Source organism: Streptomyces sp. NPDC003943, assembly GCF_053605265.1.
In genome coordinates this window covers 1-110649 of the sequence record NZ_JBSGIW010000008.1, presented here as the reverse complement: position 1 = coordinate 110649, position 110649 = coordinate 1, and the positions used below count along the sequence as shown (strand labels likewise).

Genomic DNA, 110649 nt, shown 5'->3' with positions numbered 1-110649 from the left:
GCCGGCACCATCAAGGGCCTGTCCGCCGAGGTCGGCGCCTCCATCACGTCCGGCGCCGCGATCTGCGAGATCAAGGACTGATCCCGGCCCCGGTTCCGACCGGGGTACGGTACGAAGGGCCCGCAGGCATCCACCGCCTGCGGGCCCTTCGTGACACCAGAGCCATGCGGAGGAAGTACGGATGCGAGCCGACGCGCGCCGCAACCACGAGCGGCTGCTCGCCGAGGCCCGTGCCGCTTTCGCCGCGCACGGCACCGACGCCTCCCTGGAGGACATCGCGCGCCGCGCCGGGGTCGGCATCGGCACCCTCTACCGGCATTTCCCCAGCCGCGAGGCGCTGCTCGGCGCCGTCTTCCAGGACGCGCTCGCCGCGCTTCTCCGCCGCTCCGCTGAGCTGACGGAGGACCCGGACCCGTGCGCCGCGCTCATGACCTGGCTGCGCACCCTGATCGCCCACGCGAGCGAGTACCGCGGGCTGTCGATCGCGCTCATGTCGGCCTCGCCCGACGGGAGTTCGGCGCTCTCCGCGTGCCGTGGACCGCTGCGCGCGGCCGGCACCCGGCTGCTCGACCGGGCCCGCGCGGCGGGCACGGTGCGCGCGGACGTGCCGATCGGCGACCTGATCCAGCTCACCAACGCGATCGCCCTGGCCGCCGAACGCTCCCCGGAGGACCCGGGGTTGGCGGACCGCCTGCTCGACCTGACGGTACGCGGCCTGAAGCCGTAGCCGCCGGCCCGTACGAGAACCGGGCCTCGCCCCCCGCACGCAGGCCCCGGCCGGTACGCGAACCCCGCCCCGTACGCGATCGGTCAGCGGCGGCGCATGTCCGCGACCCGCGCCGCCCGTTCGGGTGCGAGCATCTCGCCGGGGAGGCCGCCCGGGCCGCCGCGGAACTGGCCGCCGGGCAGTCGGCCGCGCTGGCCGGGCAGCGGGACGTCACGGCGCGGACGGCCGCCGCCCGGTGGGTGCGGCTCGCTCCCGTGCGCGGGGGCGCCGGTGCCGGCCACGGCGATCTGGACGCCCTGGTCGGCGAGGGCCTGGAGCTCGGTGGCGGCGCGCTCGTCGTGGACCGGGGGCTCGTCCGTGACCAGGCGGGTGATCACGTCGGTGGGCACCGTCTGGAACATGGTGTCCGTGCCGAGCTTGGTGTGGTCGGCGAGCACCACGACCTCCGCCGCCGCCTGCACCAGCGCCCGGTCCACGCTCGCGGAGAGCATGTTGGACGTGGACAGGCCGCGCTCGGCGGTCAGCCCGCTGCCCGAGAGGAAGGCCCGGGAGACCCGCAGCCCCTGGAGCGACTGCTCGGCCCCGCTGCCCACGAGCGCGTAGTTGGAACCGCGCAGGGTGCCGCCGGTCATGACGACCTCGACCCGGTTGGCGTGGGCGAGGGCCTGGGCGACGAGCAGCGAGTTGGTGACGACGGTGAGTCCGGGCACCCGGGCGAGCCGGCGGGCCAGCTCCTGCGTGGTGGTGCCCGCGCCGACGACGATGGCCTCGCCTTCCTCGACGAGGGTCGCGGCGACGTCGGCGATGGCCGTCTTCTCGGCCGTCGCGAGATGGGATTTCTGCGGGAAGCCGGACTCGCGGGTGAGTCCGCCCGGCAGTACCGCACCGCCGTGCCGGCGGTCGAGGAGTCCTTCTGCCTCCAGTGCCCGCACGTCACGCCGTACGGTCACTTCTGAGGTCTGGACGACGCGGGCGAGCTCGCGGAGCGACACGGCTCCATTGGCACGCACCATTTCGAGGATCAACTGGCGACGTTCTGCAGCGAACACGAAACCGACAGTAACGTGACCCACGGCACTTTGGGCCGAAATGCAGAAGATGCACACAGACGGGGTCCCCAAGTGGTATGAGGGACCCCGCCGTTGATCGTTCTATGCCCCGGCTTGCCGGGGGTTGTCCGAGTCGGCGAACCGTTCCCGCAGGCCGGGGCGGTCGCCGACGCCGGCCTCAGGCCTCGGCCGCGGTCTTTCGGGTGTGCAACTGCCGTGCCACTTCCGCGATCGAGCCCGACAGGGAGGGGTACACGGTGAAAGCATTTGCGATCTGTTCAACCGTCAGATTGTTGTCGACCGCGATCGAGATCGGGTGGATCAGCTCGCTCGCGCGCGGGGCGACGACACAGCCGCCGACCACGATCCCGGTGCCGGGGCGGCAGAAGATCTTGACGAAGCCGTCCCGGATGCCCTGCATCTTCGCGCGGGGGTTGCGCAGCAGCGGCAGCTTGACGACCCGGGCCTCGATCTTGCCCGCGTCCACGTCGGCCTGGGTGTAGCCGACGGTGGCGATCTCGGGGTCGGTGAAGACGTTGGAGGAGACCGTCTTCAGGTTGAGCGGGGTCACCGCGTCGCCGAGGAAGTGGTACATGGCGATGCGCCCCTGCATGGCCGCCACCGAGGCGAGCGCGAAGACGCCGGTGACGTCACCGGCCGCGTAGACGCCGGGGGCGGTGGTGCGGGACACCTTGTCGGTCCAGATGTGCCCGGAGTCCTTCAGCCGGACGCCGGCCTCCTCCAGGCCCATGCCCGCGGTGTTGGGGATGGCGCCGACCGCCATCAGGCAGTGCGTGCCGGAGATGACCCGGCCGTCGGAGAGGGTGACCTCGACCCGGTCGCCGACCCGCTTGGCGGACTCGGCACGGGAGCGGGCCATGACGTTCATGCCACGGCGCCGGAAGACGTCCTCCAGGACGGCGGCCGCGTCCGGGTCCTCACCCGGCAGCACGCGGTCGCGGCTGGAAACGAGCGTGACGCGGGAGCCGAGGGCCTGGTAGGCGCCGGCGAACTCGGCACCGGTGACACCGGAACCGACCACGATGAGCTCCTCCGGGAGCTCCTTGAGGTCGTAGACCTGGGTCCAGTTCAGGATCCGCTCGCCGTCCGGCTTGGCGTCCGGCAGCTCGCGCGGGTGCCCGCCGGTGGCGATCAGGACGGCGTCCGCGGTCAGCGTCTCCTCGCTGCCGTCGGCGGCCGTGACGACCACCTGGCGCGAGCCGTCGAGCGCCTGCCGCCCGTCGAGGCGACCGCGGCCGCGCAGCACGCGGGCGCCGGCCCGGGTCACGGACGCGGTGATGTCGTGCGACTGGGCGAGCGCGAGCCGCTTCACACGGCGGTTCACCTTGCCCAGGTCCACGCCGACCACGCGGGCGGACTGCTCCAGGGGCGGGGTGTCGTCGGCGACGATGATGCCCAGCTCCTCGTACGAGGAGTCGAAGGTGGTCATCACCTCGGCGGTGGCGATCAGGGTCTTGGAGGGGACGCAGTCGGTCAGGACGGACGCGCCGCCGAGGCCGTCGCAGTCGACGACGGTCACCTCCGCGCCGAGCTGGGCGCCCACGAGGGCCGCCTCGTATCCGCCGGGTCCGCCGCCGATGATCACGATCCGGGTCACTGGGATCTACGCCTCGCGCTCTCGTTCTGCCGGGGGGTCACCCCGCTGGGCTGCAGTGCGTACGCCATTGTCCCGCACGCTTCAAGTGCGTAACCCATTGTCGCGTACGCGCGGCCGGGCCACGCGCCAGGGGGCTCGCGGCCGCCTCCGTCCGGGCCCGTCCCGGACTTCCGCGGCGACCCCGTCCCCTCCCGTACCCTCGACCCCATGTCGCTCTACGCCGCGTACGCCGGCAACCTCGACGCGCGGCTGATGAGCCGCCGCGCACCGCACTCGCCGCTGCGCGGCACCGGCTGGCTGAACGGCTGGCGGCTGACCTTCGGCGGGGAGCAGATGGGCTGGGAGGGAGCGCTCGCCACGATCGTGGAGGCACCGCGCTCCCAGGTCTTCGTCGCGCTGTACGACATCGCGCCGATGGACGAGGACTCGATGGACCGCTGGGAGGGCGTCGGCCTCGACATCTACCGGCGGATGCGGGTGCGCGTGCACACGCTGGACGGCGACGAGCCGACCTGGGTGTACGTGCTGAACGCGTACGAGGGCGGGCTGCCCTCGGCCCGCTACCTGGGCGAGATCGCGGACGCGGCGGAGTCGGCCGGGGCGCCGCACGACTACGTGATGGAGCTGCGCAAGCGCCCCTGCTGAGGCGGAGCGCCGCGGTCCCTTTTCCGCCCTTGTCGGAAACGACAAGACAACGATCGCAGCTCCGTGCGCGCCGTCATCTACGCGCGTAGGAATTCTCGGGCTAGGCTGCTTCGCGAATCGAATCCGTCCGGGGCTCCCCTCGGACCCCCCTCCCCGAGGCGAGAGAGTCAGTGAACGCCACTACCACCCCGTACGAGGCCGCCGAGGCCGCCGCCGCGCGCCTGCGCGAGCTGACCGGTGTCGAGAACCACGACGTCGCCCTGGTCATGGGCTCCGGCTGGGCCCCCGCCGTCGACGCGCTCGGCGCCCCCGAGGCCGAGTTCCCGGTCACCGAGCTGCCCGGCTTCCCGCCGCCGGCCGTCGAGGGCCACGGCGGCAAGATCCGCTCGTACAAGATCGGCGAGAAGCGCGCCCTGGTCTTCCTCGGCCGCACCCACTACTACGAGGGCCGCGGTGTCGCCGCCGTCGCGCACGGCGTCCGCACCGCCGTCGCCGCCGGCTGCAAGACCGTCGTCCTCACCAACGGCTGCGGCGGCCTCCGCGAGGGCATGCGCCCCGGCCAGCCGGTCCTCATCAGCGACCACCTCAACCTGACGGCGGCGTCGCCGATCGAGGGCGCGAACTTCGTCGACCTGACCGACCTGTACTCGCCGCGGCTGCGCGCGCTGTGCAAGGAGGTCGACGAGACGCTGGAGGAGGGCGTGTACGTCCAGTTCCCCGGCCCGCACTACGAGACCCCGGCCGAGATCAACATGGTCCGCGTCCTGGGCGGCGACCTCGTCGGCATGTCCACCGTCCTCGAGGCGATCGCCGCCCGCGAGGCCGGCGCGGAGGTCCTCGGCATCTCCCTGGTCACCAACCTCGCCGCGGGGCTCTCGGGCGAGCCGCTGAACCACGAGGAGGTCCTCCAGGCGGGCCGCGACTCGGCGGCGCGCATGGGCGAGCTGCTCACCCGGGTGCTCGACCGCATCTGACCGCAGGAACCGGGGGCTCCGCCGAAATCCAGCCCCGCCGGCGTCCGAGGCGCGGGGGTCCGGGGGCGGAGCCCCCGGTTACGGGAAGGGGCGGGGTGGGGAAAGGCTCCGCGCAGCGGCACCCGCACCCCCCTTCCCGCCGCCCACCACCACCCGCACCCCCCGAAAGGCACACCACCGTGACGCAGGACGACCTCCTCGCCCGGGCCCAGGCGTGGCTCGCCGAGGACCCCGACCAGGAGACCCGCGACGAACTCGGCGCGCTCCTCGACCGCGGGGACACCGACGAGCTCGCCATCCGCTTCGCCGGCACGCTGCAGTTCGGCACCGCCGGGCTCCGTGGCGAGCTCGGCGCGGGGCCGATGCGGATGAACCGCGCCGTGGTCATCCGCGCCGCCGCGGGCCTCGCCGCGTACCTCAAGGCGAAGGGCCGGACCGGCGGCCTCGTGGTCATCGGCTACGACGCCCGCTACAAGTCCGCCGACTTCGCGCGCGACACCGCCGCCGTGATGACCGGCGCGGGCCTGCGCGCCGCGCTGCTCCCGCGGCCGCTGCCGACGCCCGTCCTGGCGTACGCGATAAGGCATCTGGGTGCCGTCGCGGGCGTCGAGGTGACCGCGAGCCACAACCCGCCGCGGGACAACGGCTACAAGGTGTACCTGGGCGACGGTTCGCAGATCGTGCCGCCCGCGGACGCGGAGATCGCCGCCGAGATCGCCGCGGTGCGCGCGCTGGCCGACGTACCGCGTCCGGACAGCGGCTGGGAGACCCTCGGCGACGAGGTCCTGGAGGCGTACCTGGAGCGGACGGACGCGGTCCTCACGCCCGGCTCGCCCCGTACGGTACGGACCGTCTACACGGCCATGCACGGCGTCGGCAAGGACGTGCTGACGGCGGCGTTCGGCCGGCACGGCTTCCCGCCGCCGGCCCTGGTCGCCGAGCAGGCCGACCCGGACCCGGCGTTCCCGACGGTCGCGTTCCCGAACCCGGAGGAGCCGGGCGCGATGGACCTCGCGTTCGAGGCGGCGCGGGCCGTGGACCCGGACATCGTGATCGCGAACGACCCGGACGCCGACCGCTGCGCGGTGGCCGTGCCGGACGCGTCCGTCGAGGGCGGCTGGCGGATGCTCCGCGGCGACGAGGTGGGCGCGCTGCTCGCCGCGCACCTGGTGCACAAGGGCGCCACCGGCGTCTTCGCCGAGTCGATCGTGTCGTCGTCCCTGCTCGGCCGGATCGCGGAGGCCGCGGGCGTCGGCTACGAGGAGACGCTGACCGGCTTCAAGTGGATCGCCCGCGTCGAGGGCCTGCGGTACGGCTACGAGGAGGCGCTCGGCTACTGCGTCGACCCGGAGGGCGTCCGCGACAAGGACGGCATCACGGCGGCGCTGCTCGTCGCCGAGCTGGCCTCGGAGCTGAAGGAGCGCGACCGCACGCTCACCGACCTGCTCGACGACCTGGCGGTGGCGCACGGTCTGCACGCCACGGACCAGCTGTCGGTGCGCGTCGAGGACCTGACGGTCATCGCGAACGCCATGACCGCGCTGCGCGAGAAGCCCCCGGTGCAGCTGGCCGGCCTGACGGTCGTCTCGGCGGAGGACCTGACGAAGGGCACGGAGTCGCTGCCGCCGACCGACGGTCTGCGCTACCACCTGGAGGGCGCCTACAAGGCCCGGGTGATCGTCCGCCCGTCCGGCACCGAGCCCAAGCTCAAGTGCTACCTGGAGGTCGTGGTCCCGGTCGCCGACGCGAGCGGGCTGGCGACGGCCCGCGCGACGGCCGCCGAGGTCCTCGCCTCGATCAAGAAGGACCTGGCCGAGGCCGCCGGTCTCTGACCGCCCGGACCGCCGGAGGGCCCGTACGGAACCGTTCCCGTACGGGCCCTCCGGCGTTCCCGTACGGGTGAACCGGTTACGGCGGGTGCCGTAACGCGCGTGCCCTCCGCCGCGTGCGCGGGGCCAGGGTGACCCGGTGCTCACCGCGCCGCTCGCACCCGCACCGACCCGGTGCCCGGCCCCACGGCCCGCCGTACCGCTGCTCCGCCGGGCCGCCCCCGCCCTCCTCGGCTATCTGGCGGTACGGACCCTGGGGCTGCTGGTCCTGGCCCACTGGGCGCACCTCAAGGGGCACGGGGTGTGGCCGACGCTCGCGACCTCGTGGGACTCGGGCTGGTACCTGGGGATCGCCGACCACGGCTACGACCAAGGGCTCAGCCACCACAGCAGCCTCGCCTTCTTCCCGCTCTACCCGGCCCTGATCAAGGCCGTCGCGGCCGTGACGCCGGGCTCCCGGGCCTCCGTCGCGCTGGTGATCGCCGGGGTCTGCTCGCTGGGCGCCGCGCTCGGGATCTTCGCGGTCGGCGAGCGGCTGCACGGGCGGCGTACGGGCGCGGTCCTGGTGGTGTTGTGGGGGGCGTCGCCGGTGGCGGTGGTGCAGTGGATGGGCTATACGGAGTCGCTGTTCACGGCGCTGGCGGCGGGGGCGCTGTACGCGGTCCTGGCCGGGCGCTGGGGGTGGGCGGCGGGGCTCGCGGTGGCGGCGGGGCTGACCCGGCCGACGGGGATCGCGGTCGCGGCGGCGGTGTCGGTGGCGGCGCTGCTCGCGGCCCGGCGGGGCGACCGCCCGGCGCTGGTGGCCGGCTTCGCCGCGCCGCTGGGCTGGCTGGGGTTCACGGGCTGGGTGGGGCTGCGTCTCGGCCGCTGGGACGGCTACCTCGCGGTGCAGCGGACCTGGGCGAACGAGTGGGACGGCGGCGTGGTCACCCTGCGCGCGCTGCGCGATCTGCTGGTCTACGCCCGGCATCCGCAGCTGTTCCTGGTCGCGGTGTCGGCCGTCCTGGTCGGCGCCACCGCGCTGTACGTGCTCGCGGTGGCGGACCGGGGGCGGGACCGTCAGCCGGTGCCGCTGCTCGTGTTCACCGGGGTGCTGCTCCTGGTGGTGCTGGGCAGCGGCGGCGTGTACTTCCCGCGCGCCCGCTTCCTCCTGCCGGGTTTTCCGCTGCTGTTGCCGTTGGCCGTGGCGGTGGCCCGGGCGCGGTTCGCGGCGGCGGCCGTGGTGCTGGGCGGGGCGGCGCTGTCGTCGGCGTGGCTGGGCGGCTACATGCTGCTGGTGTGGCCGGGGCCGCCGTGACCGTGCGGACGCAGGCGGGTCAGCCGGTCGCGATGAGGATCACCAGGAGCACGAGCCCGACGACGGCCGGCGCGATCACCTCGTACGCCCAGCGCACCTGCACCTCGCCCGCCGTCTCCGCCCGGCCGCCGAGCCGCTCGCTCATGTCGCGCAGGTCGGCGACGGTCTTGTCGGCGGGCGCGTAGCGGGCCTTGATGTCGGTGACGTCGGCGGTGGCGGAGGTACGGCCGTGCGGGTCGTCCTGCGAGGCGGTGGCCGCCTTGCGCGCGGCCCGCTTGCGCTGCCGCAGCGACACCGGCACCGCCCACAGCTGGTAGCGGCCGCCGTCGTGCGTCATCACCTCGCTGGAGTAGCCGGCCCGCACGTCGGCGACCGTGCCCCAGGGCATGGTGATGGTCCGGAACGGGTTGCGGACGCGCAGCCGGAGCTCGTTCGCGTAGACCGCCGGCCGGATGGTGAAGGCCACGATCAGCGGCACGGTCATGATCAGCACGGCGAGCGTCACCCACGGCGTCCGCCCGGCCCCGCGCACGATCGCGTCGCCGCCGAAGAACGCGACGAGCAGGAGCAGGAAGACCCCGCCGGCGATCCCCGTGGAGGAACGGAAGACACGGTCCTCCTGGTCGGGCTCGGAGGGCTGCGCGGAAGGCGTCGGGCTCGTCATGGGCCCGATTGTGCCTCAGCCGTCCCCGTCCGGCGCAGAGGGCCCGTGCCTGTTCCGGCTGTCAGGCCGTGGCGAGCAGGTCGGCGTAGACGACGATGTTGTCGGGGCGGTGGCCGTCGACGAGGTCGCCGCCGCAGGTGATCAGCCGCAGTTCGGGGCGGCTGGTGTCGCCGTAGACCTTCTTCGTGGGGAACGACTTCTTGCCGACCTGCTCCAGCTCCCGGACCCGGAACACGGCGTCGGTGCCGTCGGCGCGCGTCACGGTGATGCGGTCGCCGACGTGGATCCGGCCGACGTCACGGAGCACGGCGGGGCCCTTCACGGTGTCGTAGTGCCCGATGAGGACCGCGGGTCCGGTCTCGCCGGGCGTGACGCCCTTGTCGTACCAGCCGATCCGGTCGGCCTGGGCGACGGACGGCACCTGGACGGTGCCGTCGGCGTTGAGGCCGAGCTCCAGGACCGGCCCGGTGTCGACGCCGGCGGAGGGCACCCGCACGCGTACGGGCAGGGAGCGCGGCAGCGGCGCGGCGGCGGGCTGCTCGGCAGGCGCGGGCGCGGCGGTCGCGGTGACCCGCGGGGCGGGGACGGCGGACGCGGGTTCCGCGGCGGGCGACGAGCAGCCCGTCAGGACGAGGGCGGCGGTGGCCGCGGCCATGGCGAGGAGGAGGGGGCGGCGGGTCATGGGCTGGCTCCGGGAAAGGGGTGCGGCGGGCCGCCGAGGAGGAGGGCGGCCCGCCGAAGGGGAAGCGGCTCTGCGCGGGGGTGTCCCGGCGGTGCCGGGCGTCGCGAGCCCGGCCTGCTCGGCGGGACACCCCCTCAGGGGTGTGAGCCGCGGGGGGCGGTGTCAGCCGCGGTTGGTGGCCCGGCGGCGCAGGGCGGTCAGGCCCAGGCCGGCGACGACCACGGCGGCGCCCGCGCCGGAGGCGAGGAGGGCCGTGTCGTTGCTCTGCTCGACGCTGCCGAACTCGGCGCCGGCGGCGACCCCGCCCTGCGGGACGACGCTGGTCTGGCCGCCGTGGGTCGGGGCGCTCGTGGCCGGGGTGGTGGGCGTGGTCTTCGTGACGCAGTTCTCGGGGAGCTTCGGGAAGTCGGTCCAGCGGTACGGCGCGGAGTCGCCGCCGTTGGTGTGCTGCCCGTAGCGCGCGGTGAGGGTGTCGGCGTGCACGATCTTCTGGCCGAGACCGGTCGGGCCGGGGTGGGCGCGGTCGACCGTCTCCAGGACCTTGCCCTTCTCGTCCTTGAGGACGGCCTTGGGGCCCTTCTTCGCGTCGTTGGTGAGCGTGACCGTCCAACCCTGGCCGTAGGACGAGGCGATGACCTCGGTGACCGTGCAGCCGTGGACCGTCGGCCCGGAGAGCACGGTGCCGCCGTCCGGCTCCGGGGTGGTGGGCGTGAGGCAGCCCTTGGGAAGCTTCGGGAAGTCGGTCCACTGGTACGGCGCGGAGTCGCCGCCGTTGGTGTGCTGGCCGAGCACCGGAGTGGCGGTGTCCGCGTCCTTGATCTTCACGCCGTTGCCGATGTCCGCGGGGTGCACGCGGTCGACGGTGGTGACGACCTTGCCGTGCTCGTCCTGCAGGACGGCCTTGGGGCCCTGCTTCGCGTCGTTGGTGAGCGTGACCGTCCAGTACGGGAAGACGGAGGCGATCTTCTCCGTGACCGTGCAGCCGTCGACCGTCGGCCCGGAGAGGACGGTGCCGCCCTCCGGGGCGGGCTTCTGGTCGTCCTTCTTCGGTTCGTCCTGCTGCGGCTCGTCCTGCTTCGGCGACACGCCCTGGTTCGGCTCGTTCTGCTGCAGCCCGTCCTGGTTCGGCTCGTTCGGCTGCGGCGCGGTCGGAACGGAGGTGCCGCTGCCGGTGGTGGCGGCCGGGCCGTCCGCCGCGAAGGCGGTGCCGGCGAGAACCGGGGTGACGGCGAGGCCCGCGAAGAGGGCGGTGGCGACGGCGGTGCGAAGGGCGGTGCGCATAACGACTCCCGTGAAGACGGTCAGAGGATGGAAGGAAGAGCCGCATGCCGCTGACATCTCGTCCCGAGTGGGGCCGGTTGAGTTCTGGCTGGCTGCAAGAAGAAACGTTACGGACGGGGGGTACCGGAGCCATCCGGTCCGTGTCACAGGCATGTGACAGGACTCACCCGCCCCACCACTTCCCCGCCGCCACCTGCGCTTTAGTCCGCTCGGACGAGCAGGCCCCTGTACACGCCGCTACGCGCGTAGATATGCTCGACTGGTGACCATGCCCACCACTGCAACCGCAGCACAAGCTTTCGCCGACGTGACCGCGTCCGACAGCACGCTGCGCCGCTTCCTCCACGGGCTGCCCGGCGTCGACGCCGTCGGCCTGGAGGCGCGCGCCGCGTCCCTCGGTACGCGTTCGATCAAGACCACGGCCAAGGCGTACGCCATCGACCTGGCCATCTCCATGATCGACCTGACGACGCTCGAAGGCGCGGACACCCCGGGCAAGGTCCGGGCGCTCGCCGCCAAGGCCGTCAACCCCGATCCGACCGACCGCACGACCCCGACGACCGCCGCCGTCTGCGTCTACCCCGACATGGTGGCCACCGCCAAGGCCGCCCTGAAGGGCAGCGACGTCAAGGTCGCCTCCGTCGCCACCGCCTTCCCGGCGGGCCGCGCGGCCCTCCCCGTGAAGCTGGCCGACACCGCCGACGCCATCGCCGCCGGCGCCGACGAGATCGACATGGTCATCGACCGTGGCGCCTTCCTCGCCGGCCGCTACCTGGAGGTCTACGAGCAGATCGCCGCCATCAAGGCCGAGTGCGGCGACCGCGCCCGCCTCAAGGTGATCTTCGAGACCGGCGAGCTGTCCACGTACGACAACATCCGCCGCGCCTCCTGGCTCGGCATGATGGCCGGCGCGGACTTCATCAAGACCTCGACCGGCAAGGTCGCGGTCAACGCCACCCCCGCCAACACGCTCCTGATGCTGGAGGCCGTGCGCGACTTCCGCGCCCAGACCGGCATCCAGATCGGCGTGAAGCCGGCCGGCGGCATCCGCAACACCAAGGAAGCGATCAAGTTCCTGGTCCTGGTCAACGAGACCGCCGGCCCGGACTGGCTGGACAACCACTGGTTCCGCTTCGGCGCCTCCAGCCTGCTGAACGACCTGCTCATGCAGCGTCAGAAGCTGGCGACCGGCCACTACTCCGGCCCCGACTACGTGACGGTGGACTGATCATCATGACCTCCCCCTCCTCCCCGTTCGAGTACGCACCGGCGCCCGAGTCCCGGTCCGTCGTGGACATCGCGCCCTCCTACGGCCTCTTCATCGACGGCGAGTTCGTCGACGCGGCCGACGGCAGGGTCTTCAAGACCGTCTCCCCCTCCACCGAGGAGGTCCTCTCCGAGATCGCCCAGGCCGGCGCCGAGGACGTGGACCGCGCGGTGAAGGCCGCCCGCCGCGCCTTCGAGAAGTGGTCCGCGCTGCCCGGCTCGGAGCGCGCCAAGTACCTCTTCCGGATCGCCCGGATCATCCAGGAGCGCAGCCGCGAGCTGGCCGTCCTGGAGACCCTGGACAACGGCAAGCCGATCAAGGAGACCCGCGACGCGGACCTCCCGCTGGTCGCCGCGCACTTCTTCTACTACGCGGGCTGGGCCGACAAGCTCGACCACGCCGGCTACGGCGCGAACCCGCGCCCGCTGGGCGTGGCCGGCCAGGTCATCCCGTGGAACTTCCCGCTGCTCATGCTCGCGTGGAAGATCGCCCCGGCCCTCGCGACCGGCAACACGGTCGTCCTGAAGCCCGCCGAGACCACCCCGCTGTCCGCCCTGTTCTTCGCGGACATCTGCCGCCAGGCCGGCCTCCCGAAGGGTGTCGTCAACATCCTCCCGGGTTACGGGGACACCGGCGCCGCGCTCGTCGAGCACCCGGACGTCAACAAGGTCGCCTTCACCGGCTCGACCGCCGTCGGCCGGTCCATCGCGAAGTCCGTCGCGGGCACGCGCAAGAAGCTCACCCTGGAGCTCGGCGGCAAGGGCGCCAACATCGTCTTCGACGACGCCCCCATCGACCAGGCCGTCGAGGGCATCGTCAACGGCATCTTCTTCAACCAGGGCCAGGTCTGCTGCGCGGGCTCCCGTCTCCTGGTCCAGGAGTCCGTCCACGACGAGCTGCTCGACTCGCTCAAGCGGCGCCTGTCCACGCTCCGCCTGGGCGACCCGCTCGACAAGAACACCGACATCGGCGCCATCAACTCCGAGGAGCAGCTGGCCCGGATCACCTCGCTGGTCGAGCAGGGCGAGGCGGAGGGCGCCGAGCGCTGGACCGCCGCCTGCGACATCCCGTCCGCCGGCTACTGGTTCGCCCCGACGCTCTTCACGAACGTCACCCAGGCGCACACCGTGGCCCGCGACGAGATCTTCGGCCCGGTCCTGTCCGTGCTGACCTTCCGTACCCCCGACGAGGCCGTCGCCAAGGCCAACAACAGCCAGTACGGCCTGTCGGCGGGCATCTGGACGGAGAAGGGCTCCCGCATCCTCGCGGTGGCGAACAAGCTCCGGGCCGGAGTCGTCTGGGCCAACACGTTCAACAAGTTCGACCCGACCTCGCCGTTCGGCGGCTACAAGGAGTCGGGCTTCGGCCGCGAGGGCGGCCGTCACGGTCTGGAGGCCTACCTCGATGTCTGACAGTCAGACCCGTCTTGGCGTCTTCAAGACCTACAAGCTGTACGTGGGCGGGAAGTTCCCGCGTTCCGAGAGCGGCCGGGTGTACGAGGTGACCGACACTAAGGGCAAGTGGCTGGCCAACGCCCCGCTCTCCTCCCGCAAGGACGCCCGTGACGCGGTCGTCGCGGCCCGCAAGGCGTTCGGCGGCTGGGCTGGCGCGACCGCGTACAACCGCGGCCAGATCCTCTACCGCGTCGCCGAGATGCTGGAGGGCCGCCGGGACCAGTTCGTGCGCGAGGTCGGCGAGGCCGAGGGCCTCGGCAAGTCGAAGGCCGCCGCAGTCGTCGACGCGGCCGTCGACCGCTGGGTCTGGTACGCGGGCTGGACCGACAAGATCGCCCAGGTCGTCGGCGGCGCCAACCCGGTGGCGGGCCCGTACTTCAACCTGTCCACCCCGGAGCCGACCGGCGTCGTCACCGTGATCGCCCCGCAGGAGTCGTCCTTCCTGGGCCTCGTCTCGGTGATCGCCCCGGTCATCGCCACCGGCAACACCGCGGTCGTGATCGCCTCCGAGCAGGCCCCGCTGCCGGCGCTCTCCCTGGGCGAGGTGCTCGCCACCTCCGACCTGCCGGGCGGCGTCGTCAACATCCTGTCCGGCAAGGCCGCCGAGATGGGCCCGCACCTGGCGGCCCACCTCGACGTCAACGCGATCGACCTGACCGGCGCGGACGCCGACCTGGCCCGCGAGCTGGAGATCGCCGCCGCGGACAACCTGAAGCGCGTCCTGCGCCCGCGCCCCACCGAGGACTTCGCGGAGTCCCCGGGCACGGACCGCATGACCGCGTTCCTGGAGACGAAGACCGTCTGGCACCCCACGGGTTCGCTGGGCGCGAGCGGCTCCTCGTACTAGACCGGGTACACGCGAGAGGCCCCGACCACGAACGGCCGGGGCCTCCTCGTCGTACCGCTACGGCAGCAGGCGCGTCGCCAGCGGCCCCGCCACCGGCAGGTCCGCGAGACCGCCGCCCTTCGTCACCAGGTCGGTCGCCAGGTTCGTGCCGACCGGCTTGAAGTCGGCGACCTGCGTGCCGAGGCCGTTGTCCAGCGGGTCCACGCCGGTGTTGGCCAGCGGGTCGATCTGGAGCTCGGTCAGCGGCTTCACGCCCTGGCCGACGCCTTCCAGGGCGGCCTGGCCGTCCGCCTGGGTCAGCGTGTCCACCGGGAGCGGCAGACCCAGCCCGTCGGCCGCCTGGGCCGCGGCGCCCGCGCCGAGCAGGGCGGCGCCGGCCGCCGTGACGGTGAGCCCGGCCTTCAGCAGGGCGCTGCGGCGGGTGGATCGGGGAGCGGCGTGACTCGCCATGGGGTGGGGTCCTTCCGAAGGGTGGTCGAGCGGGCACCGACAGTAGTGGAGGTGTGATGCTCGATACCAACGGGTCACCTCGGTGGTCCCCTATTGGGGGGAATGGTTCACACTGGTGTCCCGTGAGTTCCCAACCGATCCCGACCCGGGTCGTCCTGCTCGCGGGCCCCTCCGGCTCCGGCAAGTCGTCCCTCGCCGCCCGCACCGGACTGCCGGTGCTCCGTCTCGACGACTTCTACAAGGAGGGTGACGACCCCTCCCTGCCGCTCGTCGACGGCAGCACGGACATCGACTGGGACTCCCCGCTCTCCTGGGACGCGGACGCGGCCGTCGCCGCGATCGAGCAGCTGTGCCGTACGGGACGGACCGACGTGCCCGTGTACGACATCGCCACCAGCTCGCGCGTCGACCACGAGACCCTCGACATCGAGCGCACCCCGCTGTTCGTGGCGGAGGGCATCTTCGCCGCCGACATCGTGGCCCGCTGCCGCGAGCTCGGCGTGCTCGCCGACGCGCTCTGCCTGCGCGGCAGCCCTGCCACCACCTTCCGCCGCCGGCTGCTGCGCGACCTGAAGGAGGGCCGCAAGTCGGTCCCGTTCCTGCTGCGCCGCGGCTGGCGCCTGATGCGCGCCGAGCGCTCCATCGTGGCCCGCCAGGCCGCCCTCGGCGCCCACCCCTGCGCCAGGCCCGAAGCCCTGGGCCGCCTCGCGGCCGCGGCCGCGGGCCGCTGCCGCACGCCTGCGGGCCGCTGATACGCGGTGTGGGCACACGTTCCTCAGGGCGGAACGGGTGGGCACACCGCCGACGCGCGCCGCGCTCACATGGCCGTTCACCACGCGCACCCGCACCCCGCCGTACGCGAACGCGCCGAGGGCCGGACAGGATCCCCCGATCCTGCCCGGCCCTCGCCGGTTCCCCCGTACCCCCGTACGGTCCCCCGTGTTTCCCCCGTGTCCCCCGTGGTCCCCCCGTCAGGCCCTCAGGCGACCAACTCGCCGAAGGACTCCTCCTCGTCACGGCCGAAGCTCAGCACCTCGTCCTCGCGCAGTCGCCGCAGCGAGCGCCAGATGCTCGACTTCACCGTGCCGACACTGATGTCCAGGATCTCCGCGATCTCCGGATCGGTCCTGCCCTCGTAGTAGCGCAGCACCAGCATCGTGCGCTGCAGTTCGGGCAGCCGGGCCAGCGCCTGCCAGAGGACGGCGCGCAGTTCGGTGCCGCGCATCGCGTCCGTCTCGCCGACCGTCTCCGGCAGCTCCTCGGTCGGGTACTCGTTGAGCTTGCGCCGCCGCCAGGCGCTGATGTGCAGGTTCGTCATCGTGCGGCGCAGGTAGCCGCCGACCGCGGCCTTGTCGCTGATCCGGTCCCAGGCGCGGTACGTGGAGAACAGCGCGCTCTGGAGCAGGTCCTCGGCCTCGAAGCGGTCACCGGTCAGGTGGTAGGCGGTGGCGTACAGGGAGGCCCGGCGCTCCTGGACGTAGGCGGTGAACTCCGCCTCCGACCGAGAGGAACGCTCCCCCGTGGCCTCCCCGTACCCCGTACCCCCGTCAGCCAGGGCCACCATGTACGGCGCCTTGCGCTGACGCCCGACGCTGCGAACGCACCCCCGTCCGTTCACCGCGCCGGACTTCTCGGTGCTCCGCGTGACGTCGTGGAGACGCGTGACAACTGCGCTTGAGGTGGTGCTGTGCAGTGCGTTCATCTCGCGCCCCCCGTCGGTTGGAGTCCGTAAGCCCTTGATGTCGAAAAGACTGCCCGCCGCACTTCATGGCGGTGTCCGCCGACTGTCACAGCCGTGTCACAGGCCCCGGAGTGACGGAGGCGTGACCGGACGGTCGATCTCGGACGGCCGCATGGGACAGAATGAGGCCGTGCCTTTCCTGTTGCTGATCGAGGACGACGACGCCATCCGCACGGCCCTCGAACTCTCCCTGTCCCGCCAGGGCCACCGTGTGGCCACCGCGGCGACGGGCGAGGACGGCCTGAAGCTGCTGAAGGAGCAGCGTCCGGACCTGGTCGTGCTGGACGTGATGCTGCCCGGCATCGACGGTTTCGAGGTGTGCCGCCGGATCCGGCGTACGGACCAGCTGCCGATCATCCTGCTCACGGCCCGCAGCGACGACATCGACGTCGTCGTGGGCCTGGAGTCGGGTGCCGACGACTACGTGGTCAAGCCCGTGCAGGGCCGGGTGCTCGACGCCCGGATCCGCGCGGTGCTGCGCCGCGGCGAGCGCGAGTCCACGGACTCGGCGACGTTCGGCTCGCTCGTGATCGACCGCTCGGCGATGACGGTCACCAAGAACGGGCAGGACCTGCAGCTCACGCCGACCGAGCTGCGGCTGCTCCTGGAGCTGAGCCGGCGGCCCGGCCAGGCCCTGTCGCGCCAGCAGTTGCTGCGGCTCGTCTGGGAGCACGACTACCTGGGCGACTCGCGGCTCGTCGACGCCTGTGTGCAGCGGCTGCGCGCCAAGGTGGAGGACGTGCCGTCCTCGCCGACCCTGATCCGTACCGTACGAGGTGTGGGCTACCGGCTGGACGTTCCTGCGTGACCAAGGGGATCGTCTCCGTACTCCGCTTCACCAGCCTGCGGCTGCGGCTCGTCGTCGTCTTCGCCCTGGTCGCGCTCACCGCGGCCGTGTCGGCGTCCGGCATCGCGTACTGGCTGAACCGCGAGGCGGTGCTCAAGCGCACCCAGGACAGCTCGCTCAACGACTTCCGGCAGGAGATGCAGAACCGGGCGGCGACGCTGCCGCTGCGGCCCACGGAGGACGAGCTGCGGCACACCGCCGAGCAGATGGCGAGCGGCAGCGCCGGCTACAGCGTGCTGCTCGTCGGCGAGCGGGCGGCCGGCAAGCCGATCGTGGGCGCCTCCGACCCGGACGTGTTCACGCTCGCGGACGTGCCGGACTCGCTGCGCACGGCCGTGGAGACGCGGCGCGCGGTGACGGAGGGCAACGCCTACCCGTACCACCTGTTCTGGCAGCGGACGCAGCGCGGCGGGACGCCGTACCTGGTCGGCGGGACGAAGATCGACGGCGGCGGGCCGACCGGCTACGTGTTCAAGTCGCTCGCCGCGGAGAAGGCCGACCTCAACTCGCTGGGCTGGTCGCTCGGCATCGCCACCGGCCTCGCCGTGATCGGCTCGGTGCTGCTCGCGCAGGTCGCGGCGACGACCGTGCTGCGCCCGGTGCACCGGCTCGGCGAGGCGGCCCGGCAGCTCGGCGAGGGCAAGCTGGACACCCGGCTGCGGGTCTCCGGCAACGACGAACTGGCCGACCTGTCGCGGACGTTCAACAGCGCGGCCGAGTCGCTGCAGAAGAAGGTCGCGGACATGAGCGCGCGGGAGGAGGCGAGCGCCCGCTTCGTCGCCGACATGTCGCACGAGCTGCGCACCCCGCTGACCGCGCTGACCGCCGTGACCGAGGTCCTGGAGGACGAGCAGGACGCGCTGGACCCGATGATCGCCCCGGCCGTCGCGCTCGTCGTCAGCGAGACGCGCCGGCTCAACGACCTGGTGGAGAACCTGATGGAGGTGACCCGCTTCGACGCGGGCACCGCCCGCCTGGTCCTCGACGACGTCGACATCGCCGACCAGATCACCGCCTGCATCGACGCGCGGGCCTGGCTGGACGCGGTCGACCTGGACGCCGAGCGCGGGATCGTGGCGCGGCTCGACCCGCGCCGCCTGGACGTGATCCTGGCGAACCTGATCGGCAACGCGCTGAAGCACGGCGGATCGCCGGTGCGGGTGTCGGTGCGGACCGAGACGTCCGCCGGGAGCGGCGAGGAGGACCTGGTGATCGCCGTGCGGGACCACGGACCCGGCATCCCCGCGGAGGTCCTGCCGCACGTCTTCGACCGCTTCTACAAGGCGAGCGCCTCCCGGCCCCGTTCGGACGGCAGCGGCCTCGGCCTGTCGATCGCCATGGAGAACGCCCTGATCCACGGCGGTTCCATCACCGCGGACAACTCGACCGGTGCGGACGGGCGGGTGGACGGCGCGGTGTTCGTGCTGCGGCTGCCCCGGGACGCCTCGGGGATAGCGCGCGAGCTGCAGACCCGCAGCAGCCAGGGTGAGGTGCAGGGCGAGGTGGAGGAGAGTTGAGACGTCGCCGTATGAGCCGTACGGGACGGGGACTTGCGGTCCTCGGCGCTGCCGCACTGCTCGCGGGCTGCGGTATCCGTACGACCTCGGTGCCGGTGGACGCGGGCGCGGCCCCCTCGCGGGTGCCGTGCGACACCTCGGCCGGCGCCACGCCCGACGGGGTCGCGCCCGGCACGGGGGTGCCGCTGCACGTGTACCTGCTGTGCGGGGCGCAGCTGGAGCGGGTCGAGCGCCGCTCGCCGCTGCCGGAGGAGAAGGCGGCGGGCGATCCGGTGCGTACGGCCTCGGCGCTGCTCGCCCAGCTGGTGACCGAGCCGTCGGCCGACGAGCGGCAGGCCGGCTTCGCGACGGCCGTGAAGGGCCCGCTGCTGGTCGGCGGCGCCCACAAGGGCGATCTGAAGGGCACGCTGCGGCTCAGCCGCCAGCCCGAGGACCTGCCGGCGGCCGCGCTCGCGCAGATCGTCTGCACCTTCGCCGAGAGCACGGCGGGCGTGGCGACCGCGGGCGGTGACACGGTGGTGCTCGGCGGCCCGGGGTCGTACGAGCCGCGCCGCTATCTGTGCACGGAGCAGTTGAAGGAGCGCCCGGAGTCGGCGGTGTCGTCGGCGCCGGCATCGGCTCCGGCGACGGCTCCGGCAGCGACCCCCTAGGGGTCGGCCAGGGGTCTGTCCGGGTCGGTCCGGGGTGAGGCGGAACCGATTCCGCCGGAGGGCGCGTCTTGGGGGGCGTGCAACCTCAAGGTTCGGGCGGTTCGGGCGGTTCGGGCGGCAGTGCCGCCACGGTGGTACGCGTGACGGGGTTTCTGCTCCTCCTCGCGCATGTGCTCTGCGTCGCCTGGGTGGCGCTCCGGCCGCGGGACGTGGCCTGGGTGACCGCGCCGAACCTGACCCCGCTCGCCGGCATCCGCTCCTATCTGCTGCTCGGCCCGGCCGAGGCGGCCTGGCGGATCGGCAAGGAGATGCTGCTCCTGGCCCCGCTCGGGGTGCTGCTGCCGATGTGCGACGGCCGTCTGCGGGTCTCGCCGTGGGCGTCCCTGGCCCGTACGACGGCGGCGGGCGCGCTGGTGTCACTGGCCGTGGAGCTGTTGCAGACGGCGGTGCCCGGGCAGGTCGTGGACGTGGACTCGGTGCTCCTGAACACGGTGGGCGTGGCCCTCGCGCACGTCCTGCTCGTGCCGGCGGGGCGGGCGCGGCTGCGGCGGCGGGCGGCGGCGCGGTCGGGCGCCTCCCGGGGGTCCTCTCCAGTGCGGAGCCGCAGGGCGGTTCCTCAGGGTGCGACCCCGACGATTCCCAGGGTCGGGATCGCCCCCTAGACCGACGTTTCGTCCCTTCGCCGGCGGCAGCATGGAGGCATCGGACCGCGCGATCACCGGGATCGCCGCCGGAAACGAAGGAGCCCACCATGGCCGCACTTGCCCGCCCCCGTGACGGACGCGTGATCGGCGGAGTGTGCGCGGCGCTGGCCCGGCGCTTCGGCATCTCCGACTGGACGATGCGCGCGATCTTCCTGGTCTCGTGTCTGCTGCCGGGCCCGCAGTTCCTGATCTACCTGGCGCTGTGGGTGCTGCTGCCGGCCGAGAAGTCGCCGAGCCCGGCCTGGTAGTCGCCGCAGGCACGCCGAAGGGGCGCCCATCCGGTCCGGGTGGGCGCCCCTTCGCCATGCCTGCGGGCGGCGCGCTGCTTACAGCGGCAGGCCGCCGGCCAGGCCACCCAGGCCACCCACCGGCAGGCCGTTCAGCGGCAGGCCGCCGAGGAGGCCGGTCGCGCCCTGGAGCGGGGTGGCGGCGAGGCCGCTCTTGGCGCCGTCCAGCGGCAGGTTCGACGCCTGCTTCTGCACCTCGCCCGGGAGGTTCTGGGCCTGGTCGACCGCGCCGGGCACGGCGTTGACGGCCTGCTCCGCGCCGCTGCCGACGGCGGTCTCGCCGCCGGCCAGGGCCGCGTCGGTGCCCGCGGGCAGCTCGGTGACGTCCTCGCCGACCGGGACGGTGTTGGTGACCAGGCCCAGCGCGTCGGGGCCGGCCGGCTCCGGGGCGGGGGCGGCGGAGGCCGTGCCGGCGGCAGCGGCGGCGAAAGCGGCACCCAGGACGGCGACACCGAGCTTCTTGGCGGCGGACTGCTTCATCAGAAAATCTTCCTCGGGAATCTCGGGGATCACGGGGCAGGGCAATTCGGGGAATGCAGAGCGGCTACGCAACCTAACGAGCGAATGCCCTGTCCGCAAACACCGAAATGCGGCCGGGCGTGGTGCGCCCGGCCGCTCCGATGATCGTCCCGAAGACCCTCGCTCAGCCGGTCTGGCGGGAAGACTCGCTGGTGGTGGCGGTCTGCTGGAACAGCCATTCGGACTTCAGCTCGGCGTATCCTGGCTTGATGACGTCATTGATCATGGCGAGTCGTTCATCGAAAGGAATGAACGCTGATTTCATCGCATTGACCGTGAACCAGGCCATGTCGTCGAGCGTGTAACCGAATGCATCGACCAGGAATTCGAATTCCTTGCTCATGCTGGTGCCGCTCATCAGCCGGTTGTCGGTGTTGACCGTCGCCCGGAAGTGCAGCTTGCGGAGCAGGCCGATCGGGTGCTCCGCGTACGAGTCGGCGGCACCGGTCTGGAGGTTCGAGGTCGGGCACATCTCCAGCGGGATCCGCTTGTCGCGCACATAGGCGGCGAGCCGGCCGAGGGTGACCGAGCCGTCCTCGGCGACCTCGATGTCGTCGATGATCCGCACGCCGTGGCCGAGCCGGTCCGCGCCGCACCACTGGAGCGCCTGCCAGATCGACGGCAGGCCGAACGCCTCGCCCGCGTGGATCGTGAAGTGGTTGTTCTCCCGCTTCAGGTACTCGAAGGCGTCGAGGTGCCGGGTGGGCGGGAAGCCGGCCTCGGCACCCGCGATGTCGAAGCCGACGACACCGGAGTCGCGGTAGCGATTGGCCAGTTCGGCGATCTCCAGGGCGCGGGCGGCGTGCCGCATCGCGGTGAGCAGCGCGCCCACCCGGATCCGGTGCCCGTTCGCCCTGGCCTGCCGCTCGCCCTCGCGGAAGCCCTCGTTGACGGCCTCGACGACCTCTTCGAGGCTGAGACCGCCCTCCAGGTGCTGCTCCGGGGCGTAGCGCACCTCGGCGTAGACGACGCCGTCCTCGGCGAGGTCGACCGCGCACTCGGCGGCGACGCGGAACAGCGCCTCGCGGCTCTGCATGACGGCGCAGGTGTGCGCGAAGGTCTCCAGATAGCGCTCGAGCGAACCGGAGTCGGCCGCCTCGCGGAACCAGATGCCGAGCTTGTCGGGCTCGGTCTCCGGAAGCGCGTCATAGCCCTGGGCCCGGGCGAGTTCGATGATCGTGCCGGGGCGCAGCCCGCCGTCGAGGTGGTCGTGCAGCAGCACCTTCGGGGCGCGGCGGATCTGGTCCACGGTGGGGGTGGTGGGGATCTGGCTCGTCATTTCCGCACTGTAGCGCCTACGCGCGTAGAGCGCGCCTCTTCGGCACCTGAATTCTCGGTGCGTGCGCCGGACACGACCGCCTAGCCTGCACCTATGCGCCCTGACGTCACGGAACCCGAACTGCGCCGGATCCACGCCTTCCTGTCCAGGTTCACCCGCCGGCAGGCGGAGCGGACGGTCGACTTCCCCGGCGGCTTCGCGGCACTGAACGAGACCTACGCGCTCTCCCACGGCGACAACCACGTCCTGGTGGACGGCGCCCCCGATCCCGAGGCCCTGCCCGCCCTGGTCGACACGGCCCTGACCGCGCTGCCGCACCGCGCCGTCCACATCCCCGACGAGACCGTCGCCGCCGCCTGCGCCGGCCCGCTCGCCCGCGCCGGCTACACCTGCCGGACGGTCGTGATCATGCGCCACACCGGCCCGGTGCCGGAGCAGGGTGGAGCCCGGGAGGTGGACCTGCCGGCCCTGCGCGGCCCGCTCACCGAGAGCTGGCGCCGCTTCCTCCCCGACGCCCCGGCCGAGGTCGTCCACGACCTGGTGGAGCGCCGCACGGCCCGGCTGCGCGGCGCCGACGACGTCCGTTTCCTCGCCTCCCACGACGAGTTCGGCCAGGTCGCCTCCTGGGCCGACCTCTACCTCGACCCGACCACCGGCATCGCCCAGATCGAGGACCTCGTCACCGCCGAGCCGTACCTCGGCCAGGGCCACGCGGGCGTGGTCCTGGACACCGCGCTGCGCATGGCCGCCGCCGCGGGCTGCACGACCGTCTTCCTGATGGCGCTCGCCGACGACTGGCCGCGCCACTGGTACGAGCGGCGCGGCTTCGTCGCGCTGGGCGAGGTGAACTGGTTCGAACGCGGTTGGCAAACCCCGTAGGCGGGAACGGTGTTCGCTCAGCGGACGATGCGTAACAGAGACCGCGCGTACGGCTGTCGTACACCTCGCCTTCTGAGACTGTTCCGTTATGACGCACAACGCACTCGTGGCACCGACCGGCACCCGGACGCCCCGGCTCGGTCGGCCCGTCGGAGCGACGCAGACGGTCACCGAGGTCGGCGGGGTGGTCCTGCTGCTGCCGGACGGGGAGGCCGTGTCGGGGCGAGGGCCGTCGGCGTGGGCGCACGCGGCGGCGCTGCCGCTCGGGCGGGCGCTGGGGCGGGCGGGGCGGGGCGAGGGGCTCGTCGCGCATGTGGTGCGCTACCGCGGCCGGGGGTGGAACGGGACCGACGCGCAGCTCGCGGCGGACGCGTCGTGGGCGGTCGCGGAGGCGGTGCGGCGGTACGGGGACGTGCCGGTGTGCCTGGCGGGGCGCGGGATGGGGGCGCGGGCGGCGCTGCACGCGGGCGGGCACGCGGCGGTGACGGCGGTCCTGGCGATCGCGCCGTGGCTGCCGGAGGACGACCGGGCGGCCGAGCCCGAGCCCGTACGGCAGTTGGTGGGGCGGCGGGTGCTGCTCGTGCACGGGACGAACGACGCGCGGACGGATCCGGAGCTGTCGTACCGGTACGCCGAGCGGGCCAAGAAGTCGAACCGGGACACCTGCCGCTTCGAGGTGCACGCGGACGGGCACGCCCTGCGGCAGTACCAGGACGAGGTACACGCCCTGGCGGCCGACTTCGTGCTCTCCTCGCTGTTCGGGCGGCCGCAGAGCCGGCCGCTGGCCGACGCGATGGCGGCGCCGCCGCCGCTGGGGCTGCGGATGCCGCTCGCGGCGGGGTTCGGCAGCTCGCGGCGGTAGTTCCCGCCGGCACGCCGGTGGTTCACTCCGGCAGCAGGCTGCCCCGCTTGCTGAGCAGGAACTTCTTGAAGGCGGCGACCGGCGGGGTGTCCGGGTGGCCGTCGAGCCAGGCCACGCCGATCTCGCGGACCGCGCGCGGCGAGGTCACGCCGAGTTCGACGACGCCGGGCCGGGCGACGGCCGGGGGCGGCAGCAGGGCGACGCCGAGGCCGGCGGCGACCAGGCCGCGGAGGGTCTCGGCCTCCTCGCCCTCGAAGGCGATACGGGGCTTGAAGCCGGCCTGGGCGCACAGGTCGTCGGTGATGCGGCGCAGCCCGTAGCCGGGTTCGAGGGTCACGAAGGTCTCGTCGGCGGCCTCGGCGAGCCGGATCCGCTTGCGGGAGGCGAGCCGGTGGTCGTCGGGGACGACGAGCCGCAGCCGCTGCTCGTCGAGGCGGCGGCCGACGAGGTCGGGCGCGTCGGGCACGGGCGAGGTGAGGCAGAGGTCGAGCTCGCCGGAGCGGAGCCGTTCGATCATGGCCTCGCCGTAGTTCTGCACCAGGGTGAAGCGGACCCTGGGGTGGTCGACGCGGAAGGCGCGGATGAGCCCGGGCACGGTCTCGGAGCCCATGGTGTGCAGGAAGCCGAAGGCGACCCGGCCGGCGGCCGGGTCGGCGTCGGCGCGTACGGTGTCGGCGGCGCGCTCGACCTCGGCGAGGGCCCGCTCGGCCGCGCCGAGGAAGCGGCGGCCGGCTGCGGTGAGCGAGACCGTACGGCCGCGGCGGGCGAACAGCGCGACGCCGAGGTCCTCTTCGAGCCGGACCATGGCCCGCGACAGCGTCGACTGCGGCACGCCCATCTCCTGCGCGGCCCGGGTCACGTGCTCGTGCCGGGCGACCGCGGCGAAGTAAGCGAGCCGCGGCGCGAGCAGCAGTCCCATGTCTTCTTCGTTACTGTTCGGTGACAGCCGATGCTGTGACCTGTACTCATGCATCACGGGAACGATTACAGCAGTTCCGTGCATTGGACGCATGAAACGCGTCGGCCTACGTTCGAGGCATGCCTTCCGCCAGTACCAAGGCGGCCGCCACCCGCGCGGTCGCCGACGCAAGCACTGCCTCCCGCGCCGACGCCACCGACTCCCGGCTCGCCCCCGGCCGCCCCGGCTACCGCCGGATGAGCCTCGCGCTGTTCGCCGCCGGAGTGGCCACCTTCGCGCTCCTCTACTCCACCCAGGCCCTCCTCCCCGCCGTCTCGGCCGAGTTCGGCGCCACCGCGTCGGCCGCCTCCTGGACGGTCTCCGCCGCGACCGGCGCGCTCGCCCTGTGCGTCCTCCCGCTCAGCGCGCTGTCCGAGCGCTTCGGGCGCCGCTCGATGATGACGGCCTCGCTCGCGGTCGCCGTCGCCGTCGGTCTGCTCGTCCCGCTCGCCCCGAACCTGGACTGGCTCGTCGCGCTGCGCGCGGTGCAGGGCGCCGCGCTGGCCGGTGTGCCGGCCTCGGCGATGGCGTTCCTGGCCGAGGAGGTGCGGCCGAAGGCGCTGGTCGCCGCGATCGGCCTGTTCGTGGCGGGCAACTCCATCGGCGGCATGAGCGGCCGGATCGTCACCGGCTGGGTGGCCCAGCTGTGGGGCTGGCGGGCGGGCCTGGCGGCCGTCGGCCTGATGGCCGTGGGCTGCGCGGTCGCCTTCCGCGTGCTCATCCCGAAGGCCCGGCACTTCACGCCCGGCACGCTGAACCCGCGGCTGCTCGCGCGGACCGTGCGCGGTCACCTCGCGGACCCGCTGCTCGTGCGGCTCTACGCGATCGGCGCGCTGTTCATGACGGTCTTCGGCGCCGTCTACACGGTGATCGGCTACCGGCTCGTCGAGGCGCCGTTCTCGCTGCCGCAGGGCGTGGTCGGCTCGATCTTCCTGGTCTACCTGGTGGGCACGGTCTCCTCCGCGGCGGCCGGCAAGCTCGTCGGCCGGCTCGGCCGGCGCGGCGCGCTCTACCTGGCGGTCTCCACGACGGCGACCGGGCTGCTGCTCTCGCTCGCCGACGCGCTGCCCGCCGTCCTCACGGGCCTGGTCCTGATCACCGCCGGCTTCTTCGCCGGGCACGCGGTCGCCTCCTCCTCGGTGAGCCGCACCGCGAAGACGGGCCGCGCGCAGGCGTCGGCGCTCTACCAGTCGGCGTACTACCTGGGCAGCAGCGCGGGCGGCACGCTCGGCGCGGTCGCCTTCCACGCGGGCGGCTGGGGCGGCACGGTGGTGATCGGCCTGGTGGCGGTGCTCGGCGTCGTGTCCATCACGCTGTACGGGACGCACAGCGCGCGCGTCGAGGCGCGGCGCGACCGGCAGCGGCAGCGGCAGCGGCTCGCGGCGGCCTGACACTCCGCGATCGGCCGGTCACGGCCCTGCAACCGTTCGGCTCCCCCGAGAGTCTTAACTCTCAGGACTCTAGGGGGAGTTGACGATCATGAGTGCGATTCGAAGAAGAGCGGGCGTCGGCCTCGCGGTCACGTCCCTGGTCGTGCCGCTGACGGTGGCCCTCGGCGCCGCCCCGGCGCAGGCGGCGACGTACTGCAACACGACGACCGGCCCGTACCAGAAGCAGGTGGAGAAGTTCCTCGGCCGGCCCGTCGACGGGCGCCAGTCGCTCACCGACTGCCGGACGATCCAGGCGTTCCAGCAGAAGCACGGGATCCTGCCGTCGGCGGGCTACGCCGGCGTGATCACCTGGCGCACCATGTCGACGATGCTCGCGCAGCGGGCCGCCGGCACCAACCCGAACCGCGAGGGCAGGTGTCCGACCAACAAGGGCCGGATCGCCTGCGTCGACCTGACCCGCCAGCTCAGCTGGATCCAGGACGGCGCGCGCCTCAAGTACGGTCCGGTGCCGGTGCGCACGGGCCGGGACGGCGCGGAGACCCGTACCGGAGCGAAGAAGATCTACTGGCGCCACATCAACCACTGGTCGACGCTCTACCACGTGTCGATGCCGTACTCGCAGTTCTTCGACGGCGGGCAGGCGTTCCACTCGACCACCAAGTCCATGTGGAACCCGCCGGGTTCGGGCGGCTGCGTCAACATGCGGCCGGCGGACGCGAAGGCGTACTGGAACCTGCTGCGGACGGGCGACGACGTGTTCGTGTACGGGCGCAAGCCCGGAACGTGACGGAATCCGCCGAACGGGCCCTCGTTGTCAGTGGGCTGCGCTAGCTTCCCCTCATCGGCGTCGAACGGGCGCCGGTGAGGGGCGAGCGGGGTGGACGCGATGGCCATGACGACCGGCGAGCTGAAGTCGGACGACCTGGAGAAGTACCGTACGGAGCTGACGGGTTACTGCTACCGGATGCTGGGCTCCGCCTTCGAGGCGGAGGACGCGGTGCAGGACACCATGGTGCGCGCCTGGCGCTCGCTCGACTCCTTCGAGGGACGCTCGTCCCTGCGGTCCTGGCTGTACCGGATCGCGACCAACGTCTGCCTGGACGCGCTGAGCGCGGGCAACCGGCGGGCCCGGCCGATGGACCTGACGGATCCGACCCCGGTGGCGCAGGCCCGGCTCAACGAGCGGCCGGAGATCACCTGGCTGGAGCCGGTGCCGGACGGCCGGGTGCTGCCGTCGGTGGCCGACCCGGCGGAGACGGCGGTGTCGCGGGAGACCGTGCGGCTGGCGTTCGTGGCGGCGCTGCAGCACCTGCCGCCGAAGCAGCGCGCGGTGCTGATCCTGCGCGAGGTGCTGGCCTGGAAGGCGGCCGAGGTCGCCGAGCTGCTCGGCCTGACCGTCGCCTCGGTCAACAGCGCCCTGCAGCGGGCGCGCGCGACCATCGCCGAGCAGGCGCCGGCCACCTCTGACGCGGCGGATCCGCTGGACGAGGAGCAGAAGGCGCTCCTGGACCGCTATGTGGCGGCCTTCGAGGGCTACGACATGCAGGCCCTCACGGCGCTCCTCCACGAGGACGCGACGATGTCCATGCCGCCGTACGACCTGTGGCTGCGCGGCCACGACGACATCGTGGGCTGGATGCTGGGCGTCGGCGAGGTGTGCCGTGGCTCCCGGCTGGTGCCGGCCGTGGCGAACGGCCAGCCGGCCTTCGCCCACTACCACCCGGACCCGGAGGGCGGCTTCGCGCCGTGGGCCCTGATCGTGCTCCAGGTGCACGACGGGAAGATCGGCGGGATGGACTTCTTCCTGGACACCAAGCGCTGGTTCCCGCTGTTCGACCTCCCGGAGCGGCTGCCGGCCTGAGCGTCATACGAGCTCGTCGAGCCCGACGGCCCCGAGCAGCGCGCGCAGCTCGTCCCGCACCCCCGTGAACACCAGCCGGTGCCCACGCCGCAGCGCGGCGAGCCGCAGCCGGGCGAGGGCGTCGACGGCGGCGAGATCGGCCCGCTCCAGCCCGCCGACCTCGCAGACGACGACGCCCGGCTCGGCGGCGTCGAGCAGCGCGCACAGGCGCCTGACGTCGTCGGGCGCGGGCCGGGCGGGCAGCCGCAGTTCGAGAGTGCGTGAGGTGTCCACACCGGGTGGACCGGTGGCGGGCCCGGAACTCATCGCACGGCATGGGGAAGGGGGCCGGGGCTCAGCTGACGGGGAACTCGGCGGTGTCGCGGGTGAGGTCGAAGGGGGGCGGGGAGGTGATCTCCTCGGGCGCGTCCGTCTCCTCCCAGAGCCGGACGAGGTCGCTCCACTCGTACCCGTGTGACGAGTGGTCGACGGTGAGTGCGCCCATGGCGGTCTCCTCTATCGGTGCGTCACCGATCCCAGCATGCCGAACGGGGCCGGTGGAGGTCCACCGGCCCCGTTCACCCGAAGGCGTCACTGGCACATGCCAGAGGCGATCATCGCGTCACGCGATGCGGTCCAGGACGATCGGGTTCGGGGTGAACGACGTGCCCGCCGGGGCGATGTCCCACGCCGCCGTCAGCGACTTGAGGGCGTAGTCGAACTTCTCCGGGGTGTCGGTGTGCAGGGTCAGCAGCGGCTGGCCCGCCGTCACCGTGTCGCCCGGCTTCGCGTGGAGTTCGACGCCGGCGCCGGCCTGGACCGGGTCCTCCTTGCGGGCGCGGCCGGCGCCGAGGCGCCAGGCGGCGATGCCGATGTCGTAGGCGTCGAGGCGGGTGAGGACACCGGAGGACGGCGCGGTGACGACGTGCTGCTCGCGGGCGACCGGGAGGGTGGCGTCCGGGTCGCCGCCCTGGGCGGCGATCATGCGGCGCCAGGCGTCCATGGCGGAGCCGTCGGCGAGGGCCGTGGCCGGGTCGGCGTCCTTGATGCCGGCGGCGTCGAGCATCTCGCGGGCGAGGGCGACGGTGAGCTCGACGACGTCGGCCGGGCCGCCGCCGGCGAGGACCTCGACGGACTCGCGGACTTCGAGGGCGTTGCCGGCGGTGAGGCCGAGCGGGGTGGACATGTCGGTGAGCAGGGCGACCGTCTTGACGCCGCTATCGGTGCCGAGCGCGACCATGGTGGAGGCGAGTTCGCGGGCGTCCTCGATGTTCTTCATGAAGGCGCCGGTGCCGACCTTGACGTCGAGGACCAGGGAGCCGGTGCCCTCGGCGATCTTCTTCGACATGATGGAGGAGGCGATGAGCGGGATGGCCTCGACCGTGCCGGTGACGTCACGCAGCGCGTAGAGCTTCTTGTCCGCCGGGGCCAGGCCGTCGCCGGCCGCGCAGATGACCGCGCCGGTGGTGTCCAGGACGTGCAGCATCTCCTCGTTGGAGAGCAGCGCCCGCCAGCCGGGGATGGACTCCAGCTTGTCGAGGGTGCCGCCGGTGTGGCCGAGGCCGCGGCCGGAGAGCTGCGGGACGGCCGCGCCGCAGGCGGCGACGAGCGGGGCGAGCGGCAGGGTGATCTTGTCGCCGACGCCGCCGGTGGAGTGCTTGTCGGCGGTCGGCCGGGAGAGGGACGAGAAGTCCATGCGCTCGCCGCTCGCGATCATCGCGGCGGTCCAGCGGGCGATCTCGTCGCGGTTCATGCCGTTCAGCAGGATCGCCATGGCCAGCGCGGACATCTGCTCGTCGGCGACCTCCCCGCGGGTGTAGGCGTCGATGACCCAGTCGATCTGCTCGGGGCTCAGCTCGCCCTTGTCCCGCTTGGTCCGGATGACGGAGATGACGTCCATGTGGTGGTGCCTCTTTCTACGCGCATAGAGGGGGAAAGCAGGAGCGGCCCTTCCATCCTGGCGGAAGGGCCGCTCCTCGGTACTACTTCAGGTGGTCCGGGCCGAACGCCTGCGGCAGCATCTCCGCGAGCGTCACGAACCCGGCGGGTGTCTCCAGGACCAGTTCGGGGCCCCCGAACTCGTGCAGCAGCTGCCGGCAGCGCCCGCACGGCACCAGGGACTCGCCCCGGCCGTCGACGCACACGAAGTGCGTGAGCCGTCCGCCTCCGGTCGCCTGGAGCTGCGAGACCAGTCCGCACTCGGCGCACAGGCCGAGGCCGAACGAGGCGTTCTCCACGTTGCAGCCGGAGACCACCCGCCCGTCGTCGACCAGGGCCGCCGCGCCGACCGGGAAGCCCGAGTACGGCGCGTAGGCGTGCGACATCGCCTCCCGGGCCGCCTTCCGGAGAAGGTCCCAGTCGGGGGTCACTTGCCCTGGCCCTTCTGGTACGGCAGGCCGTCCGCCTTCGGCATCCGCAGGCGCTGCGCCGAAAGGGCGAGCACGAGCAGCGTGGTGACGTACGGAGCGGCGTCGACGAACTGGCTCGGCACCTGGTCGGTGAGCACGTACCAGAAGAAGAAGCCGACGGCGAAGACGGCGCCGAGGGCGGCGACCACCCACTTCTTCCGGTACATCTGCCACAGCGCGGCGATCACCAGGAGCAGCGCGACGAGCAGCAGCAGCGCGTGGACGTTCTCGGCGCCGCCGCGCAGCTTGAGGCTGTCGGTGAAGCCGAACAGGCCGGCGCCCATGGCCATGCCGCCCGGCATCCAGTTGCCGAAGATCATCGCGGCGAGACCGATGTAACCGCGGCCGCCGGTCTGGCCCTCCTGGTAGATGCCGGTGGAGACGATCGCGAGGAACGCGCCACCGAGGCCGGCGAGGCCGCCCGAGACCACCACGGCGATGTACTTGTACTTGTAGACGTTGACGCCCAGGGACTCGGCCGCGACCGGGTTCTCACCGCAGGAGCGCAGCCGCAGGCCGAAGGCCGTGCGCCACAGCAGCCACCAGGTGGCCGGGATCAGCAGGACGGCGACGACGGTCAGCAGCGACAGGTTGGTGACCAGGCCGCCGATGATGCCGGCGATGTCCGAGATCAGGAACCAGTGCTTCTGCTGGAGGTCCTGCAGCCAGTCCGAGAGTCCCGGGATGGTGATGTCGGTGATCTGGTCGATGCGCGGGGACTGCTTGGCGGAGCCGCCCTCGGCCTCGGCGAAGGTGAACTTCGACAGGTACTTGGTGAAGCCGAGCGCCAGGATGTTGATCGCCACACCGGAGACGATGTGGTTCACGTTGAAGGTGACCGTGATGATCGCGTGCAGCAGGCCGCCGAGCGCGCCGCCGAGGATGCCGACGACGACACCCGTCCACGGGCCCCACTGGTAGCCGGCCCAGGCACCGAACCAGGTGCCGAGGATCATCATGCCTTCGAGACCGATGTTGACGACGCCCGCACGCTCGGACCACAGACCGCCGAGACCGGCCATGGCGATCGGCACGGCGAGCTGGAGCGCGCCGGAGACCTGGCCGACCGAGGTGAGGTCGTCGGCGCCGGACACGACCCGGACGAAGGAGAAGAGGACGAGACCGGCCGCGACGATCAGCAGGATCCAGGGCCAGGTCAGCTTGCGGCGCGCGGCCTTCTTCGGCGCGGCGCTGGGCTTGGCGACGGTGCCGGTGCTCATGCCGCCACCTCCTTGTCGGTCTTGATGGCGCGGCCGGCGGCCAGCTGTTCGCCGACCTTCTGCTGCTGGCGGCGGAGGCCGTAACGGCGGACGAGCTCGTAGGAGACGACCACGGCGATCACGATGATGCCCTGCATGATCTGCGTGATCTCCTTCGGGTACCCGTTGGTGTCCAGCGAGGAGGACGCCTTCTCCAGGAACGCGAAGAGGAGGGACGAGAACAGGATGCCGACCGGGTGGTTGCGGCCGAGCAGGGCGATGGCGATGGCCGTGAAGCCGACGCCGACCGGGAAGTCGAGGCTGTACGTGTGGGTCTCGCCGAGCAGCGTCGGCATGCCGGACAGACCGGCGAGGCCACCCGAGATCAGCATCGCGGTGAGGATCATCTTCTTGGCGTCGACACCGCTGGCCTGGGCGGCGGACTCGCTGGCGCCGGTGGCGCGCAGGTCGAAGCCGAACTTGGTGCGGTTGAGGACGAACCAGTAGACGACGCCGAGCGCGAGCGCGACGAAGGTGAAGCCGTAGATGACGCCGTTGCCCTCGCCCATGTCGATGCCGGGGAACCAGCCGGACTCGGGGATCTCACCGGTGGTGAGGTTGTTGGAGCCGGGCGGCTGGACGCCCCAGTTCTTCGGCAGGATCAACCAGGCCACCAGCGAGGTCGTGATGGCGTTGAGCATGATCGTCGAGACGACCTCGGAGACGCCGCGGGTGGTCTTGAGGATGGCCGCGATACCGGCCCAGAAGGCGCCGACGAGGATCGCGACGATCACGATCAGCAGGATGTGCAGCGGACCGGGCAGGGTCACGGAGGCACCAACGACGGCCGACACCATCGCCGCGAGGCGGTACTGGCCGTCGACGCCGATGTTGAAGAGGTTCATCCGGAAGCCGATGGCCACCGCCAGGGACGCCAGGTAGTAGATGCCGGTCTGGTTGATGATCAGCACCTGGATGTCGGAGTATCCGGCGTTCTCGATCATCAGCCGGATCGGCTCGATCGGGTCGAGACCCGTGGCGAGCAGCACCAGCACGGTGAGCACGAAGGAGGAGACCAGCGCGAGCACCGGGCCCGCGGCCCCGATGAGCAGCTTGTCCTTGTCGATCTTCATCATCGGGCGTCACCGTCTTCGGGGTGCTGGTCGTTGCCCTCGAGGCGGCCGGTGGCGGCGCCGGTCATGGCGGAGCCCAGCTCCTCGGGCGTGATGGTGGCGGGGTCGGCGTCGGCCACGAGCCTGCCGCGGTACATGACCCGCAGGGTGTCGGACAGGCCGATGAGCTCGTCGAGGTCGGCGGAGATCAGCAGCACGGCCAGGCCCTCGCGGCGGGCGTCGCGGATGGCGTCCCAGATCTGCGCCTGCGCGCCGACGTCCACACCCCGGGTGGGGTGGGCGGCGATCAGGAACTTGGGGGCGTGGCTCATCTCGCGGCCGACGATCAGCTTCTGCTGGTTGCCGCCGGACAGCGAGGCGGCGGTGACGTCGATGCCGGGCGTGCGGACGTCGTACTCGCGCACGATCCGCTCGGTGTCCTTGCGGGCGGCCTTCGGGTCGAGGATGCCGCGCTTGGAGTTGGGCGCCTCGGTGACGTGGCCGAGGATGCGGTTCTCCCAGAGCGGGGCCTCCAGCAGCAGGCCGTGGCGGTGGCGGTCCTCGGGGATGTAGCCGATGCCGCCCTCGCGGCGCTTGCGCACCGAGACCTTGGAGATGTCGTCGCCGTCGAGGGTGATGACACCCGCGTCGGGGGCGTTCATGCCCATCAGGGCCTCGATGAGCTCGGTCTGGCCGTTGCCCTCGACGCCCGCGATGCCCAGGATCTCGCCCTTGTGGATGGTGAGGGAGACGTCGTCGAGCAGCTTGCGCCCGGCGACCGGCTCCTCGTGCATCGTGGCGGACCGGGAGGGGTCCTCGGGCGCCGCGGTGGTCACCGGGGCGGCGGCCGCGGCGCCGGCCTCGGTCAGGGTGAGGCCCTGGACCCGGAGCATCGGGACGTCCGTCACCGTCGACTCGCGGGTCTCCGGGGAGGGCAGCTCGGTGCCGACCATCAGCTCGGCGAGCTGCTTGGTGGTGGCGGTCTTCGGGTCGGCGGTGCCGACCGTGGTGCCGCGGCGGATGACGGTGATGTCGTCGGCGACCTTCAGGACCTCGCCGAGCTTGTGCGAGATGAAGATGACCGTGAGGCCCTCGGACTTGAGCTCGCGCAGGTTGTCGAAGAGCGCGTCGACCTCCTGCGGGACCAGCACGGCGGTCGGCTCGTCGAGGATCAGGATGCGGGCGCCGCGGTAGAGGACCTTGAGGATCTCCACGCGCTGCCGGTCGGCGACGCCGAGGTCCTCCACGAGGGCGTCGGGGCGGACGCCGAGACCGTACGCGTCGGAGATCTCCTGGATCTTCCTGCGGGCCTTGGCACCGATGCCGTGGAGCTTCTCGCCGCCGAGGACGACGTTCTCCAGGACGGTGAGGTTGTCGGCGAGCATGAAGTGCTGGTGCACCATGCCGATGCCGCGCGCGATGGCGTCACCGGGGCTGGAGAAGGAGCACTGCTCGCCGTCGATGGCGATGGTGCCCTCGTCCGGCTTCTGCATGCCGTAGAGGATCTTCATCAGGGTCGACTTGCCGGCACCGTTCTCACCGATGAGGGCGTGAACGGTGCCCTTCCGGACGGTGATGTCGATGTCCTTGTTGGCGACGACGCCGGGGAAGCGCTTGGTGATGCCGTGGAGTTCTACGGCAGGGGGGCTGGACGCGTTGATGGCGCACTCTCCTTGGCCGAAAGGAGTGGGAGCGGAGTGGGCAGGCGGGGCGGGGCGAAGGTATCGTGCCACTAGGACATCTACGCGCGTAGCACTGCCGAAAATTGAAAACCCGTACGGGAAATGGGCTCGGGGCCCGGCTCGGGTGGACTGCCACCGTCGCCGGGCCCGCGGGCCTGGGTCGTGACCCGGGTGCCGTTACGGCGTGGTCTTGACCGTGATCTTGCCGTCGACGATCGCCTGCTTCGCCTTGTCCACGGCGGCGACCATGTCGGTCATGCTGGAGTACGCCGGGTTGGACGTGGCCAGGCCGACGCCGTCCGTCGCGAGGCCGTAGCGGACCTCACCGGTCTGCGGCTTGCCGTCCTTGACCGACTTGATCAGGTTGAAGACGGAGCCCTGGACGTTCTTGGTGACCGACGTCAGGATGTGGTCCTTGTACTGGGCCAGACCCTTCTGGTTGTACTGGTCCGAGTCGACGCCGATGGCCCACTTGCCGGCGGTGGCGGTGGCCTCGATCGAGCCGGAGCCGGCGAGACCGGCGGCGGCGTAGATCACGTCGGCGCCCTTGTCGAGCTGGCCCTGCGCGGCGGCCTTGCCGAGGTCCGGCTTCGAGAAGCCGTCGAAGTTCGGGGGCTGGGTCAGGTACTGGGTGAGCACCTTCGCCTTGGGGTTGGTGTCCTTGACGCCCTGGGTGAAGCCCGCCTCGAACTTCTTGATCAGCGGAACCTCGACACCGCCGATGAAGCCGACCGTGCCGGTCTTGGACGCCTTGGCGGCGGCGACGCCGGCCAGGTAGGAGCCCTGCTCCTCGTTGAAGACGAGGTTGGCGATGTTCGGGCCGGTCTGCGACGTGTCGTCGATCAGGCCGAAGGTGGTCTTCGGGAAGGACTTGGCGACCTTCGCGATGGCCGGGGCGTAGGAGAAGCCGACGCCGATGACCGGGTTGTTCCCGGCGCGGGCCAGGGCGGTCAGGCGCTGCACCTTGTCGGCGTCGCTCTCACCCTGCGACGGCTCGGCCTCGGCACCCTTGGCGCCGAGCTCCTTCTCCGCCTGCTGCAGACCCGCGTAGGCGGCGTCGTTGAAGGACTGGTCGCCACGGCCGCCGATGTCGTAGGCGATGGCGGCCTTGACCTGGCCGGAGGCCGAGGGGTTGCTGGAACCCGAGGTGGAGGACTTGCCGCACGCGGTGGCGGTGAGCGCAAGCGCCGCGGAGGCGATGCCCACGGTGGTGATCCTGGTGATCCGGCGCAAGAGGAGGTCCTTTCAAGACTGACCGAAAGCGCCTCTTCCGGCGCTGGTTTCGCGGCGATCGTAACGCGCGTAGATGTCAGTTAAAGACCCGTTCATGAGTCGTTATCGGATCGACGCGAACCGGCCAGGACGGACACCCCCGGCGTCCGCCCCGATACGGCCCGTCATACACGCTGGTACGGGCCCGCGGGCCGGGCACCGGAGGGACACGCCGGACGCTGGGCCGGACGGCTGAACGGCGCCCGGCCCCGTATTAAGTCGTACTTAAGTCCGGAATTCGACGTTTCCCTGCGCGCCCTCGTCAGGGCTTGGGAGCGGCGTCGATGAGGGCCGCTGCCGTGAAGAGCTCCACGGCGACCGCGATGGCCCTTTCGTCGACGTCGAAGTCGCCCGCGTGCAGGTCGCGGACCCGGGTGTCGCCGGGGGTGCGGACGCCGAGCCGGGCCATGGCGCCGGGGACGTGCTCCAGGTACCAGGAGAAGTCCTCGCCACCGAGGGACTGCTCGGTGTCCTCGACGGCGTACGGGCCGCGCCGGGCGCTCATCGCGTCGCGCAGCAGCTCGGTGACGACCGGGTCGTTGACGACCGGCGGGACACCGCGCACGTAGTCGACGGTCGACTTGGCCCGGTGCAGGGTCGCGATCTCGTCGATGGCCGCGTGCACCAGGTCCGGGGCGTCGCGCCAGGCCGGCAGGTCGAGGCAGCGGACGGTGCCGGAGAGCGCGGCGGCCTGCGGGATGACGTTGGGCGCGTGACCGGCCTCGATCCGGCCCCAGGTGACCGACATGCCGGAGCGGGCGTCGACCCGGCGGGCGAGCACGGCGGGCACGTCGACGGCGACGCGGGCGGCGGCGGTGACCAGGTCGGTGGTCAGGTGCGGGCGGGCGGTGTGACCGCCGGGGCCGTCGAGGGTGACCTCCAGGCGGTCGCAGGCGGAGGTGATCGGGCCGGCCCGCAGCCCGATCTTCCCGGCGTCGACGCGCGGGTCGCAGTGCACGGCGATGATCCGCCCGACGCCGTCCAGGACACCGTTCTCGATGGCGTCGGCGGCGCCGCCGGGCAGCACCTCCTCGGCGGGCTGGAAGATCAGCCGTACGGCCGCGGGGAGGCGGCCCTGGCGGTCGAGCTCGGCGAGCACGAGTCCGGCGCCCAGGGTGGCGGTGGTGTGGACGTCGTGGCCGCAGGCGTGCGCGCGGTTGGGCTCGGTGGAGCGGTACGGGACGGTCTTGACGTCCGGGATGGGCAGCGCGTCGAGGTCGCCGCGGATCGCCAGCATGGGCCGCCCGCGGTCCCAGGTCCCGATGTCGCAGACGAGCCCGGTGCCGGAGGGGAGCACTCTCGGGCGCAGCCCGGCCGCCTCCAGGCGGGCCTTGAGCACGGCGGTGGTGCGGAACTCCTGGTTGCCCAGCTCGGGGTGCATGTGCAAATCCCGGCGGAACGCGATCAGTTCGGCACGCAGGGATTCGGACAGCGTTCCGGGCAGGGCTGCGGGCGCCGCGTCGGGGCCGGGCTCACGGGACTTCAACTGGTTCACCTTTTGAAGGGTAAGCCCCTCCGTAGATCAACTGGCCCTTGATCACGAAAAGTTCAGCCCGTTAGGGGAAAGAAATCGCGTTCCGCGTGCATGGGGGTCACCCTGTGTGGGTAAGCTCAGCCGAATTCGAGCCGCTCGGTGAGGGTCGCGGTGCCGGCCACGCCGGCCAGGAAGCCCTGGGCGCGCGGAGAGGCGTTCTCCTTTATCCACTCGGGCGCGATCTCGCATACGGCGACCTTCACGCCGGTGCCCTGGAGCGCCAGTGGCAGCGTGTGCACGACCGTGGACGGAAAGCTGACGACGATGCGGCCGATGGGCCCGCGGCGGGCGATCAGCTCCAGCGGCAGATCGGGGCGGACCACCTCGAGGCCGGTCTCGACCGCGATGCGGTGCAGCTTGTCGGTGGCCTCGCGGCGGTGCGCGAAGTAGCGGGTGGCGCCGTGGGTGCGGGCGAGGACGGCCACGGCCCGCAGGTACTCGTCGACGTCGATCACGCCCGTCTCGACGAGGGAGGTGCCGACGAGGTCGGCGCCGCGGGTGATCCGGGGCGGGCCGAAGGCGGCCTTCGTCCACGCGAAGTCGTTGACGGTGACGGTGGTGCCGGGGGGCGGCTCGACCGGCAGCGAGGTGAAGATCTCCACGGTGCGGCGGCGGCCGGGCGCGAGCTTGCGGCGCGCCATCCTCGTCACCGGCGCGAGCACCAGCTCGCGCGGCCCGCGGCTCCCCCGCCGGTGCCAGCGCACCAGGCGCTCGCCGCGCGCGAGTTGGGCGGCGAACTCCATGGTGGCGGTGCCGTCGTCGACGACGGTGACGTGGCGGGGTCCGTACAGCCCGAGCAACAGCTGCACGTAGCGCGAGAACGGATCCCCCACGATCACCCGCTCCGCCGCCCGCAACGGCCCGGCGAGCTCCCGCAGCGTCCGTACCACCGCCCCCTTCCCCTGCCGGGCGTCCTGCCACTTCACCGTGACGCCCTCGTCCCGCGCGATCTGCGCCATCCGGCGCAGCTGGCCGCGGGACATGGGGTCGGTGGGCGAGAGGACGACGACGGTGAGCCGAAGACCGGCAAGGGAGGGACGAGCGGCAGGGCCGCCGGGGCCGCCTTCGGCGGCGGGGGCGGGGACGGGGACGGGCGCGTCGGCCTGCACAGGCAGGCGGACCGTGCCCGCGGCCTCCGGGCGGGCCGCCGAGGCGGCGTGGACGGTGCTGGGTTCGTCGCCTGCGGCGGGCGCGGCGGGGCTGCCCGCGCCTGCACGCGCCGCGGCGCCGGAGGCCCCGGCGGTCCCCGTGCCGGGCACATGGCCGATGCCCGGCGTGGGCGCCGCGCCGAGCGCGTTGGCGGTGCCCGCCGCTCCGTTCCGCCGGCGGTTCGGCTGGCGGGGGACGGAGTGGAGGCGGGGGCGGGGGTCCCGGAGGGCGGTGTTGTGGGCCCATTCCAGGACGTTCAGAAGCTGGACCGGGCTCTCGACGAACGCCAGCTGGCCGGTCATGCGGAGACGAGCCCCTGGACGCGGCGGAGCTTCTTCATCGGGCCGAGCTCCGACTCGTAGACCTTCTTCACGCCGTCGCCGAGCGCGGTCTCGATCGTGCGGATGTCGCGGACCAGGCGCTGCAGGCCCTGCGGCTCGACGGAGGCGGCCTGGTCGGAGCCCCACATCGCGCGGTCGAGGGTGATGTGGCGCTCGACGAATGCGGCACCGAGGGCGACCGCGGCGAGCGTGGTCTGGAGGCCGGTCTCGTGGCCGGAGTAGCCGATCGGCACGTTCGGGTACTCCTCCTGCAGCGTCTGGATGACGCGCAGGTTGAGCTCCTCGGCCTTGGCCGGGTAGGTGGAGGTGGCGTGGCAGAGCAGGATGTTGTCGCTGCCCAGGACCTCCACCGCGTGGCGGATCTGCTTCGGCGTGGACATGCCGGTGGAGAGGATCACCGTGCGGCCGGTGGCGCGCAGCTCGCGCAGCAGCTCGTCGTCGGTGAGCGAGGCGGAGGCCACCTTGTGCGCGGGGACGTCGAACTTCTCCAGGAAGGCGACGGCCTCGTTGTCCCACGGGGAGGCGAACCAGTCGATGCCGCGCTTCTTGCAGTGCTCGTCGATCGCGCGGTACTCGTCCTCGCCGAACTCGACGCGGTGGCGGTAGTCGATGTACGTCATCCGGCCCCAGGGCGTGTCGCGCTCGATGTCCCACTGGTCGCGCGGGGTGCAGATCTCGGGAGTGCGCTTCTGGAACTTGACGGCGTCACAGCCCGCCTCGGCGGCCGCGTCGATGAGCGCGAAGGCGTTGTTCAGGTCGCCGTTGTGGTTGATGCCGATCTCACCGGTGATGTAGACGGGCATGCCCGGGCCGGCGGTCTTGCTGCCGAGGGTGCGAAGACGGTTGCTCATGATGGTGGTTCCTTATGCGTCGGGGTGTGGGGCTCAGGGGGTGCGGGGCTCGGGGATGGTGAGCTCGGGTCCGAGGAGCCAGGCGGCGATCTCGCGGATCGCTCCGGAGCCGCCGGGGGTGTCCGTGACCGCGCGGGCCGCGGCCCGTACGGAGTCGTGGGCGCTGCCCACCGCGACGGGCCAGCCGACGAGGTGGAAGCAGGGCAGGTCGTTGACGTCGTTGCCGGCGTAGAGCACGCGCTGCGGGTCCACGCCCTGCTCGTCGCACCACTGCTTGAGCGCGAGGTCCTTGCGGTCCACGCCGTGCAGCACCGGGATCCGGAGCTTGCGGGCGCGGGCCGCGACGACCGGGTTCTGCTCGGTCGACAGGATCAGCAGCGGGACGCCGGCCTTGCGCAGGGCGGCGATGCCGAGGCCGTCGCCGCGGTGCACGGAGACGAACTCCCGCCCGTCGGCGTCGATGTGCACGCGGTCGTCGGTCTGGGTGCCGTCGAAGTCGAGGACGACCGCGTCGACGTCCGCGACCGTCGGCGTGACGGGCGTGTCGAGCAGCGGGGCGAGCGCCCGGGCCCGGGCCAGGTCGTGCGGGTCGTCGATCTCCAGGGCCCGCGCCGGGTCGGTGACGACGAGTTCGGTGCGGCCGAAGAAGCGGTGCCGGTGGGTACGGAAGCCGTCGGCTGCCATCGCGTAGACGGCGCCGGTCTCCAGGTACTCCGGCTCCCGGTCCTGGCGGCGCGGCCGGTGCGCCTTGTCGTGGTTGACCCCGGTGGCCCCGCCCTCGGCCTCGCGCCAGAGGAAGCCGTGGCTGGGGGCGGCCGTGAACGCGGTGTCGGCGGCGCCCTCGGTGATCCGGCGGACGGTCTCGTCGACCTCGGCGGCGCCGAGGAACGGGCTGGTGCACTGGACGAGCAGCACGACGTCGGCGGCGCGGCCGTGGGTCGCCTCGAAGGCGTCCATGGCGTGCAGCACGGCCGACTCGCTGCTGGCGGTGTCGCCGGACAGCTCGGCAGGTCGGCGGACCGCCTCCGCGCCGAACGCGCGGGCCGCGTCCGCGATGCCGGAGTCGTCGGTGGAGACGACGACGTCGGTGACGGCGGCGGCCCCGAGGCACGCCCGGACGGCGCGGCCGACCAGCGGGATCCCGGCGACCGGGGAGAGGTTCTTGCCGGGGACGCCCTTGGAGCCGCCCCGCGCGGGGATGACGGCGAGCACGGTCGGAACGGGCATCACAGTTCTCCCAGGCGTCGGATGACAGGGGCCACGCGCTGCACGCCGTGGCGGTAGGCGCCGCGCGCCACCTCGCGGACGATCCGGCGTACGCCGCTCTCGCGGGGCTCGGGGGCGGTCACGTCGAGGCGGTGGCGGGCGAGGATGCCGGGCAGATAGCCGCCGGCGGTCGCGTCCGTGTAGTACGGGGCGATCGGCGGCAGCGCCGGTCCGTCGAGCAGTTCGGCGACGCGCGCCCGGGCCGCGTCGAAGGCCCTCTCGTACGCGCCGTCCGCACCCACGCCCTGCCGGGCCAGCCACTGCTCGTCGGGCTCGGGCGCGGCGCCCTTGTCGAGCGCGTCGAACGAGGTGAGCAGGCCGGAGCCGATGAAGTGGTGGTTGCCGAGCACCTCGCGCACGCCGAGGTCGGTGAGGACCGCGGTCGGGATCCGCCGGTGCAGCGCTTCGAGGGCGGCCGTGGAGGACACGGTGACCAGCAGGTCGGTGCGGTCCAGGACCTCGCCCATGTGCCCGTACACGAGGCGGAAGTTGGGCGGCACCGAGAGGTCGCGCACCAGTCGCTGGTACGGGAACTCCTCCAGGTGCGTGGTGTGTTCGCCGGGCTTGGAGCGCAGCTTGAGCAGCACCTCGCGGTCCGGGCGCAGCCGGGCGTGCTCTACCAGCCGGCGCAGCACGTAGGCGCGTTCGGCCTTCGTGACGGGCACGGAGGGCTGCGCGGCGAAGACCAGGGTGTCGCGGCCGGGCTCCGGCCTGTGCGGGGCGCCGCCGAGGAAGGGCAGGGCCGCCTCGACGACCGCGTGCGGGTCGGCGCCGACGCCCTCGTACACGGCACGGAAACGCTCCGCGTCGTGGCGGGAGTTGGCGAGCACGACATCGGCGCCGTGGCGCAGCAGCAGGCCGTCGGCGAGCTTCTCGTAGACCACGCCCACATAGCCGGTGACGATCACCGGGCGGCGCTCCAGGCCGAGTTCGGCGAGGCCCTGGAGGACGGCGCGGACGGTGCCGCCGACGAGGGCGAGCACGATCACGTCGTATCCCTCGCCGCGTACGCCCGCGTCCCGTACCTCACGCAGGAACTCCGCGCCCGTCACCTCGCGCGGGGCGGTGTCGGACACCCCGGTCTCGGCGAGCTGACGGGTGGTGGGGGTGGCGCGGCCGCGCAGGACGAAACCGGTGAGGGCCGCGGATTCGGGAGAGATCCCGGGAGAGACCTCGGGAGAGATTCTGCGTGCGGTGAGCACGCCCCATTTCCACCGGGTGTCGGAGTCGGCGAGAACGGCGACGCGCACCGCTCGTTCGGTACGTGATGGCACGTCGAGGACGCTAGGAGGACTCGGGGATTCGCGGCCCAACTGGGCCACAACAAATGGTTAACAGCGCCAAGACGCCTCACTGGAAACGGACAGAAAGGGGCCCGGGACCGGGCCGGTTAAGGGGTCCGCCGCTTCGTGTTCACCGGGTGTCCCCTTGTCGGTCAGGACGAATGCCGGGGCGGCGCCTAGCGTCCGTTGCGTGGTCAAGCTCTCCGTCGTCGTGCCGTTCTACAACGTGCAGACATACGCCCCCGACGCCCTCAGAAGCCTGCGCGCGAACGCCCGCGAGGACTTCGAGTTCCTTCTCGTCGACGACTGTTCGACGGACGGGACCGCGGAGATCCTGGCGCGCGCCGAGCGCGAGATCCCGGGGGCCCGGCTGATCCGGCACCAGCGCAACGAGGGCCTCGCCACCGCCCGCAACACCGGCCTCGACGCGGCCCGGGGCTCCTACCTGGCCTTTCTCGACGGCGACGACTGGCTGTCCCCCGGCTTCTACGCGCGGCTCGTCGCCACCATGGACGAGCTGGACTGCGACTTCCTGCGCGCCGACCACGTCCGGGTGACCGGCCGGACCCGGTCCGTGCGGCAGGTGCCGGTCGGGCGCCGCGGCGAGGTCCTGCGGCCGCGCGACGCGATCCTGCCGGCCGACCGCACCACCTCCGTGGACTACCCGTACGCCTGGGCCGGGCTCTACCACCGGCGGCTGCTCGACCGCGGACTGCTGCACTTCACGCACGGCCTGCGCACGGCCGAGGACCGGCCGTGGATCTGGCGGCTGCACCGCGAGGCGGAATCCTTCGCCGTCACCGGCGAACTCGGCATCTTCTACCGCCGCGGAGTGGCCACCTCGCTCACCCAGATCGGCGATGTCCGACAGCTCGATTTCATTCGCGCTTTCGACCAGGTGATCGAGGAAACGCGGCGGGATCCGGAAGCGGACCGGCTGCTCCCGAAGGCCGTTCGCACGTATTGCGCGGTGATTTCCCACCACCTCAACACCATGGCGAAATTCGAACCCGAAGTGGGCCGGAAATTGCGGGCGATGAGCGCGGGCGCACTGCGCAGGATGCCGCAGGACGTCCTCGCCGAGGCCCTGACGGCGATGGGCGAGGACCGGGCGGGTCCGCTGCGCCGGCTCAAGCGCCGCCGCCCCGCCCCCGCACCGGCCCCCCTGGAGACGAACGCCGCATGAGCACCACCCCCGTGCGCAGCACCGCCAAGACCACCCAGATCTTCTACGCCTCCACCCTCTACGGCGCCGCCACCCTGGCCGCCGCCCTCGACAGCGGCTGCTTCGGCCCGGCCGACCGGCGGGTGCTCCTGGTCTCCACCAACGCGGCCGTGCCCGAGACCACCACCCCGCTCGACCGGATGCCCGGCTTCGAGCGGCTGCGCGGCCGGTTCGACGAGGTCCTGGACTGGAACGCGACGATCGAACCGCTCCACCCGGGCGGCTGGCGGCCCCGCCAGGACGACCTGCCGATGCTCCAGCGGCATCTGCGGCTGCTGTGGGGGCTCGGCACCGACCGGATCGAGCTCGCCGTCGAGTCCCTCCAGGTCGCGCCCGCGCTCACGATCGCCCGGCTCTTCCCGGACGCGTCCATCAGCGTCTACGCGGACGGCCTGATGAGCTACGGCCCGACCCGCAACAAGATCGACCCGCTGGTCGGCGAGCGGGTGCGGCAGCTGCTCCACCTGGACCTGGTGCCCGGGCTCGCGCCGCTGCTGCTCGCCGAGTTCGGGGCGGTCGCCGAGACCGTACCGACGGAGGCGTTCACCAAGGTGGTGGACGAGCTGGCGGGTCCCGCGGCCACCGAGACCTCCTCCTCGGACCCGGCCCCGGCGCTGCTGCTCGGGCAGTACCTGGCCGCGCTCTCCCTGCTCACCGCCGAGGAGGAAGGCGAACTGCACCTGCGCATGGTGCGCGGCGCGGTCGCCCGCGGCCACCGCCGACTCGTCTTCAAGCCCCACCCGACGGCACCCGACGCCTGGTCCCGGGCGCTGGTCCGGGAGGCCGAGTCGCTCGGCGCCGAACTGACCGTCGAGGACCGCCCGGTGCTCGCCGAGGTGCTCTACCGCGAGCTGCGGCCCGCGCTCGTGGTCGGCTGCTTCTCGACAGCGCTGTTCACCGCGAGCGCCTTCTACGGGATCGAGACCGCGAAGGTCGGCACCCGGCCGCTGCTCGCCCGGCTCACGCCGTACCAGAACAGCAACCGGGTGCCGGTGGCCCTCGTCGACGCCCTCGTTCCCGACCTGGAGGAGCCGGGCGGCCGGCCGCCCCTCGCCGGGGCCGGGCTCCAGGACCTGGTGGCCGCGGTCGGCTTCGTGATGCAGCCGAGGATCCGGCCCGACCTGCGGGACGCGGCCGTACGACACCTGTCGGGACCGCTCGCCGCCGACACCCGGCACCACTTCACCCGCCGTCGCCTCACCTCGCTGGGCCTTCCCGGCGGCCTCCCGGTCCCCCGCCACCCCGGCCTGCGCCGCCTCGCCCGCCGCGCGCTGAAGCTGAAGCGCCGGGCACTGGGCTGACGGGCCGGGACGCTCGCGCGCGGGACGCCAGGTGCGGACGCGACCGCCCTGGACCCAGGTGCAGGGCGGTCGCGTGCGGGGGCCTCAGGCGTGGGACGGTCGCGCCCCTGGGCCCGGGTGCGGGACGGTCGCGCGGGAGCCTCCGGCACGGCCCCCGCACCCGGCGTCTCAGGCGCGGGTGACCGGCTCCTGGAGTTCGGTCACCCAGCGGGACTCGTCCGCCGGGCACTCCAGGTACAGCTCGCGGGCATAGCCGGCCGAGGCGTAGCCGTTGGTGTCGATCCAGCTCGCCAGGGTCTGCGCGGTCGGCAGGATCCCGTCCATCGAACCGCGGTGGACGACCGTGGCCGCCTCCTCGATCCCGGGCAGGACGAGCACCTCCACACCCTCCACGACCGTGCCCTCGGGCACGGTCGTCGCGGCGTGCACGACGACCGAGCCGTCACCGCGCCCGGCGTCCTCGTAGTACGCGATGGCGGGCCCGAAGCCCTTGACCCCGGCGGCCTCCAGGCGGCCGCACAGCTCCTCGTACAGCGGCCCGATCGCCGGGCCGATGTGCTCCGGGCCGAAGCTCGCGGCTATCCCGCTCAGCTCGGCGACCCGGACGGCGGGGACCTTCTTGACGACGACGTCCTGCGTGGACATGCGTCCCTCGCTCTCGATGGCTCGGAGCCGCTCCCCGACCCGGGCGAGCCGGGCCGCCGCCTCCGCGACGGCCGTCTCCAGCTCGGCCTGCCGCAGCCGCAGCATCCCGCGCAGCTCCTCCGGCCCCACCTGCTCGTCGAGGATCGACTGCACCTGTTCCAGGGTGAAGCCGAGCTCCTTGAGCGCGATGACACGGTTGAGCCGGGCGAGCTGCGCCGCCTCGTAGAAGCGGTAGCCGGTGTGCGGGTCGACGTGGGCCGGGCGCAGCAGTCCGATGCCGTCGTAGTGACGCAGCATGCGGACCGACACCCGCCCGTGCCGGGCGAAGTCTCCGATGGTGAACATGACGCCCCCTACGGAACGGCCTCACACGGTGTCAGGGTCAAGCGCTGGCGAGCGAGAGCTTCGCGGCGAAGCCGAGGAAGAGGGCGCCGGCCGCCGTCGTCGCGCCCGCGGAGAGGCGCTTGCGGCGGCGGAAGGCGGCGGCGAGGCGGGTGCCGCCGAATATGAGGGTGGTGAGGTAGAGGAAGCTGCCGAGCTGCAGCAGGGTGCCGAGGACCAGGAAGGACAGCGCCGGGTAGGCGTACGACGGGTCCACGAACTGCACGAAGAAGGAGATCAGGAAGAGGATCGCCTTGGGGTTGAAGAGGCTGATGATCAGCGCCCGGCGGTACGGGTGCTCCACGGCGCCGGTCTCCTGCGGGGCGGGCTCGTCGGTCACCGTCTCGTGCCGGGCGCGCCACATCTCGCGGGCGGCGCGCAGCATCCCGTACGCCATCCAGGCCAGGTAACCGGCGCCCGCGTACTTCACGATCATGAAGAGCAGCGGCGTGGTCTGGAGCAGCGAGGCCGCGCCGAGGGCGGCGAGGGTCATCAGGATGGTGTCGCCGGTGAACACGCCGGCCGCGGCCTTGTATCCGGTCCGGGTGCCCTTGCGGGCGGCGACGGACAGCACGTACAGCGAGTTCGGCCCCGGGAGCAGGATGATGAGGACGAGGCCCGCGAGATAGGTCGGCAGATCGGTGACACCCAGCATGAAGCGGAGTGTCGCACACCGGTACGACACTCCGCTTTAAATTTCAACAGGCGGAACGGGTCGGAAAGGGCCGGAAAGGGTCAGAACGCGTCGGTCGGGACGTACGTGCCCCATACCTCGCGCAGCGCGTTGCACACCTCGCCCACCGTCGCCCGCGCCTTGAGCGCCGCCTTCATCGGGTAGAGGACGTTGTCCGTCCCCTCCGCCGCCTTCTTCAGCTCCGCGAGCGCCGCGTCCACCGCCGCCTGGTCGCGCTCGGCGCGCAGCCGGGCGAGGCGCTCGGCCTGCTGGGCCTCGATCGCCGGGTCGACGCGCAGCGGCTCGTAGGGCTCCTCGACGTCGACGGTGTAGCGGTTGACGCCGACGACGACCCGCTCGCCGGAGTCGGTCTCCTGCGCGATGCGGTACGCGGAGCGCTCGATCTCGCTCTTCTGGAAGCCGCGCTCGATGGCGTGCACCGCGCCGCCGAGCTCCTCGACCTTCGCCATCAGGGCGACCGCCGCGGCCTCGACGTCGTCGGTCATCTTCTCGACGACGTAGCTGCCGGCGAACGGGTCGACGGTGGCGGTGACGTCGGTCTCGTAGGCGAGGACCTGCTGGGTGCGCAGCGCGAGCCGGGCCGACTTGTCGGTCGGCAGCGCGATGGCCTCGTCGAAGGAGTTGGTGTGCAGCGACTGGGTGCCGCCGAGGACGGCCGCGAGGCCCTGGACGGCGACGCGGACCAGGTTGACCTCGGGCTGCTGCGCGGTGAGCTGCACGCCCGCGGTCTGGGTGTGGAAGCGGAGCATCAGCGACTTGGGGTTCTTGGCGCCGAACTCCTCCTTCATGACCCGCGCCCAGATCCGGCGGGCCGCGCGGAACTTGGCGACCTCCTCCAGGATGGTCGTGCGCGCCACGAAGAAGAAGGAGAGCCGGGGCGCGAAGTCGTCCACGTCCATGCCGGCGGCGACCGCGGTGCGGACGTACTCGATGCCGTCGGCGAGCGTGAAGGCGATCTCCTGCGCGGGCGAGGCGCCGGCCTCGGCCATGTGGTAGCCGGAGATCGAGATGGTGTTCCACTTCGGGATCTCGGCCTTGCAGTACTTGAAGATGTCCGCGATCAGCCGCAGCGAGGGCTGCGGCGGGAAGATGTACGTGCCGCGGGCGATGTACTCCTTGAGCACGTCGTTCTGGATCGTGCCGGTCAGCTTGTCGGCCGGCACGCCCTGCTCCTCGCCGACGAGCTGGTAGAGCAGCAGCAGGAGCGAGGCGGGGGCGTTGATGGTCATCGACGTGGAGACCTTGTCCAGCGGGATGCCGTCGAACAGCACCCGCATGTCCTCGATCGAGTCGATGGCGACGCCGACCTTGCCGACCTCGCCGTGCGCGATGGGCGCGTCGGAGTCGTGGCCCATCTGGGTCGGCAGGTCGAAGGCGACGGACAGGCCCATGGTGCCGTTGTCGATGAGCTGCTTGTAGCGGGCGTTGGACTCGACGGCGGTGCCGAAGCCGGCGTACTGGCGCATGGTCCACGGCCGGCCGGTGTACATCGACGGGTACACACCGCGGGTGAACGGGTACGCGCCGGGCTCGCCCAGCTTCTCGGCCGGATCCCAGCCCTCCAGGGCGTCCGGCCCGTAGACCGGTTCGATGGGCAGTCCCGACTCCGACTCGCGCGCCATGTGCTGTGCCTCCGCTGCTTCCCGCTACCGCTACCGCTACCCAGTGGTACCGATCCTCGCGACGGACTGTAGCCCCGCCCGTACGACAGGGAGGAGGGCGGCCCGCTGGGACCTTCCTCACAGCATGCCTGTCTCGATTCGGTCACGTGCGCAACCGCGCGCGACCGGGAATCCATCCCTTGTGTACACACGTCGTCCCGGGGGGCACTGATGAAGCGTTCGTCGTCCGTCATAAACAGAGGGATCCTGGCCGGCACGGCCGTCGCCGTGGTGGTGGCACTGGCCGCCGGCTGCACGCCCGACGATTCCGGTCCGGGTACGGATCCGGGCAAGGGCACGGGCACGGGCACGGCCAGTCAGGCGCCCGCCACCTCCGCACCGTCCGCCACGCCGCCCAGCCCGTCGGCGAGCGCGAGCGCGACGTCCGACGACAAGCCGTCGTCGCCCACGCCGTCGGCCACCGCGACCACCGGCAAGCCGAAGCCCAAGTACCTGATGACCGACGGCGACGAGAGCGCGCAGGTGCGCGAGCTCCAGGCGCGACTGCGGCAGCTCGACTTCTTCGACCGGGCGCCCACCGGCTTCTACGGGAAGCTGACGACGGCCGCGGTGAAGAAGTTCCAGGCGCGGCGGGGGCTGCCGGAGACCGGCTCGGTCGACGAGACGACCTGGCAGACGCTGCTCTCCGTCACGCGGAAGCCGACCGCGGAGGAGCTGAAGCCGTCGACCACCAACAAGCTGGACACGCCCGATCCGCGCTGCATGACCGGCCGGGTGATGTGCATCAGCAAGGAGACCAGGACGCTGGCCTGGATGATCGACGGCAAGGTCGTGTCGTCGATGGACGTGCGCTTCGGCTCGGAGAACACGCCGACCCGTGAGGGCCTGTTCAAGGTGGAGTGGAAGGCGCGCGAGTGGACCTCGACGATCTACCACACGCCGATGCCGTACGCGATGTTCTTCAGCCGCGGCCAGGCGGTGCACTACTCGGCGGACTTCGCGGCCCGCGGCTACGCGGGGGCCTCGCACGGCTGCGTCAACGTCCGGGACAAGGCGAAGCTGTCGGTGCTGTTCGACCAGGTGAAGGTCGGGGACAAGGTCGTCGTCTACTGGTGAACCGGCGCGGAACCGGTGAACGGCGCCGAACCGGTGAACCGGTGACGTAGAGGAAGAGAGAGGGCGCGGGTGGGACCGGGGGAACGTGCCCCACCCGCGCCGGTGCGCCGAGCCGAAGGTACGGGGGGAACCCCGGCTCCTTGCGCTCGCCGATGACCAGTCGGCTCACTCAGTACTGCGTCGGCGAGCCGAAAAGTGTCACACCTGGTTTTCGGCGCTGGTTCGGCGCTATGAACGCGAGCGGTCCCTGCCGTGCGTCACGGACGCGGGGAGCCCTTGCCGCGGCCCTTGCCGTGGCCTTTGTCCTGGCCCGCGCCCTGGCCCGCACCCTTGTCCTGGCCCGTGCCGTGGCCGCCGCCGGAGCCTACGGAGCCGCCGGATCCGCGATCGCGGTCCCGGTCGCCTCGGTCACTCTTGTCGTCGCCGTCGCCGTTGCCGGTGTCGGAGCCGGAACCACTCCCTTTGTCGGTGCCGGACCCTTTGCCGGAACCGTCACCCGAGCCGCCGTTCGCGGAGCCGGAGGTCGTACGGCCGGTGGACGGCGTGGTCGTGTTGACCGGGGCGCCGGAGAGGATCCGGTCGCAGTAGCGCTTGACGGTGTCGCCGCTCTTGAGCGCTTCCGTGAGCCGCTGCCGGCCGCTGTCCGCGAGCTTGCCCGCGCGGTAGTCCTGGCAGGCCCTGACGATCCGGTCGCGCTCGGCCGTGTCGCCCGTGGCCGGGCCGCCGGTGCTGCCACCGGGCGTGGCCGTGTCGCCGCCGGGGCCCGCCGTGGCGGCGTCCGGGCCGTCGGTGGATCCGGGCGTGGTGGGCCGGCCGTCGGGGCCGGTCGTCGGGACGCCGGGCACCTCGCCGCCGGTGCCGCCGGTGACCGAGCCGGAGACGGTCGGATCGGTGATGTTGCCGGCGTCGACCGAACTGCCGGGCCCGGAATCGCGGGTCAGCGGCAGCACGCCCGTGCCGGCGGCGACGGCGACCCCGCCGACCGTGACGGCGGCGAACGCGGCGGCGAGCCCGTACCGCAGGGAACGTCCCCAGCGGCGCCCCTCGGCGGCCGGGGCGAGCCGGACGGCGCCGAGGTCGGCGTATCCGGAATGCCCCGGCGCGGTCGCGGCCGCGCCGGCCCGCTCGGCGGACGCCTTGCGGAAGGCGGCCAGGGCGGCGGCCTCACCGGGGAGTTCGCCGTCGGGGCCGAGGGCGGCCGCCGTGGGCGTACGGGCCGATTCGAGGGCGCGGGCGAGGAGCCGGGCCTGGTCCCGGGCGGTCCGGTCGCCGGGGTCGACGGCCTCGCCGCGCAGCAACCGCTCCGCGGCGTCCTTGTCGAGCCATGCATACCGCTCGTCGGCCATCACATGTCCTTCTGCGTCCGCGGGCGCGATTGCGTCACACGTCCGGAATCCGGGGCACCGGTCCGCCGGCCGCGCTGCGGCGGTACGCCGTCGAGCTGGGCGGTGTCGGCGTCGGCACCGGCGGCGCCGAGGAGTTCGGCGAGCTTCTTGAGGCCGCGGTGGGCGGCGGTGCGGACGGCGCCGGGGCGCTTGCCGAGGGTCTCGGCGGCGCTCTTGGCGTCCAGGCCGACGACGACGCGCAGGACGACGGCCTCGGCCTGGTCCTGCGGCAGTTGGGCGATGAGGTGCATGGTGCGGCCGGTGGCCAGGGCTTCCATCGCCTCGTCCGCGGTGTCGGAGTCGGCGGGCTTGTCGGTCAGTTCTGTCTCGTCGCCGCCCACGGCGGGGCGGCGACCGCGCATCCGGATGTGGTCGAGGGCGCGGTTGCGGGCGATCCGGGCGGCCCAGCCGCGGAACCGGTCGGCGTCGCCGTCGAAGCGGTCGAGGTCGCGGGCGATCTGCAGCCAGCTCTCGGAGGCGACGTCCTCGGCGTCGGCGTCGCCGACGAGGGTGCGTATGTAGCCGAGGAGCCGGGGATGCACCGCGCGGTACACGGTACGGAAGGCGTCCTCGTCGCCGTTCTGCGCGGCGAGCACTGCGGCCGTCAGCTCCGCCTCGTCCCCCAGCACTCCCCACACCTGTTCGTCGTCACGCACATCGCGGCTGGTCGTCACCGCGCGCCGCCCATGGCGCAGCAGAACGCTACGTCCTGTTCGGGCACCGCGTCCACGCGGGTCCGGTTCTTTGTACAACTCACAACTTCGTCTGGGGTGACGCGGGGCGTGCCCCATGGCACAACCCATGCCGTGACACACGGCGCGACGCGGGGTGTGACAGAAAACGCACGCACGGCGCTGAAGGGAGTACGGGGCCGTGCTGCGGCTCCGCGGACGACGACCGGGGCCTCTCCTGTGGGGGGTGGCGGCCCCGGTCGTCTTCCTATGGGGCGCCTCCCGAGGGCGCCCTTTTTCTTTTCCCTCACCCATACGGACAGGACTGTCAACCAGCCGTTGACACCTCGGGACTGTCAACCTAAGGTTGCACTCATGACGAATCCACTCGGCATGAGCAATCCCGTGCGACTCGACGACCTGATCGACGCGATCAAGAAGTCCCACCCGGACGACGCCCTCGACCAGCTCTCCGACGCGGTCATCGCGGCGGACCACCTGGGCGAGGTCGCCGACCACCTCATCGGCCACTTCGTGGACCAGGCCAGGCGGGCCGGCGCCTCCTGGACCGACATCGGCAAGAGCATGGGCGTCACCCGGCAGGCCGTCCAGAAGCGCTTCGTCCCCAAGGACGACAGCGCGGCGGACGCGGCGAAGATGGACCCGAACGCCGGCTTCAGCCGGTTCACGCCCCGGGCCCGGAACGTGGTGATGGCCGCGCAGAACGAGGCGTCCGCCGCCCGCAACGACAAGACGGTCCCGGCGCACCTGGCGCTCGGTCTGCTCGCCGAGCCCGAGGGGATCGCGGCGCGCTGGATCACCGGCCAGGGCGTCACCTTGGAGCGGCTGCGGGAGGCGGTCGGCGCGACGCTGCCGCCGGCCGTCGAGGAGGTGCCCGCGCTCATCCCGTACGACGCGGACTCCAAGAAGGTCCTGGAACTCACCTTCCGCGAGGCCCTGCGGCTCGGCCACAACTACGTGGGCACCGAGCACATCCTGCTCGCCCTCCTGGAGTTCGAGGACGGCAAGGGCACGCTCGCGGGTCTCGGCCTCGACAAGGCGCGGGCCGAGCAGCAGATCACCGAGGCGATCAGCTCGCTGACGATCGAGGAGCCCGAGGCCTGAGCGGGTCAGGCGGTGCGCGCCCTGCGTGAGACGACCGCACGCAGGACGCGCCCGCCCTCCGTCGACAGGTCCCGGGCCCGGCGCAGCCCGGTCGGGCCGTGCGCGGCCGACTCCAGGACGGCCTGCTGACGGCGCAGCTCGCCCGCGAACAGCGGGCCCGCCTCCGTCGCGTCGTACCGCTCGTGCACCGCGAGCGCCGCCCCGGAGCACTCCCGGGCCCAGGCCCGCAGCGGCTCCGCGGCCCACTCGGCGGGCGCTCCGGCGAGCATCCGGCGGACAAGCGGGGCCACCGCGTCACCCTGCGCCCCGCCCCCGTCGAGCTCGACCCGCGCCTTCTCCACGGCCTCGCCCCAGGCCCCGCCGTCCCCGCGCGCCACCGCCGCCCACACGGGCCGCAGCACGTCGGCGCGGTCGGGCGCGAACACGGGCAGACACCGGTCCAGGCAGGCGAGCCCGGCGGCGGCAAGGCCCCGCTCGTCGGCCCGGTCGATCAGTTCCAGCAGGCTCGTGCTCGTCGCGGACGTCATGGCCGCCTCCTCGCCACCGATGCGGACGCAGTACTTCCCCTACTGCGCCGAGGGGCGCTTTTTCGTCACTGCGCGGCCGGAATCATGCCAGTGCCGTCGCCCGCTGCATAGAGGTCAGCGCACCCGGCCCGCGAGCCCCTTGAAGGCCTCCCAGCTCAGGCGCGGCTGCCGCGCGTCCCACAGCTTCTGCGCCGTCGCCGTCAAGGGCATCCGGATGCCGTCGGCCACCTGGGCCTGGGTCTGGGCGCCGGCGAGGTCGCACCAGACGGCGAAGCTGCCGCCGAGGACCTGGGCGTCGTAGCGCGCCGGGACCGGGGTGGTGCCGCGCAGGACGAGGGGGGTCCACTCCGCGTAGATGCGGCGGCCGGTGGGATAGGTCTGCCCGCGGGGCTGGCCGAGGATGTAGTAGAGATACTTGTCGTTGTAGTTGAGCAGCCTGCGGCCGGCGCTCAGGTACGAGGTCGGCGTGCGGGCGCCGTTCTCGGCGCCGGTCCAGTAGGCGACCTGGAGGTCCTTGGCCGGGCTGGTCACGCCGCCGGTGAAGAAGCCGTCGTTCCAGGCGCGCAGCGCCTTGCCGGTCGGGCGGACCACGGCCGCGCGGGCGTTCAGCCAGCCGGTGGCCAGGTCCTGGACGCGGCCGGAGGGGCCGTACTCGGCGGTGGCGGCGCGGGCGAGCTGCGGATAGGTCGCCTCGGGGTTGCTCGACATGAGGGCCACGTACTCGTCGCCGCCGAGGTGCCAGTACGCGCCGGGGAACAGGCCCGTGTACTCGCGCAGCAGCTCGTCGACGATCTTCGCGGAGGCCGGGTTGGAGATGTCGACGGTCCCGCGCGGCCGGCGGCCGGTCGCGCTGACGAGCTGGAGGTCCGGGTGCGCGTCGATGACCGCGCCGAGGTGTCCGGGCGAGTCGATCTCGGGGACGACCGCGATGTGCAGGCTCTGCGCGAGGGAGACGATGCGCCGCACCTCCGCCTTGCTGAGGTGCTGGGCCGACACCACCTCGGGGTGGCTGTCGGAGGCGATGCGGAAGCCCTGGTCGTCGGAGAAGTGCAGACCGAGCTCGTTGAGCTTGAGGTCGGCCATCTCGCGCAGCCGGGCCTCGATCCAGCCGGCGGTGAAGTACTTGCGGGCTATGTCGACCATCAGGCCGCGCCGCGGCTTCGCGGGCGCGTCGGTGACCGTGCCCTCGGGTATCGCGCCGGTCGACCTGACGGACTGTTTCAGCGTCCGGGTGCCGTAGAAGACGCCCGCCTGGCCCGGCCCGGTGATGCACACCCGGCCGCCCCGGACGGCGAGCGTGTACGACTCGCTGCCGCCCTGCCCGCCGAGCGCGAGGCTCACGTCGCCGGGGCCCGGGGCGGCCGCGCCGCGGTACGGGATGCCCAGCTCGCCCGCGATCAGCCGGGCCTCGTCGGCGAGCGCGCCCTCGTCCTTCGCCGCGACGACGACTCCGGCGCCGGGTCCGGGCTTCCAGCCGGGGCCGCGGGCCGCCTGGTGGGCCCGGACCGCCGGGATGACCTGCGGTGTGGTGGAGAGCGGATACGTCCTGGTGGGCGTCGGGCTCGGCGGCGGCGCCGATGTCGGGGCCGCCGAGCCGGTGACCGTGCCGCCCGGAACGCTCCCCGACGGGGAGACGGGGGCGGGCGGTCCGGCGGACGAACCGTTCGAGCAGGCCGCCACGGTGACCAGTGCCACCGCGGCCGCCATCAGTGCGGGGCCCCTACGGGGCCCTCGTATGGAGTACCGCATCACCCGGAATCCTCCCTCATCGCGCGAACCCCGGCATCCCGGGTTTTCTCCGGCCTTCTGTCCACACCCTCGACGAAACCACTCGTCCAGGTGAAATTCGCGCATCCGTCGGACACTTCCCTCTTCCCGTCGATAGCGTGGAGTCACATCCACCCCACTGCTTCCCCCCAGTACCTCCACGCCTCGCCCCGGAGTCCCCGCTGACCAGCGACATCCACGCCGCCCCCTGCCGGACCCTGGAACCCCCCGCCATACCTGCCCAGCAGGCCGCGCCCCGGCACCCGACAGGGCGCGACGACGGGCTGACCGACGGCGGGCTCGCCCGCTTCAACACCGACCCGCCCGCCGCCGCCGAGGCCCTGCTGCTGGCCTGCTGCGGCAGCCACCGCTGGGCCGAACGGGTGACGGCGCACCGCCCGTACCCGACGCTCGACGCGCTGCTCGCCGCCGCCGACGAGGCCGGTTACGACCTCGGGCGCGCCGATCTCGCCGAGGCCCTGGCCCGCGAGACCCCGGCCCCGCCGCACCCGGGCGCGCCGCCGGCCGCCCGTACGGCGCTCGGCGCCGCCCTCGCCGCGTACGAGGCCCGGTTCGGGCACGCCTTCGTGATCAGCCTCGACGGGGTGCCGGCGGGCGAGCGGCTCGACCAGGTGCTCGCCGCCATCCGGTCACGTCTCGGCAACGAAAGGGAGGAGGAACGGGTCGTCGCCGCCGAGGAACTGCGCCGGCTGGCCCGCACCCGGCTCACACGCGCGATCCGGGCGCGGTGAATTCGTCCGCAATGCGGCTGAATGGGGGCGATTCGGCGCACGGTGGTAGCCCGTCCGTGGCTGTTTGATCACACCTATGGACCCCGCGCGAGCGAACCGACAAGTCGTCGCTACGATGACCGGGGCCGGTGGACCGTACCCGGCCGGGCCAGACCGACATCGAAGCCGGCCGGCCCTGATCCCCGCTCCCGGAGGGTATTTCCGTGCCGGCTGGAACGCTGTACCGCGGCCGGGAAGGAATGTGGTCCTGGGTGGCTCATCGAGTCACCGGCGTCCTCATCTTCTTCTTCCTGTTCGTACACGTGCTGGACACCGCTCTCGTCCGCGTCTCCCCCGAGGCGTACGACGACGTCGTGGCGACGTACAAGACGCCGATCGTCGCACTCCTCGAGTACGGCCTCGTCGCTGCCATCCTCTTCCACGCGCTGAACGGCCTCCGGGTCATCGCCGTGGACTTCTGGTCCAAGGGCCCGCGCTACCAGAAGCAGATGCTCTGGTCCGTCGTCGGCATCTGGGTCGTGCTGATGGCGGGCTCGCTGTACCCCGTCCTCGGCCACGCCGCACGTGAACTGTTCGGGAGCTGACGCCAGACATGTCTGCTGACACCACTTCCGCCATCGGTCCCGTCGAGGGCGCTGCCTACGACGTGGACAACCCGGCCCCGTACATCGAGGCCCCCCGCAAGCGCACCGGCAAGACCCCGCGGGCGACCCGAGGCAACTTCGAGATGGCCGCGTGGCTCTTCATGCGCCTCTCGGGTGTCGTCCTCGTCGTCCTGGTCCTCGGCCACCTGCTGATCCAGCTCTTCCTGGACGGCGGCGTCTCCAAGATCGGCTTCGCCTTCGTGGCCGGCCGCTGGGCGTCCCCGTTCTGGCAGGTCTGGGACCTGCTGATGCTGTGGCTCGCGATGCTGCACGGCGCCAACGGCCTCCGTACGGTCATCAACGACTACGCGGAGCGCGCCAACACGCGCCTGTGGCTCAAGGGCCTGCTGTACACCGCCACGGTGTTCACCATCCTTCTGGGCACGCTGGTGATCTTCACCTTCGACCCGAACATCCGCTAGGCACGGGGCTGAGGTAATCCACGTCATGAAGATCCACAAGTACGACACCGTCATCGTCGGCGCCGGCGGCGCCGGCATGCGCGCCGCCATCGAGGCGACGAAGCGCAGCCGCACCGCCGTGCTGACGAAGCTGTACCCCACCCGCTCCCACACGGGCGCCGCGCAGGGCGGCATGGCCGCCGCGCTCGCCAACGTGGAGGAGGACAACTGGGAGTGGCACACCTTCGACACGGTCAAGGGTGGTGACTACCTGGTCGACCAGGACGCCGCCGAGATCCTGGCGAAGGAGGCCATCGACGCCGTCCTCGACCTGGAGAAGATGGGTCTCCCGTTCAACCGCACCCCGAACGGCACCATCGACCAGCGCCGCTTCGGCGGCCACTCCCGCAACCACGGCGAGGCCCCGGTCCGCCGGTCCTGCTACGCCGCGGACCGCACCGGCCACATGATCCTCCAGACGCTGTACCAGAACTGCGTCAAGGAGGGCGTGGAGTTCTTCAACGAGTTCTACGTCCTGGACCAGCTGATCACCGAGGTCGACGGCGTCAAGCACTCCGCCGGTGTGGTCGCCTACGAGCTGGCCACCGGCGAGATCCACGTCTTCCAGGCGAAGGCGGTCATCTACGCCTCCGGCGGCACCGGCAAGTTCTTCAAGGTGACGTCGAACGCGCACACCCTGACCGGTGACGGCCAGGCCGCGTGCTACCGCCGCGGTCTGCCGCTGGAGGACATGGAGTTCTTCCAGTTCCACCCGACGGGCATCTGGCGCATGGGCATCCTGCTGACGGAGGGCGCCCGTGGTGAGGGCGGCATCCTCCGCAACAAGGACGGCGAGCGCTTCATGGAGAAGTACGCGCCGGTCATGAAGGACCTCGCGTCCCGTGACGTCGTCTCCCGCTCCATCTACACGGAGATCCGCGAGGGCCGCGGCTGCGGTCCCGAGGGCGACCACGTCTACCTGGACCTGACCCACCTGCCGCCGGAGCAGCTGGACGCCAAGCTCCCGGACATCACCGAGTTCGCCCGTACGTACCTCGGCATCGAGCCGTACACGGACCCGATCCCGATCCAGCCCACCGCGCACTACGCCATGGGCGGCATCCCGACCAACGTCGAGGGTGAGGTCCTGTCGGACAACACCACCGTCGTCCCGGGTCTGTACGCGGCCGGCGAGGTCGCCTGTGTCTCCGTGCACGGCGCCAACCGCCTCGGCACCAACTCGCTCCTGGACATCAACGTCTTCGGCAAGCGCTCCGGCATCGCCGCCGCCGAGTACTCCGCCAAGCACGACTTCGTCGAGCTCCCGGAGAACCCGGAGGCCATGGTCGTCGCGCAGATCGAGAACCTGCGCAACTCCACGGGCAACGAGCGGGTCGCCGACCTGCGCCGTGAGCTCCAGGAGACGATGGACGCGAACGTGATGGTGTTCCGCACGGAGCAGACCATCAAGACGGCCGTCGAGAAGATCGCCGAGCTGCGCGAGCGCTACAAGAACGTGTCCATCCAGGACAAGGGCAAGCGCTTCAACACCGACCTCCTGGAGGCCATCGAGCTGGGCAACCTGCTCGAGCTGGCCGAGGTCATGGCCGTCTCGGCCCTGGCGCGCAAGGAGTCCCGCGGCGGTCACTACCGCGAGGACTACCCGAACCGCGACGACGTCAACTTCATGCGCCACACCATGGCGTACCGCGAGGTCGGCGAGGACGGCTCCGAGACCGTCCGTCTCGACTACAAGCCGGTCGTCCAGACCCGCTACCAGCCGATGGAGCGTAAGTACTGATGGCTACCCCCGTTCTGGACAAGGTGGAGAAGGACTCCGCCGCGTCCCCGTACATCACGGTCACCTTCCGGATCCGCCGCTTCAACCCCGAGGTCTCGGACGCGGCGGTCTGGGAGGACTTCCAGATCGAGATCGACCCGAAGGAGCGCGTGCTCGACGGTCTCCACAAGATCAAGTGGGACATCGACGGCACGCTGACCTTCCGCCGCTCCTGCGCGCACGGCATCTGCGGCTCGGACGCGATGCGGATCAACGGCAAGAACAGGCTCGCCTGCAAGACGCTGATCAAGGACATCAACCCCGAGAAGCCGATCACCGTCGAGGCCATCAAGGGCCTCACGGTGATGAAGGACCTCGTGGTCGACATGGAGCCCTTCTTCCAGGCGTACCGGGACGTCATGCCGTTCCTGGTCACCAAGGGCAACGAGCCGACCCGCGAGCGCCTGCAGTCCGCCGAGGACCGCGAGCGCTTCGACGACACCACCAAGTGCATCCTGTGCGCCGCGTGCACGTCGTCCTGCCCGGTCTTCTGGAACGACGGCCAGTACTTCGGCCCGGCCGCGATCGTCAACGCGCACCGCTTCATCTTCGACTCGCGTGACGAGGCGGGCGAGCAGCGCCTGGAGATCCTGAACGACAAGGACGGCGTGTGGCGTTGCCGCACGACGTTCAACTGCACGGACGCCTGCCCGCGTGGCATCGAGGTCACGAAGGCGATCCAGGAAGTGAAGCGCGCGCTGATCACGCGTCGCTTCTGACACCTGGTCATTGCGCGAAAGCCCGCTTCTGTACGCTGCGACGTGCAGAGGCGGGCTTTCGCGTGTGTACGCAGATGGAGGACGGGGACTGATGAGCGAGCCGAACCCTTACAAGGCCGAGGACACCGGGGCTGCCGGGGGTTACGAGTGGGGGCCGGGCGGCCAGCAGCCGGCCGGCGCGCCGGTGCCGCCGCAGTACCCGCCGGTACCGGCGCAGATGCCGATGGGCGCGCCGGGCATGGGCGCGCCGGGCATGGGCGCGGGGGCTCCGGTGCTCTCGCTCGGGGACATCACGGTGGTCGGCGACCAGATCCTCACGCCGGCCGGGCCGATGCCGCTGAAGGGCGCGGTGTGGAACGCGATGGACATGTCGCGGACCGAGGAGAAGATGCCGACGGTGGCGGTCGTGCTCGCGGTCGTCTTCTTCCTGTTCTGTCTGCTCGGCCTGCTCTTCCTGCTGATGAAGGAGAAGCAGACGACCGGCTTCATCCAGGTCACGGTGACGAGCGGCGGCCGGCACCACGCGACGATGATCCCGGCGACCGGGCCGGACACCATTCACTGGGTCATGGGCCAGCTGAACTTCGCGCGCTCGCTCAGCATGTGATCGAACGTCACCTCAGCCGTGCCAGGCGGCGTCGCCGGTGTGACCCTCCTCGGCGGTGAGCATGACGCGGCGGAGGAGGTCGTTGAGGGTGGTGCGCTCCTCGGGGGTGAGGACGCCGAGGAGGCGCTCCTCCTCGTGGCCGAGGACGTCCATCGCGCCGAGCCAGGTCTCGCGTCCCGAGGCCGTGAGTTCCACGATCACGCGGCGGCGGTCGGTGGTGGACGGGGTGCGGCGGACGAAGCCGCGCTTCTCCAGGGCGTCGAGGCGGCCGGAGACGGAGGCCGGGGCGAGGTCGAGGTCCTGGGCGAGGTCGGAGGGGGCGGCGCTGCCGCCGCGGCCGGCCAGCTTGTGGAGCGTGTCGAACTCGTGGCGTTCGAGGTCGAAGTCGACGAGGGACTGCTCGCGCACCCGGCGGAGGTGGACGGAGAGCTTCTTCATCCGGGTGACGGCGCCCTCGACGAGCGGGTCGAGGTCGGGCAGCACGGGCTGCCAGCGGGCCACGTGCCCGTCGGTCCAGTCCTGCGGGGTCTCCTCGGTGGGTGCCATGGATTGATCGTACGTCGGCGGGGCGGCCTCGGACCCTGGAAGTGTTTCGGCACCAAGTATTTCGTTGACGAATTATTCGGTGCCGAAATACTCTCGGCGTCATGCATCCCCTTCGCCTGCGCTCGTTCCGGCTGCTCTTCGTCGGCCGCACCCTCTCCCTGGTCGGCGACGCCCTCATCCCCGCCGCCCTCGCCCTCGCCGTCCTGAAGGCGACCGGCTCCACCTCGGCGCTCGCGCTCGTGCTCGCCTGCTCGATGGTGCCCAAGCTGCTCCTGCTGCCACTGGGCGGCGTCGTCGGCGACCGGTTCGACGCGCGGACGGTCGCGCTCGCCATGGACCTGGTCCGCTGCGTGAGCCAACTGTGCGTCGGCATGCAGCTGTTGGGTGATTCGCCCTCGCTCGCGGTGATCGCCGCGGCAGGGGTGGCCGGGGGCGCGGCCGGGGCCTTCGCGCAGCCGACGTCCGCGCCGCTGGTCAAGGGCACGGTGCCGGCGGAGGCGCTGCAGCGGGCCAACGCGGCGATGGCCGTGGCGTACAGCGCGAGCCGGGTCGGCGGGCCGGCGCTCGCCGGGACGCTGATCGTGACGGTGGGCCCGGGATGGGCCTTCGTCCTGGACTCGGCGAGCTTCGCGGTGAGCGCGGCGCTGCTGTGCGCGGTGCGGATCACCCGGATAACCGCCCCCGCCCGACGTTCGGTGCTCGCCGATCTGAAGGAGGGCTGGCAGGAGGTCCGCACCCGGGACTGGTACTGGACCAGCCTCGTCGGGCACAGCGCCTGGAACGGCGCCGCCGCGGTACTGATGACGCTCGGCCCGGCCATCGCCCTGCACCGGCTCGGCGGCGAGCTGGCCTGGGCGGCCTTCCTCCAGGCGGGCGCGATCGGGCTGCTGCTCGGTTCGCTGCTCGCCGACCGGGTCCGTCCCCGGCGCCCGATCCTGGCCGCGAACATGGGCCTCGCCACGTACGCGGTGCCGCTGCTGCTCCTGGCGTACGGGGCGCCCGGGCCGGTCGTCATCGGATCGTACGGGGTCGCGATGGCGGGCCTCGGCTTCCTGACCCCGGTCTGGGAGACGGCCGTCCAGCGGGCGGTGCCCGAGCACGCGCTGGCCCGGGTCACCTCGTACGACTGGCTGCTGTCGCTGGCCGCGATGCCGCTGGGCTACGTTCTCGCCCCGATCGTCACCGCGCACTGGGGGCCCGAACCGGCCCTGGTGGCCGCGGCGGTGGCGGTGGGCGGCTGCTGCCTGGGGACGGCGCTCGTACCGGGGGTGCGGAGGTTCAAGGCGGCCTAGGGCGCTCCTGGGGCCTTCCAGGAGCGCTCTGGAGCACTCCTGGAGCGCGCCGTGGTCGCCGAGGTCAGCGGAGGAAGCCGGCGAGGAGGGCCGAGGTCTCCTCCGGGCGCTCCAGGGCCGGGAGATGGCCCGCCCAGTCCAGGTCGAGCCGGCGCGTCCGCGGGATGAGCTCGGCGAGCCGGTCGGCGAGGACGCGGAAGTCCGGGAGGTCGTGGGCGCCGGTGACGGCGAGCACGGGCACGTCCACCGCCGCGAGGTCCGCCTCGGTGACGCCCGCCGGGCGGGCCTCGTGCTCCTCGGCGGCGGCGAGCTGGAGCTCGAAGGCGCGGCGCTGCATCCGCCGGACGAGGGCGCGGGTGTCGTCGCCGGCCTCGGGGCCGAGCCAGAACCGGGCGTTGAGGTCCGCGGCCGCGTCGAGGTCGCCGGCTTCGAGGAGGGCGTTCTCCTGACCGAAGAAGGCGCGGAGTTCGGGGCCGGCCTGGTGGCCGACCGGGGCGGCGGCGCAGAGCAGGGCGAGCGCCGTGGCGCGGCCGGGGTGGCGGACGGCGAACTCCAGGGCAACCTCGCCGCCGAAGGAGGAGCCGACGAGGGCGGCCAGTTCGACGCCGAGCCCGTCGAGCAGCTCGGCCACGTCGTCGGCGTGCAGGTGCGGGCGGTCGACGGGGCTGTCGCCGAAGCCGCGCAGGTCGCAGCGGACCACCCGGTGCCCGGCCTCGGCCAGGGCGCCGAACTGGGCGTCCCACATGCGCCGGTCGCAGACGCCGGAGTGGAGCAGCAGCACGGTGGAGGGGCCGTCGCCGGCCACGTCATGAGCGAGTGTCATGGCTCGACACCCTAGAAGGATCCGGGAGTCCGGACCCCTGCTCCTGCCCCCTGGACAGCGGGCGTTACGGGACACACAGCTCGTCCGGCTAGGCTCGGGCCCCGTGGAGGACGCGATGGATGAGAAGCACGCCGAGAAGCAGGACGGGAAGGCCGCCAAGGCGCCCAAGAGCGAGCAGACGCGCGCGCTCATCCTGGAGACCGCGCTCCGGCTGTTCCAGGAGCGCGGCTACGACAAGACCACGATGCGGGCCATCGCCCAGGAGGCCGGGGTCTCGGTCGGCAACGCGTACTACTACTTCTCCTCCAAGGAGCACCTCGTCCAGGGCTTCTACGACCGGATCGCCGAGGAGCACCAGGCGGCCGTCGAGCCGATCCTGGAGGGCGGCGAGAAGGACCTGACGGCCAGGATCCGCGGGGTGCTCCTCGCCTGGCTCGACATCGCCGCGCCGTACCACGAGTTCGCGGCCCAGTTCTTCAAGAACGCCGCCGACCCGAGGAGCCCGCTCAGCCCCTTCTCGCCCGAGTCGGAGGGCCCGCGCGAGGCGGTGATCGAGGTGCACCGGCGGGTCATCGCCGGGTCCTCGGTGAAGGTCGACCCCGAGCTGCGGGAGGCGCTGCCGCGGCTGCTCTGGCTCCAGCAGATGGGCCTGGTGCTGTTCTGGGTGTACGACCGCTCGGAGGGCGCCGCCAACAGCCGGCGCCTGGTGGAGCGCCTCGCCCCGGTCACCGCCCGGGCCATCTCGCTGTCCCGGTTCCGGATCCTGCGCCCGCTGGTGAAGGAGACCCACGAGCTGCTCGCCGACTTCATGCCGACGGCGGCGGGGATGGCGGCCTCGGGCAAGCCCAAGCGGCCCACCCGCAAGTCCTGAGGCACCCGCCCTGGAAGCACGCGAAAGGGGCCCCGGATCGGGGCCCCTTCCCTGTGCGCCGGATCAGATCCAGTTGAGTTCCCAGAGGCGCCAGATGCCCGTACCGTCCGTCAGGTACTGCGATCCGGCGACGGCCTCCGTCGACAGCACGTAGTCCTTCTTCTGCCACAGCGGCACCAGCGGCACGTCCTTGGCGACCTGGGACTGGATGGACTCGAAGTCGGTGGCCGCGCGGCCGCGGTCGCTGTACTGCTGCGTCGAGGCGATCAGGCTGTCGACCGTCTTGCTGGAGTAGCCGCTGTGCAGCGCGTTGCCGGTGCCGACGAGCGGGGCGGTGAAGTTGTCGGAGTCGGCGAAGTCCGGGAACCAGCCGATGGGGTAGGCGTCGAACTTGCCCGCCGCGTACTCCTTCTGGAAGTCCTGCCAGTCCACCGACGTGACCTTCACCTTGAACAGCCCGGTCGCCTCCAGCTGCTTCTTCAGCTCGGCGGCCTCGGCGTCGTACGTGGCGTCCTTGCGGTGGCCGAGGGTGAACGACACCGGGGTGCTGACGCCCGCCTCGCGCAGCAGGCGCTTGGCCTTGGCGGCGTCCGGCTCCGGGTCGGTGTCGTAGAAGGGCGTGCTGTGGCCGACGAAGCCCTGCGGGATCAGGGAGTACAGCGGCTCGACCGTGCCCTGGTAGGGGCCGGTGGCGATGGCCGGGCGGTCGATGACCGCGGCGACGGCCTGGCGGACCGCCTTCTTCGACATCACCGAGCCGGAGCGGGTGTTGAAGTTCAGGTTGCGGATCTCGGCGCTGGCCGCCTCGGTGATCCGGGTGCCGTCCTTCGTCTCGTCGCCGAGCGCGTTGAGGAACGCCGGCGGCATCTGCCGGTGCGTCACCTGTACCTGCTTGGTCTTCCAGGCTTCGGCGAGCTGCTCGGACTCCTTGAAGTACTTCACGATGACCGTGTGGCCGGTCTTGGTGACGGCGCCCCGGTAGTTGGGGTTGGGCTCCAGCCGGGCCGACACGCCCGCCACGTACTCCTTGAGGACGTACGGCCCCGAGCCGTCCACCGCGTTGCCCGCGCGCAGCGCCTTCGCCGGATAGGCGGTGTGGTCGACGATCGCGCCGGCACCGGTCGCGATCTTCAACGGGAAGGTGGCGTCACGGGCGTTGAGGTGGAAGGTGACCTTCTGGCCCTCGGACTCGACGTTCTTCAGGGTCGGGAAGAGCGGCGCGGGGCCGACGTCCGCCTTGATCGCGAGCATTCGCTCGAACGAATAGCGAACGTCCTCGCCGGTGATCTTGTGACCGTTGGAGAAAGTCAGGTCGTCGCGGAGCGTGCACTCGTACGTGGTGAGCTTCGTGCCGACGAAGTGGCAGTTCTGGGCCGCGTCCGGGACCGGGGTGACGAAGCCGGGCTTGAAGGTCAGCAGCGACTGGTAGATGTTGCTGTAGATCGCCCAGGAACCGGCGTCGTAGGCGCCCGCGGGATCCAGCGAGGTGACCTCGTCCGTCGTGCCGACGGTGATCGGATCGGTGCGCTCCTCGTCGGAGGGGAGGAATTGCCAGCCGCCGATTCCGGCCGCGAGAACAACTCCACAAGTGATCAATATGCGCAGACGGACCGTCGACCGCATGAGACGTGCTTCCCTTTTTTCGTGCCCACCCCGCTACCGCGGCGGCATTCACGCGGCCGCGATGGCGACACCCAATCACACGCCCCACACAAGTGGAAGAGTAAACCTTCACAGGGCATGTATATGTCCAGGGATAAGGGATTTCAGGGATTTCCGGTGACTGAACAGTACGTATCCGGTACAGCGCGCTGCGTCACACCGGATACGTAATTGTTCGCCACCTCACGCCTGCCGGGAAGCCAGCTGCACGACCGTGATGTCCGAGGGCGCGCCGACCCGTACCGGCGGCCCCCACGCGCCGGCGCCGCGCGACACGTACAGCTGGGTGTCACCGTAGCGCTCCAGGCCCGCGACGGTCGGGTTGGCGAGCTCGGCGAGGTAGTTGCCGGGCCAGAGCTGCCCGCCGTGCGTGTGGCCGGACAGCTGGAGGTCGACCCCGTGGCGTACGGCGTCGTCGATGACGATCGGCTGGTGCGCGAGCAGCACGGCGGTACGGGACCGGTCCCGGTCCCCGAGGGCCTTCTCGAAGTCGGGCCCCTCGCCGATGCCGCCGCCCGCCACGTCGTCCACTCCCGCGAGGTCGAAGCCGGCGCCGATCTCGACGCGGGCGTTGCGCAGCGGGTGCAGGCCGAGTTCGCGGACGTGGTCGACCCAGGCGTCGGCGCCGGAGAAGTACTCGTGATTGCCCGTCACGAAGAACGCGCCGTCGCGCGCCCGGAGCCGCGCGAGGGGCTCGGCGGCCGGGCCCAGGTTCGCGACGGTGCCGTCGACCAGGTCGCCGACGACGGCGACGAGATCGGGCTGGGTGGCGTTGATCGTGTCGACGATCCGCTGGGTGTGGGCGCGTCCCAGGATCGGCCCGAGGTGGATGTCCGACACCACCGCGATGCGGTACCCGTGCGCCGCCCGCGGCAGCTTGGCCAGCGGCACGGTCACCCGCTTCACCCGGGGCCCGCGCAGCACCCCGTACGTCCCGTACCCGACGGTCCCGAGGGCGACGGCGGCGGCGGTGCCGGAGACGAGGCGGTTGACGAGGAGACGTCGGGAGAGGTCGGGGGCGGCCGCGGACGGGACGGGGGTCTCGGCCGGGGCGGCCCCGCCCTCGGCCCCGCCCGCGGCAGCCGGCCCGTCCTCGGTCTCGGTCCCGCCCGCGGCGGCGGTCCCGTTCGCCGTGGCGATCGTGCCCGCGGCAGTCGTCCCGCCCGCCTCGGCGCGACCGCCCGACAGGGTGTCAGCCGGTACGGAGACGGCGCCCCGGTCCCCGGTCGCTGCCGCGGCCGCGGCCGCGGCAGCCTCCTCCCGCCGCGCCAGGGCCCTGCGCAGCAGCGGCCGCAGGGGTTCCGTCACCACCAGCGCGAGCACCACGTACAGCAGCACCGCGAGCCAGAGGAAGCCCGGCCAGGCGGTGGCCTTCTGGAGCAGGAAGGGCGCGTCGGCGCGGCCGGTCACCAGGGCGGCGACCGAGACGAGCGGCAGCACGATCACGGCGGCCGTGCCGAGGCGGCGGGGCGTGCCGCCGGGCGCCGTGACGTCGCGCACCAGGCGCCGCCACACGTACCAGTGGACCGCGCCGAGGACGGCGAGGACCAGGAGCAGGACCACTACGAGGAGCATCCCGCGCTACCGCCGCTCGCGCGTGAGGGCGCGCACGCCGCGCAACCCGATCACGCCGATCACCGTCCCCAGGACAAAGGACGTGACGGCCAGCAGCAGGTGCACCCAGAAGTAGGCCGTCGGATCGCCGGCGTCGTCGAAGGCGAGCCCGCTCGCGTCGTGCCAGAGATTCTTGACGAAAGTTACCCAAATGAACCAGCTCCAGACGCCGAACGCGAGCAGGAACCAGGAGACGGGGCGGCTGAGCTTCATGGCCCCAGTATCACCACCCGCGACGGAGGCACCGCCGACACCCCTGCGGACGGGTGGACGAGCGGCCGCGAACCGCCCCGCGGGGTTCGGAACGCGCTTCCGGGCATGTACGTTCTCGATCGTGTCCCCTTCGAAGATGACCGCGAAGGCCGCCCTTGCGGCGACCGCCGCCGCCACCCTGCTCCCCTTCCTCGCCGCCGCCCCCGCGCACGCGGACGGCAAGGCGCCGCAGCCCCAGCCCCCGGCCCGGATGTCGGGCGTCGGCGGCGCGCTGCTCGCCCAGCCCGGCACCCAGGTGCAGCTGCTGCCGGGCGCGCCGGTGCTGCCGAAGGAGCTCAGCGCGCGTTCGTGGATCGTGGCGGACGCGGAGACCGGTCAGGTGCTCGCGGCGCACAACGCGCACTGGCCGCTGGCCCCGGCGTCGACGCTGAAGATGCTGTTCGCGGACACCCTGCTGCCGAAGTTCCCCAAGACGCTCAACCACACGGTGGCCGCCACCGACCTGACCGGCATGGGCGCGGGCTCCAGCCTGGTCGGCATCAAGGAGAAGCAGACCTACAGCGTCCACGACCTGTGGCTGGGCGTCTTCCTGCGCTCCGGCAACGACGCCGTGCACGTCCTGTCCGCCATGAACAACGGCATCCCGCAGACCGTCGCGGACATGCAGGCGCACGCCGAGGACCTCCAGGCCCTCGACACCCACGTCAAGTCCCCGGACGGCTACGACGAGCCGGGCCAGGTCTCCTCGGCGTACGACCTGACGCTCATCGCCCGCAGCGGCATGCAGAAGGCGGACTTCCGCGAGTACTGCTCGACGGCGCGGGCCGCGTTCCCCGGCGAGCAGAAGCCCGGCGACAAGAAGCGCCCGAGCTTCGAGATCCAGAACACCAACCGGCTGCTCACCGGCGACATCGGGGTCGCCCCGTACCAGGGCATCGCCGGGGTCAAGAACGGCAACACCACGCACGCCGGGGCGACCTTCACGGGTGTCGCGGAGCGCAACGGCAAGGTGCTGCTCGTCACGGTCATGAACCCGTCGTCGAAGGAGCAGCACGCCGTCTACAAGGAGACCGCGCGGCTGCTCGACTGGGGCTTCGCGGCGGCCGGCAAGGTGACGCCGGTCGGCGAGCTGGTGGCGCCGCGGTCGGTCCTCGCGACCCCGGCGCCCGGCACCAGCGCGGGCACCACGCCCGCCCCCGGCAAGAACGCCCCGGCCGGCACCGCGCACGCGGCCGCCGTGCAGGAGCGGTCGGGCGGCATGGGCATCGCCCTCGCCATCGCGGGCGGCGCGCTGGTGCTGCTCGCGGGTGCCGTGTTCCTGGTCAACCGGCGCTGGCCGCTGGGGGCTTCGGCTCGTCGCCCTCGTCCCGAGCCGGCTTCTCCGACGGACGCGACGGAGACGACGGCTTCTCCGACGGACGCGACGGAGCCGACGGCTCCTGCGGCGGACGGGAACCCGAGTCGCTGACCCCCCGGCCGGTCGCCGTCCAGGCCGCGCAGAACAGCAGCAGCTTCGCGGAGATGTTGATCCACAGCAGCAGGGCGACCGGCACACCGAACGCCCCGTACATCGACTTCGCCGCGACGCCCCTCATGTAGCCGCCGAGCAGCAGCTTGAGCAGCTCGAAGCCGACCGCGCCCATGAGCGCCGCGACCACGACGTCGCGGCGCTGCGGCTCGACGCCGGGCAGCAGCGTCAGCACGTACGACAGGATCAGGAAGTCGGCGACGACGGCCACCAGGACGGCGGCGGCCTGGAGGAGGATCCCCTCGGCGCCGCTGTGCGAGAGCCCGATCCGGTCGGCGCTCCAGCCGACGGCGGTGGAGCCGAGCCAGGACGCGGCGAGCGAGCAGACCATGACCCCGCCGAGGCCGAGCAGCACGAGGGTGTCCTTGCCCTTGCGGGCGAACGGGTTCCCCTCGTCGACGCCGTCGAGCTTCCAGACGGAGCGCAGGCACTCGCGCATGGACCCGATCCAGCTGATGCCCGTGAAGAGCAGCACGGCACCGGCGACGAGCCCGACCGTGGCGGCGTTGGCGACGAGACCGCCGATGTCGAGCTGGTCGGAGATGCCGGGCACCTGGTCGGCGAGCTTCGTCTCGATCCTGTCCAGCTGCTCCGGGGTGAGCAGCGCGGCGCCGATCGCGGCGGCGACGGTGATCAGCGGGAAGAGGGAGAGGAAGCTGATGAAGGTGATGGCGGCGGCGAGCCTGGTCCAGAACACCTCGTCGAGGCGTTCGTACGCGTGCCAGGCGTGGGTGCGCATGAAGCGGACGACCCAGGGGCCGACGACGGGGAGCTTGGTCAGCCAGTCCATGGCGTACGCGTTCTCCTCAGGTGGTCAGGCACGGGCGGGCGCGGGCATCGGATCCCAGAATCGCAGACCCGGCACCCATCCACCGGCACCTCACAGGTCCGCGACCGCCATGCCGTACATCGCCGCCCACACCAGGCCGATGACGGCGAGCGGCCGGTCGCGCAGCACGACGTCCTCCGGCTCGCCCGCCGTGCCGCGGTCGGCGAAGACGGCGTAACGGAGCACGGCGAGCACGAAGGCGACGACGGACAGCTGACGCCACGGCAGCAGCGAGCCGCTCGCCACGCCGCCGCTCTCCAGGGCCCACAGGCAGTAGCCGAGGACGGCGACACCGGCCGCCAACTGCCAGACGAAGCGCAGGTATCCGGTCGTGTACTGGGTGAGCAGCGCCCGGGTCGCGCCCTCGGCGGCCGCCATCTGCACGGCCTCGGAGTAGCGTTTCGCCGCCACCATGAAGAGCGCGCCGAAGCCGGTGGTGATGAGGAACCAGCGCGAGAGCGGGATCCCGAGCGCGATCCCGCCGCTCATCGCCCGCATCAGGAAGCCGGTCGCGACGACGGCGAGGTCGACGACGAGGACGTGCTTCAGGCGTACGCAGTAGGCGAGTTGCATCGCCAGGTAGGCGGCGACGAGCAGCGCCGTCGCCGGGTTGCACAGCGCCGCGCCGAGCGCCGCCGCACCGAGCGCGAGCGCCCCGCCCACGGCGTACGCGAGCGGTACGGGGACGAGCCCGGCGGCGACGGGCCGGTGCCGTTTGACGGGGTGGGCGCGGTCGGCCTCGGCGTCCCGGGCGTCGTTGACCAGGTAGACGGCGGAGGCGGCGGCCGTGAACAGCGCGAAGACCAGGGCGAGTCGGGCCGCGCCGGGCCACGATCCGAGCCGTCCGGCGGCGACGGGCGCGGCGACGACGAGCGCGTTCTTGACCCACTGCCGGGGCCGCGCGGTGCGCAGCAGCCCGACGGCGACCACGAGCGGCCGGCGCCGGACGCGCAGCGCGGACGGCGGCGGCGCGGCACTCGCGGCGAGCAGGGCGGTGCCGCTCACGGGCTCAGGCACGACCACCTCCGCGCGGTGCGGGCGTACGGAGCGGGGCACGACCGCCTCCGCGTGGTGCCGCGGCAGGAAGCCGGCCGAGGCCCGCCGTCGCGGCGGCCGTGGCAGTCGCGGCCGCCGCGGTGAGCAGGGCGACGGGCCCGGTCACGGTCGCCTCCCCTCGGCGGCGGCGCGGAGCCGGGCGCGGGCCGTGGTCGCGGTGGCCGCGCCGAGCAGTGCCCCGGCGGCGACGTCGGTCGGGTAGTGGACGCCGGCGACGAGCCGGGCGAGGCACATCGCGGCGGCGGCCGGGACGGCGAGGTGCCGGGCCGGCGGGTGCAGGGCGGTGAAGGCGACGGCGGCCGCGGCGGCGGAGCAGGCGTGGCAGCTGGGGAAGGAGTGCCGGCCGGCGGTGCGGACGAGCGGCGCGTACGTCTCGGGGCGCGGCCTGGGGCGCCGTACCACCCGCTTGACGCCCATGCCCGTCAGATGCGCGACGGCGACCAGGGCGGTGCCGTGCAGCCAGCCGGTGCGGCGCGGCGGGTCGAGGGCGGCGGCGGCCAGACCGGCGGCGAGCCAGAGCGCCGCGTGTTCGCCGGCGCCCGAGAGCGCGCGGGCGGCGGCGGCCACCGCGGGGCGGCGCCCGTGGGCGCGCAGCGCGGCGAGCAGCCGGTGGTCGGCCGCGGCCCAGCCCCGGGCCCGGGCCCCGTCCCGGTCCTCGTCACCGTCCCCGTATCGCATGCTCCTCGCCCGCCTCCCCGGTTCACCGAACAGCCACGGGCGACTCTGACGCGCCGAGGTGAGCTACGGGCCGGGTCGCTTTCCTGACACTCGTTTAATCACCCATTTCGACGAACCGCCCGCCAATCCCGGCATAAGCGACACTCGCGGCTATACGGTCACCTCCATGGCAGCCGAGACCGACGTCGTGACGGACATCGACACCCTCACGGGCTGGGGCCGGACCGCCCCCACCCTCGCGTACGTGATCCGTCCCCGGACGTACGAGGAGGCCGCCGCGGCCGTCCGCGCGTACGCCGCCCCGGGCTCGCGCGGCTCGATCGCGCGCGGTCTCGGCAGGGCCTACGGGGACGCCGCGCAGAACGCCGGCGGCGCCGTCCTCGACATGACCGGCCTCGCCCGGATCCGCGCCGTCGACGCCGAGGCCGGGCTCGTCGTCTGCGACGCGGGCGTCAGCCTGCACCACCTGATGGAGGTGCTGCTGCCGCTCGGCTGGTTCGTGCCGGTCACCCCCGGCACCCGTTACGTCACCGTCGGCGGGGCCGTCGGCGCCGACATCCACGGCAAGAACCACCACGTCTCCGGCTCCTTCTCCCGGCACGTCGTCTCCCTCGACCTGCTCACCGCCGACGGCCAGGTGCACACGGTGGTCCCCGGCACCCCGCTCTTCGACGCCACCACCGGCGGCCTGGGCCTGACCGGCGTGATCCTCTCCGTCACCCTGCGCCTGCTGCCCGTCGAGACCTCCCTGATGTGCGTCGACACCGAACGCGCCACCGACCTCGACGACCTGATGGCCCGGCTCACCGCGACCGACCACCGCTACCGCTACTCCGTGGCCTGGATCGACCTCCTCGCCCGCGGCGCCGCCACCGGCCGCGCCGTCCTCACCCGCGGCGACCACGCCCCGTACGACGCCCTGCCCGTCCGCGAACGCCGGGCCCGCCGCGAGCCCCTCGCCTTCCGCCCCGGGCGGCTGCCGGCGGCCCCCGCGTACGTCCCCGAGGGGCTGCTCGGCCGCACGAGCGTCGGCCTCTTCAACGAGCTCTGGTACCGCAGGGCCCCGCGCCGCGCCACCGGCCGGCTCCAGCGGCTCCCCGCCTTCTTCCACCCCCTCGACGGCGTCCCGCACTGGAACCGGGTGTACGGGCGCGGCGGCTTCGTGCAGTACCAGTTCGTCGTCGGCCACGGCCAGGAGGAGACCCTGCGCCGGGTCGTGCGGCGCATCGCGAGCCGCGGCTGCCCGTCCTTCCTCGCCGTCCTCAAGCGCTTCGGCGAGGCCGACCCCGGCTGGCTGTCCTTCCCGCTGCCCGGCTGGACCCTCGCCCTCGACATCCCGGCCTCGCTGAGCGGCCTCGGCGCCTTCCTCGACGAGCTGGACGAGGAGGTCGCCGCGGCCGGCGGCCGGGTCTACCTCGCCAAGGACTCGCGGCTGCGGCCCGACGCGCTGGCCGCGATGTACCCGAGGCTCGACGACTTCCGCGAGCTGCGGGCCCGTATCGACCCCGGGTCGGTCTTCGTCTCGGACCTGGCCCGCCGTCTCGCCCTATGAGGAGCGTGAACGCCATGAAGGACGCCTTCGGCGCGCCCCAGTCCCTGCTCGTTCTCGGCGGCACCTCCGAGATCGGCCTCGCCACCGCCCGCCGTCTGATCGCCCGCCGCACCCGCACGGTGTGGCTGGCCGGCCGCCCCTCCCCCGCCCTCACCGAGGCCGCCGACTCGCTGCGCGCGCTCGGCGCCGACGTGCGCACCGTGCCCTTCGACGCCCTGGACACCGGGTCCCACGAGGAACGGCTCGGGAAGCTCTTCGCCGAGGGCGACATCGACCTCGTCCTGCTGGCCTTCGGCGTCCTCGGCGACCAGACGCGCGACGAGGCCGATCCGCTCGCCGCCGTCCGGGTCGCCCAGACCAACTACACCGGCGCCGTCTCGGCCGGCCTGGTCTGCGCCCAGGCCCTCCAGGCGCAGGGCCACGGCTCGCTCGTGGTGCTGTCGTCGGTGGCCGGCGAGCGGGCCCGCCGGGCGAACTTCATCTACGGCTCGTCCAAGGCCGGGCTCGACGCCTTCGCGCAGGGGCTGGGGGACGCGCTGCACGGCACGGGCGTGCACGTGATGGTGGTGCGGCCCGGGTTCGTGCGCTCGAAGATGACCGAGGGGCTCGCGGAGGCGCCGCTCGCGACCACGCCGGAGGCGGTCGCCACGGCGATCGAGCTGGGGCTGCGGCGCCGCTCGGAGACGGTCTGGGTGCCGGGCGCGCTGCGGGTGGTGATGTCGGCGCTGCGGCACGTGCCGCGACCGCTGTTCCGGCGCCTGCCGGTCTAGCGACGGGGGTCCGGCAGTCCGGGGTCCAGCGGCCCGGCAGCCCGTGGGGTCCCGCGGTCCGGGGGCCCGGCAGTCCAGGGATCCGGCAGTCCGGGGGCCGGTGGCCCGGCAGTCCGGCAGTCCGTGGGTCCAGCGGCCCCGTCGGCTAAAGCGTGGCGGTCGGCTCGTCGACCGGGCTGCCGCCCTGCGCCGGTACGCCGGTGATCGTGGCCGGGGCCGCGGCCGGCGCCGGGACCGTGCGGCCGCTGCCGAACTCGTAGTCGTACAGCTTGCGCCACACCTCGTCGGCGCCCTGCTCGTACAACGCGAAGGAGCGGCAGGTCCACTCCGCCCCGTATCCGGCCAGCTCCTCGAAGGCGCGGTCCATCGCCTCGTCCGGGATGCCGTGCGCGACGGTGACGTGCGGGTGGTACGGGAACTGCAGCTCGCGCGGTACGGGCCCGGCCGCGTCCCGGATGCGCTCCTGGAGCAGGTCGCAGCCGGTGGCGCCCTCGACGAGCTTCACGAAGACGACCGGGGAGAGCGGACGGAAGGTGCCGGTGCCGTCGAGGCGCATCGCGAACGGCTCGCTGACCGCCGCGATCGCGGCGAGGTGCGCCTCGATCTCCGGCAGCCGGTCCGCCTCGACCTCGGTGGGCGGGAGCAGCGTGACGTGGGTCGGGATGCCGTGCGCGGCGGGATCCCCGAAGCCCGCGCGCCGCTCCTGGAGCAGGCTGCCGTGAGGCTCCGGGACCGCGATCGAAACGCCGAGCGTTACGGTCCCCACGTCGTTCTCCTCCGTCGTGCGTCGAAATGTGTACGGGTGGTGCAGGCGCCAGTGTGCGGCCTGCACCACCGTTTCGGCCAGCGTCCCGGGACTCAGTGCTTCGCGGGCAGGAAACCGATCTTGTCGTACGCCTGCGCCAGCGTCTCCGCCGCGACCGCCCGGGCCTTCTCCGCGCCCTTGGCGAGCACGGCGTCCAGGGTCTCCGGGTCGTCCAGGTACTCGTTGGTGCGGGTCCGGAACGGGGTGACGAAGTCCACCATGACCTCGGCGAGGTCGGTCTTGAGGGCGCCGTACATCTTGCCCTCGTAGCTCTTCTCCAGGTCGGCGACCGACGTGCCGGTGAGCACGGACATGATGCCGAGCAGGTTGGAGACGCCGGCCTTGTTCTCCGGGTCGAAGCGGATCACCGTGTCGGTGTCGGTGACCGCGCTCTTCACCTTCTTCGCGGTCGCCTTCGGGTCGTCGAGGAGGTTGATCAGACCCTTCGGTGTGGACGCCGACTTGCTCATCTTGATCGACGGGTCCTGGAGGTCGTAGATCTTCCCCGTCTCCTTGAGGATGTACGGCGACGGGATCGTGAACGTCTCCCCGAAGCGCCCGTTGAAGCGCTCCGCGAGGTCGCGGGTCAGCTCGATGTGCTGGCGCTGGTCCTCGCCGACCGGGACCTCGTCGGCCTGGTACAGCAGGATGTCGGCGACCTGGAGGACCGGGTACGTGAAGAGGCCGACGGTGGCGCGGTCGGCGCCCTGCTTGGCGGACTTGTCCTTGAACTGCGTCATGCGGGACGCCTCGCCGAAGCCGGTGAGGCAGTTCATGACCCAGCCGAGCTGCGCGTGCTCGGGCACGTGGCTCTGGACGAAGAGGGTGCACCGCTCCGGGTCGAGGCCGGCGGCGAGCAGCTGGGCGGCGGCGAGCCGGGTGTTGGCGCGCAGTTCCGCGGGGTCCTGCGGAACCGTGATCGCGTGCAGGTCCACCACCATGTAGAAGGCGTCGTGGGACTCCTGCAGCGCGACCCACTGGCGCACGGCGCCGAGGTAGTTGCCGAGGTGGAACGAGCCTGCGGTGGGCTGGATTCCGGAAAGCACACGAGGTCGGTCAGAGGCCATGCTCATCATTCTCTCAGGTGTGACCCCCGGAACCGGACGTGGCATTGTGCCCCGTGAGACGAGAAACACACATCGCACGCGAAGTGCTCGGAGGGGGAACGTGATGGGGGACGTGCAGGCACGGGTCGAGGCCGTGGCGCGGGAGCTGGTCGAGTCGGGCCGGGAGTCGGCCCTGCAGGTGGCCGCGTACCGGCACGGGGAACTGATCGTCGACGCGTACGCGGGCGAGGGGGCCGCGGGCCAGGCGGTGGGGTCCGACTCCCTCTTCCACAGCTATTCCACCGGCAAGGGCGTCACGGCGACGCTGGTCCACGTCCTCGTCGAGCGCGGGCTGCTCGACCTGGACACGCCCGTCGCGCACTACTGGCCGGAGTTCGGCGCCCACGGCAAGGACCGCGCCACCGTCCGCGACGCGCTGACCCACCGCACGGGCGTGCCGCAGCTGCCGCCGGCCATCACGCTGGAGGAGCTGTTCGACTGGGACGGGATGTGCGCGCTGATCGCCGCGCAGGAGCCGTTGTGGGAGCCGGGCACGGCCACCGGCTACCACGGCTGGACCTTCGGCTGGATCCTCGGCGAGCTGGTGCGCCGGGTGACCGGGCTCGGCGTCTCCGAGGCGCTGCGCACGTACGTGACCGAGCCGCTCGGCATCGCGGACTCCCTGTTCTACGGAGTGCCCGACGCGCACGCGGGCCGCGTCGTGCCCATTCAGGCGGGCACCTGGGAGGAGATGCTCGACGGCATCCCCGCGGCCGCCCCGTTCTTCCTCGCCCTGCCCAACCAGGACGTGCGGCCCACCGCCCGGCTCGCCAACCACCCCGGCTACCTCCGCGCCGACGCCCCGGCCGGCGCGACCCTCACGGCACGCGCCGCGGCCCGGATGTACGCGGCGCTGCTCGACGAGGTCGACGGCGTCCGCCTGATCGCCGCCGGGCGCCTGCCCCTCCTCCACGAGCTTCAGACCCGCGAGCCGGACCGCATCCTGGGCGCGCCCGTCGCCAAGGGCCTCGGCTACTTCATGGACCTGCCCCCCATGGGCGGCGAGCCCACCGCGTTCGGCCACAACGGCAGCGGCGGCAGCATCGCCTTCGCCGACCCGAGCCGCGGCCTCTCCTTCGCCTTCACCCGCAGCCGGCTCTCGGCGGGCGCGGACGACACCAGCGCGGTGGACCTCGCGGCGCTGATCCGCGAGGCGGTCGACGAGGGCTGAGCGAGCTGCTGCGGTGGACGGCGCCGGGTGCCCCGGCTCGGCGCGGCGGGGCGCTCCAGCGGTTCGACACGCGCACTCCCCTGCGTACGGAGTACGGGGGCCCGCACTCCGGCGCGGCGCCCCCATTTATCCGCTTTATCCGGTTCACACTGCACAGGCCGGGCCACCCCCTCCACGTACTGGAGTTCCCCATGCCACGCACGAACCGCGTCGTCCGTCTCACCCTGCACGCCGCCGCCACGTCCGTCGTCATGACGGCATCGCTGGCCGCCTCCCCGGCCCAGGCGGCCGCGGATCCCCTGCCCTCGCACTGGTGCTTCGTCAACGGGGTCGAGGCCCCACCCGGAAACGTGTACGGCACGTCGGGCAACGACACGATCCTCTGCGAGAACGACGTCGTGAACGTGATCATCTACGGCGGCGGCGGCACCGACAACATTCGCGTCAAGGGCATGGTCATCGACTCCCAAGTGCTCGGCGGCGACGGCGATGACATCATCCAGGTCAACAACCTCTACCCGCGCAACGGCGAGTCATCGGTCCGCGGCGGCGCCGGCAACGACCTGATCACCACCGCGCTGGTCGTCGGATCGGCGGAGCACGGCGCGACGGTCTACGGGGACCACGGCAACGACACCATCACGACGGGCAGCGTGATGGGCCAGCCGGGCGAGTACGAGCGCGGCGGCGGCCAGGTCCTCGGCAACGACGACGACGACGTCATCCGCACCAGCCGGGTGGACCTCGGCGGCCGGGTGCTCGGCGGCAGCGGGAACGACACCATCGAGCCGAAGTCCGTCGGCGACGAGTCGTCCGGCGTCATCATGGGCGGCCCCGGCAACGACACGATCCGCGGCCAGGGTGACACCCAGCTGGTGATCGGGCCGGGATACGCCCAGGTCGACGGCGGACTGGGCGTCAACAAGTGCAAGGTCAGGCACTTCTCGACCGGCGAGAGGGTCCGCAGCACGGTCGCCAACTGCGCCATTTCCTGACCGAGGAAGGTCTCTCACTCTGACGCGCCTCCGCGTCGCGGGCGTCCGCGACGCGGAGGCGCACGACGTAACCGCTTCAAAGCCCGGGGGGAACCACCCTCCCAACCCCTCCAGCCTCCCCGAAGCCGCGTGACCGCCCCGCCGCACCCGATCGGAGCGGGCACAGGATGTCGGGTGCGGCAGGCTGGGTCCTTCCTAGCGTGGGTGATCGAAAGGGAAGGAGGGCCGGGAGTGCTGGATCGGCTGAACCAGGCCATGGAGTACGTCGAGGGTCGCCTCGACCAGCAGATCGACGTGTCCGAGCTGGCCCGGATCACGGTCACGTCGGAGTACCACTTCCGGCGGCTGTTCTCGTCGCTGGCGGGGATGCCGCTGTCGGAGTACGTCCGACGGCGGCGGCTCACCGTCGCGGGGGCCGACGTGCTGGCCGGGGAGCCGACCCTGCTGGAGATCGCGATCCGCTACGGCTACACCTCGGGCGAGGCCTTCGCCCGGGCGTTCCGCGCCGTGCACGGTGTCGGTCCCGGCGAGGCCAGGCGTACCGGCGCGGCTCTGAACTCGCAGCCCCGGCTGTCCTTCCGCCTCACCGTCGAAGGGAACAGCACCATGCGGTACCGCATCGTGGAGAAGGAAGCATTCCGGGTCGTCGGCAAGAAGGCCCGCGTCCCGCTGATCCACCAGGGCGTCAACCCGCACATCGCCGAGCACATCCGGAGCATCCCGCCGGAGACGATGCTGCGGATCGTGGGCCTGTCGGACCAGGACCCGGAGGGTGTCGTCTCGGCGACCGTGCGCCTGCCGGACGGCGTCAGGGACGGCTTCGAGGAGGGCAGCGAACTCGACTACTACCACGCCGTGGTGACCGCCGAGGCCGAGCTGCCCGAGGACCTCGACGTGCTGGACTGCCCGGCGGGCACCTGGGCCGTGTTCGAGAACACCGGGCCGTTCCCGCAGGCGCTGCAGCAGATGTGGGGCGACGTCGCGGCCCAGTGGATCCCGTCCAACCCGTACGAGTACCGTCCGGGGCCGGAGATCCTGCGCACCCGCCCGGCGCAGGACGACCCGGCGCACAGCGACGCCCAGCTGTGGATCCCGGTGACCCGCACCAGGGGCTGAGCCGCACGTCACGTGACGGTCCGGGACGGGCGAGGCGCCCGTCCCGGACCGCTTCGGACCGCTTCGGACCGGGCGGAGCCGGTCCGGCTAGACCGGCAGGCCCGGGGCCGGGAACGCGGCCATCAGCTCGGCGACCTCGGCGCGGATGACGGCCAGGGCGTCCTCGTCGCCCTTGCCGGCGGCGGTCACGCCCCGGTCGATCCAGTCGGCGACCTGCGGCATGTGCGCGACGCCGAGGCCGCGGGAGGTCAGCGACGGGGTGCCGATGCGGATGCCGGAGGGGTCGAAGGGCTTCCGGGGGTCGAACGGGACGGTGTTGTAGTTGACGACGATGCCGGCCCGGTCGAGCGCCTTCGCCGCCACCTTGCCCGGGACCTCCTTGGGCGTGAGGTCCATCAGGATCAGGTGGTTGTCGGTGCCGCCGGACACCAGGTCGAAGCCGCGGTCGAGCAGCGCTTCGGCGAGGGCCCGGGCGTTGGCGACGACCGCGTGGGCGTAGTCGCGGAAGGACGGCTGGGCCGCCTCGTGCAGGGCGACGGCGATGGCGGCGGTCGTCTGGTTGTGCGGGCCGCCCTGGAGGCCGGGGAAGACGGCCTTGTCGAGGGCCTTGGCGTGCTCCTCGCGGCACATCAGCATCGCGCCGCGCGGACCGCGCAGGGTCTTGTGCGTGGTCGTGGAGATCACGTCCACGTGCGGCACCGGCGACGGGTGGGCGCCGCCCGCGATCAGGCCGGCGATGTGGGCGACGTCGGCGACGAGCACGGATCCGGCCTCGCGGGCGATCTCCCCGAACGCGGCGAAGTCGATCGTGCGGGGCAGCGCCGTGCCGCCGCAGAAGATCACCTTCGGCCGCTCGGCGAGGGCCAGCTCGCGGACCTGGTCGAAGTCGATGAGGCCGGTGTCCTTCCGTACGCCGTACTGCACGCCCCGGAACCAGGTGCCGGTCGCGGAGACGCCCCAGCCGTGGGTGAGGTGGCCGCCCATCGGCAGGGCCATGCCCATCACGGTGTCGCCGGGCTGCGCGAAGGCCAGGTAGACGGCGAGGTTGGCCGGCGAGCCGGAGTACGGCTGCACGTTGGCGTGGTCGACGCCGAAGAGGGCCTGGGCGCGGGCGATGGCCAGGCTCTCGACCTGGTCGATGTTCTGCTGGCCCTCGTAGTAGCGGCGGCCCGGGTAGCCCTCGCTGTACTTGTTCTGCAGCACGGTGCCGGAGGCTTCGAGGACGGCGGCGGAGACGTAGTTCTCGCTGGGGATGAGACGCAGGGTCTCGGCCTGCAGCCGCTCCTCGGCACCGACGAGCGCGGCGAGCTCGGGGTCGGCGGCGGAGAGGGCCGGGTGGTGGGCGGGAAGGTTCATGGCGTTCCTCCGGGATGGAGGTCCGGTGCGGCATCCGCACGGGACCTGGTCAGGGTTCCCGTGATGCGAGATGGGGGCTCACCCGCCGAAGGCAGGGGGCGGGCGGCATCTGCACGGGACTCTTGTCGTTTCCCGTGATGCCCAGGCGGGCGGCATCCCGTGTGCTCTGCCGCGCACGGCTCCCCCGGGGTTCGTTCCCCGTACGCCAGTCGCCGTGCGTGTTTCCAGACTATCGGGCGCGCCGTCACGACAGGTTTCCCCGTCCGGCATGCGAGCGACGATAAGAAAAGGGAACCACACCCGCCCCTGGCCGCAGGACGAACGGAGACCCCGTGTCGAGTACGTCGAGTTCTTCGAGGACGCAAGACGAGATCGCCGCCGCGGACGCGCACAGCGCCCACAACTACCACCCCCTGCCCGTGGTCGTCGCCTCCGCGGAGGGCGCCTGGATGACCGATGTCGAGGGGCGCCGCTACCTCGACATGCTCGCCGGGTACTCGGCGCTCAACTTCGGGCACGGCAACCGGCGCCTGCTCGACGCCGCCCGCGCGCAGCTGGAGCGGGTGACGCTGACGTCGCGCGCGTTCCACCACGACCGGTTCGGGGAGTTCTGTACGCGCCTGGCCGAGCTGTGCGGCAAGGAGATGGTGCTGCCGATGAACACGGGCGCGGAGGCCGTGGAGACGGCGGTGAAGACGGCCCGCAAGTGGGGGTACGAGGTGAAGGGCGTGCCGGACGGGCACGCGAAGATCGTCGTGGCGGGGAACAACTTCCACGGCCGGACGACGACGATCGTCAGCTTCTCCACGGACCACGAGGCGCGCGACCACTTCGGTCCGTACACGCCGGGCTTCGAGATCGTGCCGTACGGCGATCTGACCGCCCTGGAGGCGGCCGTCACGGAGAACACGGTGGCCGTGCTCCTGGAACCGATCCAGGGCGAGGCCGGGGTGCTGGTCCCGCCGGCCGGTTATCTGCGCGGGGTGCGGGAGCTGACGGCCCGGAAGAACGTGCTGTTCATGGCGGACGAGATCCAGTCGGGCCTGGGCCGCACGGGCCGGACGTTCGCGTGCGAGCACGAGGGCGTGGTGCCGGACGTCTACGTCCTGGGCAAGGCGCTCGGCGGCGGTGTCGTGCCGGTGTCGGCGGTGGTCGCGAACCGGGACGTCCTCGGGGTGTTCCGGCCGGGCGAGCACGGCTCGACCTTCGGCGGCAACCCGCTGGCCTGCGCGGTGGCGCTGGAGGTCATCGCGATGCTGCGGACGGGCGAGTACCAGCAGCGCGCGGCCGAGCTGGGCGAGCACCTGCACGCCGAGCTGGGCCTGCTCGTGGGCGGGGGCGCCGTGGAGGCGGTGCGCGGCCGCGGGCTCTGGGCGGGCGTCGACATCGCGCCGGCGAAGGGCACGGGCCGGCAGATCTCGGAGAAGCTGATGGCCCGGGGCGTCCTTGTGAAGGACACGCACGGGTCGACGATCCGGATCGCGCCGCCGCTGGTGATCTCGAAGGAGGACCTGGACTGGGGTCTGGAGCAGCTGCGGGCGGTGCTCTCGGCGGACTGACGGTTCGCGCTGACGGACGTGGGCGGTCCGGTCCACCTCCGGACGGGCCGCCTCCGGGAGGGCCGCCTCCGGGAGGGCCGCCTCCGGGAGGGCCGCCTCCGGGAGGCGGCCCTGCCCGCCTCCGGGCGGACCGTCCACGTCCGTTTCGTGCCCGACTCCCCCCATTGACACCCCAGTTGGTCTAGGCCAATGATGGCCGCCATGTCGAGACCCCGTCTGCGCCGCGCGCTGCGTCGCGCGCTCGCCGCGCTCGTCCCGCTCGCCTTCGTGAGCGCCCTCCCCGCCCCCGCCCGGGCCGCCGCCTGGCCGGAGCCCGTACCGGTCGTGAACCGCGTCCAGACCACCGACCCGGTCGTCTTCATCACCATCGACGACGGCTGGTACCACGACCCGGCCGCCGCGAAGCTGCTGCTCGACCGCCGGGTGCCCACGTCCCTCTTCCTGCTGCCGGGCGCGTACGCCTACGACTCCGGCTACTTCCACACGTTGCTCGACCAGGGCCCGTCCCGCGTCGAGAACCACACCGTCGACCACCCGGACCTCACCACCCTCGACGCCGCCGGCCAGCAGGCGCAGGTCTGCGGGGCGCGCGAGGCGCAGCTCGCCGAGTTCGGGGACGGGGCGCGGCTGCTGCGCCCGCCGTACGGGACGTACGACGCGACCACGCTGACCACCGCGCGGGCGTGCGGGGCGAAGGCCGTGGTGACGTGGACGTACGACATGACGACCTGGGGCCAGTGGACCCCGCCGACGCCCGCGCTCAAGGCGGGCGACATCGTCCTGCTGCACTTCAACGAGACGGTCGAGCAGGATCTGCGGCGGGCCCTCGCGGCGGCCGACGCGGCCGGGCTCCGGCCCGCGCCGCTCAGGGACTACGTACCGGAGTAGGCGGCGCGGGTCAGAGGATCACGTGCGGGATGAAGCGGGCGTACTCGTCCGTCACCGGTCCCGCCGACTCCCGGATGCCGAGCCCCGCCGCCTCGTCGCCGACGGTCCACGCGCCGAGCACGACGCGATTGCCGTCGAAGTCGGGCAGCGGGGCGAGCTCCTGGTAGCAGCAGGGTTCGTCGTCGCGGAGGACGACGGGGTCGCCGGGGTCGCCCGGCTCGTGGAGGGTGACGCCGGCGCCCTCGCGGCCGAGGAGCGGCTTGGCCACCCAGCCCGTGGTCGTGGCCAGTTCGCGGGGGCCGTCGAGGTAGGCGGGCAGCAGGTTCGGGTGGCCCGGATACAGCTCCCAGAGGATCGCGAGCAGCGCCTTGTTGGAGAGCAGCATCTTCCAGGCGGGCTCGATCCAGCAGGTGGAGCCGGTCCCGCCGCCGTTGTCGAGGGTCTCGAGGACGTGCGGGCCGAAGCGGTCCGTGGTCAGCCACTCCCACGGGTAGAGCTTGAAGCAGGCGCGGATGAAGCGGAGCCGGTCGTCGACGAAGCGGCCGGCGATGCGGTCCCAGCCGATCCTCTCTACCGACAGCGCCTCGGTGGCGAGGCCGGCCTGTTCGGCGGTCTCACGGAGGTACGCGACGGTCATCAGGTCCTCGCCGAGCTCGTCGCCGTCGGAGTGGACGAAGTGCACGGGGCTGCCGGGCGGCAGCAGGTGCGCCTGGCGCCTCCAGGCGTCGACGAGGCGCTCGTGGAGCGAGTTCCACTGGTCGGCGCCGGGGAAGCGCTCCTCCATCCAGAACCACTGCGGGCTCGCCGCCTCCACCAGGGAGGTGGGGGTGTCGGCGTTGTACTCCAGCATCTTGGCCGGGCCGCCCGCGCCGTCGTAGCGAAGGTCGAAGCGCCCGTAGACGGTGGGGAGTTCGGCCCGGCGGCGCCAGGACTCGGCGACCCGGGCGGCGAGCCGCGGGTCGGTGATGCCGAGATCGGCGAAACGGTCCTTCTCGACGATGTGCGCCGCCGCCTCCAGGCACATGGCGTGCAGCTCCTCGACGACCTCCTCCAGCGCCTCGACCTCGGGCAGGCTGAAGGAGTAGTAGGCGCTCTCGTCCCAGTAGGGGCGCAGCGAGTCGTCGGGGTAGCGGGTCAGCGGGTAGATCAGGCCCTGCTCCTCGACGGTCCGCTGCCAGCCGGGGCGGGGCTCGATGGTGTGGCGCTCCATCGCGGGATCAGCCGCCGGAGGAGGAGTGGTGGCCGCCGAAGCCGCCGCTCTCGACGGCGGACCTGTCGAAGCTGCCGCCGCTGACGCGGCCGCTGCTGGAGGAGCCGCCGTAGTAGTAGCGCCCGGTGGAGGAACTGCTGCCGCTTCCGCTGCCGCCGCCGTCGTGGCACTTGTAGTCGGGGAGTTCCTTGTACGTGACCGGGTCGATGCAGCGCCGGTCGGGCTCCGAGCTGCACGCGGTCAGCGTCGCCGCGAGCATGCCCACTCCGCCGAGTACCACCGTGCTCGACCTCAGCCTGCGCATGACCTGTCCTCCCCGTCGTCCTGCTGTCGCAGGGTTGCGATCGCACAGTGTAGGCGGGCCGCCCGCGGCCGCATCCGCCCGGTCGTCCGATCCCCCACGCACTAGGGTCCTTTCATGCTTCTTGGGATGATCTGTGCCCTCGGTTCCGCGCTCTGCTTCGGCACCGCCTCGGTGTTCCAGGCCCTCGCCGCCCGGGCCGCCGAGCCCGGCACCGGCGGCGGCGTCGACGTCGCCCTGATGTGGCGGGCGCTGCGGCAGTGGCGGTACATGGCCGGGCTCGGCCTGGACGGCCTCGGCTTCGTCCTCCAGATCGTGGCGCTGCGCACCCTGCCGATCTACGCGGTCGGCGCCGCCCTCGCCGCCAGCCTCGCCGTCACGGCCGTCGTCGCCTCGCGCATGCTCGGCGTCCGGCTGCGCCGGATCGAATGGCTCGCCGTCGGCGTCGTCTGCCTCGGCCTCGCGATGCTCGCGCTCGCCTCCGGCCGGGAGGGCCACGAAGGGGTCGACGACGGGCTCGAATGGGGGCTGCTCGCCGCCGCCCTCGCCGTCCTGGGCATCGGCGCGGCCGCCGGCCGCCTTCCCGACCGTCCGCGCGCCCTCGTCCTCGGTCTCGCCGGCGGCCTCGGCTTCGGCGTGGTCGAGGTCGCCGTCCGCCTCCTCGACGGCCTGGACTTCACCAACCCCGCCCTGTACGCCCTGCTGCTCGCCGGCGCCTCCGCCTTCGTCCTCTACACCTCCGCCCTCAGCCGCGGCGCGGTCACGACGGCCACGGCGGGCCTCGTCCTCGGCGAGACGATCGGCCCGGCCGTCGTGGGCGTGGCCTGGCTGGGCGACAGGACCCGCGAGGGCCTCGGCTGGCTGGCGGTCCTCGGCTTCGCCGTGGCGGTGGCGGGCTCGCTGACCCTGGCCCGGTTCGGCGAACCGGCGCCGGAGGAGCAACCGGCGGAGGCGCGGGCGTAGGGCTTCGGCCGGGGCCCCCAGGGAGGCGTGGCGGCCCGGAGGCGCGGAGGCCCCGGAGGCCCCGGAGGCGTGGAGGCCCCGGAGGCGTGAGGCCCCGGACGCCCGGAGGCCCCGGAGTCGCGGAGGCCGCGGAGGCGTCAGGCCCCGGATGCCCCGGAGTCGCGGAGGCCCGGTTCAGCCTCTTCCGCAGCCCGCTACGGCAGCACCCTGCACAGCGCCTCCAGCGCGCCCGCCCACGCGCTGTCCGTCGGTGTGCCGTAGCCGACCACCAGCGCGTCCTTCGTCACCGGCGTGTCCGGGTGGCGGAAGCGGTTGATGCCCATGACGGCGAGGCCCTGGAAGGCGGCGGAGCTGACGGTGGCGGCCTCGGTGCCCTCGGGGAGTTCGAGGACGGCGTGCAGACCGGCCGCGATGCCGCTCACCCGGGTGGCGGGCGAGGCCGCGGCGACGGCGGCCACCAGCTGGTCGCGGCGCCGCCGGTAGCGCAGCCGCATCGCGCGCACGTGCCGGTCGTACGCGCCCGAGCCGAGGAACTCCGCGAAGGTCAGCTGATCGGTCGCGGGCGACGCCCACTCGGCCCCGCCCTTCGCCGCCGCCACCTCCTCCGCCAGGTGCTCCGGCAGCACCATCCACGCCAGCCGCAGGCCCGGCGCGAGGGACTTGCTGGCCGTGCCCAGGTAGACGACGCGCTCCGGGTCGAGGCCCTGGAGCGCGCCGACGGGCTGGCGGTCGTAGCGGAACTCCCCGTCGTAGTCGTCCTCCAGGATCAGCCCGCCGGTGGCCCGCGCCCAGTCGACCGCCGCCGCCCGCCGGTCGGGGTGGAGCGCGCCGCCCATGGGGAACTGGTGGGCCGGGGTCATCAGGACCGCCCCGGCCCCGCTCATCGCCGCCAACTCCTCGGTCCGGGTGCCCCGTTCGTCGAAGGGCAGCGCCGGCATCCGCAGCCCCTCCCGGGCCAGCAGGTCCCAGTGGACGTCGAGGCCGTACGACTCGACGGCCACCTGCCGCACCCCGCGGTCCCGCAGCACCCGCCCCATCAGCATCAGCCCGTGCACGAAACCCGAGCAGACCACGATCCGTTCGGGCCGCGCGTATACGCCCCGGGCCCGCGCCAGGTACTCGGCGAGCACGGTGCGCAGTTCGATGCGGCCGCGCGGATCGCCGTAGCCGAACGCCTCGTTGGGCGCGGCCATCAGCGCCTTGCGGGCCGCCTTGAGCCAGTCGGCGCGCGGGAAGGTGGCGAGGTCGGGAGTGCCGGCCAGCAGGTTGTACGTGGGCGTCCCGGCCGCCTTCCGCGAGGCGACGGGAGCCGCCGTACGGCTCCGCTCCGGGCGGCGCGGCGCGGACCGCGGGGCCACCCGGGTCCCGGAGCCCTGCCGGGCGGTGAGCCAGCCCTCGGCGACCAGCTCCGCGTACGCGTCGGCGACGGTGTTCCGCGCCACCCCCAGGTCGGCGGCGAGCGAACGCGAGGACGGCAGCCGCGTCCCGGCCGCGAGCCGCCCGCTGCGCACCGCCTCCCGCAGCGCGTCCATCAGTCCGTGGCGCAAGCCCTGTCCGCCGAGGTCCAGATGCAGGTCGGCGCCGAAAGTGGCCCACTCGTTTGCCATGGAAATGGACCATACCCGGGCACCACCGGAACCGTACGGTGATCGTCATGACCACCACCGTGAACGGCACCCCGCAGAACCCGCAGCACTCGCAGGACGCGCAGCCCGGCTACGCGCACGAGCACCCCGCCCGGATCGCCTTCGCCGAGCTGCACCCGGACTTCTACAAGGCCATGGTCGGCCTGGAGATCGCCGCGTCGAAGCACGTCGACCCGGTCCTCTACGAGCTGATCAAGCTGCGCGCCTCGCAGATCAACAACTGCGCCTACTGCCTCGACATGCACACCAAGGACGCCCTCGCGGCGGGCGAGTCCGTGCAGCGGATCGTCCAGCTGTCCGCCTGGCGCGAGTCGCGCCACTTCTACACCGAGCGCGAGGCGGCCGCCCTGGCCCTGACCGAGGCCGTCACCGTCGTCACGGACGGCTTCGTGCCGGACGAGGTGTTCGCGGAGGCCGCCGAGCACTTCGACGAGGCGGAGCTCGCGCACGTCATCGGCGCGATCACGGTCATCAACTCGTGGAACCGGATCGCCGTCTCCACCCGCATGGTCCCGGGCCACTACACCGCCGGGATGTTCAAGCGATGACGGCCGACGTCCTGCGGGCCCTGCACCACGACCGGCCCGCCGACCGCCCGCTGGTCCTGCCGGGCCCGTGGGACGCCGCCTCCGCCCGCGTCTTCGCGGAGGCCGGCTTCCCGGCGCTGGCCACGCCCAGCGCGGGCATCGCCGCCGCGCTCGGGTACGAGGACGGGGACACGCCGGCCGACGAGATGTTCGCGGCCGTCGCCCGGATCGTCCGGTCCGTCTCCGTTCCGGTCACCGCCGACGTCGAGGACGGCTACGGCCTCGCGCCGGAGGAGCTGGTCGCGCGGGTCCTGGAGACCGGCGCCGTCGGCGTGAACCTGGAGGACTCCGACCGTACGGGGGTCGGTCGGGGCCGCCCGCTGCGCGACCCGCACGAGCAGGCCGAACGGCTCGCGGCGGTACGGGCGGCGGCCGGGCCCGCGCTCTTCGTGAACGCGCGCGTGGACACGTACCTGCACGGCGGGACCGTCGCCGAGGCCGCCGAACGCGCCCGCCTCTACACGGCGGCGGGCGCGGACTGCGTCTACCCGATCCTGGCGCCGGCCGCGGACCTGCCCGCGCTGCGGGCGGCCGGGGTCACCGGACCGCTCAACTTCCTGCGCCGGCCCGACGATCCGTCCTTCACCGAGCTCGGTCTGCTCGGCGCGACCCGGATCACCTTCGGGCCCGGCCTGCTCCGGCGCACCCTCGCGGGCGTCGGCGAGCTCGCGCAGCAGCTGCTGTCGGACCTGCTCCCGGTTACGAACCCGGCTTGAAGAACCTGAGGGCCGTGTCGATGGTCTCCCGCTGCTTGGGCCAGTCCGTCTCCGGCCCGGCGGCGAGGACCGCGTACTGCCTGCCGTCGCTGCCGGTGAACGCCCGGTCGACGACCTTCCGGCGGCCCTCCGTCCGGTCGTACGAGTAGACCAGCTCGGCCTCGTTCCCGTCCGTCCCGGTCCGTTCGAGGGCGAGCTCCTGGTAGCCGGGGTTCTTCTCGGCCAGGTCCCGGGAGGTCTGCTGGAGCGCCTCGTACGGGGTCAGGCCCGGCTCGTCGATCGTGAAGACCTGCACCAGGCTGGCCCCGTCGGGCGCGTTGTAGAACACGCTCGCCCCGGACGTGGTGCGGTTCCAGCCCTCGGGCACGGCGATCGTGAAGCCCGCGTCGTCCTCGACGAGCCGGAAGCCGGCGGGCGGCGCGCCCTCCGAGGGCGACGCGGACGGCGACCCGGATTCCGACGTGGACGGCCCGTCCGAACCGGTGGACGGCGCATCCGACGCGGTCACGCTGGGTGCGGCCGTCGGCCCCGGCCCCGTACCGCCGCCTCCGCCGTCGCGCCCCCACAGGAACCATCCCCCGACGCCCCCGGCGACAAGCACCGCCGCCACGGCGGCGGCCACGAGCACGTTGCGCGAGGGCCCGGACCGCGGCGCCGACGCGGCCGCGGGCGCTGCCCCGGGCAGGTAGGACGGCGGCGGAGGCGGCACGACGGGACCGTAGGCGGCCACGGGGCCGGACCCGGGGCCGTAACCGGGTACGGGCGCGGGGCCAGGCGCGTAGTCGGACACGGGCGCGGGGCCGGGTGCGTAGCCGGGCGGGGGCGCGGGCACCACGCCGGGCGCCGGAGCGGGTGCGGCTCCCGGCGCTGGTGCGGCTCCCGGCGCCGGTGCGGAGACGGGGCCGGCCGCAGCCCCGGCCGCCGGACCGGTAACGGGCGGCCGCCCAGGCGCCGTTCCCGTCTCCGGCCCCTGGCCCTCGCCCGCGACCACCGGCCCGGGCGCGGCCGGAGCCGGTGTCTTCGGTGCCGCCGGTGCGTCCGTCTCCCAGCTCTGCGACTCGTCGTTCCACCACGCCCCGCCCCCGTGCGTGCTCATCTCAGCCTCCGACCAGCGCGGCGACGGCCTGGGCGACGGCCGCGCCCGAGGCGAGGAGGCCGGTGAGGGCGTCGGCGTCCGCGAGGGCCTGCCGGAGGCGGGCGAGGCGGCCCGGGCCGGCGGCGCCGGTGCCTTCGATCTCGTCCTCGGCGTCGGAGAGTTCGGCGTCGAGCGCGGCCGTACGCTCCGAGGCGACGACGCGGGTCAGGTCGGCGCGGAGCTCGCGGATCGCCCGGAGCAGCTCCTCCTGCTGCGGGTCGCGGGCGGGCTCGGTGCCCTGCACCGTGTACGACACGGTGTTGTGGTCGCCGATGGTGACGTTGCCGCCGGTGTTGGTGACGTGAATGCCGCCGGGCACGGAGTTGTCGTTGTCAGCCACGGTCGCCTCCGGTCTTCGTGGTGGTGCCGGTGTTGAAGTTCTTGCTGGTGACGGTGTTGTGGTCGCCGATGGTGACGTTCCCCTTGGTGTTCTCGATGAACGTCCCGCCCTCCGCGACGTGCACGATCCTCTGCTCGAACTCGGCGGTCTCGTAGCCCGCCTCGCGCAGCGCGACGGTCACACCGCCCGCCACCCGGTCCTGAATGCTCTTCAGGTAGCGGCTGATGTCCATCTCCTGGAAGAGCGAGGCGTCGTCGTCGGAGCCCAGCTCGCGCACGGAGCACAACGGCCCCTCGGGCAGCGCGCCCGCGTGCCCGCCGGTGACGAGCCGCCAGACCTGGCCGAGGGCCCGCCACAGGGTGACCAGGGCCTGCCCGGCGGAGCGCGGGGTCTGGCCGAGGGCCCAGACGGCCTTGCCGAAGTAGTGGTTGTGCCGGTAGCGGTGGGCGATCCGGTCCGCGTCGCGGTACCACCGGTCGACCGGGCGCAGCACGTGCGGCGCGACCTCCAGCATCAGCATGCCGCCCTGGGTGTGGACGCGGACGAAGACCGTGGTGACGACCTCCTCGCCCCAGCCGCCGACGCGGATCCGCAGGAAGTGGCGGCGGGTCTCGCCGCCCTCCTCGATCGCGCCGGAGCGGTGCAGCTCGAAGCCCTCGGGGGTGTACGGGGCGGCGGCGCGGCTCGGCAGTCCGTCGACCGGCAGGAAGACGACCTCGTCGATCTCCAGGGCGCGCAGCCGGTCGCGCACGGCGGCCTGGATCTCCGGGGAGCCGTGCGGGGAGGGCACCCGGAGGCCCTCCAGGAGCGGGACGATGTGCCGCATGATCGCGCTGTTGTCGAGCGGCTCGGGCGCGCGGCCCTCCAGGTCCTTGCGGGGGCGCAGTTCGACGGAGAGCGACCAGGGCTCGTACGGCTCGCCGGCGCCGCAGAACGGGTTCTCCGAGTCGTACATGACGAGCCGGGAGTGCTGCTCGATGCGTATCCGGTCGCGCAGGCGCCGGAACCGGGCGCCCTGGGCCTGCTCGGCGGGGTCGCCGGCGAGGTCGGCGAAGCGTTTGGCGTGCAGCTCCTGCGTGAGCGAGCGGGCGAACTGGCCGCGCTGCACCGCCACCGCCCAGGCGATCAGGAGCGGCACGGCGATGGTGATCCAGGCTTCCAGCCTGCCGATGCCCCACAGCTCCTCGGCGGCGCCGGCGGCGGCGAGGGCGAAGGCTCCGCTCGTGTCGTCGAGGCCGCTGAGGAACTCCCAGCGGGTCTCCTCGCCGGCGAAGGCGAGGACGAGGAGGAGCAGTGCGGACTGGAGGAAGCTCAGCCGTCCGTACCAGCGCAGGAGGAAGGCGGGGACGGTGCGGTAGTACGGCGCGTTCGCGGCGCGGCCGCGGATCCAGCGGGCGATGCCCAGCAGGACGTACGGGAGGGCCAGGAGCAGGGCCAGGCCCTTGGTGAGCGGGAAGGCGATGATCCAGAGCGCGAGGATCGCGGCGGACCAGGCGAGTTCGATACGGCGGGCGCGCAGGGCGTGGGCGAGGACCCGGGCGGCGTCGATGCCGAGCGAGGGCGCGGTGACGCGCTCCTCGTGGATGTAGAGCTGCTCGATGACGTCGTCGCGGAAGGCGTCGTCGAGGTATGTGCCGGCGCAGAGCAGCCGGGTGGCCTCGCTGGCGCTCGGATTGCCGCGCAGGTCGACGGCGGCGGTGCCGTGCGGCGGCGGACCTGGCTGGTGCGGTACGAACGACTGTGTCAATGCTCCCCCGAGGTCCCGAACTGTCCGAATATTCCGCCGAGTTGGCGAAACCGAGGAGCCAGCATAGAACGCACGACGCCCCCGGCCGAATGGGCCGGGGGCGTCGGGTGACGCTATGTCAGCAGGCTCAGATGAGGCCGAGCTCGCGGACCGCGTCGCGCTCCTCGACGAGCTCGTTGACCGAGGCGTCGATGCGGGCGCGGGAGAACTCGTTGATCTCCAGGCCCTGGACGATCTCGTACTTGCCGTCCTTGCAGGTGACCGGGAAGGAGGAGATCAGGCCCTCCGGGACGCCGTAGGAGCCGTCGGACGGAACGCCCATGGAGGTCCAGTCGCCCTCGGCGGTGCCGTTGACCCACGTGTAGACGTGGTCGATGGCGGCGTTGGCGGCGGAGGCGGCGGAGGACGCGCCACGGGCGTCGATGATCGCGGCGCCGCGCTTGGCGACGGTCGGGATGAAGGTGTCGGCCAGCCACGCCTGGTCGTTGACGGCCTCGGCGGCGTTCTTGCCGGCGATCTCCGCGTGGAAGATGTCCGGGTACTGGGTCGCGGAGTGGTTGCCCCAGATGGTGACGCGCTTGATGTCCTCGACCGAGGAGCCGGTCTTCTGGGCCAGCTGCGTCAGCGCGCGGTTGTGGTCCAGGCGGGTCATCGCGGTGAAGCGCTCGGCCGGGACGCCCTTGGCGGCCGACTGGGCGATCAGGGCGTTGGTGTTGGCCGGGTTGCCGACGACCAGGACCTTGATGTCGTCCGCGGCGTGCGCGGCGATGGCCTCGCCCTGCGGCTTGAAGATGCCGCCGTTGGCGGCGAGCAGGTCACCGCGCTCCATGCCCGGGCCGCGCGGGCGGGCGCCGACGAGCAGGCCGATGTTGGCGCCCTCGAAGCCCTGGTTGGGGTTGTCGAAGATGTCGATGCCCTTGAGCAGCGGGAAGGCGCAGTCGTCGAGCTCCATGGCGGTGCCCTCGGCGGCCTTGACGCCCTGCGGGATCTCCAGGAGGCGCAGCTTGACCGGCACGTCCGCGCCGAGCAGGTGGCCGGAGGCGATGCGGAAGAGCAGCGCGTAGCCGATCTGGCCGGCCGCGCCGGTCACGGTGACATTCACGGGAGTGCGGGTCATGGCGATCTCCAGAAGACAGCTGGCGGTGGGGGTCCCTTACCCCTGGTGCTGGACGTCTCCCCTTGATCGATCGATGTCTCGACGTGAAGAGATATCCAGCGATCAGGCTATCGGACCCGGGCCCCTGTGCACCCCCACCCCCTTGTGGTGCGGCTCACTGCCACCCGGACCACTCCGGTAACGGGCCAAGTACCGGAATGGTCACTTCCGTCACCTCCATGCCACAAGGGCCCGGTGGACCTTGATCCGCCATTGGCACGTACATGACCCTTGAACGCGACGGCGCCCGTCCTCCCACGGGGGAGAGGACGGGCGCCGTCGCCGCTTCGGCGGATGCCGGGCCGGCCGCCGGTCTCAGCTGACCGTCAGATGGAGGACGTCCTCCAGGAACGGGATCCGCAGCCACGGCTCGGGCTGCACCATCAGCGCGAGCAGCACGATCAGGGCGCCCATCACCCCGTACGTGATCATGTCGGTGAACCGCGAGCGCACCGCCAGCATCCCCACCGACGGCAGCACCCGCCGCAGCACCGAGCCGGTCAGCAGCGCCGCCCCGATCAGCAGGGTGCCGACGCGGAAGGACTGCGCGAACAGGTCGGTGCCGGTGACGAGCAGGCCGAGCGCGGCCATGCCGAGCACGGTGAGCAGCGGCCACTGCCGGGCCGGTGCCGGCGCGTCGCCGGGCGCCGCGCGGCCGCCGCCCTCGGGGCGGGCGGTCGTCGTGGTGAGCTTCGCCCGCGGGTGACGGCGCGAGGCGGACGTGCCCTCGCCGCCCTCCCCGCCGCCTTCCCCGCCCGTCGGCTCCTCCGCGGCCTCGGGGGCTTCGGCGGAGGACACGGTCAGCGGACCCCGGCCGCGCGCTCGGCGGCCTCGACGACGTTGACCAGGAGCTGCGCGCGGGTCATCGGGCCCACGCCGCCCGGGTTCGGGGAGATCCAGCCGGCGACCTCGGCGACGCCCGGGTGCACGTCGCCGACGATCTTGCCGTCGCCGTTGCGCGAGACGCCGACGTCGAGCACGGCCGCGCCCGGCTTCACGTCCTCCGGCTTGATCAGGTGCCCGACACCGGCCGCGGCGACGATGATGTCGGCGCGCTTCAGGTGGGCCGACAGGTCCTTGGTGCCGGTGTGGCACTGGGTCACGGTGGCGTTCTCGGAACGGCGGGTCAGCAACAGCGGCATCGGGCGCCCGATGGTGACGCCGCGGCCGACGACCACGACCTCCGCGCCGGCGATCTCCACGCCGTAGCGGCGCAGCAGCGTGATGACGCCGTTCGGCGTGCAGGGCAGCGGGGCGGGCTCGTTGAGGACGAGCCGGCCGAGGTTCATCGGGTGCAGACCGTCGGCGTCCTTGGCCGGGTCCATCAGCTCCAGGATGCGGTTCTCGTCGATGCCCTTGGGCAGCGGCAGCTGCACGATGTAACCGGTGCAGGCCGGGTCCTCGTTGAGCTCGCGGACGACCGCCTCGATCTCCTCCTGGCTTGCCGTCTCGGGCAGTTCGCGCTGGATCGACGCGATGCCGACCTCGGCGCAGTCACGGTGCTTTCCGGCCACGTACTTGCGGCTGCCCGGGTCGTCGCCGACCAGGATCGTGCCGAGTCCGGGCGTCACGCCCCGCTCCTTGAGGGCCGCCACGCGGACGGTCAGATCGGACTTGATCGCGGCTGCGGTGGCCTTGCCATCGAGAATCTGGGCGCTCATGCCGCCATCCTCCCGGATGACCCCCGCCGGATTCCAATTCGGTCTTGCCTTCGCCGTCCGTCGTCGCCCGTCGGCCTCCTAACCGGAGCGGCAGATTGCAACTGCACAACTCCAGCGCGTATCGCGGCCTATCGACTGGACAAGAAGTCGCCATTGTGACGACGATGATCCGCGCAAAGCCGCGGGCAGTGCCGGGGGGCAAAACCGCTCATACGTTGTGAAATACGTGCTGAACACTCCTCCGCGCGGGCCGCGTCGTCCCCGCAGGAAAACAACGGAGGAACTCCTCGATGAGCTTCGGCGACCCGAACAACCCGTACGGCCAGCAGCCGCAGGGCCAGCAGCCCGGCTACGGCTACCCGCAGCAGGCCCCCCAGGGCGTCCCGCCGCAGCAGGGTTACGGCTACCCGGCCGCCCCGGCGTACGGCGCCCCCGGCTACGGCGTCCCGATGGAGATGCCGGGCGGTGTCAAGGCTGCCCGCGTGATGCTGTGGATCATGGGTGGCCTCCAGGTGCTCGGCGCCATCGGCCTCGTCGTGATGTCGTCCATGATCGGCAACATCGACACCTCCTCGGCGTCGACGTCCGACGCCGAGGCGTTCAACTCCCTCGGCACGGGCCTGTTCATCGGCATGGGCGTGCTGGTGCTGGTCTTCGCCGCCATCTCGATGACCCTCGCCGCCAAGTTCAAGTCCGGCGGCAACGGCGTCCGTGTCTGCACGATCGTGTACGGCGCGTTCATCGTCCTGGGTGGCCTCACCTCGCTGCCCACCGGCATCGTCGGCCTCGTGCTCGGCATCCTGATCATCGTCTTCGTCTCGAAGGCGGACGGCGCTGCCTGGTTCAAGCGCCAGCAGTTCTGACCGTCCTGATCCGGCAGTCGTGATCCGGCAGTCCTGATCCGGCTGCCCTGCCGGTCCTGCGCGAAGGGGCCCGGTTCCATGAGGAACCGGGCCCCTTCCGCGTACGTACGCGCCCGTGCGCGTACGCCGACGGCTCAGACCCGCCGCAGCACCACGAACTGGCCCTGCTGCGCCGTCACCTCGTACCGGGCCCCGGGGTGCAGCTGGCCCGCCAGGCCGACCGGGTCGGTGACCGGCTGGGACCAGCCCGAGTCGAGGTCGAGCGCGATGTAGTCGGGGCGGACGCCCGGCGCGCCGCCGACCCAGTAGACGGTGTGGTCGCCGGTCAGATGGGCCATGAGCGTCACGTTCGTCTCCACGCTGGTGCCCGCCGGCACCGCCCCGACCGCCCGCCGCGCGTCCAGGACGCGGGCGTCCGTCGCGTACGTCTCGGAGCGGAACAGCTCCCGCAGCGGCATGTCCAGGGCGTGCACGAGCGCGATCGCCGTGACGACGGGGACGACGACCTTCCCGTACGAGACGAGCCAGGGGCGTGGCGAGGTGCGGACGGCCCGGACCGCGTCGACCAGGGCGAGGAAGACCACCGGCATGAGGATGGCGCTGTAGTGCCAGAACATGCCCCAGTGGTTCGGGTCCTGGGAGAGGAAGCGCCAGCCGAGCGTGGGCAGCACGAGCAGCATCAGCGGGGAACGCAGGCACAGGAAGCCGGTGATGCCGACGAGGAAGAGCAGCATCTCCCACTTCTCGCCGTGGCCGAAGGCGCCGACGATCGAGTCGAGCGCCGACACGTCCGCACCCGCGCCGGTCTTGTCGATCTTGGCCCAGTAGTCGTACTGCCCGGCCTTGCTGGCGGCCGGGATGAGGACGAGCACGGTGAGTGCGAAGAAGGCCGTGCCGAAGGCGGCGAGGGAGGCGCCGAGGCGCTTCTGGCCCTTCACGAAGAGGACCGCGCCGACCATCGCGACGGTCAGGCCCATGTCCTCCTTCACGAGGACGAGCGGCGCGGCCCAGGCGGCCGCCTGGTTCCAGCGCCCGAGGAGCAGGGCCCGGCAGCTCAGGGCGAGCAGCGGGACGGCGAAGGCGATCTCGTGGAAGTCGGACTTGACGGCCTCCTGGAGCCCCCAGGAGAGCCCGTACGCGACCGTGAGGGCGATGCCCGTGGCGCGGCTGCCGAGCACCTGCTGCGCGGTGCGGCCGACGATCGCGGCGGAGGCGGCGAAGAGCGCGGCCTGCGCGAGGAGGAGGGCGAGCGGGGAGGACCACAGCCAGTACAGCGGCGCGAGGAGCGCGGTCACCGGGCTGAAGTGGTCCCCGAGTATGAGGAAGCCGGGCCCCTTGATGTCGACGATCGGGGCGCGCAGCTCCGCGTAGGCCCTGACGGACTGCTCGAAGATCCCGAGGTCCCAGGAGGGCGTGCGGAACCGCTCGTACTGGATCCAGGAGTAGAGGAAGTACAGCGCGCCGAGCACCGTGGCGATCGCCGCGTACGGAAGGACGCGCGCGGGCGCGGGCGCGGCCACGTCCGGCGGCGCGGCGGCGGCCTCGTCAGCAGACCTGCGGGCGGAGGGCACCGCTGCCGACCCGTTCTGCACTTCCAACACCGCGCGCCCCCATGGACCAGCCGCCGACCGACAAAGAGCGTTCCATTAGAACAGAGTCACCCGGTCGGCGGAGTGCCGCGAGCAGGCCGGCGGCCCGCCCGCGGCACTGCGCAGGCCCGTACCTGTGCGGGCCCACGCCGTCGCGCGGGCCCGCGGACCGATCAGCGGACCGATCAGGGACCGGTCAGTCGACCGATCAGGGACCGGTCAGTGGAAGAAGTGGCGCGTGCCGGTGAAGTACATCGTCACGCCCGCCTTCTGCGCGGCCTCGATCACCAGCTCGTCACGGACCGAGCCGCCCGGCTGCACGACCGCCTTCACGCCGGCCGCGGTGAGGATCTCCAGGCCGTCGGGGAACGGGAAGAAGGCGTCCGAGGCGGCGTACGAGCCGCGGGCCCGCTCCTCGCCGGCCCGCTCGACGGCCAGCTTGGCGGAGTCGACGCGGTTGACCTGGCCCATGCCGACGCCGACCGACGCGCCGTCCTTGGCGAGCAGGATCGCGTTGGACTTCACCGCGCGGCAGGCCTTCCAGGCGAAGGCGAGCTCGGCGAGCTCGGCCTCCGACAGGGCCTCGCCGGTGGCGAGGGTCCAGTTGGCCGGGTCGTCGCCGTCGGCCTGCAGGCGGTCGGTGACCTGGAGGAGGGCGCCGCCGTCGATCGGCTTGACCTCGACCGGGTTGCTCGGGGCACCCTCGGCGCGCAGCACGCGGATGTTCTTCTTCCTGGCGAGGATCTCGACCGCGCCGTCCTCGTAGCCGGGGGCCACGATGACCTCGGTGAAGATCTCGGCGACCTGCTCGGCCATCTCGACCGACACCGGACGGTTGACGGCGATGACGCCGCCGAACGCGGACAGCGGGTCGCAGGCGTGCGCCTTGCGGTGCGCCTCGGCGACGTCGGCGCCGACCGCGATGCCGCACGGGTTGGCGTGCTTGATGATCGCGACGGCCGGCTCGGCGTGGTCGTACGCGGCCCGGCGCGCGGCGTCGGTGTCCGTGTAGTTGTTGTAGGACATCTCCTTGCCGTGCAGCTGCTCGGCCTCGGCGAGGCCGCCGGTGCCGTCGACGTAGAGCGCGGCGCCCTGGTGCGGGTTCTCGCCGTAGCGCAGGACGTTGTTCCGCTCGTACGTGGCGCCGAGGAAGTCGGGGAAGCCCGAGTCGTCGGCGGCGGCGTAGTCGGCGGCGAACCAGGACGCCACGGCCACGTCGTAGGCGGCGGTGTGCTGGAACGCCTCGGCGGCGAGCCGCTTGCGGGCGGCCAGGTCGAAGCCGCCGGCCTGGACGGCGGCGAGCACGTCGGCGTACCGCTCCGGGCTGGTGACGATCGCCACGGACGGGTGGTTCTTGGCGGCGGCGCGGACCATCGACGGGCCGCCGATGTCGATCTGCTCGACGCACTCGTCCGGCGTGGCGCCGGAGGCGACGGTCTCGCGGAACGGGTACAGGTTCACGACGACCAGGTCGAAGGGCTCGACGCCGAGCTCGGCGAGCTGCGCGCGGTGCGACTCCAGGCGCAGGTCGGCGAGGATGCCGGCGTGCACGCGCGGGTGCAGCGTCTTGACGCGGCCGTCCAGGCACTCGGGGAAGCCGGTCAGCTCCTCGACCTTGGTGACCGGGACGCCGGCCGCGGCGATCTTCGACGCGGTGGAGCCGGTGGAGACCAGCTCGACGCCGGCCTCGTGCAGACCACGGGCCAGCTCTTCGAGCCCCGTCTTGTCGTAGACGCTGACCAGCGCGCGGCGGATGGGCTTAACGGTGTCAGTGCTCACCGACATGAACCTTTCGTCCCTCAATGCTGTAGCCGTTGTGGGCGAGTCGCCCCACGACCTCGACGAGCAGCGACCGCTCGACGTCCTTGATGCGCTCGTGGAGCGCGGCCTCATCGTCCTCGTCCCGCACCTCGACCACGCCCTGGGCGATGATCGGGCCGGTGTCGACGCCGTCGTCGACGAAGTGGACGGTGCATCCGGTGACCTTGGCCCCGTAGGCGAGTGCGTCGCGCACGCCGTGGGCACCGGGAAAACTGGGGAGGAGCGCCGGGTGGGTGTTGACGACCCGGCCGCCGAAGCGGGCGAGGAACTCCTTGCCGACGATCTTCATGAAACCGGCCGAGACGACGAGCTCCGGCTCGTACGCGGCGGTGGCCTCGGTCAGGGCGCGGTCCCACTCCTCGCGGGTCGCGAAGTCCTTGACCCGGCACACGAAGGTGGGAAGCCCGGCGCGCTCGGCCCGCTCCAGACCGGCGATCCCGTCGCGGTCGGCGCCGACGGCGACGATCTCGGCTCCGTAGCCCTCGGGGTCGGCGGCGATCGCGTCGAGCAGGGCCTGGAGGTTCGTGCCGGAGCCGGAGACCAGGACGACGAGGCGGGCGGCAGCCACTGCGGTCACTCTTTCCGTGGTGTTTGTACGGTCGTACGAACGAATCGCGTCCCTCGATACGGGGAACCCTACGAAGGGCCCGACCGTCAGCAACGATACCGGCACTCCGGAAGGCCCCCACGGGACGGGGGCGTGACCGGGCGGTAGCGTCAGGGGCCGAGGGCCCGCCGGAACGGGCCGGACCGGGGCCGCACGAGGGCCGAAGCCGCGTACGACATACCGTCCAGAACGCGTCCAGAACGCGTATGACAGACCGTCGACAGACAGAGGGAAGACGTCCAGCAGATGCCGGAGCGCCAGTCCACGAACGACAACAACCCGTTCGCACCGCCGCCGGAGGGGCAGCCGGACCAGCCGTGGCAGCCGCGGCACCCGGAAGGTTCGGACGACAGCGCGTCCGGCCCCGGTTGGAGCGCCAGCCAGCCCGGCCGCTCCTCGGACGGCTTCGGCCGCCGCCCCGACCAGCCCACTGGCGGCGGCCAGGGCGGCGGTCAGGGCGGCCCGGACGGCGGCCAGGGCCCCGGCCTGCGCTGGGACCCCACGGACCCGGCCCAGCGCCGCGCCCGCTACGCCGTCCTCTCGGGCATGTGGGCCTTCTTCTTCTCCTTCTTCGTCCAGGAACTGGCCCTCCTCCTCGGCGCCCTCGGCGCCTACTGGGCCATCAGCGCCCTCCGCACCAAGGCCAAGCCCCCGGAGGGCCCGCAGTCCCCGGCCGCGCTCGTCGCCGCGGCGACGGCCGCCCGCTCCAAGCAGACCGCCGCGATCGCCGGCCTCGTCACCGCCTCGGTCGCCCTGATGATCGTCGCGAGCGGCTTCGCCGTGCACCTCGCCTACCGCGACTTCTACGAGTGCCGGGCGGACGCCCTGACCAAGCAGAGCCAGCTGGCGTGCAACGACCTGCTGCCGAAGCCGCTGCAGGACACGTTCGGGGTGCGGGAGTAGCAGCCGGTCCGGCCGCCGGGGCGGCTCGGGCGTCGTCCGGGCGGTCAGCCCCGGGCCGGAGCCTCCGGGGCAGAGGGGCCCGGGGAGTCCGGGGAGTCCGGGGGCTCCAGCACGGGAGGCTGGTCCAGCGGCTCCGCGACGGGAATCGGCGCGAGGAGCGGCGCGGGGTCGGGCCCGGGTTCCGGCGGCGGCGCCGAGCCGACGGGCGGCGTGACCGGCAGGCCCGCCGGGGGTTCCCAGGACGCCGGGAGGAAGCCGTACGACTCGTCGCCCCCGTCGTCGTCCAGGGCGTCGAGGGCGTCGAGCCGGGCCAACGCGCCGGCGGTGTCGGGAGCCGCGTCCGCGGGGTCCTCGGGCCGCGCGGCCACCGGCGGCGGTACGGGCACGGGCGCGACCTCCGGTACGGGCTCGGCCGCCCGGGCGGCCCTGCGCAGCGCGCGCCGTCCCCAGCCTCGTACCGCGAAGGCCGTCGGCGTGCCGAGAGCCAGGAACCAGAGCGCCGCCGCCCCGCCCGTCTGCCACCACACCGGGCCGAACGCGGCGAGGCGCCCCGGGCCGAGCGGCCCGCCGGCCGCGGCGGCGAGGGCGGCGACGGCGGCACCGCAGTCGCAGGCCGCGGCGAGGACGGTCACGGCCGTCTCGCGGACCGTCCAGGCGCGGGCGGCGCGGCCCACGCGGCGCCCGAGGACGAGGGCGGCGAGGGCCGGCACGGCTCCGGCCGCCCAGTGCGGCCAGCCGCCGGGGCCCGGCCCCGGCAACGCGGCGAGCAGCGGGAAGTCGGGGCGGGCGGGGACTCCCGTGAAGCCGAGCGGGGTGACGAGGGCGCCCGTACCGAGGGCGAAACCGGGGCCGAGCCCGTACGCCACGCCCCACACCACGGCGTTCGGCAGCAGCGCGAGCACGAGCAGCGTGACGGCGATCCGCCCCGACCACTCCCCCGCGAGCCCGTTGAACGACGCCTGCGCCGCGCCGACGTGCCACAGCAGCGACGCCCCGACGAGCACCGCCCCGGCGCCGAGCAGCGCGGTCAGCGCGGTCCCGGTGGCGCGCAGAGCGACGGCGAACCGTTCCCGCTCCGGCAGCGGCCGGCCGCGCGCCGTCCAGGCGCCGGCGGCGGCCGCGGCCAGCACCGTGGCCGGCGTCCAGGCGCCCGCCGTGACCAGGTCCGCGGGGAACGCGCCGGCCTCCGTGTAGACCACCACCCCGGCCGCGACCAGCAGGTATCCCCCGGCGACCGCCGCCACGGCCCCGGCCGGCGACGGCACCGGCCGCCCGTCGCCCGGGTCGAGGGTGTCCCGGACCGCCCGGTGCGCGAGCCACAACGGCAGGACGCCGAGCAGCAGCGGCGTGACGCCGAGGGGGACGGGAACGCCGGAGACGGTGTCCAGGCGCAGCAGGTCGGCCCCATGGGCGAGGAGCCACAGACCGGCGGCGGTGTGCAGCGCGCCGCCGGGCCCGCCGTCCGGGTACGGCGAGGCGATCCAGGCGCCTGTCACGAGCACGGCGAGCGCGCCGAGGCCGAGCCCGGCCGCGATGCCGCCGCGCACGAAAGCCGTGGCCAGGGCGGCCGACCGGCGGCCCTGGACCGGGGCGTCGGGCGCCGGCGAAGGGCGCTGCTCGGCGGTCAGGTGCGTCACGGGGGCCATGCTGCCAGCGACACGCGGTTTGCCCGCGTAACGGGCGAATGGCCGTTGTGTCGCTCAAGATACGTTTATGTACTTTTCCGCCCAGAGCTGCGCCGCGGGAGGTCGACCTCGATGAGTCCGACGAGTCCGTCCGTCGCGCTGCCCTCCCCCAAGGAGCGGCGCCGGCTGCGTGAGGCGATCCCGCTGAGCGAGGAGCAGGTCGCCGAGGCGCTGGGCGTCACCCGCGCCACCGTCCGGGCCTGGGAGACCGGCCGCAGCGCCCCGCGGGGGCGCAAGCGCGAGGCGTACGCGAGGCTGCTCGGCGTGTACGAGGAGCCCACCGCGCCCCGTACCGAGAAACCGGCCCGCCCCGCCCCCGCCGCCACCCGCCCCCGGCCGGCCGCCAAGGGCGCCGACCGCCCGCCGAAGGCCCCGACGGCGCAGCTGACGAAGGGCGCGCAAGGCGTGGAGGGAACGCAGGGGGCGCAGCAGCCTTGGGAGCCCGGTCCTGCCCGGGCCGTCTCGAATGCGCCGGAGCGTGCCGAGGCGCACGGCGAGGGGATGCAGTCCATGGAGCCGTGGGCGGCTGGAGAATCGACCGCCACGGAGGTGGCGGCGCCTTGTGAGGCAGCCGCCGCGGAGCCTGGCGCGTCGGCACCGACAGGGCCCGTCGGACCGGCCATCACGGCGACGGGGCCGTCCGCACCGACACAGCCCCGCGAGCCGGCCGCCACGGAGCCCGACGCCTCCGCGTCGACCGACCCCTGCCGGCCGACCGCCACGGAATCGGAGACATCCGCGCCGGCAGGGCCCGGCGAGCCCGCCGCCGCCAGGCCGGAGGCGACCGCACCACGGGCGACCCGGCGGGCCAGGCGTGGCGCCAGGTCCGCGAGGTCCGCCAGGTCCGGCGGCCCCGGGGCCGCGGAGGTGGAGGTTCCGACGGTCGAGGAGCCGGTCGCGGGCGGGCTCACGCCCGAGGACGCCTTCGACGCGCTCTACGCGTACGCCGCTCCCGGGCTCGTCCACCAGACGTATCTGCTCACCGGGCGCCGCCGGCTCTCCCGGGAGTCCGTCGAGCACGCCTTCCACCATGCCTGGCAGCACTGGCCCGAGGTCGCGCGCGACCGTGATCCGGTGGGCTGGGTGCGGGCGGCGGCGTACGAGTACGCGCTGTCGCCCTGGCACCGCTTCCGGCGCCGCCACCGGCACCCGGACGCGCCGCCGACCGAGGCGTCGCGGCGCGCGCTCCTCGGGGCGCTCCTGGACCTGCCGGCCCCGTACCGCCGTACCGTCCTGCTGTACGACGGGCTCGGCCTCGACCTGCCGGAGACGGCGGCCGAGACCGAGGCGAGCACACCGGCGACCGGGAACCGGCTGCTGCACGCCCGTACGGTCATCGCGCAGCGGGTGCCCGAACTCGCCGAACCCGAGGCGCTGCAGCAGCGCCTGGGCGCGCTCGTCGCGGAGGCTCCGACGGCCACGCTGCCCGAGGCCCGGGCGGTGCGGGCGGGCAGCGAGCGGCGGTCTCGGCTGCTGACCCGGGCGGTGCTCGGGGTGACGGCGGCGCTGATCGCCGCCACGGCCTTCACCGTGGTCACCGCGCCGACCCGCTACATCCCGGTCAACGCGCCCGGCGAGGTCGTCGAGGGCGTCCCGGTCCGCGGCGGCCCGCAGAAGCTGCGCCCGGAGGACAAGGTGCTCCGGCAGCTGCTGCGCACGGCCCCGAACCCGGGCCCGGAACGCCTGGTTCCCAAGGTCGAATGAGCGATGTGACCAGCGGCGCGCCGTGCTGAGCTGCGGCCGAGCTGCATGCTGAGCTGCGTGTGTACGCGAGTGGGCCCCGCCCTCCCCCGGTTTCCCGGGAGGGGGCGGGGCCCACTCGCTGACGCCCGTCGGGCTGCTGTGCGAAAGACAGCCCGTCGGTTCAGCCCGCGAGGATCGCGCGCGCCAGCTTGGCGGTCTCGGTCGGGGTCTTGCCGACCTTGACACCGGCGGCCTCGAGGGCCTCCTTCTTCGCCTGGGCGGTGCCGGAGGAGCCGGAGACGATGGCGCCGGCGTGGCCCATGGTCTTGCCCTCGGGGGCGGTGAAGCCCGCGACGTAGCCGACGACCGGCTTGGTGACGTTGGCCTTGATGAAGTCGGCCGCACGCTCCTCGGCGTCGCCGCCGATCTCGCCGATCATGACGATCAGGTCGGTGTCCGGGTCGGCCTCGAAGGCCGCCAGGGCGTCGATGTGCGTGGTGCCGATGACCGGGTCGCCACCGATGCCGACGGCGGAGGAGAAGCCGAGGTCACGGAGCTCGTACATCATCTGGTACGTCAGCGTGCCGGACTTCGAGACCAGGCCGATGCGGCCCGGCTTGGTGATGTCGCCCGGGATGATGCCGGCGTTCGACTGGCCCGGGGTGATGAGACCGGGGCAGTTCGGGCCGATGAGACGGGTCTTGTTGCCCTTCTCCACGGCGTACGCGTAGAACGCGGCGGAGTCGTGGACCGCGATGCCCTCGGTGATGACGACGGCCAGCGGGATCTCGGCGTCGATCGCCTCGACCACGGCGGCCTTGGCGAAGGCCGGCGGGACGAAGAGGACGGAGACGTTGGCGCCCGTCTTCTCCATCGCCTCTGCGACGGTGCCGAAGACCGGGATCTCGGTGCCGTCGAAGTCGACGGACGTGCCGGCCTTGCGCGGGTTCACGCCGCCGACGATGTTCGTGCCGTCACCCAGCATGAGCTTGGTGTGCTTCATGCCCGTGGCACCGGTCATGCCCTGGACGATGACCTTGCTGTCCTTGTTGAGGAAGATAGCCATGGCTGTTTAGTCCTCGTCCCTTACTTCGCAGCCGCGAGCTCGGCGGCCTTGTCGGCCGCGCCGTCCATGGTGTCCACGCGCTGAACGAGCGGGTGGTTGGCGTCGGACAGGATCTTGCGACCCAGCTCCGCGTTGTTGCCGTCGAGTCGCACGACCAGCGGCTTGGTGACCTCTTCGCCCTTCGAGGCGAGGAGCTCGAGGGCCTGGACGATGCCGTTGGCGACCTCGTCACAGGCGGTGATGCCACCGAAGACGTTGACGAACACGGACTTGACGTCCTTGTCGCCGAGGATGATCTCCAGGCCGTTCGCCATGACCTCGGCGGAGGCGCCGCCGCCGATGTCGAGGAAGTTGGCGGGCTTCACGCCGCCGTGGTTCTCACCGGCGTACGCGACGACGTCCAGGGTCGACATGACCAGGCCGGCGCCGTTGCCGATGATGCCGACCTCGCCCTCCAGCTTGACGTAGTTGAGGCCCTTGGCCTTGGCGGCAGCCTCGAGCGGGTTGGCTGCGGCCTTGTCCTCGAGCGCCTCGTGCTCGGGCTGGCGGAAGTCGGCGTTGGCGTCCAGGGAGACCTTGCCGTCGAGCGCGATGACGTCACCGGAGGCGACCTTCGCGAGCGGGTTGACCTCGACGAGGAGCGCGTCCTCGGCGACGAAGGTCTTCCAGAGGGTCACGAGGACCTCGGCGACCTGCTCGGCGACCTCGGCCGGGAACTGCGCCTGGGCGACGATCTCGCGGGCCTTCTCGATGTCGACACCGTTGTTGGCGTCGACCGGCACCTTCGCGAGCTTCTCGGGGGTCGTGGCGGCGACCTCCTCGATGTCCATGCCACCGGCGACGGAGGCCATGGCGAGGAAGGTGCGGTTGGTGCGGTCGAGGAGGTACGAGACGTAGTACTCCTCGAGGATCTCCGGAGCGGTCTCCGCGATCATCACCTTGTGGACCGTGTGGCCCTTGATGTCCATGCCCAGGATGTCCGTCGCGCGGGCGACGGCCTCGTCCGGGGTGGCGGCGAGCTTGACGCCGCCGGCCTTGCCGCGGCCGCCGACCTTCACCTGCGCCTTGACGACCGACTTGCCGCCAAGCCGCTCGGTGGCCTCGCGCGCCGCCTCAGGCGTGTCGATGACTTCACCGGCCAGCACCGGTACACCGTGCTTGGCGAAGAGGTCCCTCGCCTGGTACTCGAACAGGTCCACGCGCGTCCCTTTTCTAGATGATCGCGGTTCGTTGTCTGCGTGGGCGTGCCGCGAAGGGCAACGTGACTGCGCTGTCACTAGGGAGGCGTACACGGTGTCCGTGGACGCGGCATGTCCGTCTCGCAGGTTATCCCCGTGGGACCTGGGTCCCTAAATCGCAGATCACAACCTGGCGGTGATACGGGTCACAGATCGTAGGGGCGAGGGGGCGTTCCGTAGGGTCGGGCGCGATGGACCCTCGCGCTCTCGCGGCAGGCTGGGCGCGGGCGTTGCCCGCCTCACGGCGCGCCGGGCGTCCGGGTGAGGGCCGATCGGGGCCGTGTGTGATATGGGCCTCAGTGACAGCCCACACGTCCGTCCGGGTGGCGCTCCGGCGACGGATTCCGCACGGTCGCGGGTGCGGATTCCGTACCCCTTCCGCACGGTCACACCTCGGGTATCGGCAGCGGGCGCTTCTCCAGGGCCGCGGCCATGACCTCCGGGAAGAGGTCGGGGGTGCAGGCGAAGGCAGGGGCGCCGAGCGCGGCGAGGGCGGCGGCGTGCTCCCGGTCGTAGGCGGGCGCGCCCTCGTCGGAGAGCGCGAGCAGCGCCACGAACTGCACGCCGGACGCCTTCATCGCGGCGACCCGCTTCAGCATCTCGTCGCGGATGCCGCCCTCGTAGAGGTCGCTGATCAGGACGACGACGGTGTCGGCGGGGCGGCTGATCTTCGACTGGCAGTAGGCGAGCGCCCGGTTGATGTCCGTGCCGCCGCCGAGCTGGGTGCCGAAGAGGACGTCGACGGGGTCGTCGAGCTGGTCGGTGAGGTCGACGACGGCGGTGTCGAAGACGACCAGGCGGGTGGCGATCGACCGCATGGAGGCGAGGACCGCGCCGAAGACGGAGGCGTAGACGACGGAGGCGGCCATGGAGCCGGACTGGTCGATGCAGAGCACGACCTCCTTCTTCACCGCCTGGGAGGCCCTCCCGTAACCGATCAGTCGCTCGGGGACGACCGTGCCGTGCTCGGGCAGGTAGTTCTTGAGGTTGGCGCGGATGGTCCGGTCCCAGTCGATGTCCCGGTGGCGCGGCCGGCTGATCCGGGCCGAGCGGTCGAGCGCGCCGGTGAGCGTGGCCCGGGTGCGGCTCGCGAGCCGCCGCTCCAGGTCGTCGACGACCTTGCGCACGACGGCCCGCGCGGTCTCCTTGGTCGTCTCGGGCATGGCCTTGTTGAGGGACAGCAGGGTGCCGACGAGATGCACGTCCGCCTCGACGGCCTGGAGCATCTCGGGCTCCAGGAGCAGCGTGGCGAGACCGAGCCGGTCGATCGCGTCGCGCTGCATCACCTGCACGACGCTGCTCGGGAAGTACGTGCGGATGTCGCCGAGCCAGCGCGCGACGGACGGCGCGGAGCCGCCGAGCCCGGCCGAACGCTCCGTGCCGCGCGACCCCTCGCGCGCCCCCTTGTCGTACAGCGCGGTGAGGGCGCCGTCCATCGCGGCGTCGGCCCCGGTCAGCGCGCGGCCGGTCCCCTCGGCCGCGCCGCCGCCCAGGACCAGGCGCCAGCGGCGCAGCCGCTCGTCGTCCGTGATCGCGGTCATGGTCGGACCTCCGTTCCGAGAATCAGCCTGAGCAGGGGCAGGACGCCGCCGGCGCGCTCCTCGTCGAGCGCGGTGCCGAAGCCGGGTGTCGCCGCGGCGGCCGGTCCCGCGGTCCCGCCGCGCGCGGGCCCCCGCGCCACCAGCTCCCCGAGCGTGCGGCGCACCCCGGGTTCGTACGCGCCGAACGTGCGGCGCAGCAGCGGCAGTACGCCGGTGAACGCGTCCGCCGGTACGGCGCTCAGCCACGCGTCGACGAGGCCGAGCAGCCGCTCGTCGTGCACCAGCAGCAGTCCGCCGCCGGAGCCGCCGCCGACGAACCCCTCGATCCACGCGGCGGCGTCGGCGGGCGCCGTGCCGGGCGACAGCGCGAGCCCCATCAGCCGCGCCGCCTCGTCGTCTTCGAGCCGCCCGTCGTCGAGCAGCAGCCGCACGGCCCGCCCCCGCAGCACCCCGGGGACCCGGTCCCGCCCGGCGAGGCGGCGCAGGACAGCGGCCCAGCGCTCGACGAGTTCCCCGGCGTCCGGCAGCAGGGCGATCGCCGTGTGGACGCCGTCGAGGCGGCCGCGCATCTCGGTGGCGGCGTCGGCGTCGAGGCCGGCGCAGGCGGGCGGGAGGCCGACGCAGACCCGTTCGGCGAGGCCGGCGGCGACCTCGCCGAGCGCGGTGGTGTCGGTGGCCCGTACGTCCCCGTAGCGCAGCGAGCGGGCGAGGGCGGGCAGGGCCTGGGCGAGGTGGGCGACGTCGGCGTCGAGCGCGGCCCGGTCGGCGATCGCGCGCAGTACGGCGGGCAGGGCGTCGGTGAGCCCGGCGAGCAGGCACTGCTCGGCGAGCGTGGTGACGGCGGCGAGGTCGCCCGCCGCCACGGCCTGCGACTCTGCCTTCGCGGTGGCGGCGGCCTCGACCGTGGTGCCCCAGACGCCGGCCTCGGCGACCTGCACATGGAGTTCGGGCTGCCAGTACAGCCGCCAGCTCTCCCGGAAGGTGCCGGTCGACGCGCGGCCGGGAACCGGGGCTCCCCAGTCGACGCCGAGCAGCCGGAGCCGGTGCAGCAGCCGGCTGCGGGCCGCGTCGTTCTCCCTGCGCAGGTCGAGGTCGAGCTCGCGCTCGTGCGCCTCCGGCTTGAGCCGCAGCGAGCGCTGGAGCCGTTCCAGGTCGCGCTGGAGCGGGACGGCGGGCGCCGCGTCCGGGACGGTGCCGAGCACGTCGCCGACGACGAGCCGGTCGCGGACCAGGGCGAGCGGCACGTCGGAGCCGTCGCCCATGACGGCCCGCACCGCGTCGGTGGTCTCGCCGAGCCCGGGCAGCGGTCGGCCGCGCAGTCCGGCGAGCGCGTCGGCGAGGCGTACGGCCTCGATGACGTGCGCGGAGGAGACCGGCACGTCCTCGTCCCTGAGCAGCCCGGCGACCTTCGTCATCCAGCGCACGACCGGCCGGTCGGGGGCGGTGAACAGGTGCGCGTACCAGCCGGGTGCGTCGATGCCGGCCCCGTAACCGGAGCGCCGGGCCAGCCGGCGGTGTGTCCACGGCACCCAGGTGAGCGAGGTCTTCACCTTGGGCAGTCCCTTGAGCAGGGCGCGGTCGGCGGCGAGGGTGGTGCGGCGGCGCAGTGCGGGGACGTGCCAGGCGCCGCAGACGACGGCCACGTCGTCACCGAACTCCTTGCGGGCCGCGCGGAGCTGGATCCGCATGTACGCCTCGCGGACCAGGTCGCGGGCGTGGCCCCCGTGCCCGTACGCCTCGCGCAGCGCGCCCATCGCCTCGGCGAGCGCCTCGAACGGGGCGAACGGATCGGCCGGGCCGCGCAGCTCGACGACGTCCTCCCACCAGCGCTCGGCGTCCTCGTACCCGGCGGCCGTGGCCAGCTCCGCGACCGGATCGACGCGCGGCCCCGCCGTGTCGCTCTCGGTGGCGGCGAGGGTGTGCGCGGCCGGCAGGTCGATGAAGCGGACCTCCGCGCCGTGCGCGAGCGCCCAGCGGATCGCCACCCACTCCGGCGAGAACTCGGCCATCGGCCAGAACACGGCCCGGCCGGGATCCTCCACCGCGTGCGCGAGCAGCGCGACGGGCGGCCGCATCCCCTCCTCCGCCGCCAGCGCCACCAGCCCGTCCCCCTCCGGCGGCCCTTCCACGAGCACCACCTTGGGCCGCCCGGCCTCGAGCGCGGCGAGCACGGCCCGGGCCGACCCGGGCCCGTGATGCCGGACACCGAGGACGAGAGGGCCGTCGGCCGCCGGGCCGCCGGCGACCGGCCCGGCCGTGGCCGGGCCGGGCCCGGCCGCGCCCGCGGCGGGCGGGCGGGTCACGCGCTCACCTCGCGGCAGGCGCGGTAGAAGTCCTTCCAGCCGTCTCTCTCGCGCACCACCGTCTCCAGGTACTCCTGCCAGATCACCCGGTCGGCGGCCGGGTCGCGGACCACCGCGCCGAGCAGCCCGGCGGCGACGTCGCCGGCCCGCAGCACGCCGTCGCCGAAGTGCGCGGCGAGTGCGAGCCCGCCCGTCACGACGGAGATGGCCTCGGCCGTCGACAGCGTCCCGGAGGGCGACTTGAGCTTCGTCCGGCCGTCCGTCGTCACCCCGTCGCGCAGCTCGCGGAAGACGGTGACGACCCGGCGGATCTCCTCGACGCCCTCCGGCACGGCCGGCAGGTCGAGCGAGCGGCCGATCTGGTCGACGCGCCGCGCGACGATGTCGACCTCGGCGTCGGGAGTCGCGGGCAGCGGCAGGACGACCGTGTTGAAGCGGCGGCGCAGGGCGCTGGAGAGGTCGTTGACGCCGCGGTCGCGGTCGTTGGCGGTGGCGACGAGGTTGAAGCCGCCGACGGCCTGGACCTCCTCGCCCAGCTCGGGGATGGGCAGGGTCTTCTCGGACAGGATCGTGATGAGGGTGTCCTGCACGTCCGCGGGGATGCGGGTCAGCTCCTCGACCCGGGCGGTCATGCCCTGCGCCATGGCCCGCATGACGGGGCTGGGCACGAGGGCGTCGCGGCTGGGGCCGTGGGCGAGCAGCTGCGCGTAGTTCCAGCCGTAGCGGATGGCCTCCTCGGGCGTGCCCGCGGTGCCCTGGACGAGCAGGGTGGAGTCGCCGCTGACGGCCGCGGCCAGGTGCTCGGACACCCAGGTCTTGGCGGTGCCGGGCACGCCGAGCAGGAGCAGGGCGCGGTCGGTGGCGAGCGTGGTGACGGCGACCTCGACGATCCGGCGCGGTCCGACGTACTTCGGTGTGATCACCGTGCCGTCGGGCAGCGTGCCGCCGAGGAGGTAGGTGGCGACGGCCCACGGCGAGAGTCGCCAGCGGGCGGGTCGGGGCCGGTCGTCGGCGGCGGCGAGCGCGGCGAGTTCGTGGGCGAAGGCGTCCTCGGCGTGCGGCCGCAGGGCCGCGGCGGCGTCCGCCGTGGCATCCGCTGCGGCGTCCGCCGTGGCTTCCGTGGAGTTTTCGGGCAGGGTCATGGGTCCCCCTCCAGATCGTTCGACCTGCTGTGCGATCCACGGTGCACCACGCCACTGACAATCGGCCCCGGCCGGTGGAAACCGCAGGTGGGAGGCGTGCCGGGGCGATTGTCAGTGGCGGCCCGTACGGTCGTTCGCATGACTGAGCAGGGGGTGCGCTGGACGTCGGATCAGGTGCTGGCACTGGCTCCTGACGACGCGTCGCGCAGAGCGGGAAGCAAGCTGGGCACGCCCGGACCGTGGACGGGGACGGGCACGGGGCCGGGGGCTGGGACTGGAGCTGGAGCCGGGGCTGTCTGGGGCCTGTGCAAGGGCAGCGGCAGGACGCCGTACCGGACGGTCGTGGACGTCACGGGTCCGGCGTACAGATGCAGTTGTCCGAGCCGGAAGTTCCCGTGCAAGCACGCGCTGGGGCTGCTGCTGCTCTGGGCCGCGGGAGAGGTCGAGGCCGCCACCGAGGTGCCCGACTGGGCGGCGGAGTGGCTGGCGTCCCGGCAGGCGCGGGCGACCGCCGCCGCGGACGGGGCCGCCACGGGCCC

The 110649-nt window shown here is 72.8% G+C and carries 105 protein-coding genes, 1 pseudogene and 1 riboswitch (1 of these 107 only partly in view); of the genes and pseudogenes, 47 read left to right on the top strand and 59 right to left on the bottom strand.

What is annotated here, in order from left to right; all coding sequences use genetic code 11:
* Nucleotides 1-81 carry the end of an acetyl/propionyl/methylcrotonyl-CoA carboxylase subunit alpha gene (locus tag ACWEV0_RS05705; RefSeq protein WP_453146764.1) on the top strand. Its footprint begins 1674 nt before the window's first position, so only the last 81 of its 1755 coding nucleotides appear in the window; its start codon lies beyond the left edge, outside the window; the stop codon is at nt 79-81.
* A gap of 100 nt (nt 82-181) precedes the next feature.
* A complete protein-coding gene (locus tag ACWEV0_RS05700) occupies nt 182-727 on the top strand; it encodes a TetR/AcrR family transcriptional regulator (protein WP_453146762.1) in 546 nt (181 codons plus the stop codon).
* Nucleotides 728-810: 83 nt separating this feature from the next.
* Here the strand turns inward: ACWEV0_RS05700 and ACWEV0_RS05695 are convergent, their stop codons facing one another.
* Together ACWEV0_RS05695 and ACWEV0_RS05690 are read right to left on the bottom strand one after the other, a co-directional pair.
* On the bottom strand, nt 811-1740 hold the full coding sequence (locus ACWEV0_RS05695) for a DeoR family transcriptional regulator (protein WP_453146804.1): 930 nt from the start codon (nt 1738-1740) through the stop codon (nt 811-813).
* 214 nt (nt 1741-1954) lie between these two features.
* On the bottom strand, nt 1955-3394 hold the full coding sequence (locus ACWEV0_RS05690; RefSeq protein ID WP_453146760.1) for an NAD(P)H-quinone dehydrogenase: 1440 nt from the start codon (nt 3392-3394) through the stop codon (nt 1955-1957).
* A gap of 207 nt (nt 3395-3601) precedes the next feature.
* Here ACWEV0_RS05690 and ACWEV0_RS05685 point away from each other — a divergent pair, with 207 nt between their 5' ends.
* The 4 genes from ACWEV0_RS05685 (at nt 3602) to ACWEV0_RS05670 (ending at nt 8139) form a co-directional block, all read left to right on the top strand.
* Nucleotides 3602-4039, top strand: coding sequence for a gamma-glutamylcyclotransferase (locus ACWEV0_RS05685; RefSeq protein ID WP_403795874.1), 438 nt, complete (start codon nt 3602-3604; stop codon nt 4037-4039).
* A gap of 170 nt (nt 4040-4209) precedes the next feature.
* Nucleotides 4210-5013 carry a purine-nucleoside phosphorylase gene (locus ACWEV0_RS05680; protein WP_403795871.1) on the top strand — a complete coding sequence of 268 codons (804 nt, stop codon included), beginning with the start codon at nt 4210-4212 and terminating at the stop codon, nt 5011-5013.
* A 179-nt stretch (nt 5014-5192) separates the two neighbouring features.
* On the top strand, nt 5193-6845 hold the full coding sequence (locus tag ACWEV0_RS05675) for a phospho-sugar mutase (protein ID WP_453146758.1): 1653 nt from the start codon (nt 5193-5195) through the stop codon (nt 6843-6845).
* Between the two features lie 136 nt (nt 6846-6981).
* A complete protein-coding gene (locus ACWEV0_RS05670) occupies nt 6982-8139 on the top strand; it encodes a hypothetical protein (protein WP_453146756.1) in 1158 nt (385 codons plus the stop codon).
* A gap of 19 nt (nt 8140-8158) precedes the next feature.
* Here ACWEV0_RS05670 and ACWEV0_RS05665 read toward each other — a convergent pair whose 3' ends face one another.
* The 3 genes from ACWEV0_RS05665 to ACWEV0_RS05655 all read right to left on the bottom strand — a co-directional run bounded on the left by ACWEV0_RS05665 (nt 8159) and on the right by ACWEV0_RS05655 (nt 10766).
* Nucleotides 8159-8803 carry a PH domain-containing protein gene (locus ACWEV0_RS05665; protein ID WP_453146754.1) on the bottom strand — a complete coding sequence of 215 codons (645 nt, stop codon included), beginning with the start codon at nt 8801-8803 and terminating at the stop codon, nt 8159-8161.
* Nucleotides 8804-8864: 61 nt separating this feature from the next.
* Nucleotides 8865-9485, bottom strand: a complete 621-nt coding sequence (locus ACWEV0_RS05660; RefSeq protein WP_453146752.1) for a class F sortase — start codon at nt 9483-9485, stop codon at nt 8865-8867.
* Between the two features lie 162 nt (nt 9486-9647).
* A complete protein-coding gene (locus ACWEV0_RS05655) occupies nt 9648-10766 on the bottom strand; it encodes a hypothetical protein (RefSeq protein ID WP_453146751.1) in 1119 nt (372 codons plus the stop codon).
* A 268-nt stretch (nt 10767-11034) separates the two neighbouring features.
* Between ACWEV0_RS05655 and deoC the strand changes: the two genes are divergently transcribed.
* Genes deoC through ACWEV0_RS05640 form a run of 3 tightly spaced genes read left to right on the top strand, consistent with a single transcriptional unit; the run spans nt 11035 to nt 14334 of the window.
* The gene (gene deoC / locus ACWEV0_RS05650; RefSeq protein WP_453146749.1) at nt 11035-11994 is read left to right on the top strand and encodes a deoxyribose-phosphate aldolase; all 960 of its coding nucleotides are present in this window, start codon (nt 11035-11037) and stop codon (nt 11992-11994) included.
* 5 nt (nt 11995-11999) lie between these two features.
* Nucleotides 12000-13445 (top strand): aldehyde dehydrogenase family protein, encoded by a 1446-nt coding sequence (locus ACWEV0_RS05645; RefSeq protein ID WP_453146747.1) that lies wholly within the window; start codon nt 12000-12002, stop codon nt 13443-13445.
* The gene (locus ACWEV0_RS05640; RefSeq protein ID WP_403795853.1) at nt 13438-14334 is read left to right on the top strand and encodes an aldehyde dehydrogenase family protein; all 897 of its coding nucleotides are present in this window, start codon (nt 13438-13440) and stop codon (nt 14332-14334) included. Before ACWEV0_RS05645 ends, ACWEV0_RS05640 begins: the two co-directional genes overlap by 8 nt.
* A 57-nt stretch (nt 14335-14391) precedes the next feature.
* On the opposite strand, the gene ACWEV0_RS05635 is transcribed toward ACWEV0_RS05640, so the two are convergent.
* A complete protein-coding gene (locus ACWEV0_RS05635) occupies nt 14392-14784 on the bottom strand; it encodes a hypothetical protein (protein WP_453146746.1) in 393 nt (130 codons plus the stop codon).
* 56 nt (nt 14785-14840) lie between these two features.
* Here ACWEV0_RS05635 and ACWEV0_RS05630 point away from each other — a divergent pair, with 56 nt between their 5' ends.
* Nucleotides 14841-15536: a uridine kinase family protein gene (locus ACWEV0_RS05630; protein WP_453146744.1), complete on the top strand. Its 696-nt coding sequence runs from the start codon at nt 14841-14843 to the stop codon at nt 15534-15536.
* 227 nt (nt 15537-15763) lie between these two features.
* Here the strand turns inward: ACWEV0_RS05630 and ACWEV0_RS05625 are convergent, their stop codons facing one another.
* Nucleotides 15764-16486: a SigE family RNA polymerase sigma factor gene (locus tag ACWEV0_RS05625; RefSeq protein WP_453146742.1), complete on the bottom strand. Its 723-nt coding sequence runs from the start codon at nt 16484-16486 to the stop codon at nt 15764-15766.
* A gap of 169 nt (nt 16487-16655) precedes the next feature.
* Here ACWEV0_RS05625 and afsQ1 point away from each other — a divergent pair, with 169 nt between their 5' ends.
* From afsQ1 to ACWEV0_RS05600, 5 genes are all read left to right on the top strand, one after another.
* A complete protein-coding gene (gene afsQ1 / locus ACWEV0_RS05620) occupies nt 16656-17333 on the top strand; it encodes a two-component system response regulator AfsQ1 (protein WP_403795842.1) in 678 nt (225 codons plus the stop codon).
* The gene (locus tag ACWEV0_RS05615) at nt 17330-18889 is read left to right on the top strand and encodes an ATP-binding protein (RefSeq protein ID WP_453146740.1); all 1560 of its coding nucleotides are present in this window, start codon (nt 17330-17332) and stop codon (nt 18887-18889) included. Before afsQ1 ends, ACWEV0_RS05615 begins: the two co-directional genes overlap by 4 nt.
* A gap of 11 nt (nt 18890-18900) precedes the next feature.
* Nucleotides 18901-19539: a hypothetical protein gene (locus tag ACWEV0_RS05610; protein WP_453146738.1), complete on the top strand. Its 639-nt coding sequence runs from the start codon at nt 18901-18903 to the stop codon at nt 19537-19539.
* Nucleotides 19540-19679: 140 nt separating this feature from the next.
* Entirely contained in the window at nt 19680-20201 is a 522-nt protein-coding gene (locus ACWEV0_RS05605) for a VanZ family protein (RefSeq protein ID WP_453146737.1), read from the top strand.
* A gap of 89 nt (nt 20202-20290) precedes the next feature.
* Nucleotides 20291-20491 (top strand): PspC domain-containing protein, encoded by a 201-nt coding sequence (locus ACWEV0_RS05600; RefSeq protein ID WP_453146735.1) that lies wholly within the window; start codon nt 20291-20293, stop codon nt 20489-20491.
* A gap of 78 nt (nt 20492-20569) precedes the next feature.
* Here ACWEV0_RS05600 and ACWEV0_RS05595 read toward each other — a convergent pair whose 3' ends face one another.
* Together ACWEV0_RS05595 and ACWEV0_RS05590 are read right to left on the bottom strand one after the other, a co-directional pair.
* Nucleotides 20570-21010 (bottom strand): hypothetical protein, encoded by a 441-nt coding sequence (locus ACWEV0_RS05595; RefSeq protein ID WP_451605836.1) that lies wholly within the window; start codon nt 21008-21010, stop codon nt 20570-20572.
* A 163-nt stretch (nt 21011-21173) separates the two neighbouring features.
* Nucleotides 21174-22328 (bottom strand): adenosine deaminase, encoded by a 1155-nt coding sequence (locus ACWEV0_RS05590; protein ID WP_453146734.1) that lies wholly within the window; start codon nt 22326-22328, stop codon nt 21174-21176.
* Between the two features lie 93 nt (nt 22329-22421).
* Here ACWEV0_RS05590 and ACWEV0_RS05585 point away from each other — a divergent pair, with 93 nt between their 5' ends.
* Entirely contained in the window at nt 22422-23207 is a 786-nt protein-coding gene (locus tag ACWEV0_RS05585; RefSeq protein ID WP_453146732.1) for a GNAT family N-acetyltransferase, read from the top strand.
* A gap of 88 nt (nt 23208-23295) precedes the next feature.
* Nucleotides 23296-24069, top strand: coding sequence for an alpha/beta hydrolase (locus ACWEV0_RS05580; protein WP_453146730.1), 774 nt, complete (start codon nt 23296-23298; stop codon nt 24067-24069).
* A gap of 22 nt (nt 24070-24091) precedes the next feature.
* On the opposite strand, the gene ACWEV0_RS05575 is transcribed toward ACWEV0_RS05580, so the two are convergent.
* The gene (locus ACWEV0_RS05575; RefSeq protein WP_453146728.1) at nt 24092-25045 is read right to left on the bottom strand and encodes a LysR family transcriptional regulator; all 954 of its coding nucleotides are present in this window, start codon (nt 25043-25045) and stop codon (nt 24092-24094) included.
* 62 nt (nt 25046-25107) lie between these two features.
* On the opposite strand from ACWEV0_RS05575, the gene ACWEV0_RS05570 reads away from it, so the two are divergent.
* From ACWEV0_RS05570 to ACWEV0_RS05560, 3 genes are all read left to right on the top strand, one after another.
* Complete coding sequence (locus tag ACWEV0_RS05570) at nt 25108-26418, top strand: MFS transporter (RefSeq protein ID WP_453146726.1); 1311 nt, start codon at nt 25108-25110, stop codon at nt 26416-26418.
* Between the two features lie 88 nt (nt 26419-26506).
* Nucleotides 26507-27205, top strand: a complete 699-nt coding sequence (locus tag ACWEV0_RS05565; protein ID WP_453146724.1) for a L,D-transpeptidase — start codon at nt 26507-26509, stop codon at nt 27203-27205.
* A gap of 99 nt (nt 27206-27304) precedes the next feature.
* On the top strand, nt 27305-28279 hold the full coding sequence (locus ACWEV0_RS05560) for a sigma-70 family RNA polymerase sigma factor (RefSeq protein ID WP_453146723.1): 975 nt from the start codon (nt 27305-27307) through the stop codon (nt 28277-28279).
* A gap of 3 nt (nt 28280-28282) precedes the next feature.
* Here the strand turns inward: ACWEV0_RS05560 and ACWEV0_RS05555 are convergent, their stop codons facing one another.
* The 13 genes from ACWEV0_RS05555 to ACWEV0_RS05495 all read right to left on the bottom strand — a co-directional run bounded on the left by ACWEV0_RS05555 (nt 28283) and on the right by ACWEV0_RS05495 (nt 42346).
* Nucleotides 28283-28552 (bottom strand): STAS domain-containing protein, encoded by a 270-nt coding sequence (locus ACWEV0_RS05555; protein ID WP_453146721.1) that lies wholly within the window; start codon nt 28550-28552, stop codon nt 28283-28285.
* Between the two features lie 61 nt (nt 28553-28613).
* Nucleotides 28614-28763: a hypothetical protein gene (locus ACWEV0_RS05550; RefSeq protein WP_453146719.1), complete on the bottom strand. Its 150-nt coding sequence runs from the start codon at nt 28761-28763 to the stop codon at nt 28614-28616.
* 117 nt (nt 28764-28880) lie between these two features.
* Nucleotides 28881-30158 carry a thymidine phosphorylase gene (locus tag ACWEV0_RS05545; protein WP_453146717.1) on the bottom strand — a complete coding sequence of 426 codons (1278 nt, stop codon included), beginning with the start codon at nt 30156-30158 and terminating at the stop codon, nt 28881-28883.
* A gap of 82 nt (nt 30159-30240) precedes the next feature.
* Nucleotides 30241-30627 carry a cytidine deaminase gene (locus tag ACWEV0_RS05540; protein ID WP_453146715.1) on the bottom strand — a complete coding sequence of 129 codons (387 nt, stop codon included), beginning with the start codon at nt 30625-30627 and terminating at the stop codon, nt 30241-30243.
* Entirely contained in the window at nt 30624-31886 is a 1263-nt protein-coding gene (locus ACWEV0_RS05535; protein ID WP_453146713.1) for an ABC transporter permease, read from the bottom strand. Before ACWEV0_RS05535 ends, ACWEV0_RS05540 begins: the two co-directional genes overlap by 4 nt.
* Nucleotides 31883-33001 carry an ABC transporter permease gene (locus tag ACWEV0_RS05530; RefSeq protein WP_453146711.1) on the bottom strand — a complete coding sequence of 373 codons (1119 nt, stop codon included), beginning with the start codon at nt 32999-33001 and terminating at the stop codon, nt 31883-31885. Before ACWEV0_RS05530 ends, ACWEV0_RS05535 begins: the two co-directional genes overlap by 4 nt.
* Complete coding sequence (locus ACWEV0_RS05525; RefSeq protein ID WP_453146802.1) at nt 32998-34638, bottom strand: ABC transporter ATP-binding protein; 1641 nt, start codon at nt 34636-34638, stop codon at nt 32998-33000. Before ACWEV0_RS05525 ends, ACWEV0_RS05530 begins: the two co-directional genes overlap by 4 nt.
* Before the next feature lie 198 nt (nt 34639-34836).
* Nucleotides 34837-35892 carry a BMP family lipoprotein gene (locus ACWEV0_RS05520; protein ID WP_453146709.1) on the bottom strand — a complete coding sequence of 352 codons (1056 nt, stop codon included), beginning with the start codon at nt 35890-35892 and terminating at the stop codon, nt 34837-34839.
* A gap of 301 nt (nt 35893-36193) precedes the next feature.
* On the bottom strand, nt 36194-37426 hold the full coding sequence (locus ACWEV0_RS05515; RefSeq protein WP_453146707.1) for an amidohydrolase: 1233 nt from the start codon (nt 37424-37426) through the stop codon (nt 36194-36196).
* Nucleotides 37427-37542: 116 nt separating this feature from the next.
* Nucleotides 37543-38574, bottom strand: coding sequence for a hypothetical protein (locus ACWEV0_RS05510; RefSeq protein WP_453146800.1), 1032 nt, complete (start codon nt 38572-38574; stop codon nt 37543-37545).
* A gap of 338 nt (nt 38575-38912) precedes the next feature.
* Nucleotides 38913-39806, bottom strand: coding sequence for an N-acetylneuraminate synthase family protein (locus ACWEV0_RS05505; RefSeq protein ID WP_453146705.1), 894 nt, complete (start codon nt 39804-39806; stop codon nt 38913-38915).
* Nucleotides 39807-39839: 33 nt separating this feature from the next.
* On the bottom strand, nt 39840-41033 hold the full coding sequence (locus ACWEV0_RS05500) for a cytidylyltransferase domain-containing protein (RefSeq protein ID WP_453146703.1): 1194 nt from the start codon (nt 41031-41033) through the stop codon (nt 39840-39842).
* Nucleotides 41033-42346, bottom strand: a complete 1314-nt coding sequence (locus tag ACWEV0_RS05495) for a DUF6716 putative glycosyltransferase (RefSeq protein WP_453146702.1) — start codon at nt 42344-42346, stop codon at nt 41033-41035. The genes ACWEV0_RS05500 and ACWEV0_RS05495 overlap by 1 nt, the downstream gene beginning before the upstream one ends.
* Nucleotides 42347-42545: 199 nt before the next feature.
* Between ACWEV0_RS05495 and ACWEV0_RS05490 the strand changes: the two genes are divergently transcribed.
* Nucleotides 42546-43541 (top strand): glycosyltransferase family 2 protein, encoded by a 996-nt coding sequence (locus ACWEV0_RS05490; RefSeq protein ID WP_453146700.1) that lies wholly within the window; start codon nt 42546-42548, stop codon nt 43539-43541.
* Nucleotides 43538-44881, top strand: a complete 1344-nt coding sequence (locus ACWEV0_RS05485; RefSeq protein ID WP_453146698.1) for an alpha-2,8-polysialyltransferase family protein — start codon at nt 43538-43540, stop codon at nt 44879-44881. The genes ACWEV0_RS05490 and ACWEV0_RS05485 overlap by 4 nt, the downstream gene beginning before the upstream one ends.
* A 168-nt stretch (nt 44882-45049) precedes the next feature.
* Here the strand turns inward: ACWEV0_RS05485 and ACWEV0_RS05480 are convergent, their stop codons facing one another.
* The 3 genes from ACWEV0_RS05480 to ACWEV0_RS05470 form a co-directional block, all read right to left on the bottom strand.
* On the bottom strand, nt 45050-45871 hold the full coding sequence (locus tag ACWEV0_RS05480; protein ID WP_453146697.1) for a MerR family transcriptional regulator: 822 nt from the start codon (nt 45869-45871) through the stop codon (nt 45050-45052).
* Nucleotides 45872-45908: 37 nt separating this feature from the next.
* Nucleotides 45909-46562, bottom strand: a complete 654-nt coding sequence (gene leuE, locus ACWEV0_RS05475; RefSeq protein ID WP_453146695.1) for a leucine efflux protein LeuE — start codon at nt 46560-46562, stop codon at nt 45909-45911.
* 80 nt (nt 46563-46642) lie between these two features.
* A complete protein-coding gene (locus ACWEV0_RS05470; RefSeq protein WP_453146693.1) occupies nt 46643-48223 on the bottom strand; it encodes an acyl-CoA mutase large subunit family protein in 1581 nt (526 codons plus the stop codon).
* A 210-nt stretch (nt 48224-48433) separates the two neighbouring features.
* On the opposite strand from ACWEV0_RS05470, the gene ACWEV0_RS05465 reads away from it, so the two are divergent.
* Nucleotides 48434-49339, top strand: coding sequence for a L,D-transpeptidase family protein (locus ACWEV0_RS05465; RefSeq protein ID WP_453146691.1), 906 nt, complete (start codon nt 48434-48436; stop codon nt 49337-49339).
* A gap of 257 nt (nt 49340-49596) precedes the next feature.
* Here ACWEV0_RS05465 and ACWEV0_RS05460 read toward each other — a convergent pair whose 3' ends face one another.
* Both ACWEV0_RS05460 and ACWEV0_RS05455 read right to left on the bottom strand, forming a co-directional pair.
* Nucleotides 49597-50685: a hypothetical protein gene (locus ACWEV0_RS05460; protein ID WP_453146690.1), complete on the bottom strand. Its 1089-nt coding sequence runs from the start codon at nt 50683-50685 to the stop codon at nt 49597-49599.
* Nucleotides 50685-51353 carry an RNA polymerase sigma factor gene (locus ACWEV0_RS05455; RefSeq protein WP_453146798.1) on the bottom strand — a complete coding sequence of 223 codons (669 nt, stop codon included), beginning with the start codon at nt 51351-51353 and terminating at the stop codon, nt 50685-50687. Before ACWEV0_RS05455 ends, ACWEV0_RS05460 begins: the two co-directional genes overlap by 1 nt.
* 417 nt (nt 51354-51770) lie before the next feature.
* Between ACWEV0_RS05455 and ACWEV0_RS05450 the strand changes: the two genes are divergently transcribed.
* Nucleotides 51771-52520, top strand: coding sequence for a Clp protease N-terminal domain-containing protein (locus ACWEV0_RS05450; protein WP_453146688.1), 750 nt, complete (start codon nt 51771-51773; stop codon nt 52518-52520).
* A 5-nt stretch (nt 52521-52525) separates the two neighbouring features.
* Here ACWEV0_RS05450 and ACWEV0_RS05445 read toward each other — a convergent pair whose 3' ends face one another.
* Together ACWEV0_RS05445 and ACWEV0_RS05440 are read right to left on the bottom strand one after the other, a co-directional pair.
* Nucleotides 52526-53047 carry a hypothetical protein gene (locus tag ACWEV0_RS05445; RefSeq protein ID WP_453146687.1) on the bottom strand — a complete coding sequence of 174 codons (522 nt, stop codon included), beginning with the start codon at nt 53045-53047 and terminating at the stop codon, nt 52526-52528.
* A 114-nt stretch (nt 53048-53161) separates the two neighbouring features.
* Nucleotides 53162-54754, bottom strand: coding sequence for a beta-N-acetylhexosaminidase (locus ACWEV0_RS05440; protein ID WP_453146686.1), 1593 nt, complete (start codon nt 54752-54754; stop codon nt 53162-53164).
* A gap of 254 nt (nt 54755-55008) precedes the next feature.
* On the opposite strand from ACWEV0_RS05440, the gene ACWEV0_RS05435 reads away from it, so the two are divergent.
* The 6 genes from ACWEV0_RS05435 to ACWEV0_RS05410 all read left to right on the top strand — a co-directional run bounded on the left by ACWEV0_RS05435 (nt 55009) and on the right by ACWEV0_RS05410 (nt 59777).
* Complete coding sequence (locus tag ACWEV0_RS05435) at nt 55009-55566, top strand: 2-oxo-4-hydroxy-4-carboxy-5-ureidoimidazoline decarboxylase (protein WP_453146797.1); 558 nt, start codon at nt 55009-55011, stop codon at nt 55564-55566.
* Between the two features lie 203 nt (nt 55567-55769).
* A complete protein-coding gene (sdhC, locus tag ACWEV0_RS05430; protein ID WP_403795758.1) occupies nt 55770-56150 on the top strand; it encodes a succinate dehydrogenase, cytochrome b556 subunit in 381 nt (126 codons plus the stop codon).
* Nucleotides 56151-56158: 8 nt separating this feature from the next.
* Nucleotides 56159-56632, top strand: a complete 474-nt coding sequence (locus ACWEV0_RS05425) for a succinate dehydrogenase hydrophobic membrane anchor subunit (RefSeq protein WP_351664634.1) — start codon at nt 56159-56161, stop codon at nt 56630-56632.
* Between the two features lie 25 nt (nt 56633-56657).
* Nucleotides 56658-58412, top strand: coding sequence for a succinate dehydrogenase flavoprotein subunit (sdhA, locus tag ACWEV0_RS05420; RefSeq protein ID WP_453146683.1), 1755 nt, complete (start codon nt 56658-56660; stop codon nt 58410-58412).
* Complete coding sequence (locus tag ACWEV0_RS05415; RefSeq protein ID WP_451605806.1) at nt 58412-59170, top strand: succinate dehydrogenase iron-sulfur subunit; 759 nt, start codon at nt 58412-58414, stop codon at nt 59168-59170. Before sdhA ends, ACWEV0_RS05415 begins: the two co-directional genes overlap by 1 nt.
* 91 nt (nt 59171-59261) lie before the next feature.
* Complete coding sequence (locus ACWEV0_RS05410) at nt 59262-59777, top strand: hypothetical protein (RefSeq protein WP_453146681.1); 516 nt, start codon at nt 59262-59264, stop codon at nt 59775-59777.
* Nucleotides 59778-59789: 12 nt separating this feature from the next.
* Here ACWEV0_RS05410 and ACWEV0_RS05405 read toward each other — a convergent pair whose 3' ends face one another.
* The gene (locus ACWEV0_RS05405) at nt 59790-60323 is read right to left on the bottom strand and encodes a MarR family winged helix-turn-helix transcriptional regulator (RefSeq protein ID WP_453146680.1); all 534 of its coding nucleotides are present in this window, start codon (nt 60321-60323) and stop codon (nt 59790-59792) included.
* Between the two features lie 101 nt (nt 60324-60424).
* On the opposite strand from ACWEV0_RS05405, the gene ACWEV0_RS05400 reads away from it, so the two are divergent.
* The gene (locus ACWEV0_RS05400; protein WP_453146678.1) at nt 60425-61615 is read left to right on the top strand and encodes an MFS transporter; all 1191 of its coding nucleotides are present in this window, start codon (nt 60425-60427) and stop codon (nt 61613-61615) included.
* Nucleotides 61616-61679: 64 nt separating this feature from the next.
* On the opposite strand, the gene ACWEV0_RS05395 is transcribed toward ACWEV0_RS05400, so the two are convergent.
* Nucleotides 61680-62438, bottom strand: a complete 759-nt coding sequence (locus ACWEV0_RS05395) for an alpha/beta fold hydrolase (protein WP_453146676.1) — start codon at nt 62436-62438, stop codon at nt 61680-61682.
* Nucleotides 62439-62553: 115 nt separating this feature from the next.
* Between ACWEV0_RS05395 and ACWEV0_RS05390 the strand changes: the two genes are divergently transcribed.
* Nucleotides 62554-63309 (top strand): TetR family transcriptional regulator, encoded by a 756-nt coding sequence (locus ACWEV0_RS05390; RefSeq protein WP_453146674.1) that lies wholly within the window; start codon nt 62554-62556, stop codon nt 63307-63309.
* A 63-nt stretch (nt 63310-63372) separates the two neighbouring features.
* Here the strand turns inward: ACWEV0_RS05390 and ACWEV0_RS05385 are convergent, their stop codons facing one another.
* The 3 genes from ACWEV0_RS05385 to ACWEV0_RS05375 all read right to left on the bottom strand — a co-directional run bounded on the left by ACWEV0_RS05385 (nt 63373) and on the right by ACWEV0_RS05375 (nt 66798).
* Nucleotides 63373-64932, bottom strand: a complete 1560-nt coding sequence (locus tag ACWEV0_RS05385) for an ABC transporter substrate-binding protein (protein ID WP_453146673.1) — start codon at nt 64930-64932, stop codon at nt 63373-63375.
* 222 nt (nt 64933-65154) lie between these two features.
* The gene (locus ACWEV0_RS05380) at nt 65155-66546 is read right to left on the bottom strand and encodes a metallophosphoesterase (protein ID WP_453146672.1); all 1392 of its coding nucleotides are present in this window, start codon (nt 66544-66546) and stop codon (nt 65155-65157) included.
* Nucleotides 66547-66552: 6 nt separating this feature from the next.
* Nucleotides 66553-66798, bottom strand: coding sequence for an SCO4848 family membrane protein (locus ACWEV0_RS05375; protein WP_453146670.1), 246 nt, complete (start codon nt 66796-66798; stop codon nt 66553-66555).
* On the opposite strand from ACWEV0_RS05375, the pseudogene ACWEV0_RS05370 reads away from it, so the two are divergent.
* A pseudogene (locus ACWEV0_RS05370) lies at nt 66737-67774 on the top strand (D-alanyl-D-alanine carboxypeptidase); the annotation flags it as partial. The gene ACWEV0_RS05375 and the pseudogene ACWEV0_RS05370 overlap by 62 nt on opposite strands.
* 346 nt (nt 67775-68120) lie before the next feature.
* Here the strand turns inward: ACWEV0_RS05370 and ACWEV0_RS05365 are convergent.
* From ACWEV0_RS05365 to ACWEV0_RS05355, 3 genes are all read right to left on the bottom strand, one after another.
* A complete protein-coding gene (locus tag ACWEV0_RS05365; RefSeq protein ID WP_453146668.1) occupies nt 68121-69116 on the bottom strand; it encodes a YihY/virulence factor BrkB family protein in 996 nt (331 codons plus the stop codon).
* Between the two features lie 90 nt (nt 69117-69206).
* Complete coding sequence (locus tag ACWEV0_RS05360) at nt 69207-70160, bottom strand: decaprenyl-phosphate phosphoribosyltransferase (protein WP_453146796.1); 954 nt, start codon at nt 70158-70160, stop codon at nt 69207-69209.
* A 153-nt stretch (nt 70161-70313) separates the two neighbouring features.
* Nucleotides 70314-70889, bottom strand: coding sequence for a phosphatase PAP2 family protein (locus tag ACWEV0_RS05355; protein WP_453146667.1), 576 nt, complete (start codon nt 70887-70889; stop codon nt 70314-70316).
* A 166-nt stretch (nt 70890-71055) separates the two neighbouring features.
* Between ACWEV0_RS05355 and ACWEV0_RS05350 the strand changes: the two genes are divergently transcribed.
* Nucleotides 71056-72441 carry an FAD-binding protein gene (locus ACWEV0_RS05350; RefSeq protein ID WP_453146665.1) on the top strand — a complete coding sequence of 462 codons (1386 nt, stop codon included), beginning with the start codon at nt 71056-71058 and terminating at the stop codon, nt 72439-72441.
* Between the two features lie 14 nt (nt 72442-72455).
* Nucleotides 72456-73211 carry a decaprenylphospho-beta-D-erythro-pentofuranosid-2-ulose 2-reductase gene (locus ACWEV0_RS05345; RefSeq protein ID WP_453146795.1) on the top strand — a complete coding sequence of 252 codons (756 nt, stop codon included), beginning with the start codon at nt 72456-72458 and terminating at the stop codon, nt 73209-73211.
* Nucleotides 73212-73356: 145 nt separating this feature from the next.
* Here the strand turns inward: ACWEV0_RS05345 and ACWEV0_RS05340 are convergent, their stop codons facing one another.
* A complete protein-coding gene (locus tag ACWEV0_RS05340; protein ID WP_453146663.1) occupies nt 73357-73977 on the bottom strand; it encodes a 2'-5' RNA ligase family protein in 621 nt (206 codons plus the stop codon).
* A 92-nt stretch (nt 73978-74069) separates the two neighbouring features.
* A complete protein-coding gene (gene trpS / locus ACWEV0_RS05335; RefSeq protein ID WP_453146662.1) occupies nt 74070-75083 on the bottom strand; it encodes a tryptophan--tRNA ligase in 1014 nt (337 codons plus the stop codon).
* 103 nt (nt 75084-75186) lie between these two features.
* Here trpS and ACWEV0_RS05330 point away from each other — a divergent pair, with 103 nt between their 5' ends.
* The 3 genes from ACWEV0_RS05330 (at nt 75187) to ACWEV0_RS05320 (ending at nt 78404) form a co-directional block, all read left to right on the top strand.
* Nucleotides 75187-76293 (top strand): serine hydrolase domain-containing protein, encoded by a 1107-nt coding sequence (locus ACWEV0_RS05330; RefSeq protein ID WP_453146660.1) that lies wholly within the window; start codon nt 75187-75189, stop codon nt 76291-76293.
* Between the two features lie 191 nt (nt 76294-76484).
* Nucleotides 76485-77288, top strand: a complete 804-nt coding sequence (locus tag ACWEV0_RS05325) for a hypothetical protein (protein WP_453146658.1) — start codon at nt 76485-76487, stop codon at nt 77286-77288.
* 231 nt (nt 77289-77519) lie between these two features.
* A complete protein-coding gene (locus ACWEV0_RS05320; protein WP_453146656.1) occupies nt 77520-78404 on the top strand; it encodes an AraC family transcriptional regulator in 885 nt (294 codons plus the stop codon).
* Nucleotides 78405-78491: 87 nt separating this feature from the next.
* On the opposite strand, the gene ACWEV0_RS05315 is transcribed toward ACWEV0_RS05320, so the two are convergent.
* The gene (locus ACWEV0_RS05315; RefSeq protein WP_453146654.1) at nt 78492-79760 is read right to left on the bottom strand and encodes a serine hydroxymethyltransferase; all 1269 of its coding nucleotides are present in this window, start codon (nt 79758-79760) and stop codon (nt 78492-78494) included.
* Between the two features lie 132 nt (nt 79761-79892).
* Nucleotides 79893-79983: riboswitch (ZMP/ZTP riboswitch) on the bottom strand.
* 109 nt (nt 79984-80092) lie between these two features.
* Between ACWEV0_RS05315 and rocD the strand changes: the two genes are divergently transcribed.
* Together rocD and ACWEV0_RS05305 are read left to right on the top strand one after the other, a co-directional pair.
* Entirely contained in the window at nt 80093-81319 is a 1227-nt protein-coding gene (gene rocD, locus ACWEV0_RS05310; protein ID WP_453146652.1) for an ornithine--oxo-acid transaminase, read from the top strand.
* Between the two features lie 201 nt (nt 81320-81520).
* Complete coding sequence (locus tag ACWEV0_RS05305) at nt 81521-82207, top strand: polysaccharide deacetylase family protein (RefSeq protein ID WP_453146650.1); 687 nt, start codon at nt 81521-81523, stop codon at nt 82205-82207.
* 10 nt (nt 82208-82217) lie between these two features.
* Here the strand turns inward: ACWEV0_RS05305 and ACWEV0_RS05300 are convergent, their stop codons facing one another.
* A complete protein-coding gene (locus ACWEV0_RS05300; protein ID WP_453146648.1) occupies nt 82218-83417 on the bottom strand; it encodes a glutathionylspermidine synthase family protein in 1200 nt (399 codons plus the stop codon).
* A 7-nt stretch (nt 83418-83424) separates the two neighbouring features.
* Nucleotides 83425-83721, bottom strand: coding sequence for a hypothetical protein (locus ACWEV0_RS05295; protein ID WP_453146647.1), 297 nt, complete (start codon nt 83719-83721; stop codon nt 83425-83427).
* Between the two features lie 114 nt (nt 83722-83835).
* Between ACWEV0_RS05295 and ACWEV0_RS05290 the strand changes: the two genes are divergently transcribed.
* Nucleotides 83836-84681, top strand: coding sequence for a hypothetical protein (locus ACWEV0_RS05290; RefSeq protein ID WP_453146645.1), 846 nt, complete (start codon nt 83836-83838; stop codon nt 84679-84681).
* Nucleotides 84682-84875: 194 nt separating this feature from the next.
* Here ACWEV0_RS05290 and pdxR read toward each other — a convergent pair whose 3' ends face one another.
* Complete coding sequence (gene pdxR, locus ACWEV0_RS05285) at nt 84876-86288, bottom strand: MocR-like pyridoxine biosynthesis transcription factor PdxR (protein WP_453146643.1); 1413 nt, start codon at nt 86286-86288, stop codon at nt 84876-84878.
* A gap of 47 nt (nt 86289-86335) precedes the next feature.
* Here pdxR and ACWEV0_RS05280 point away from each other — a divergent pair, with 47 nt between their 5' ends.
* Entirely contained in the window at nt 86336-86875 is a 540-nt protein-coding gene (locus ACWEV0_RS05280; RefSeq protein ID WP_453146641.1) for a carboxymuconolactone decarboxylase family protein, read from the top strand.
* On the top strand, nt 86872-87630 hold the full coding sequence (locus tag ACWEV0_RS05275) for an isocitrate lyase/PEP mutase family protein (RefSeq protein ID WP_453146639.1): 759 nt from the start codon (nt 86872-86874) through the stop codon (nt 87628-87630). Before ACWEV0_RS05280 ends, ACWEV0_RS05275 begins: the two co-directional genes overlap by 4 nt.
* Here ACWEV0_RS05275 and ACWEV0_RS05270 read toward each other — a convergent pair.
* The 6 genes from ACWEV0_RS05270 to ACWEV0_RS05245 all read right to left on the bottom strand — a co-directional run bounded on the left by ACWEV0_RS05270 (nt 87614) and on the right by ACWEV0_RS05245 (nt 93669).
* Complete coding sequence (locus ACWEV0_RS05270) at nt 87614-88339, bottom strand: hypothetical protein (RefSeq protein ID WP_453146638.1); 726 nt, start codon at nt 88337-88339, stop codon at nt 87614-87616. The genes ACWEV0_RS05275 and ACWEV0_RS05270 overlap by 17 nt on opposite strands.
* 388 nt (nt 88340-88727) lie before the next feature.
* Nucleotides 88728-89105 carry a hypothetical protein gene (locus tag ACWEV0_RS05265; protein WP_453146636.1) on the bottom strand — a complete coding sequence of 126 codons (378 nt, stop codon included), beginning with the start codon at nt 89103-89105 and terminating at the stop codon, nt 88728-88730.
* Nucleotides 89098-90852, bottom strand: coding sequence for a hypothetical protein (locus ACWEV0_RS05260; RefSeq protein WP_453146634.1), 1755 nt, complete (start codon nt 90850-90852; stop codon nt 89098-89100). Before ACWEV0_RS05260 ends, ACWEV0_RS05265 begins: the two co-directional genes overlap by 8 nt.
* Nucleotides 90853-90979: 127 nt before the next feature.
* Nucleotides 90980-91969, bottom strand: a complete 990-nt coding sequence (locus tag ACWEV0_RS05255; RefSeq protein WP_453146632.1) for a malate dehydrogenase — start codon at nt 91967-91969, stop codon at nt 90980-90982.
* Nucleotides 91970-92323: 354 nt separating this feature from the next.
* A complete protein-coding gene (locus ACWEV0_RS05250) occupies nt 92324-92908 on the bottom strand; it encodes a DUF3017 domain-containing protein (RefSeq protein ID WP_453146793.1) in 585 nt (194 codons plus the stop codon).
* Nucleotides 92809-93669, bottom strand: a complete 861-nt coding sequence (locus ACWEV0_RS05245; RefSeq protein ID WP_453146631.1) for a bifunctional methylenetetrahydrofolate dehydrogenase/methenyltetrahydrofolate cyclohydrolase — start codon at nt 93667-93669, stop codon at nt 92809-92811. The genes ACWEV0_RS05250 and ACWEV0_RS05245 overlap by 100 nt, the downstream gene beginning before the upstream one ends.
* Before the next feature lie 290 nt (nt 93670-93959).
* On the opposite strand from ACWEV0_RS05245, the gene ACWEV0_RS05240 reads away from it, so the two are divergent.
* Nucleotides 93960-94532 carry a hypothetical protein gene (locus tag ACWEV0_RS05240; RefSeq protein ID WP_453146629.1) on the top strand — a complete coding sequence of 191 codons (573 nt, stop codon included), beginning with the start codon at nt 93960-93962 and terminating at the stop codon, nt 94530-94532.
* Between the two features lie 134 nt (nt 94533-94666).
* Here ACWEV0_RS05240 and ACWEV0_RS05235 read toward each other — a convergent pair whose 3' ends face one another.
* The 3 genes from ACWEV0_RS05235 to purN all read right to left on the bottom strand — a co-directional run bounded on the left by ACWEV0_RS05235 (nt 94667) and on the right by purN (nt 98510).
* Entirely contained in the window at nt 94667-96133 is a 1467-nt protein-coding gene (locus ACWEV0_RS05235; RefSeq protein ID WP_453146627.1) for a DUF2079 domain-containing protein, read from the bottom strand.
* 207 nt (nt 96134-96340) lie between these two features.
* Nucleotides 96341-97906, bottom strand: a complete 1566-nt coding sequence (gene purH, locus ACWEV0_RS05230; protein WP_453146625.1) for a bifunctional phosphoribosylaminoimidazolecarboxamide formyltransferase/IMP cyclohydrolase — start codon at nt 97904-97906, stop codon at nt 96341-96343.
* Nucleotides 97890-98510: a phosphoribosylglycinamide formyltransferase gene (purN, locus tag ACWEV0_RS05225; RefSeq protein ID WP_453146791.1), complete on the bottom strand. Its 621-nt coding sequence runs from the start codon at nt 98508-98510 to the stop codon at nt 97890-97892. The genes purH and purN overlap by 17 nt, the downstream gene beginning before the upstream one ends.
* A gap of 285 nt (nt 98511-98795) precedes the next feature.
* Here purN and ACWEV0_RS05220 point away from each other — a divergent pair, with 285 nt between their 5' ends.
* Entirely contained in the window at nt 98796-99452 is a 657-nt protein-coding gene (locus ACWEV0_RS05220; protein ID WP_453146623.1) for a hypothetical protein, read from the top strand.
* A 44-nt stretch (nt 99453-99496) separates the two neighbouring features.
* Here the strand turns inward: ACWEV0_RS05220 and ACWEV0_RS05215 are convergent, their stop codons facing one another.
* Nucleotides 99497-101098: a cell division protein PerM gene (locus ACWEV0_RS05215; protein WP_453146622.1), complete on the bottom strand. Its 1602-nt coding sequence runs from the start codon at nt 101096-101098 to the stop codon at nt 99497-99499.
* A gap of 111 nt (nt 101099-101209) precedes the next feature.
* Here ACWEV0_RS05215 and ACWEV0_RS05210 point away from each other — a divergent pair, with 111 nt between their 5' ends.
* A complete protein-coding gene (locus ACWEV0_RS05210; RefSeq protein ID WP_453146620.1) occupies nt 101210-102841 on the top strand; it encodes a helix-turn-helix domain-containing protein in 1632 nt (543 codons plus the stop codon).
* 160 nt (nt 102842-103001) lie between these two features.
* On the opposite strand, the gene sucD is transcribed toward ACWEV0_RS05210, so the two are convergent.
* The 5 genes from sucD to ACWEV0_RS05185 form a co-directional block, all read right to left on the bottom strand.
* Complete coding sequence (gene sucD, locus ACWEV0_RS05205; protein ID WP_384677300.1) at nt 103002-103886, bottom strand: succinate--CoA ligase subunit alpha; 885 nt, start codon at nt 103884-103886, stop codon at nt 103002-103004.
* Nucleotides 103887-103906: 20 nt separating this feature from the next.
* On the bottom strand, nt 103907-105085 hold the full coding sequence (gene sucC, locus ACWEV0_RS05200) for an ADP-forming succinate--CoA ligase subunit beta (protein ID WP_453146617.1): 1179 nt from the start codon (nt 105083-105085) through the stop codon (nt 103907-103909).
* Between the two features lie 425 nt (nt 105086-105510).
* The gene (locus ACWEV0_RS05195; protein WP_453146615.1) at nt 105511-106665 is read right to left on the bottom strand and encodes a VWA domain-containing protein; all 1155 of its coding nucleotides are present in this window, start codon (nt 106663-106665) and stop codon (nt 105511-105513) included.
* The gene (locus ACWEV0_RS05190; RefSeq protein WP_453146613.1) at nt 106662-108968 is read right to left on the bottom strand and encodes a DUF5682 family protein; all 2307 of its coding nucleotides are present in this window, start codon (nt 108966-108968) and stop codon (nt 106662-106664) included. Before ACWEV0_RS05190 ends, ACWEV0_RS05195 begins: the two co-directional genes overlap by 4 nt.
* Entirely contained in the window at nt 108965-110110 is a 1146-nt protein-coding gene (locus ACWEV0_RS05185; protein WP_453146611.1) for an ATP-binding protein, read from the bottom strand. Before ACWEV0_RS05185 ends, ACWEV0_RS05190 begins: the two co-directional genes overlap by 4 nt.
* Before the next feature lie 138 nt (nt 110111-110248).
* Between ACWEV0_RS05185 and ACWEV0_RS05180 the strand changes: the two genes are divergently transcribed.
* Nucleotides 110249-110649: SWIM zinc finger family protein (locus tag ACWEV0_RS05180; protein ID WP_453146609.1), on the top strand; the 401-nt coding region annotated here is incomplete at its 3' end.

Excerpts from the sequence above, each read along its gene's own strand:
- ACWEV0_RS05700 (WP_453146762.1), top strand. The coding sequence starts at position 182 with ATGCGAGCCGACGCGCGCCGCAACCACGAGCGGCTGCTCGCCGAGGCC.
- ACWEV0_RS05695 (WP_453146804.1), bottom strand. The coding sequence starts at position 1,740 with ATGGTGCGTGCCAATGGAGCCGTGTCGCTCCGCGAGCTCGCCCGCGTC.
- ACWEV0_RS05685 (WP_403795874.1), top strand. The coding sequence starts at position 3,602 with ATGTCGCTCTACGCCGCGTACGCCGGCAACCTCGACGCGCGGCTGATG.
- ACWEV0_RS05665 (WP_453146754.1), bottom strand. The coding sequence starts at position 8,803 with ATGACGAGCCCGACGCCTTCCGCGCAGCCCTCCGAGCCCGACCAGGAG.
- ACWEV0_RS05660 (WP_453146752.1), bottom strand. The coding sequence starts at position 9,485 with ATGACCCGCCGCCCCCTCCTCCTCGCCATGGCCGCGGCCACCGCCGCC.
- ACWEV0_RS05655 (WP_453146751.1), bottom strand. The coding sequence starts at position 10,766 with ATGCGCACCGCCCTTCGCACCGCCGTCGCCACCGCCCTCTTCGCGGGC.
- deoC (WP_453146749.1), top strand. The coding sequence starts at position 11,035 with ATGCCCACCACTGCAACCGCAGCACAAGCTTTCGCCGACGTGACCGCG.
- ACWEV0_RS05645 (WP_453146747.1), top strand. The coding sequence starts at position 12,000 with ATGACCTCCCCCTCCTCCCCGTTCGAGTACGCACCGGCGCCCGAGTCC.
- ACWEV0_RS05640 (WP_403795853.1), top strand. The coding sequence starts at position 13,438 with ATGTCTGACAGTCAGACCCGTCTTGGCGTCTTCAAGACCTACAAGCTG.
- ACWEV0_RS05635 (WP_453146746.1), bottom strand. The coding sequence starts at position 14,784 with ATGGCGAGTCACGCCGCTCCCCGATCCACCCGCCGCAGCGCCCTGCTG.
- ACWEV0_RS05630 (WP_453146744.1), top strand. The coding sequence starts at position 14,841 with ATGCTCGATACCAACGGGTCACCTCGGTGGTCCCCTATTGGGGGGAAT.
- ACWEV0_RS05625 (WP_453146742.1), bottom strand. The coding sequence starts at position 16,486 with ATGAACGCACTGCACAGCACCACCTCAAGCGCAGTTGTCACGCGTCTC.
- ACWEV0_RS05610 (WP_453146738.1), top strand. The coding sequence starts at position 18,901 with ATGAGCCGTACGGGACGGGGACTTGCGGTCCTCGGCGCTGCCGCACTG.
- ACWEV0_RS05600 (WP_453146735.1), top strand. The coding sequence starts at position 20,291 with ATGGCCGCACTTGCCCGCCCCCGTGACGGACGCGTGATCGGCGGAGTG.
- ACWEV0_RS05595 (WP_451605836.1), bottom strand. The coding sequence starts at position 21,010 with ATGAAGCAGTCCGCCGCCAAGAAGCTCGGTGTCGCCGTCCTGGGTGCC.
- ACWEV0_RS05590 (WP_453146734.1), bottom strand. The coding sequence starts at position 22,328 with ATGACGAGCCAGATCCCCACCACCCCCACCGTGGACCAGATCCGCCGC.
- ACWEV0_RS05585 (WP_453146732.1), top strand. The coding sequence starts at position 22,422 with ATGCGCCCTGACGTCACGGAACCCGAACTGCGCCGGATCCACGCCTTC.
- ACWEV0_RS05580 (WP_453146730.1), top strand. The coding sequence starts at position 23,296 with ATGACGCACAACGCACTCGTGGCACCGACCGGCACCCGGACGCCCCGG.
- ACWEV0_RS05570 (WP_453146726.1), top strand. The coding sequence starts at position 25,108 with ATGCCTTCCGCCAGTACCAAGGCGGCCGCCACCCGCGCGGTCGCCGAC.
- ACWEV0_RS05565 (WP_453146724.1), top strand. The coding sequence starts at position 26,507 with ATGAGTGCGATTCGAAGAAGAGCGGGCGTCGGCCTCGCGGTCACGTCC.
- ACWEV0_RS05560 (WP_453146723.1), top strand. The coding sequence starts at position 27,305 with ATGGCCATGACGACCGGCGAGCTGAAGTCGGACGACCTGGAGAAGTAC.
- ACWEV0_RS05550 (WP_453146719.1), bottom strand. The coding sequence starts at position 28,763 with ATGGGCGCACTCACCGTCGACCACTCGTCACACGGGTACGAGTGGAGC.
- ACWEV0_RS05545 (WP_453146717.1), bottom strand. The coding sequence starts at position 30,158 with ATGGACGTCATCTCCGTCATCCGGACCAAGCGGGACAAGGGCGAGCTG.
- ACWEV0_RS05535 (WP_453146713.1), bottom strand. The coding sequence starts at position 31,886 with ATGAGCACCGGCACCGTCGCCAAGCCCAGCGCCGCGCCGAAGAAGGCC.
- ACWEV0_RS05530 (WP_453146711.1), bottom strand. The coding sequence starts at position 33,001 with ATGATGAAGATCGACAAGGACAAGCTGCTCATCGGGGCCGCGGGCCCG.
- ACWEV0_RS05505 (WP_453146705.1), bottom strand. The coding sequence starts at position 39,806 with ATGAGCAACCGTCTTCGCACCCTCGGCAGCAAGACCGCCGGCCCGGGC.
- ACWEV0_RS05500 (WP_453146703.1), bottom strand. The coding sequence starts at position 41,033 with ATGCCCGTTCCGACCGTGCTCGCCGTCATCCCCGCGCGGGGCGGCTCC.
- ACWEV0_RS05485 (WP_453146698.1), top strand. The coding sequence starts at position 43,538 with ATGAGCACCACCCCCGTGCGCAGCACCGCCAAGACCACCCAGATCTTC.
- ACWEV0_RS05480 (WP_453146697.1), bottom strand. The coding sequence starts at position 45,871 with ATGTTCACCATCGGAGACTTCGCCCGGCACGGGCGGGTGTCGGTCCGC.
- leuE (WP_453146695.1), bottom strand. The coding sequence starts at position 46,562 with ATGCTGGGTGTCACCGATCTGCCGACCTATCTCGCGGGCCTCGTCCTC.
- ACWEV0_RS05470 (WP_453146693.1), bottom strand. The coding sequence starts at position 48,223 with ATGGCGCGCGAGTCGGAGTCGGGACTGCCCATCGAACCGGTCTACGGG.
- ACWEV0_RS05465 (WP_453146691.1), top strand. The coding sequence starts at position 48,434 with ATGAAGCGTTCGTCGTCCGTCATAAACAGAGGGATCCTGGCCGGCACG.
- ACWEV0_RS05460 (WP_453146690.1), bottom strand. The coding sequence starts at position 50,685 with ATGGCCGACGAGCGGTATGCATGGCTCGACAAGGACGCCGCGGAGCGG.
- ACWEV0_RS05450 (WP_453146688.1), top strand. The coding sequence starts at position 51,771 with ATGACGAATCCACTCGGCATGAGCAATCCCGTGCGACTCGACGACCTG.
- ACWEV0_RS05445 (WP_453146687.1), bottom strand. The coding sequence starts at position 53,047 with ATGACGTCCGCGACGAGCACGAGCCTGCTGGAACTGATCGACCGGGCC.
- ACWEV0_RS05440 (WP_453146686.1), bottom strand. The coding sequence starts at position 54,754 with ATGGCGGCCGCGGTGGCACTGGTCACCGTGGCGGCCTGCTCGAACGGT.
- ACWEV0_RS05425 (WP_351664634.1), top strand. The coding sequence starts at position 56,159 with ATGTCTGCTGACACCACTTCCGCCATCGGTCCCGTCGAGGGCGCTGCC.
- sdhA (WP_453146683.1), top strand. The coding sequence starts at position 56,658 with ATGAAGATCCACAAGTACGACACCGTCATCGTCGGCGCCGGCGGCGCC.
- ACWEV0_RS05415 (WP_451605806.1), top strand. The coding sequence starts at position 58,412 with ATGGCTACCCCCGTTCTGGACAAGGTGGAGAAGGACTCCGCCGCGTCC.
- ACWEV0_RS05410 (WP_453146681.1), top strand. The coding sequence starts at position 59,262 with ATGAGCGAGCCGAACCCTTACAAGGCCGAGGACACCGGGGCTGCCGGG.
- ACWEV0_RS05405 (WP_453146680.1), bottom strand. The coding sequence starts at position 60,323 with ATGGCACCCACCGAGGAGACCCCGCAGGACTGGACCGACGGGCACGTG.
- ACWEV0_RS05400 (WP_453146678.1), top strand. The coding sequence starts at position 60,425 with ATGCATCCCCTTCGCCTGCGCTCGTTCCGGCTGCTCTTCGTCGGCCGC.
- ACWEV0_RS05395 (WP_453146676.1), bottom strand. The coding sequence starts at position 62,438 with ATGACACTCGCTCATGACGTGGCCGGCGACGGCCCCTCCACCGTGCTG.
- ACWEV0_RS05390 (WP_453146674.1), top strand. The coding sequence starts at position 62,554 with ATGGATGAGAAGCACGCCGAGAAGCAGGACGGGAAGGCCGCCAAGGCG.
- ACWEV0_RS05385 (WP_453146673.1), bottom strand. The coding sequence starts at position 64,932 with ATGCGGTCGACGGTCCGTCTGCGCATATTGATCACTTGTGGAGTTGTT.
- ACWEV0_RS05380 (WP_453146672.1), bottom strand. The coding sequence starts at position 66,546 with ATGCTCCTCGTAGTGGTCCTGCTCCTGGTCCTCGCCGTCCTCGGCGCG.
- ACWEV0_RS05375 (WP_453146670.1), bottom strand. The coding sequence starts at position 66,798 with ATGAAGCTCAGCCGCCCCGTCTCCTGGTTCCTGCTCGCGTTCGGCGTC.
- ACWEV0_RS05365 (WP_453146668.1), bottom strand. The coding sequence starts at position 69,116 with ATGGACTGGCTGACCAAGCTCCCCGTCGTCGGCCCCTGGGTCGTCCGC.
- ACWEV0_RS05355 (WP_453146667.1), bottom strand. The coding sequence starts at position 70,889 with ATGCGATACGGGGACGGTGACGAGGACCGGGACGGGGCCCGGGCCCGG.
- ACWEV0_RS05350 (WP_453146665.1), top strand. The coding sequence starts at position 71,056 with ATGGCAGCCGAGACCGACGTCGTGACGGACATCGACACCCTCACGGGC.
- ACWEV0_RS05345 (WP_453146795.1), top strand. The coding sequence starts at position 72,456 with ATGAAGGACGCCTTCGGCGCGCCCCAGTCCCTGCTCGTTCTCGGCGGC.
- trpS (WP_453146662.1), bottom strand. The coding sequence starts at position 75,083 with ATGGCCTCTGACCGACCTCGTGTGCTTTCCGGAATCCAGCCCACCGCA.
- ACWEV0_RS05330 (WP_453146660.1), top strand. The coding sequence starts at position 75,187 with ATGGGGGACGTGCAGGCACGGGTCGAGGCCGTGGCGCGGGAGCTGGTC.
- ACWEV0_RS05325 (WP_453146658.1), top strand. The coding sequence starts at position 76,485 with ATGCCACGCACGAACCGCGTCGTCCGTCTCACCCTGCACGCCGCCGCC.
- ACWEV0_RS05315 (WP_453146654.1), bottom strand. The coding sequence starts at position 79,760 with ATGAACCTTCCCGCCCACCACCCGGCCCTCTCCGCCGCCGACCCCGAG.
- ACWEV0_RS05305 (WP_453146650.1), top strand. The coding sequence starts at position 81,521 with ATGTCGAGACCCCGTCTGCGCCGCGCGCTGCGTCGCGCGCTCGCCGCG.
- ACWEV0_RS05300 (WP_453146648.1), bottom strand. The coding sequence starts at position 83,417 with ATGGAGCGCCACACCATCGAGCCCCGCCCCGGCTGGCAGCGGACCGTC.
- ACWEV0_RS05295 (WP_453146647.1), bottom strand. The coding sequence starts at position 83,721 with ATGCGCAGGCTGAGGTCGAGCACGGTGGTACTCGGCGGAGTGGGCATG.
- ACWEV0_RS05290 (WP_453146645.1), top strand. The coding sequence starts at position 83,836 with ATGCTTCTTGGGATGATCTGTGCCCTCGGTTCCGCGCTCTGCTTCGGC.
- pdxR (WP_453146643.1), bottom strand. The coding sequence starts at position 86,288 with ATGGCAAACGAGTGGGCCACTTTCGGCGCCGACCTGCATCTGGACCTC.
- ACWEV0_RS05280 (WP_453146641.1), top strand. The coding sequence starts at position 86,336 with ATGACCACCACCGTGAACGGCACCCCGCAGAACCCGCAGCACTCGCAG.
- ACWEV0_RS05275 (WP_453146639.1), top strand. The coding sequence starts at position 86,872 with ATGACGGCCGACGTCCTGCGGGCCCTGCACCACGACCGGCCCGCCGAC.
- ACWEV0_RS05255 (WP_453146632.1), bottom strand. The coding sequence starts at position 91,969 with ATGACCCGCACTCCCGTGAATGTCACCGTGACCGGCGCGGCCGGCCAG.
- ACWEV0_RS05245 (WP_453146631.1), bottom strand. The coding sequence starts at position 93,669 with ATGAGCGCCCAGATTCTCGATGGCAAGGCCACCGCAGCCGCGATCAAG.
- ACWEV0_RS05240 (WP_453146629.1), top strand. The coding sequence starts at position 93,960 with ATGAGCTTCGGCGACCCGAACAACCCGTACGGCCAGCAGCCGCAGGGC.
- purH (WP_453146625.1), bottom strand. The coding sequence starts at position 97,906 with ATGTCGGTGAGCACTGACACCGTTAAGCCCATCCGCCGCGCGCTGGTC.
- ACWEV0_RS05220 (WP_453146623.1), top strand. The coding sequence starts at position 98,796 with ATGCCGGAGCGCCAGTCCACGAACGACAACAACCCGTTCGCACCGCCG.
- ACWEV0_RS05215 (WP_453146622.1), bottom strand. The coding sequence starts at position 101,098 with ATGGCCCCCGTGACGCACCTGACCGCCGAGCAGCGCCCTTCGCCGGCG.
- ACWEV0_RS05210 (WP_453146620.1), top strand. The coding sequence starts at position 101,210 with ATGAGTCCGACGAGTCCGTCCGTCGCGCTGCCCTCCCCCAAGGAGCGG.
- sucD (WP_384677300.1), bottom strand. The coding sequence starts at position 103,886 with ATGGCTATCTTCCTCAACAAGGACAGCAAGGTCATCGTCCAGGGCATG.
- ACWEV0_RS05195 (WP_453146615.1), bottom strand. The coding sequence starts at position 106,665 with ATGACCGCGATCACGGACGACGAGCGGCTGCGCCGCTGGCGCCTGGTC.
- ACWEV0_RS05185 (WP_453146611.1), bottom strand. The coding sequence starts at position 110,110 with ATGACCCTGCCCGAAAACTCCACGGAAGCCACGGCGGACGCCGCAGCG.